The organism is Reyranella humidisoli (assembly GCF_019039055.1).
GTDB classification, from domain to species: domain Bacteria; phylum Pseudomonadota; class Alphaproteobacteria; order Reyranellales; family Reyranellaceae; genus Reyranella; species Reyranella humidisoli.
Window position 1 is genome coordinate 2,835,310 of record NZ_JAHOPB010000001.1, and the last position, 111,112, is coordinate 2,946,421.

At 66.2% G+C, this 111,112-nt stretch carries 112 protein-coding genes (2 of these 112 running past the window's edge); 57 read left to right on the forward strand and 55 right to left on the reverse strand.

Annotated features, from left to right (window positions below; genetic code table 11):
- Together KQ910_RS13710 and KQ910_RS13715 are read right to left on the reverse strand one after the other, a co-directional pair.
- A protein-coding gene (locus KQ910_RS13710) for a TAXI family TRAP transporter solute-binding subunit (protein WP_216961049.1) crosses the window boundary here: on the reverse strand, positions 1-1,189 show its 5' portion. 107 nt of this gene lie to the left of the window's left edge; the window shows 1,189 of its 1,296 coding nt (coding positions 1-1,189); it begins with the start codon at positions 1,187-1,189; its stop codon lies off the left edge, out of view.
- 27 nt (positions 1,190-1,216) lie between these two features.
- Complete coding sequence (locus KQ910_RS13715) at positions 1,217-1,576, reverse strand: hypothetical protein (protein WP_216961052.1); 360 nt, start codon at positions 1,574-1,576, stop codon at positions 1,217-1,219.
- Between the two features lie 111 nt (positions 1,577-1,687).
- On the opposite strand from KQ910_RS13715, the gene KQ910_RS13720 reads away from it, so the two are divergent.
- The gene (locus KQ910_RS13720; RefSeq protein WP_216961055.1) at positions 1,688-2,623 is read left to right on the forward strand and encodes a LysR family transcriptional regulator; all 936 of its coding nucleotides are present in this window, start codon (positions 1,688-1,690) and stop codon (positions 2,621-2,623) included.
- Here KQ910_RS13720 and KQ910_RS13725 read toward each other — a convergent pair whose 3' ends face one another.
- On the reverse strand, positions 2,624-3,742 hold the full coding sequence (locus KQ910_RS13725) for a mandelate racemase/muconate lactonizing enzyme family protein (RefSeq protein ID WP_216961058.1): 1,119 nt from the start codon (positions 3,740-3,742) through the stop codon (positions 2,624-2,626).
- A 43-nt stretch (positions 3,743-3,785) separates the two neighbouring features.
- Here KQ910_RS13725 and cimA point away from each other — a divergent pair, with 43 nt between their 5' ends.
- The 14 genes from cimA (at position 3,786) to KQ910_RS13795 (ending at position 20,649) form a co-directional block, all read left to right on the forward strand.
- Positions 3,786-5,393 carry a citramalate synthase gene (gene cimA, locus KQ910_RS13730; RefSeq protein ID WP_216961061.1) on the forward strand — a complete coding sequence of 536 codons (1,608 nt, stop codon included), beginning with the start codon at positions 3,786-3,788 and terminating at the stop codon, positions 5,391-5,393.
- 156 nt (positions 5,394-5,549) lie between these two features.
- On the forward strand, positions 5,550-6,608 hold the full coding sequence (locus tag KQ910_RS13735) for an HlyD family secretion protein (protein WP_216961064.1): 1,059 nt from the start codon (positions 5,550-5,552) through the stop codon (positions 6,606-6,608).
- Between the two features lie 3 nt (positions 6,609-6,611).
- Positions 6,612-8,120: a DHA2 family efflux MFS transporter permease subunit gene (locus tag KQ910_RS13740; protein WP_216961067.1), complete on the forward strand. Its 1,509-nt coding sequence runs from the start codon at positions 6,612-6,614 to the stop codon at positions 8,118-8,120.
- Between the two features lie 18 nt (positions 8,121-8,138).
- A complete protein-coding gene (locus KQ910_RS13745; protein ID WP_216961070.1) occupies positions 8,139-8,903 on the forward strand; it encodes an RNA methyltransferase in 765 nt (254 codons plus the stop codon).
- Between the two features lie 2 nt (positions 8,904-8,905).
- Complete coding sequence (locus KQ910_RS13750; RefSeq protein ID WP_216961073.1) at positions 8,906-9,328, forward strand: OsmC family protein; 423 nt, start codon at positions 8,906-8,908, stop codon at positions 9,326-9,328.
- Positions 9,329-9,517: 189 nt separating this feature from the next.
- Positions 9,518-10,132: a 30S ribosomal protein S4 gene (rpsD, locus tag KQ910_RS13755; protein ID WP_068192463.1), complete on the forward strand. Its 615-nt coding sequence runs from the start codon at positions 9,518-9,520 to the stop codon at positions 10,130-10,132.
- A 149-nt stretch (positions 10,133-10,281) separates the two neighbouring features.
- A complete protein-coding gene (locus KQ910_RS13760; RefSeq protein WP_216961076.1) occupies positions 10,282-11,520 on the forward strand; it encodes an efflux RND transporter periplasmic adaptor subunit in 1,239 nt (412 codons plus the stop codon).
- A 22-nt stretch (positions 11,521-11,542) separates the two neighbouring features.
- Entirely contained in the window at positions 11,543-14,668 is a 3,126-nt protein-coding gene (locus KQ910_RS13765; protein WP_216961078.1) for an efflux RND transporter permease subunit, read from the forward strand.
- Between the two features lie 109 nt (positions 14,669-14,777).
- Positions 14,778-15,959, forward strand: coding sequence for an amidase (locus KQ910_RS13770; RefSeq protein WP_216961081.1), 1,182 nt, complete (start codon positions 14,778-14,780; stop codon positions 15,957-15,959).
- Between the two features lie 22 nt (positions 15,960-15,981).
- Entirely contained in the window at positions 15,982-16,533 is a 552-nt protein-coding gene (locus KQ910_RS13775) for a sugar O-acetyltransferase (RefSeq protein WP_369408334.1), read from the forward strand.
- Complete coding sequence (locus KQ910_RS13780; protein WP_216961084.1) at positions 16,530-16,934, forward strand: AtzH-like domain-containing protein; 405 nt, start codon at positions 16,530-16,532, stop codon at positions 16,932-16,934. Before KQ910_RS13775 ends, KQ910_RS13780 begins: the two co-directional genes overlap by 4 nt.
- Before the next feature lie 26 nt (positions 16,935-16,960).
- Positions 16,961-18,001: an amidohydrolase family protein gene (locus KQ910_RS13785; protein WP_229600399.1), complete on the forward strand. Its 1,041-nt coding sequence runs from the start codon at positions 16,961-16,963 to the stop codon at positions 17,999-18,001.
- Positions 18,002-18,184: 183 nt separating this feature from the next.
- Positions 18,185-19,750, forward strand: coding sequence for an ABC transporter substrate-binding protein (locus KQ910_RS13790; RefSeq protein ID WP_229600400.1), 1,566 nt, complete (start codon positions 18,185-18,187; stop codon positions 19,748-19,750).
- 287 nt (positions 19,751-20,037) lie between these two features.
- A complete protein-coding gene (locus KQ910_RS13795; RefSeq protein WP_216961090.1) occupies positions 20,038-20,649 on the forward strand; it encodes a 2OG-Fe(II) oxygenase in 612 nt (203 codons plus the stop codon).
- 3 nt (positions 20,650-20,652) lie between these two features.
- On the opposite strand, the gene KQ910_RS13800 is transcribed toward KQ910_RS13795, so the two are convergent.
- Positions 20,653-21,075, reverse strand: a complete 423-nt coding sequence (locus KQ910_RS13800) for a winged helix-turn-helix transcriptional regulator (protein ID WP_216961091.1) — start codon at positions 21,073-21,075, stop codon at positions 20,653-20,655.
- Between the two features lie 146 nt (positions 21,076-21,221).
- Between KQ910_RS13800 and KQ910_RS13805 the strand changes: the two genes are divergently transcribed.
- On the forward strand, positions 21,222-21,806 hold the full coding sequence (locus KQ910_RS13805) for a flavodoxin family protein (protein WP_216961094.1): 585 nt from the start codon (positions 21,222-21,224) through the stop codon (positions 21,804-21,806).
- Between the two features lie 84 nt (positions 21,807-21,890).
- Here KQ910_RS13805 and KQ910_RS13810 read toward each other — a convergent pair whose 3' ends face one another.
- Positions 21,891-23,471: an ABC transporter substrate-binding protein gene (locus KQ910_RS13810; protein WP_229600401.1), complete on the reverse strand. Its 1,581-nt coding sequence runs from the start codon at positions 23,469-23,471 to the stop codon at positions 21,891-21,893.
- A gap of 70 nt (positions 23,472-23,541) precedes the next feature.
- Here KQ910_RS13810 and KQ910_RS13815 point away from each other — a divergent pair, with 70 nt between their 5' ends.
- The gene (locus tag KQ910_RS13815; protein WP_216961097.1) at positions 23,542-24,306 is read left to right on the forward strand and encodes a DODA-type extradiol aromatic ring-opening family dioxygenase; all 765 of its coding nucleotides are present in this window, start codon (positions 23,542-23,544) and stop codon (positions 24,304-24,306) included.
- Between the two features lie 42 nt (positions 24,307-24,348).
- On the opposite strand, the gene KQ910_RS13820 is transcribed toward KQ910_RS13815, so the two are convergent.
- The 7 genes from KQ910_RS13820 to purC form a co-directional block, all read right to left on the reverse strand.
- Positions 24,349-27,489, reverse strand: a complete 3,141-nt coding sequence (locus tag KQ910_RS13820; protein ID WP_216961102.1) for a Calx-beta domain-containing protein — start codon at positions 27,487-27,489, stop codon at positions 24,349-24,351.
- A gap of 314 nt (positions 27,490-27,803) precedes the next feature.
- The gene (gene grxD, locus KQ910_RS13825) at positions 27,804-28,145 is read right to left on the reverse strand and encodes a Grx4 family monothiol glutaredoxin (RefSeq protein ID WP_216961105.1); all 342 of its coding nucleotides are present in this window, start codon (positions 28,143-28,145) and stop codon (positions 27,804-27,806) included.
- Between the two features lie 55 nt (positions 28,146-28,200).
- Positions 28,201-28,437 carry a BolA/IbaG family iron-sulfur metabolism protein gene (locus KQ910_RS13830; RefSeq protein ID WP_216961108.1) on the reverse strand — a complete coding sequence of 79 codons (237 nt, stop codon included), beginning with the start codon at positions 28,435-28,437 and terminating at the stop codon, positions 28,201-28,203.
- Positions 28,438-28,447: 10 nt separating this feature from the next.
- Complete coding sequence (purL, locus tag KQ910_RS13835) at positions 28,448-30,694, reverse strand: phosphoribosylformylglycinamidine synthase subunit PurL (protein WP_216963851.1); 2,247 nt, start codon at positions 30,692-30,694, stop codon at positions 28,448-28,450.
- Between the two features lie 46 nt (positions 30,695-30,740).
- Complete coding sequence (gene purQ, locus KQ910_RS13840; RefSeq protein ID WP_216961111.1) at positions 30,741-31,430, reverse strand: phosphoribosylformylglycinamidine synthase subunit PurQ; 690 nt, start codon at positions 31,428-31,430, stop codon at positions 30,741-30,743.
- Positions 31,431-31,578: 148 nt separating this feature from the next.
- Positions 31,579-31,821 carry a phosphoribosylformylglycinamidine synthase subunit PurS gene (gene purS, locus KQ910_RS13845; protein ID WP_216961113.1) on the reverse strand — a complete coding sequence of 81 codons (243 nt, stop codon included), beginning with the start codon at positions 31,819-31,821 and terminating at the stop codon, positions 31,579-31,581.
- Positions 31,822-31,831: 10 nt separating this feature from the next.
- Positions 31,832-32,596, reverse strand: coding sequence for a phosphoribosylaminoimidazolesuccinocarboxamide synthase (purC, locus tag KQ910_RS13850; protein ID WP_068189890.1), 765 nt, complete (start codon positions 32,594-32,596; stop codon positions 31,832-31,834).
- Between the two features lie 140 nt (positions 32,597-32,736).
- On the opposite strand from purC, the gene KQ910_RS13855 reads away from it, so the two are divergent.
- The 3 genes from KQ910_RS13855 to KQ910_RS13865 all read left to right on the forward strand — a co-directional run bounded on the left by KQ910_RS13855 (position 32,737) and on the right by KQ910_RS13865 (position 35,850).
- Positions 32,737-33,861: a ferritin-like domain-containing protein gene (locus KQ910_RS13855; RefSeq protein WP_216961116.1), complete on the forward strand. Its 1,125-nt coding sequence runs from the start codon at positions 32,737-32,739 to the stop codon at positions 33,859-33,861.
- 347 nt (positions 33,862-34,208) lie between these two features.
- Positions 34,209-35,081, forward strand: a complete 873-nt coding sequence (locus KQ910_RS13860; protein ID WP_369408336.1) for an SDR family oxidoreductase — start codon at positions 34,209-34,211, stop codon at positions 35,079-35,081.
- Positions 35,062-35,850 (forward strand): SDR family NAD(P)-dependent oxidoreductase, encoded by a 789-nt coding sequence (locus tag KQ910_RS13865; RefSeq protein WP_216961119.1) that lies wholly within the window; start codon positions 35,062-35,064, stop codon positions 35,848-35,850. The genes KQ910_RS13860 and KQ910_RS13865 overlap by 20 nt, the downstream gene beginning before the upstream one ends.
- Before the next feature lie 182 nt (positions 35,851-36,032).
- Here KQ910_RS13865 and KQ910_RS13870 read toward each other — a convergent pair whose 3' ends face one another.
- From KQ910_RS13870 to KQ910_RS13885, 4 genes are read right to left on the reverse strand one after another with little or no spacing between them, the layout of a single operon-like run.
- Entirely contained in the window at positions 36,033-36,737 is a 705-nt protein-coding gene (locus KQ910_RS13870) for a methyltransferase domain-containing protein (protein WP_216961122.1), read from the reverse strand.
- 5 nt (positions 36,738-36,742) lie between these two features.
- Positions 36,743-37,792, reverse strand: a complete 1,050-nt coding sequence (locus KQ910_RS13875; protein ID WP_229600402.1) for a glycosyltransferase family 2 protein — start codon at positions 37,790-37,792, stop codon at positions 36,743-36,745.
- A gap of 22 nt (positions 37,793-37,814) precedes the next feature.
- A complete protein-coding gene (locus KQ910_RS13880) occupies positions 37,815-38,363 on the reverse strand; it encodes a hypothetical protein (protein WP_216961125.1) in 549 nt (182 codons plus the stop codon).
- Complete coding sequence (locus KQ910_RS13885) at positions 38,360-39,208, reverse strand: HTD2 family dehydratase (RefSeq protein WP_216961128.1); 849 nt, start codon at positions 39,206-39,208, stop codon at positions 38,360-38,362. Before KQ910_RS13885 ends, KQ910_RS13880 begins: the two co-directional genes overlap by 4 nt.
- Positions 39,209-39,322: 114 nt before the next feature.
- On the opposite strand from KQ910_RS13885, the gene KQ910_RS13890 reads away from it, so the two are divergent.
- On the forward strand, positions 39,323-39,649 hold the full coding sequence (locus tag KQ910_RS13890) for a DUF1476 domain-containing protein (protein WP_216961132.1): 327 nt from the start codon (positions 39,323-39,325) through the stop codon (positions 39,647-39,649).
- A 34-nt stretch (positions 39,650-39,683) separates the two neighbouring features.
- Here KQ910_RS13890 and KQ910_RS13895 read toward each other — a convergent pair whose 3' ends face one another.
- Positions 39,684-40,292, reverse strand: a complete 609-nt coding sequence (locus KQ910_RS13895) for a hypothetical protein (RefSeq protein WP_216961135.1) — start codon at positions 40,290-40,292, stop codon at positions 39,684-39,686.
- 258 nt (positions 40,293-40,550) lie between these two features.
- Between KQ910_RS13895 and KQ910_RS13900 the strand changes: the two genes are divergently transcribed.
- The 3 genes from KQ910_RS13900 to KQ910_RS13910 all read left to right on the forward strand — a co-directional run bounded on the left by KQ910_RS13900 (position 40,551) and on the right by KQ910_RS13910 (position 43,720).
- Positions 40,551-40,895, forward strand: a complete 345-nt coding sequence (locus tag KQ910_RS13900) for a hypothetical protein (protein ID WP_216961138.1) — start codon at positions 40,551-40,553, stop codon at positions 40,893-40,895.
- Positions 40,896-40,997: 102 nt separating this feature from the next.
- The gene (dctP, locus tag KQ910_RS13905; protein WP_216961141.1) at positions 40,998-41,969 is read left to right on the forward strand and encodes a TRAP transporter substrate-binding protein DctP; all 972 of its coding nucleotides are present in this window, start codon (positions 40,998-41,000) and stop codon (positions 41,967-41,969) included.
- A gap of 77 nt (positions 41,970-42,046) precedes the next feature.
- A complete protein-coding gene (locus KQ910_RS13910) occupies positions 42,047-43,720 on the forward strand; it encodes a SulP family inorganic anion transporter (RefSeq protein ID WP_216961144.1) in 1,674 nt (557 codons plus the stop codon).
- A 202-nt stretch (positions 43,721-43,922) separates the two neighbouring features.
- On the opposite strand, the gene KQ910_RS13915 is transcribed toward KQ910_RS13910, so the two are convergent.
- From KQ910_RS13915 to boxC, 3 genes are all read right to left on the reverse strand, one after another.
- A complete protein-coding gene (locus tag KQ910_RS13915) occupies positions 43,923-44,705 on the reverse strand; it encodes a bestrophin-like domain (protein WP_216961147.1) in 783 nt (260 codons plus the stop codon).
- A gap of 236 nt (positions 44,706-44,941) precedes the next feature.
- The gene (boxB, locus tag KQ910_RS13920) at positions 44,942-46,360 is read right to left on the reverse strand and encodes a benzoyl-CoA 2,3-epoxidase subunit BoxB (RefSeq protein WP_216961150.1); all 1,419 of its coding nucleotides are present in this window, start codon (positions 46,358-46,360) and stop codon (positions 44,942-44,944) included.
- Positions 46,361-46,503: 143 nt separating this feature from the next.
- Complete coding sequence (boxC, locus tag KQ910_RS13925) at positions 46,504-48,162, reverse strand: 2,3-epoxybenzoyl-CoA dihydrolase (RefSeq protein ID WP_216961154.1); 1,659 nt, start codon at positions 48,160-48,162, stop codon at positions 46,504-46,506.
- Positions 48,163-48,239: 77 nt separating this feature from the next.
- Here boxC and KQ910_RS13930 point away from each other — a divergent pair, with 77 nt between their 5' ends.
- The 4 genes from KQ910_RS13930 (at position 48,240) to KQ910_RS13945 (ending at position 50,418) form a co-directional block, all read left to right on the forward strand.
- Complete coding sequence (locus tag KQ910_RS13930; RefSeq protein WP_216961157.1) at positions 48,240-48,677, forward strand: GNAT family N-acetyltransferase; 438 nt, start codon at positions 48,240-48,242, stop codon at positions 48,675-48,677.
- Positions 48,674-49,075: an Rrf2 family transcriptional regulator gene (locus tag KQ910_RS13935; protein ID WP_216961158.1), complete on the forward strand. Its 402-nt coding sequence runs from the start codon at positions 48,674-48,676 to the stop codon at positions 49,073-49,075. Before KQ910_RS13930 ends, KQ910_RS13935 begins: the two co-directional genes overlap by 4 nt.
- Positions 49,076-49,153: 78 nt before the next feature.
- Entirely contained in the window at positions 49,154-49,642 is a 489-nt protein-coding gene (locus KQ910_RS13940; protein ID WP_216961161.1) for a tetratricopeptide repeat protein, read from the forward strand.
- Between the two features lie 101 nt (positions 49,643-49,743).
- Entirely contained in the window at positions 49,744-50,418 is a 675-nt protein-coding gene (locus KQ910_RS13945; RefSeq protein ID WP_216961164.1) for a hypothetical protein, read from the forward strand.
- Between the two features lie 9 nt (positions 50,419-50,427).
- Here KQ910_RS13945 and KQ910_RS13950 read toward each other — a convergent pair whose 3' ends face one another.
- From KQ910_RS13950 to KQ910_RS13995, 10 genes are all read right to left on the reverse strand, one after another.
- Positions 50,428-51,189: an adenylate/guanylate cyclase domain-containing protein gene (locus tag KQ910_RS13950; protein ID WP_216961168.1), complete on the reverse strand. Its 762-nt coding sequence runs from the start codon at positions 51,187-51,189 to the stop codon at positions 50,428-50,430.
- A 419-nt stretch (positions 51,190-51,608) separates the two neighbouring features.
- A complete protein-coding gene (gene acdA / locus KQ910_RS13955; RefSeq protein WP_216961171.1) occupies positions 51,609-52,802 on the reverse strand; it encodes a 3-sulfinopropanoyl-CoA desulfinase in 1,194 nt (397 codons plus the stop codon).
- A gap of 12 nt (positions 52,803-52,814) precedes the next feature.
- Complete coding sequence (locus tag KQ910_RS27225; protein ID WP_216961174.1) at positions 52,815-54,356, reverse strand: adenylate/guanylate cyclase domain-containing protein; 1,542 nt, start codon at positions 54,354-54,356, stop codon at positions 52,815-52,817.
- On the reverse strand, positions 54,353-55,855 hold the full coding sequence (locus KQ910_RS13965) for an adenylate/guanylate cyclase domain-containing protein (protein ID WP_216961188.1): 1,503 nt from the start codon (positions 55,853-55,855) through the stop codon (positions 54,353-54,355). The genes KQ910_RS27225 and KQ910_RS13965 overlap by 4 nt, the downstream gene beginning before the upstream one ends.
- Before the next feature lie 61 nt (positions 55,856-55,916).
- Positions 55,917-57,008, reverse strand: coding sequence for a transglutaminase-like domain-containing protein (locus KQ910_RS13970; protein ID WP_216961191.1), 1,092 nt, complete (start codon positions 57,006-57,008; stop codon positions 55,917-55,919).
- Positions 57,009-57,164: 156 nt separating this feature from the next.
- Entirely contained in the window at positions 57,165-57,881 is a 717-nt protein-coding gene (locus tag KQ910_RS13975; RefSeq protein WP_216961193.1) for an ABC transporter ATP-binding protein, read from the reverse strand.
- Positions 57,878-58,609, reverse strand: a complete 732-nt coding sequence (locus KQ910_RS13980; RefSeq protein WP_216961196.1) for an ABC transporter ATP-binding protein — start codon at positions 58,607-58,609, stop codon at positions 57,878-57,880. Before KQ910_RS13980 ends, KQ910_RS13975 begins: the two co-directional genes overlap by 4 nt.
- Positions 58,606-59,604, reverse strand: coding sequence for a branched-chain amino acid ABC transporter permease (locus tag KQ910_RS13985; RefSeq protein WP_216961200.1), 999 nt, complete (start codon positions 59,602-59,604; stop codon positions 58,606-58,608). Before KQ910_RS13985 ends, KQ910_RS13980 begins: the two co-directional genes overlap by 4 nt.
- 10 nt (positions 59,605-59,614) lie before the next feature.
- Positions 59,615-60,496 (reverse strand): branched-chain amino acid ABC transporter permease, encoded by an 882-nt coding sequence (locus KQ910_RS13990; RefSeq protein ID WP_216961203.1) that lies wholly within the window; start codon positions 60,494-60,496, stop codon positions 59,615-59,617.
- A 170-nt stretch (positions 60,497-60,666) separates the two neighbouring features.
- The gene (locus KQ910_RS13995) at positions 60,667-61,917 is read right to left on the reverse strand and encodes an ABC transporter substrate-binding protein (protein WP_216961205.1); all 1,251 of its coding nucleotides are present in this window, start codon (positions 61,915-61,917) and stop codon (positions 60,667-60,669) included.
- Positions 61,918-61,990: 73 nt separating this feature from the next.
- On the opposite strand from KQ910_RS13995, the gene uraD reads away from it, so the two are divergent.
- The 5 genes from uraD (at position 61,991) to KQ910_RS14020 (ending at position 67,469) form a co-directional block, all read left to right on the forward strand.
- A complete protein-coding gene (gene uraD / locus KQ910_RS14000) occupies positions 61,991-62,872 on the forward strand; it encodes a 2-oxo-4-hydroxy-4-carboxy-5-ureidoimidazoline decarboxylase (RefSeq protein WP_216961208.1) in 882 nt (293 codons plus the stop codon).
- A 17-nt stretch (positions 62,873-62,889) separates the two neighbouring features.
- The gene (locus KQ910_RS14005; RefSeq protein ID WP_216961211.1) at positions 62,890-64,329 is read left to right on the forward strand and encodes an NAD-dependent succinate-semialdehyde dehydrogenase; all 1,440 of its coding nucleotides are present in this window, start codon (positions 62,890-62,892) and stop codon (positions 64,327-64,329) included.
- Between the two features lie 158 nt (positions 64,330-64,487).
- Positions 64,488-65,462: a Bug family tripartite tricarboxylate transporter substrate binding protein gene (locus KQ910_RS14010; RefSeq protein WP_216961214.1), complete on the forward strand. Its 975-nt coding sequence runs from the start codon at positions 64,488-64,490 to the stop codon at positions 65,460-65,462.
- 85 nt (positions 65,463-65,547) lie between these two features.
- The gene (locus tag KQ910_RS14015; RefSeq protein ID WP_216961217.1) at positions 65,548-66,489 is read left to right on the forward strand and encodes a Bug family tripartite tricarboxylate transporter substrate binding protein; all 942 of its coding nucleotides are present in this window, start codon (positions 65,548-65,550) and stop codon (positions 66,487-66,489) included.
- A 5-nt stretch (positions 66,490-66,494) separates the two neighbouring features.
- Entirely contained in the window at positions 66,495-67,469 is a 975-nt protein-coding gene (locus KQ910_RS14020) for a Bug family tripartite tricarboxylate transporter substrate binding protein (protein WP_216961220.1), read from the forward strand.
- Positions 67,470-67,625: 156 nt separating this feature from the next.
- On the opposite strand, the gene KQ910_RS14025 is transcribed toward KQ910_RS14020, so the two are convergent.
- The 4 genes from KQ910_RS14025 to KQ910_RS14040 all read right to left on the reverse strand — a co-directional run bounded on the left by KQ910_RS14025 (position 67,626) and on the right by KQ910_RS14040 (position 69,668).
- Positions 67,626-67,943 carry an SDR family oxidoreductase gene (locus KQ910_RS14025; protein WP_216961224.1) on the reverse strand — a complete coding sequence of 106 codons (318 nt, stop codon included), beginning with the start codon at positions 67,941-67,943 and terminating at the stop codon, positions 67,626-67,628.
- Positions 67,944-67,971: 28 nt separating this feature from the next.
- Positions 67,972-68,265 carry a putative quinol monooxygenase gene (locus tag KQ910_RS14030; RefSeq protein ID WP_216961226.1) on the reverse strand — a complete coding sequence of 98 codons (294 nt, stop codon included), beginning with the start codon at positions 68,263-68,265 and terminating at the stop codon, positions 67,972-67,974.
- 169 nt (positions 68,266-68,434) lie between these two features.
- Positions 68,435-68,737 carry a putative quinol monooxygenase gene (locus tag KQ910_RS14035; RefSeq protein ID WP_216961229.1) on the reverse strand — a complete coding sequence of 101 codons (303 nt, stop codon included), beginning with the start codon at positions 68,735-68,737 and terminating at the stop codon, positions 68,435-68,437.
- A gap of 211 nt (positions 68,738-68,948) precedes the next feature.
- Positions 68,949-69,668 (reverse strand): SDR family NAD(P)-dependent oxidoreductase, encoded by a 720-nt coding sequence (locus KQ910_RS14040; RefSeq protein ID WP_216961233.1) that lies wholly within the window; start codon positions 69,666-69,668, stop codon positions 68,949-68,951.
- Positions 69,669-69,734: 66 nt separating this feature from the next.
- Here KQ910_RS14040 and KQ910_RS14045 point away from each other — a divergent pair, with 66 nt between their 5' ends.
- Both KQ910_RS14045 and KQ910_RS14050 read left to right on the forward strand, forming a co-directional pair.
- Positions 69,735-70,517: an alpha/beta fold hydrolase gene (locus KQ910_RS14045; protein WP_216961235.1), complete on the forward strand. Its 783-nt coding sequence runs from the start codon at positions 69,735-69,737 to the stop codon at positions 70,515-70,517.
- A gap of 42 nt (positions 70,518-70,559) precedes the next feature.
- Positions 70,560-71,486, forward strand: a complete 927-nt coding sequence (locus KQ910_RS14050; RefSeq protein WP_216961239.1) for a cation diffusion facilitator family transporter — start codon at positions 70,560-70,562, stop codon at positions 71,484-71,486.
- Between the two features lie 12 nt (positions 71,487-71,498).
- Here the strand turns inward: KQ910_RS14050 and KQ910_RS14055 are convergent, their stop codons facing one another.
- Both KQ910_RS14055 and KQ910_RS14060 read right to left on the reverse strand, forming a co-directional pair.
- Positions 71,499-72,695 carry a CaiB/BaiF CoA transferase family protein gene (locus tag KQ910_RS14055; RefSeq protein ID WP_216961242.1) on the reverse strand — a complete coding sequence of 399 codons (1,197 nt, stop codon included), beginning with the start codon at positions 72,693-72,695 and terminating at the stop codon, positions 71,499-71,501.
- A gap of 19 nt (positions 72,696-72,714) precedes the next feature.
- Positions 72,715-73,503, reverse strand: coding sequence for an enoyl-CoA hydratase (locus tag KQ910_RS14060; RefSeq protein ID WP_216961244.1), 789 nt, complete (start codon positions 73,501-73,503; stop codon positions 72,715-72,717).
- Between the two features lie 81 nt (positions 73,504-73,584).
- Between KQ910_RS14060 and KQ910_RS14065 the strand changes: the two genes are divergently transcribed.
- The 5 genes from KQ910_RS14065 to KQ910_RS14085 are packed head-to-tail and all read left to right on the forward strand — an operon-like array spanning position 73,585 to position 78,958.
- Positions 73,585-74,652 (forward strand): ABC transporter ATP-binding protein, encoded by a 1,068-nt coding sequence (locus KQ910_RS14065; RefSeq protein WP_216961247.1) that lies wholly within the window; start codon positions 73,585-73,587, stop codon positions 74,650-74,652.
- 3 nt (positions 74,653-74,655) lie between these two features.
- On the forward strand, positions 74,656-75,717 hold the full coding sequence (locus KQ910_RS14070; protein WP_229600404.1) for an ABC transporter substrate-binding protein: 1,062 nt from the start codon (positions 74,656-74,658) through the stop codon (positions 75,715-75,717).
- Between the two features lie 3 nt (positions 75,718-75,720).
- Positions 75,721-76,773: an ABC transporter substrate-binding protein gene (locus KQ910_RS14075; RefSeq protein WP_216961249.1), complete on the forward strand. Its 1,053-nt coding sequence runs from the start codon at positions 75,721-75,723 to the stop codon at positions 76,771-76,773.
- Positions 76,770-78,449, forward strand: coding sequence for an ABC transporter permease (locus KQ910_RS14080; RefSeq protein ID WP_216961252.1), 1,680 nt, complete (start codon positions 76,770-76,772; stop codon positions 78,447-78,449). The genes KQ910_RS14075 and KQ910_RS14080 overlap by 4 nt, the downstream gene beginning before the upstream one ends.
- A 59-nt stretch (positions 78,450-78,508) precedes the next feature.
- Positions 78,509-78,958 carry an SH3 domain-containing protein gene (locus KQ910_RS14085; protein WP_216961256.1) on the forward strand — a complete coding sequence of 150 codons (450 nt, stop codon included), beginning with the start codon at positions 78,509-78,511 and terminating at the stop codon, positions 78,956-78,958.
- 18 nt (positions 78,959-78,976) lie between these two features.
- On the opposite strand, the gene KQ910_RS14090 is transcribed toward KQ910_RS14085, so the two are convergent.
- The gene (locus KQ910_RS14090) at positions 78,977-79,945 is read right to left on the reverse strand and encodes an ABC transporter substrate-binding protein (RefSeq protein ID WP_216961259.1); all 969 of its coding nucleotides are present in this window, start codon (positions 79,943-79,945) and stop codon (positions 78,977-78,979) included.
- Between the two features lie 183 nt (positions 79,946-80,128).
- Here KQ910_RS14090 and KQ910_RS14095 point away from each other — a divergent pair, with 183 nt between their 5' ends.
- Positions 80,129-80,641 carry an SEL1-like repeat protein gene (locus tag KQ910_RS14095; protein ID WP_216961261.1) on the forward strand — a complete coding sequence of 171 codons (513 nt, stop codon included), beginning with the start codon at positions 80,129-80,131 and terminating at the stop codon, positions 80,639-80,641.
- Between the two features lie 68 nt (positions 80,642-80,709).
- Complete coding sequence (locus KQ910_RS14100; protein ID WP_216961264.1) at positions 80,710-82,149, forward strand: M23 family metallopeptidase; 1,440 nt, start codon at positions 80,710-80,712, stop codon at positions 82,147-82,149.
- Here the strand turns inward: KQ910_RS14100 and KQ910_RS14105 are convergent.
- The 6 genes from KQ910_RS14105 to grrA (KQ910_RS14130) all read right to left on the reverse strand — a co-directional run bounded on the left by KQ910_RS14105 (position 82,135) and on the right by grrA (KQ910_RS14130) (position 87,314).
- Positions 82,135-83,622, reverse strand: a complete 1,488-nt coding sequence (locus KQ910_RS14105; RefSeq protein WP_216961266.1) for an amino acid permease — start codon at positions 83,620-83,622, stop codon at positions 82,135-82,137. The genes KQ910_RS14100 and KQ910_RS14105 overlap by 15 nt on opposite strands.
- Before the next feature lie 152 nt (positions 83,623-83,774).
- Entirely contained in the window at positions 83,775-84,503 is a 729-nt protein-coding gene (locus tag KQ910_RS14110) for a hypothetical protein (RefSeq protein WP_216961269.1), read from the reverse strand.
- 80 nt (positions 84,504-84,583) lie between these two features.
- Complete coding sequence (gene grrA / locus KQ910_RS14115; protein WP_216961274.1) at positions 84,584-84,958, reverse strand: GrrA/OscA1 family cyclophane-containing rSAM-modified RiPP; 375 nt, start codon at positions 84,956-84,958, stop codon at positions 84,584-84,586.
- 87 nt (positions 84,959-85,045) lie between these two features.
- On the reverse strand, positions 85,046-85,774 hold the full coding sequence (locus tag KQ910_RS14120) for a hypothetical protein (protein WP_216961277.1): 729 nt from the start codon (positions 85,772-85,774) through the stop codon (positions 85,046-85,048).
- Positions 85,771-86,982, reverse strand: coding sequence for a cyclophane-forming radical SAM/SPASM peptide maturase GrrM/OscB (gene grrM, locus KQ910_RS14125; RefSeq protein WP_229600737.1), 1,212 nt, complete (start codon positions 86,980-86,982; stop codon positions 85,771-85,773). Before grrM ends, KQ910_RS14120 begins: the two co-directional genes overlap by 4 nt.
- Before the next feature lie 2 nt (positions 86,983-86,984).
- Complete coding sequence (gene grrA / locus KQ910_RS14130; RefSeq protein ID WP_216961282.1) at positions 86,985-87,314, reverse strand: GrrA/OscA1 family cyclophane-containing rSAM-modified RiPP; 330 nt, start codon at positions 87,312-87,314, stop codon at positions 86,985-86,987.
- Between the two features lie 357 nt (positions 87,315-87,671).
- Between grrA (KQ910_RS14130) and KQ910_RS14135 the strand changes: the two genes are divergently transcribed.
- Positions 87,672-88,190, forward strand: coding sequence for a hypothetical protein (locus KQ910_RS14135; protein ID WP_216961285.1), 519 nt, complete (start codon positions 87,672-87,674; stop codon positions 88,188-88,190).
- On the opposite strand, the gene KQ910_RS14140 is transcribed toward KQ910_RS14135, so the two are convergent.
- The gene (locus KQ910_RS14140; RefSeq protein ID WP_216961288.1) at positions 88,187-89,494 is read right to left on the reverse strand and encodes a tetratricopeptide repeat protein; all 1,308 of its coding nucleotides are present in this window, start codon (positions 89,492-89,494) and stop codon (positions 88,187-88,189) included. The two genes, KQ910_RS14135 and KQ910_RS14140, sit on opposite strands and share 4 nt — an antisense overlap.
- 150 nt (positions 89,495-89,644) lie before the next feature.
- Here KQ910_RS14140 and KQ910_RS14145 point away from each other — a divergent pair, with 150 nt between their 5' ends.
- On the forward strand, positions 89,645-90,028 hold the full coding sequence (locus tag KQ910_RS14145) for a DUF4189 domain-containing protein (protein WP_216961291.1): 384 nt from the start codon (positions 89,645-89,647) through the stop codon (positions 90,026-90,028).
- Positions 90,029-90,070: 42 nt separating this feature from the next.
- Here the strand turns inward: KQ910_RS14145 and KQ910_RS14150 are convergent, their stop codons facing one another.
- Positions 90,071-90,946 carry an FkbM family methyltransferase gene (locus tag KQ910_RS14150; protein WP_216961294.1) on the reverse strand — a complete coding sequence of 292 codons (876 nt, stop codon included), beginning with the start codon at positions 90,944-90,946 and terminating at the stop codon, positions 90,071-90,073.
- 120 nt (positions 90,947-91,066) lie between these two features.
- On the opposite strand from KQ910_RS14150, the gene KQ910_RS14155 reads away from it, so the two are divergent.
- Genes KQ910_RS14155 through KQ910_RS14165 form a run of 3 tightly spaced genes read left to right on the forward strand, consistent with a single transcriptional unit; the run spans position 91,067 to position 93,253 of the window.
- Positions 91,067-91,918, forward strand: coding sequence for a TauD/TfdA dioxygenase family protein (locus tag KQ910_RS14155; RefSeq protein WP_216961298.1), 852 nt, complete (start codon positions 91,067-91,069; stop codon positions 91,916-91,918).
- Positions 91,915-92,892 (forward strand): Bug family tripartite tricarboxylate transporter substrate binding protein, encoded by a 978-nt coding sequence (locus KQ910_RS14160; RefSeq protein WP_216961301.1) that lies wholly within the window; start codon positions 91,915-91,917, stop codon positions 92,890-92,892. The genes KQ910_RS14155 and KQ910_RS14160 overlap by 4 nt, the downstream gene beginning before the upstream one ends.
- A 43-nt stretch (positions 92,893-92,935) precedes the next feature.
- Positions 92,936-93,253: a hypothetical protein gene (locus tag KQ910_RS14165; protein WP_216961303.1), complete on the forward strand. Its 318-nt coding sequence runs from the start codon at positions 92,936-92,938 to the stop codon at positions 93,251-93,253.
- On the opposite strand, the gene KQ910_RS14170 is transcribed toward KQ910_RS14165, so the two are convergent.
- The 4 genes from KQ910_RS14170 to KQ910_RS14185 all read right to left on the reverse strand — a co-directional run bounded on the left by KQ910_RS14170 (position 93,250) and on the right by KQ910_RS14185 (position 96,433).
- On the reverse strand, positions 93,250-93,795 hold the full coding sequence (locus KQ910_RS14170; protein ID WP_216961306.1) for an ester cyclase: 546 nt from the start codon (positions 93,793-93,795) through the stop codon (positions 93,250-93,252). The genes KQ910_RS14165 and KQ910_RS14170 overlap by 4 nt on opposite strands.
- Before the next feature lie 67 nt (positions 93,796-93,862).
- Positions 93,863-94,333 (reverse strand): SRPBCC family protein, encoded by a 471-nt coding sequence (locus tag KQ910_RS14175; protein ID WP_216961310.1) that lies wholly within the window; start codon positions 94,331-94,333, stop codon positions 93,863-93,865.
- 73 nt (positions 94,334-94,406) lie between these two features.
- Entirely contained in the window at positions 94,407-95,522 is a 1,116-nt protein-coding gene (locus KQ910_RS14180) for a hypothetical protein (RefSeq protein WP_216961313.1), read from the reverse strand.
- Positions 95,523-95,548: 26 nt separating this feature from the next.
- A complete protein-coding gene (locus tag KQ910_RS14185; RefSeq protein WP_216961316.1) occupies positions 95,549-96,433 on the reverse strand; it encodes a hypothetical protein in 885 nt (294 codons plus the stop codon).
- Positions 96,434-96,669: 236 nt separating this feature from the next.
- Here KQ910_RS14185 and KQ910_RS14190 point away from each other — a divergent pair, with 236 nt between their 5' ends.
- Positions 96,670-97,020: a hypothetical protein gene (locus KQ910_RS14190; RefSeq protein WP_216961318.1), complete on the forward strand. Its 351-nt coding sequence runs from the start codon at positions 96,670-96,672 to the stop codon at positions 97,018-97,020.
- Here the strand turns inward: KQ910_RS14190 and KQ910_RS14195 are convergent.
- The 3 genes from KQ910_RS14195 to KQ910_RS14205 are packed head-to-tail and all read right to left on the reverse strand — an operon-like array spanning position 97,017 to position 99,822.
- Positions 97,017-97,280, reverse strand: a complete 264-nt coding sequence (locus tag KQ910_RS14195; protein WP_068196254.1) for a hypothetical protein — start codon at positions 97,278-97,280, stop codon at positions 97,017-97,019. The two genes, KQ910_RS14190 and KQ910_RS14195, sit on opposite strands and share 4 nt — an antisense overlap.
- Positions 97,281-97,284: 4 nt before the next feature.
- Positions 97,285-99,627, reverse strand: a complete 2,343-nt coding sequence (locus tag KQ910_RS14200) for a xanthine dehydrogenase family protein molybdopterin-binding subunit (RefSeq protein WP_216961323.1) — start codon at positions 99,625-99,627, stop codon at positions 97,285-97,287.
- A 48-nt stretch (positions 99,628-99,675) separates the two neighbouring features.
- Positions 99,676-99,822 carry a hypothetical protein gene (locus KQ910_RS14205; RefSeq protein ID WP_216961325.1) on the reverse strand — a complete coding sequence of 49 codons (147 nt, stop codon included), beginning with the start codon at positions 99,820-99,822 and terminating at the stop codon, positions 99,676-99,678.
- Positions 99,823-99,910: 88 nt separating this feature from the next.
- Here KQ910_RS14205 and KQ910_RS14210 point away from each other — a divergent pair, with 88 nt between their 5' ends.
- Both KQ910_RS14210 and KQ910_RS14215 read left to right on the forward strand, forming a co-directional pair.
- On the forward strand, positions 99,911-101,752 hold the full coding sequence (locus KQ910_RS14210; RefSeq protein WP_216961339.1) for a serine/threonine protein kinase: 1,842 nt from the start codon (positions 99,911-99,913) through the stop codon (positions 101,750-101,752).
- Between the two features lie 42 nt (positions 101,753-101,794).
- Complete coding sequence (locus KQ910_RS14215; RefSeq protein ID WP_216961342.1) at positions 101,795-102,850, forward strand: oxygenase MpaB family protein; 1,056 nt, start codon at positions 101,795-101,797, stop codon at positions 102,848-102,850.
- 28 nt (positions 102,851-102,878) lie between these two features.
- Here KQ910_RS14215 and KQ910_RS14220 read toward each other — a convergent pair whose 3' ends face one another.
- Positions 102,879-103,463, reverse strand: a complete 585-nt coding sequence (locus tag KQ910_RS14220; protein WP_216961345.1) for a hypothetical protein — start codon at positions 103,461-103,463, stop codon at positions 102,879-102,881.
- Between the two features lie 107 nt (positions 103,464-103,570).
- Here KQ910_RS14220 and KQ910_RS27230 point away from each other — a divergent pair, with 107 nt between their 5' ends.
- A complete protein-coding gene (locus KQ910_RS27230) occupies positions 103,571-104,500 on the forward strand; it encodes an SAM-dependent methyltransferase (RefSeq protein WP_216961348.1) in 930 nt (309 codons plus the stop codon).
- Here the strand turns inward: KQ910_RS27230 and KQ910_RS14230 are convergent.
- The gene (locus tag KQ910_RS14230) at positions 104,489-105,376 is read right to left on the reverse strand and encodes a LysR family transcriptional regulator (protein WP_216961352.1); all 888 of its coding nucleotides are present in this window, start codon (positions 105,374-105,376) and stop codon (positions 104,489-104,491) included. The genes KQ910_RS27230 and KQ910_RS14230 overlap by 12 nt on opposite strands.
- A gap of 101 nt (positions 105,377-105,477) precedes the next feature.
- Between KQ910_RS14230 and KQ910_RS14235 the strand changes: the two genes are divergently transcribed.
- Positions 105,478-105,891, forward strand: coding sequence for a cupin domain-containing protein (locus KQ910_RS14235; protein WP_216961355.1), 414 nt, complete (start codon positions 105,478-105,480; stop codon positions 105,889-105,891).
- Here KQ910_RS14235 and KQ910_RS14240 read toward each other — a convergent pair.
- A complete protein-coding gene (locus KQ910_RS14240; protein ID WP_216961358.1) occupies positions 105,888-106,802 on the reverse strand; it encodes a LysR substrate-binding domain-containing protein in 915 nt (304 codons plus the stop codon). The two genes, KQ910_RS14235 and KQ910_RS14240, sit on opposite strands and share 4 nt — an antisense overlap.
- Before the next feature lie 107 nt (positions 106,803-106,909).
- Here KQ910_RS14240 and KQ910_RS14245 point away from each other — a divergent pair, with 107 nt between their 5' ends.
- The 5 genes in view from KQ910_RS14245 to KQ910_RS14265 are tightly spaced (at most 31 nt apart) and all read left to right on the forward strand, a layout consistent with a single transcriptional unit that may run on beyond the window.
- The gene (locus KQ910_RS14245; RefSeq protein ID WP_216961361.1) at positions 106,910-107,947 is read left to right on the forward strand and encodes an ABC transporter substrate-binding protein; all 1,038 of its coding nucleotides are present in this window, start codon (positions 106,910-106,912) and stop codon (positions 107,945-107,947) included.
- A gap of 31 nt (positions 107,948-107,978) precedes the next feature.
- Entirely contained in the window at positions 107,979-108,617 is a 639-nt protein-coding gene (locus KQ910_RS14250) for a histidine phosphatase family protein (RefSeq protein WP_216961364.1), read from the forward strand.
- Positions 108,618-109,544 carry an ABC transporter ATP-binding protein gene (locus KQ910_RS14255; protein ID WP_216961366.1) on the forward strand — a complete coding sequence of 309 codons (927 nt, stop codon included), beginning with the start codon at positions 108,618-108,620 and terminating at the stop codon, positions 109,542-109,544.
- Positions 109,541-110,392, forward strand: a complete 852-nt coding sequence (locus KQ910_RS14260) for an ABC transporter permease (RefSeq protein WP_369408338.1) — start codon at positions 109,541-109,543, stop codon at positions 110,390-110,392. The genes KQ910_RS14255 and KQ910_RS14260 overlap by 4 nt, the downstream gene beginning before the upstream one ends.
- Positions 110,389-111,112, forward strand: the 5' portion of a protein-coding gene (locus tag KQ910_RS14265; protein WP_068194280.1) for an ABC transporter permease. Its footprint extends 86 nt past the window's final position; 724 of the gene's 810 nt are visible here — the first part of the coding sequence; its start codon is at positions 110,389-110,391; its stop codon lies beyond the right edge, outside the window. Before KQ910_RS14260 ends, KQ910_RS14265 begins: the two co-directional genes overlap by 4 nt.

Below are 111,112 nucleotides of genomic sequence, written 5' to 3' on the forward strand. Positions count from 1 at the left end.
ATGCGCGGTCGATCCGGTCGAGGTCGCTGTCGTAGGCCGCGAGTGCGGACGGCGACAACGCGCTGCCCAGCCCATGCTCGACGGCGCGAAGCTCGCGGTAGAGGCCGAGGATGCGGCGGCGCAGCACCCAAAGATAGAGCTTCGGCGCGTAGCTGAAGACGGGGACGAGGATCGCCACCGCGGTCAGCAGGATCGCCAGCGCACGTCGCGCATAGTTGGCCAGCCAGAACGGCACGTAGCGATGCAACAGCGAGGGGCCGTTCTTGTAGAAATCGCGGGCACTCTCGGCCATCGGATATTCCGGGTCGGACTGCGTCGGGAATTCGCCGAACTGCTGGAAGACGCCAGGCTCGCCATTGACCTCGACCAGCGCGCGCGCCAGCAGGCCGATGATCTCGGGGTGCACGTCGTCGCGTACCAGCACCGAGCTGGTCGTGCCGATCAAGGTGACGTCGGTGTTCGGGATGTTCTTCTCGAAGTCGATGACGCCGCTCGGCAGTTCCAGTCTCGTCAGCACCGGGAAGCGGCGGGTCAACGCCTTCACGTGCTTCACGCTGACGAGTCGCAGGCCGGGATCGCGCAGGAGGTTCTGGATCAGCGGCGCCTCGACGACATTGCCCAGGATCAGGACGTCGGCCTTTCCCGAATTGAGCGCGTCGACTGCCGCTCGCCCGGCCAGCGGGAGGAAGGTCGCGTTCTGCGGCGTGATCCCGTTGATCTTCAGGATGCGGGTGACGACGGAATTGGTGCCGCTCGAATCGGGGCCGACGACGATGCTCTTGCCCTTGAGCTGAGCCAGCTCGTCGAACCTGTCGGTCGAACGGCAGAAGATGAAAAAGGCGAGGTAGTTGATGCGGCCGAGCGATTCCAGCCCGGGCGCCTGGCTGCTGTTCGACACGCCGCCCTGCACGAAGCCCGCGGAGACGCCCGAAGAGGCGTCCTGCAGCAGCCTGAGGTTCTCAACCGTGCCTTCGGTGGTGCGGATGTCGAGCGCGACATGATGGCGGGCCAGGATGTCGCGATATTTCTGGGCATAGAACTCATACGCCCCGCCCCTGGAGCCTGCGGCGATGATTATGGTCTTTGGAGGCGCGGGCACGAGATGCTCCAGCGCCAGCCACATGCCGCCCAAGGCGCACAGGATGCTGAGTGCAACGGCCAACAGGCGCTGTCGACTGAGGGTCAGCATCGTGCGCCTGCCGGGACGAGAGAAGCGCTACTTGGCCGTGGCGTCCCAGCGGCAGCCGCGGTTTTTTTCCGTCACGACGAGGGTCCGGGGCGAACTGGCCGAGTTTGCGACGACATCGAGACGCACGCCGGAGAGCGCGAAGACCGTCGTGTAGACACCCGGGCTCGTCTGCTTCAGCGTTTCCGAGTTACCGCCGGCCAGCTTGAGCAGGGCCGTGTCGCCCTGGAGCGTGACCGAGTGGACGCGGGACAACTCGGCGTCGAGACTGCGGCAACCCGCCAGGTTGGCGTCCGACGCGGCCATGCGGAACATGATCGGCGCGCTCTGGGCCTGGGCGAACGAGGCGGCCATGCCGACGAGGACAGCTGCGGTGATCGCTGATTTCATGGTGGCGCGCTCCGGTCCGTCGGGCTGGTGAGGCAGGAGCGCCTCCGCGGACATTGCATTCATCGGGCAATAATCGATGCGCGGCAACGCTTCTCACGATACGGTATCCGCATGGATATCGACCTGAAGTTGCTGCAGCACGCCGTCGTTTTGGCTCGGCATCGCCATTTCGGCCGTGCGGCCTCGGCGCTGCGCATCAGTCAGCCCACGCTCAGCCGCAACATCGCCGCGCTGGAAAAGAAGCTTGGCATGCGCGTCTTCGAGCGGTCGCGGCGCGATGTGGTGGCGACGTCCGCCGGCGACGACGTGCTCAAGATGGCCGATGAACTGGTGGCGCGTGCCGAGGCCATCTCCAACCAGCTCCAGGTCGTGCGCGACGGCCGCGGCGGGCGACTGCGTGTCGCCGCGGGCTCCTACATCCACGACATTGCCGTGCAGCCGGCCGCCATCGACCTGATCAACGCCAATCCCTCGATCCGGCTGGAGCTGCTGGAGCGCGAATGGACGGCCGTGCTCGCGATGCTGATGACCGACCGCGTCGATTTCGTCGTGTTCGACGTCCTGGCACTGAAGGACATGCCGGCGCTGCGCGTCGAAACGCTCGGCACCCTGAAAGGCAGCTATTTCTGTCGCGCCGGCCATCCTCTGATGAAGAAGAAGGCGCCGCTTCAGCCGGAGGATCTGCGCAAGTATCCGTTTGTGATGTCGAGCATGCCGCACACCAATCTCTGGCTGATCGAAGGCATCGACGATGGCCTGTCGATCGAGCCCGTCACCGGAGACGTGCTGCCCTCGATCGCCGTGTCCTCGTTCCGTGTCGTGCGGGACCTCGTGGCCGGCACCGACGCGTTCGGGATCGGCCATATGAGCCAGATCGAGGGCGGCCTGAAGTCCCGGCAGCTGGCCGTGCTCGACCTGCCCTGGCGCGGCAAGCTCCCGTCCGCTCAGATGGGGGTGGCCTACAAGCGCGAGCGCACGCTCTCGCCGGCCGCACGCTCCTTCATCGGCCTTATCCGCAAGCGCTTCCGCGCCGCCGCCGAAGCCTGATCAGCCTTTCAGACGCTGGCCGCCCACACGGTGGTCTTTCAGGATCTCGGGCCGGAAGACCACGCCATGGCCCGGCCGTTCCGGCGGCGACATGGTGCCATCCTTCGCGGGCAGGACCGGCTCGATCCAGAGATCGTCGTTCCAGTCCATGTATTCGAGATAGCTGGCGTTGGGGATCGAGGCCAGCACATGCACCATCTGCTCGTGGAACAGGTGAGGCGCGATCCGAATGCCGTACGGTTCGGCCATCGAGGCGATTTTGCGCAGCTCGGAGTAGCCGCCACGCATCGGGTCCGGCTGCAGGATCGGCGTGCCGGGATGCTCGAAGAAGGGCCTCAGGTCGTTGCGCATGAAGTGGCTCTCGCCGCCGACCACGCGCGTCTTCAGCGCCGCGGCGATGCGGCGGTAGCCCGCGAAGTCCTCGGCGACGACCGGCTCCTCCAGCCAGTAGGGATCGAACTCGTCGATGCGATGGCCGGCCTGGATCGCGGTGTCGGCGTCCCAGCCCATGTTGACGTCGATCATGATCTCGATGCCGTCACCCATCGCCTCGCGCATCGCCTTCACGTTCTGGACGTCCTCGCGCCACGGCCGGATATGCGCCACCTGCATCTTGATGGCCTTGAGACCCTGGGCGGTGAACTCCTGCGCGCGCCTGATCATGCCGTCGCGGCCGAGCCCGCGGAAACAGCCCGAGCCGTAGGCGGGAATGGAAGTGCGCGCAGCACCCCACAGGCGGAACAGCGGCAGGCTCGCGCGCTTGCCGACAATATCCCACAGCGCCATGTCGACGGCGCTCTGGGCGAACAGGGTGACGCCCATGCGGCCCAGCCAGAAATTGTTCTTGTAGAGCGTCTGCCAGATGCCCTCGATCTCGGTGGCGTCGCGGCCGATCACATAAGGTGCAATCAGCTCCTTCATACAGGCGTCGAGCGTGTGCAGGCCGCCATGCAGCGGCATCAGGTAGCTCATGCCGACCAGCCCGCCCTGCGTCTCGATCTCGAGCACGAAGATCTCCCGTGGCCCGGGCGCCAGGATTCCCGCCGCCGGCGGCGACGACCGCCACGGCACCTGCAGGAGCGTGGTGCGAAGCTCGACGATGGTGGTCGGAGTGGTCATAAGCGTATCTCCCGAGGTTTCCCGACACTATGATGCGCGCGCCATGAGCCAGTCCAACCGAGTCTATCTCTTCGACACCACCCTGCGAGACGGGGCCCAGACGCAGGGCGTCGATTTCACCGTGGCCGACAAGGCCGCGATCGCGCGCGAGCTCGACCGGTTGGGCATCGACTATATCGAGGGCGGCTGGCCGGGCGCGAACCCGACCGACGACCGGTTCTTCGCCGATCCGCCAGAGTTCCAGAATGCCAAGTTCGTGGCCTTCGGCATGACGCGGCGCGCCGGGCGCAGCGCGGCCAACGATCCCGGGCTGGCGTCGATCCTGCAGACCAAGGCGCGCAACGTCTGCATGGTCGGCAAGACTTGGGACTTCCACGTCGACGTGGCGCTCGAAGTCGACCGCGCCGAGTATCTCGAGATGATCGCCGACTCGCTCAGCTACGCGAAGACGCGCATGGACGAGACGATGTTCGACGCCGAGCATTTCTTCGACGGCTACAAGGCCAATCCCGATTATGCCATGGCCTGCCTCGCCGCCGCCGAGAAGGCGGGCGCGCGCTGGCTGGTGCTCTGCGACACCAACGGCGGAACCCTGCCGCACGAAGTCGAGCGCATCGTGGGCGAAGTGGTGAAGAAGATCCCGGGCGATCGGCTCGGCATCCATACGCACAACGACACCGAGAATGCCGTTGCCAACACGCTGGCCGCGGTGCGGGCGGGCGTGCGCCAGGTGCAGGGCACGATCAACGGGCTGGGCGAGCGCTGCGGCAACGCCAACATGATCTCGCTGATCCCGAACCTCGTGCTGAAGATGGGCTTCGACACCGGGCTGAAGGACGGCGCGATGCAGCGGCTCACGCACCTGTCGCGCCTGCTAGACGACCGGCTGAACATGCCGACCAACCGCAGTGCTGCCTACGTCGGCACGCGCGCCTTCGCCCATAAGGGCGGCCTGCACGTCTCGGCGGTCGAGAAGGACCCCAAGACCTACGAGCATGTCGATCCCGAGATCGTGGGCAACCAGCGCATCATCGTGGTCAGCGACCAGGCCGGGCGCTCCAACATCATGGCGCGCTTCCGCCAGATCGGCCTCGATGTCGATCCGAAGCATCCCGGCGTTGCGCGCCTGCTTGAGATCGTGAAGGAGCGCGAGTCGGAGGGTTATGCCTACGATGGCGCCGACGCGAGCTTCGAGCTTTTGGCGCGACATGAGCTGCACACGGTGCCGGATTATTTCTCACTGCAGAGCTTTCGCGTGCTGGCGGAGCGTCGCGTCAATGCCAAGGGCCAGACCGTGGCGTTGTCGGAAGCGACGGTGAAGCTCGACATCGCCGGCCGCCGCGCCATGGAAGTGGGCGAGGGCAACGGTCCCGTGAACGCACTCGATGCTGCGCTGCGAAAGGCACTGTTGCCGGTCTATCCCGAGCTGGAGGACATGCGGCTGGTCGACTTCAAGGTCCGCATCCTCGATTCGGCGGGCGGTACGGCGGCCACCACGCGTGTCATGATCGAGAGTGCGGATGCGAAAGGCCGCCGCTGGAGCACGATCGGCGTCTCGCCCAACATCGTCGACGCTTCCTACAACGCGCTCTACGACGCGATCACCTACAAGCTCTTCCGCGACGGTGCTCGCCCGGCGCAGCCGGCGTAGCAGCCATGACGCTCCTGCCGGTTGACCTAGCCCAGGTCGGGGCAGACCATATATCGCGTGCGAGACGGAGAGCATCTGGACACACGGAATCCGCCCATCGCGGCGGCCGCGACGCGCCGTCCGCGTCTGGGAGGTCGCGTCCTCGCGCGGGCTTTCATGTGGGCGCTGCCCGCCCTCGTGCTCGCCGCCACCCTGTTCATCTGGTTGTCGGCCGGTGGCTCGGTCACGACCGACAACGCCTATGTGAAGGGTGATCGCGCCCAGATCGCGACCCAGCTTTCCGGCGTCATCGTCGAAGTATTGGTGCAGGAGAACGAGAAGGTGTCGCGCGGCCAGCTTCTGTTCCGGCTCGACGACCAGTCCTATCGCCACGCGCTGACCCGCATCGAGGCCGAGACCGAGACGGTGCGGGCCGAGATCCGCGGCCTGCGCGCCCAGTGGCGCACCAAGCGCGAGGAGATCAAGGCGGCGCTGAGCCAGCAGACCTATGCTCAGGCGGATTTCGACCGCCAGGCCGAACTCGCCGAAAAGAAGGTGACCTCGACCGCCAAGCTGGAAGAGGCGCGCATGGGCCTCGACGTGGCGCGCCAGCGCATCTCGGCCGCGCAGGAAGACCTGCAGCGCATCGAGGCGGCCCTGGCTGGCGATCCCAAGATCCGCGCCGACAACCATCCGCGCGTGCGCCAGATGATGGCAATGCGCGAGGAAGCGCTGCTGCAGGTCCGCCGCACCACCATCGAATCGCCGATCGACGGTATCGTGAGCAAGCGCCCGGTGCCCGGCAGCTACGCCACCGCCGGCGTGCCGGTGATGGTGGTGGTGGCCGACAGCGATCTCTGGATCGAGGCCAACTTCAAGGAGACCGAACTCACGCGCGTCCGGTCGGGCCAGAAGGTGCTGATCCACGTCGACACCTACCCCGAGGCCGAGTGCCACGGCACGGTGTCGAGCATCTCGCAGTCGACCGGTGCTGAGTTCGCCGTGCTGCCGCCGCAGAATGCCAGCGGCAACTGGGTGAAGGTGGTGCAGCGCATTCCCGTGCGCCTCTCTGTCGCCTGCCGAGAGGGTGATCCGCCGCTGCGCGTGGGCATGAGCACGACCGTCGAGGTCGAGACTGGCCATACGCGCTCGCTCGCCAGCCTGTGGGCCGGATGGTCGAAGTCGCTCGGCCTTTCGGGTTCCCCGGCGAGCGCTGCGGCGACGCCGAAGCCCTAGCCGATGGCGCCGGCCGTCGATCCGGCGGTCCTGCGCCGCCGCCGTCTCATCACCTTCACCGTGATGGCGGCGACCATCATGCATGCGCTCGACGGCACCATTGCCAACGTGGCACTGCCGTCGATCCAGGGCTCGCTGTCGGCCACGCAGGAGCAGGTCTCCTGGGTCGTCACCTCCTATATCGTGGCCTCGGCCATCCTGACGCCGCTCGCCGGCTTCTGCGCCATGCGCTTCGGCTTGCGGCGCACGCTGGCGACCTGCGTGATCGGCTTCACCATCGTGTCGATGATGTGCGGTGCGGCGCAGACGCTCGACCAGCTCGTGCTGTTCCGCGCCCTGCAGGGCGGGTTTGGCGCTGCACTCGTACCGGTGTCGCAGGCCATCATGATGGACACCTACCCGCGCGAGGAGCAGGGCAAGGCGATGGCCATGTGGGGCGTCGGCACGATGCTCGGGCCCATCGCCGGACCGTCTCTGGGCGGCTGGCTGACCGACGAGTTGAGCTGGCGCTGGGTGTTCTATGTGAACCTGCCCGTCGGAATCCTCTGTGCCATCGGCATCCTGGCGCTGGTGCGCGACAACGTCCACGGCGCGCCCCGGCGCTTCGACCTGCTGGGCTTCACCCTGCTGGCCGTCGCCATCGGCTCGTTCCAGCTCATGCTCGACCGCGGCCACATGCTCGACTGGTTCGACTCTGTCGAGATCATCGGCGAGACGCTGGTGGCGGCCGTCGCCTTCGCGATGTTCCTGATCCACATGATGACCGACCGCCAGCCGTTCCTGTCGCGCGAGCTGTTCCGCGATCGCAACCTCACGGTCGGACTCTGTTTCACCGCGCTGGCGGGCCTCGTGCTGATCGTGACGGCGACCCTGATGCCGCCGTTCCTGCAGCAGCTCATGGGCTATCCGGTGTTCACCACGGGTGTCGTGCTGGCGCCGCGCGGCGCGGGCATGATGGTGTCGATGATGCTGGTCTCGCGCCTGATCGGCATCATGGATGCGCGCATCCTGATCGGGCTGGGCTTCGGACTGGCCGCCGCTTCGCTCTACGACATGACGCTGTTCAATCTCAACGTCAGCGAGAGCCGCATCGTCTGGAACGGCGTCCTGCTGGGCTTCGGGCTGGGGCTCGTCTTCCCGCCGCTCACGGTGCTTACCTTCGCCACTCTGCCCCAGCGCCTGCGCACCGAGGGCGCGGCGGTGAACGCGCTGCTGCGCAACCTGGGCGCCAGCATCGGCATCGCGGTGCTGGTCTCGATGCTGGCCAGCAACACCCAGCAGAACCGCGCCGACATGGTCGAGAAGTTCACGCCCTGGCATCCCGGCTGGCCGATGGCCGGCTCCGGCGTGAGCCTCGATCCGACCCAGGTCGCGATCTGGGACGGCGAGATCACGCGGCAGGCCGCCCTGATCGGCTACCTGAACGACTTCCGCGTCATGATGATCTGCTCGCTGGTGCTGATCCCGCTGCTCTTCCTGATGCGCCGACCGCCCCTTATCGCCGGGCGCTAACCACGTTATTAGGGCGGCATGGGACGCGCATCGAAGGGCCGCGACGTCGCCGCCGCAACGCCGGTGGTCATCCTCGTGCGCCCGCAACTCGGCGAGAATATCGGCATGGCCGCGCGCGCCATGCTGAATTGCGGCCTGTCGACCCTGCGCCTGGTGGCGCCGCGCGACGGCTGGCCGAACGAAAAGGCGCAGCGCGCCGCCTCGGGCGCCGACATCGTGCTGGAGAAGGCCGAGGTGTTCGACAGCGTGGGCGAGGCCGTGGCCGATCTCGAACGGGTGGTCGCCACGACGGCGCGCAACCGCGAATTGGCGCAGCGCATCGTGACGCCGCGCCAGGCCGCGTCCGACATGCGTGGCTGGATCGGGCAGGGCGATAGCATCGGCATCCTGTTCGGGCCCGAGCGCACCGGCCTCGAGAATGACGACATGGTCCATGCCGACACCGCGCTCTCTATTCCGCTCAATCCGCAATTCTCCTCGCTGAACATGGCGCAGGCGGTGCTGCTGGTGGCCTACGAATGGAGCGCCGCCGGCGACACGACGCCGCCCGCCCGCATGGCCGACCATGCGACGCGGCCCGCCACCAAGGAGGAGCTGCAGAGCCTGTTCGACCATCTCGAGCGCGCGCTCGACCAGTCGGGCTTCCTGCGCAACAAGGAGATGCGTCCCTCCATGGTGCTCAATCTGCGTGCCCTGCTGCAGCGCGCCGAGATGACCGAGCAGGAAGCGCGCACCTTCCACGGCGTCATCAAGTTCCTGTCCAAGAGCAAGCACGAGGAATAGCCATGTCCACGACCGCCAAGATTTCCTGGGTCGACGGCGCCCTGCTGGTCGCCGAAGGCGGCAGCGGTCACACGATCACCATGGACGGCGCGCCCGACATCGGTGGCCGCAACCTGGCCTCGCGGCCGATGGAAGTCCTGTTGATGGGCATGGGCGGCTGCACCGCCATCGACGTCGTCTCGATGCTGAAGAAGCAGCGCCAGGACATCGAGGGCGTGGAAGTCTCGCTGGTCGCCGAGCGGGCCGAGGACCATCCCAAGGTCTATACCTCGGTGAAGCTGGTCTACACGGTGCGCGGCCGGAAATTGAACAAGGCGCTGGTCGAGCGGGCGGTCAGCCTGTCGGACGAAAAGTACTGTTCGGCCACCGCCATGGTGAAGAAAACCGCCGACGTGACCCACGAAATCGTGCTGGTCGAGATCTAAGTCTTTGATTTTGCTGATGGAACGGGCTCTTGACTGGCCCGCATCCGCCAGTATGTTCCGCGCTTCTTCCGGAGAACGTGGTGGAGGGCCGTTCGGGCTCGCCTCCCGCCCCGACAATATGTCGGATTCAGGCCTATCCGGACAACAGAGCGGACCCGCGAAGCGGGACGCACAACGACGGAGTGCTGCGTGAGCAAGCGCGCTAATTCGAAGTACAAGATCGACCGCCGCCTCAGGGTCAACCTGTGGGGCCGTCCTAAGAGCCCGCTCAACAAGCGTGAATACGGTCCCGGCCAGCACGGGCAGGGTCGCACCAAGCCGACCGACTACCGCCTGCAGCTCATGGCGAAGCAGCGCCTGAAGGGCTACTACGGCTCGGTCAGCGAGCGTCAGCTCCGCCGCTATTACACCGAAGCCGTCCGCCGCAAGGGCGACACCGGCGAAAACCTGGTCGAGCTGCTTGAGCGCCGCCTGGATGCGGTGATCTACCGCATGAAGTTCGCCATCACCGTCTTCGCCTCGCGCCAGCTGGTCAGCCACGGCCACGTGAAGGTCAACGGCCGCCGCGTGAACATCGCTTCCTACCTCGTCAAGGACAACGACGTCATCGAACTGACGTCGAAGGCCAAGGAGATGGAGCGGGTCCTCGAGGCCACGCAGACCGCCGAGCGCGACGTGCCGGAATACGTCACGGTCGACCACAAGGAGATGAAGGGCACCTACGTGCGCGGGCCGAAGCTCGCCGACGTGCCGTACCCCGTCCAGATGGAACCGTCGCTGGTCGTCGAATACTACAGCCGCTAATCCGGCCCACGAGATAAAGACGAAAAACCCGCCCTCAGTGGCGGGTTTTTTGCTTCACGTTTGCGTGCTCACCCGGTCCTTTACCGCTATCGTTGCACGATGTCGGGATTATAATCCTACCGGGGCTTGGGGTCTTGGGAGTCTAGGCAATGGGTTTCGTCCGTGCGGCAGTGTTCACCTCGATCGTTGCGATCGGCGGAGCCGCTTATGTCTATCGCGCTGACGTCATGCGCGAGGTCGGGCCGTATCTGGGAATGGCGCCGGCCAAGGCCGCCGAGACGCAAGCCAGTCCGGCGGCCGGAGCGCAGCCGCAGGGACGTCGTGGCCGCGCCAATCCGGGTGGAGCGGTGCCGGTCGTCACCATGCCGGTCACCAGCCAGGCCATGCCGGTAGTGGTCGATGCCGTCGGAACGGTGCAGTCGATTGCGTCCGTGCAGATCAAGCCGCGGATGGACAGCCAGATCATGAAGGTGAACGTCGAAGAGGGCGCCCTGGTGAAGGAGGGCGACGTTCTCTTCGAACTGGATTCGCGTGCGCTCAAGGCGCAGCTGGGCCAGATCGAGGCGCAGATCCGCAAGGACCAGGCGCAGGTCGTTCAGGCCAGGCGCGATCTGCAGCGTACCGAGGAACTCCTGGCGAAGAACGCCGGCACCGTGGTCCAAAGGGACAATGCCGGCACCGCGGTGAAGGCTGCCGAGGCGCAGCTCGAGGCTGACGAGGCCGCGAAGGCCAGCGTGCAGACGTCGCTCACCTTCACCGAGATACGCGCCCCCGTCTCGGGGCGCATCGGCTCGATCGCCAACAAGGCCGGTGCTGTCGTCAGAACCGGCGACAACAGCGCCGCAAGCACGCTCGCCACGATCAACCAGATCGATCCGATCTATGTGAGCTTCGCGATCCCGCAGGTCATCCTGCCAGACCTGCGCGCGGCGATGGCCAAGGGGCCGGTAACCGTCTCGGCCATCGTTGACGACGCCAAGAAGCAGTCCGGCGTGATGGCCTTCATCGAGAACACCGTCGATCCCAACACCGGCACGGTGACCGCCAAGGCGCGCATCGGCAATGCCAACGAGCTGTTGTGGCCCGGCCAGTTCGTCAAGGTGGAGATCGTGCTCGGCATCGAACCCGACGCGCTTTCCGTGCCTTCGAGTGCGGTCCAGCTCGGTTCGCAGGGACCGTTCGTGTTCGTGATCAAGGATGGGGTGGCCGAACTCAGGCAGGTTTCCGTCAAGCGCACCCAGGACGGACAGGCCGTGATCGGCAAGGGGCTCGAGAGCGGCGAGCAAGTGGTCGTCGACGGCCAGCTCCGGCTGGTCCAGGGGGCATCGGTGACGGTGCGGCCCCCGACGGTCAATCCGACGCGACCCACAGCACCGCCGCGCGGCTAGGCGCTTCTACCGGAGGCGAGACGTGAACATTTCCGAGATTTGTATTCGCCGACCGGTCATGACCATCCTGCTGATGGCATCGTTCGTCCTCGCCGGCGCGTTTGCCTACAAGCAGCTCCCGGTCGCCGCCATCCCGCGCGTCGAGTTTCCGACGATCCAGGTCACCGCCCAGCTGCCTGGCGCCAGCCCTGAAACGATGGCGGCCTCGGTGGCCTCGATCCTGGAGCGACAATTCTCGACCATTGCCGGCGTGACGACGATGACCTCGACCTCGTCGCTCGGAAACACCTCGATCGTCCTGCAGTTCGATCTCAATCGGAACATCGATGGTGCTGCGCTTGACGTGCAATCGGCCATCTCATCGGCGATGCGGCGTCTGCCGCCTGAGATGACGACGCCTCCCAGTTTCCGAAAGGTAAATCCGGCCGACTGGGCCGTGATGTTCCTCGCCCTCAAGTCGAATCAGGCGCGTCTTTCGGACGTCGACGCTTTCGTCAATCGGGCGATCATGCCGCGCGTCTCGACCCTCCCGGGCGTGGCGCAGGTGCTGATCTTCGGCTCGCAGAAGTTCGCCGTTCGCGTTCGTGCCGATCTCGACCAGCTCGCCGTTCGCGGGCTGACCATGCAGGAACTGCAAACCGCGGTCGTCAACGCCAACTCGAGTAAGCCAGTCGGATCGATCGCCGATCAGAAGCAGAATGCGATCCTCGAAGCCACGGGGCCGATCAACAAAGCATCCGATTACATGCCGGTGATCGTCACCTGGCAGAATGGGGCGCCAGTCCGCATCTCCGATGTCGCGACGGCCGTCGACAGCGTCGAGAACGACAAGGTGGCGAGCTGGCTGGACGGAACCCGCGCCATCATAATGGGTGTCTATCGCCAGCCCGATGCCAACACGGTCGAAGTGGTCGACCGGGTCAAGGCGATCATCCCGCAGATCCAGGCCGAACTGCCGGCCGGTGTCGAAATCCACCTGCTCGCCGACCGCTCCAAGCCCATCCGAGAGGCGATCGACGACGTCGAGTTCACGTTGGCCCTTGCGGCGATCCTGGTCATCATCGCCATCTACTTTTTCCTGCGTAGCTTCCGCGCAACCATGATCCCGGCGATCGCCCTGCCGATTTCCGTGATCGGCACCTTCGCCGGCATGTATCTCTGCGGCCATTCGATCGACAACATCTCGCTGCTGGCCCTGACCCTCGCCGTGGGCTTCGTGGTCGACGATGCCATCGTCATGCTGGAGAACATCGTCCGTCATATCGAGGCGGGCGAAAAGCCGATGGAGGCCGCGCTCAAGGGCTCCCGGGAGGTCGGCTTCACGATCGTGTCGATGACGCTGTCGCTGGTGGCGGTCTTCATTCCCGTCCTCTTCATGGGCGGTGTCGTCGGGCGCATGTTCAACGAGTTCGGCCTTGTGATTGCCTTCGCCATCCTGATCTCGGGCGTCGTGTCGCTGACCCTGACACCAATGCTCTGCTCGCGGTGGCTGAAGCCGATCGACCACCATGAGAAGCACAATGCGTTGCTGCGCATGTTCGAGTGGGGCTTCACGAAGCTTACCGAGGGCTATGGATGGGCGCTGCGGCGTACGGTGCGCCTGCCGCGGCTGGTGCTGGCCATCACCCTCGGAACCTTTGTGGCGACGGCGCTCCTCTTCCAGGCGATCCCCAAGGGCTTTTTCCCGTCGGAAGATATCGGCCAGATCCAGGGCTCCACGGTCGGTCCGGACGATGCCTCTTTCGATGCCATGGTCGCGCGTCAGTCGGCGCTGGCCGAAGTCATACGGCGCGATCCCGATGTGGCATCGGTGGTTTCCACGGTCGGCGGCGGCAATGCGGCGGCGACCGTGAATTCCGGTCGCATCTTCATCATGTTGCGCGACAAGCCGGAGCGTAAGGACAGCGCCCAGCAGGTCATTGCCCGACTCCGCCGCTCGACCGCCGCCGTGCCGGGTATCAACGTGTTCTTCCAGGCTGCCCAGTCGATCAACATCGGCACGACGCAGAGCCGTGCACAGTATCAATTCGGCATGCGCTCGAGCGACCTCAACCTGCTGCGCGAGTACGCGCCGCTGATGGAAGCCAGGATGCGCCGCATTCCCGCGATCCTCGACGTGAACTCGGATCTGCAGGTGCGCGCCCGTTCGGCGATGATCGACATCGACCGCGACATCGCCTCGCGTCTCGGCGTTTCGGTCGATCAGATCCGGCTGCTCCTCTACTCGGCGTTCGGGTCCCGTCAGGTGTCGACGATCTATGCGTCGGACGATACCTACCAGGTGATCCTCGAGGCCGATCCGAAGTACGGCGATGCCGGCGACATCCTGCGACGTCTGCAGGTGCGAACGCCGAACGGCGGCCTGGTGCCGCTCGACACGCTGGCCAAGCGCACCGACAAGCCGACTTCGCTCACCGTCAACCATATCGCCCAGCTTCCGTCGGTGATGATCTCCTTCAATCTCGCGCAAGGGGTGGCGCTGGGTGACGCCGTGCGCGACATCCAGGCGGCGGCGGTGGAGGTCGGGCTGCCGGCAACCATCACCACCAGCTTCGAGGGCAGTGCCCAGGTTTTCCAGCAGGCCGTGGCAAATCAGGGCCTGCTGCTGTTCGCCGCCATCCTCGTGATCTACATCATCCTGGGAATCCTCTACGAGAACTTCATCCACCCGCTGACGATCCTCTCGGGATTGCCGTCGGCCGGCATCGGCGCGCTGGCCACGCTGATGCTCTTCAACATGGATCTTTCGGTCATCGCCATGATCGGCGTGGTCATGCTGATCGGCATCGTGAAGAAGAACGCCATCATGATGGTCGACTTCGCGATCGAGCGGCGCGGGCAGGGCGCGGACGCGCAGACGGCGATCGTCGAGGCCGCGCTGCTCCGCTTCCGGCCGATCATGATGACGACCGTCTGCGCCCTGCTTGGCGCGCTGCCGATCGCCGTGGGCCATGGCGCCGGCGCCGAACTCCGGCAGCCGCTTGGAATTACCGTCGTCGGTGGCCTGATGGTTTCGCAGCTTCTCACCTTGTTCATCACGCCGGTCGTCTACATCTGGTTCGACAAGCTCACCGGCATGAAGTTCAGCCCCGGCTGGGCCAGGCGCTGGCGCACCAAGGGTCAGACCCCACCGGCACCGGCCGAATAGTCGCTGTCGTCCCGAGCAGGACAAAGGACCTCACATCGCGGCCAGACGATTGCGTTTCGAAGGGGAGATTCTTCGCTCCGCTCAGGATGATTTTGGAGAGCAGCGTTCCATGACTGACGAGATCGGCGCTTTCGTTCCTGGCCCCCGCGTGCGTATTGAAGGGCGCGCCGGCGGCCCGTTGTCGGGCCTCACCTTCGCGGCCAAGGATCTGTTCGCGGTGGCGGGCGTGCCGACCGGCGGCGGCAATCACGACTGGCCCACGGGGAGACCGACTCCCGACAAGCATGCCTGGGCGGTGCAGACGCTGCTCGATGCCGGCGCCACGCTGATCGGCAAGACCATCACCGACGAAGTGTCGCTCGGCATCCTGGGCGAGAACGCCTTCGACGGTACGCCGAGGAACGTGGCGGCGCCGGGCCGCGTGCCGGGCGGCTCGTCCTCCGGTTCCGCGGCCGCCGTCGCCGCGGGCATCTGCGACACCGCATTGGGCACCGACACCGGCGGCTCGGTGCGCGTACCGTCGAGCTTTTGCGGCCTTCACGGCATCCGTCCCACGCATGGCAGGATCGACGTGACGGGCATGCTCCCCCAGGCGCCGACCTCCGACACGACGGGCTGGTTCGCCCGCGATGCCGAGACTTTCGCCAGGGTTTCCGCCGTCATGCTGGGGGAGGCGATCCCGTCGGCGCTGCCCTCGAAGCTGATCGTGGCCGTCGATGCGTTCGGCTTCGCGGATGCCGATACCTCGGAAGCGCTGCAGCCGATGGTGGGGAAGCTCGCCGCGCTGATCGGTTCGAGCCGTGAGGAGATCATGGCGCCGCAGGGCCTGTCGGTGTGGGCGCGCGCCCAGCGCAGCCTGCAGCCGGCCGAGGCCTATGCGACGTTCCGGAGCTGGCTCGACGAGCGCAATCCGCGCTTCGCCTTCTCGGTGGCCAAGGCGCTGGTGACCGGCTCGATGATTCCCGAGAGCGACAAGGTCTGGGCCAACCTGATGCGCCAGGAAGTGCGCGGCCGCATGAAGTACCTGCTGCCCGAGGGCACGATCCTCTGCCTGCCGACCACGCCGTTCCCCGCACCGAAGGTCGGCCTGCCGCTGTCGGTGCTCGACCCGCTGCGCGACCGCATCACCTGCCTCTGCGCGCAGGGCGGGCTGGCAGGCTTTCCGCAGGTCAATCTTCCGGGTGCCACGACGGTTGACGGTCTGCCGGTCGGCCTGTCCATCATCGGCCCGCGCGGCAGCGATGCGACCCTGGTCGCCGTGGCGCGCGCGATGGAGAAGGCGGCGGCCTGATCGTTTCGCCGCGGAGGGTTTCGTGGCGAGCGAAAAGCAGAAGATGCTGGCGGGCGAACTCTACGTCACGACGGGCGAGGAACTGGCGGCCGACGCCCGGCGCGTCGCCGGATGGATGGACCGCTACAACGCCTCGATCGCCGCCACGCAGCAGAACCATCCGGCCCTTCTGCGTGAGATCATGGCGTCGGTGGGCGAGGGTGCCTACATCCGGCCGCCCTTCCATTGCGACTACGGCTACAACATCAGTCTTGGGGCGGGCGTTTTCCTCAATTTCAACTGTGTGATCCTCGACGTAGTGAAGGTCACGATCGGCGACCGCACGCAGATCGGGCCGGGCGTGCAGATCCTGACCGCCGATCATCCGCGAGATCCCGCGCAGCGTCGCGCCGGCCTGGAGTTCGGCCGGCCCATCACCATCGGGGCCGATGTGTGGATCGGGGGCGGGGCGATCGTGCTACCCGGCGTGACCATCGGCGACGGCGCGATCGTCGGCGCGGGCGCCGTCGTGACGCGCGACGTGGCCGCCGGTGCTACTGTCGTCGGAAACCCAGCCAGAGAGAGGCAAGCGTGACGGATTTTACCCCGAACATTCCCGAAGTCGTCGAAGAGGTGCGCGTGCTGTTCGAGCGCTACGAGCAGGCGCTGATCGACAAGAACGTCGAGGTGCTCGACGCGACGTTCTGGAACAGCCCGCACACGATCCGCCTCGCCAACAACGAGCACGGCTACGGCTTCGACCGCATCCACGCCTTTCGCGTCGCCCGCCCGCCGGGCCCCGGCACCAAGGAGAAGCGGCTCCGGGTCGACATCGTCACCCTGGGCCGCGACCTCGCGACGGTCTCGCTGGTCTACAAGGTGCGCGGCCGCGAGATGACCGGCCGGCAGACCCAGACCTGGGTGCGCTTTCCCGACGTCGGCTGGAAGGTCGTCCACGCCCACGTCTCGATGATCGCCGAAGAGCCGATCCACTAACCAGAACGCCCGCGACGGAGGAAACCATGGCGCAACCCGCCGAGAGCCTTGGCAACGTGATGAACCCCAATCCCGCCTGGGTCGCAAAGGTGAGCGAACCGGCGCTGGAGCCCGATCTGCCGATCGTCGATCCGCATCACCATCTCTGGCAGCGCGCCGGCAACGACTACCTGTTCCACGACCTGTTGGCCGACACGCAGACCGGCCACAACATCGTCGGCACGGTGTTCGTCGACTGCCACTCGATGTACCGCAAGGACGGGCCGGCAGAACTGCGCTGCATCGGCGAGACCGAGTTCGCCAACGGCGTGGCGGCGATGAGTGCGTCGGGCCTTTACGGCAACCTGCGTGCCTGTGCCGGCATCGTTTCCCATGTCGACCTCCGCCGGGGCGAGAAGGCGGGCGACGTGTTCGATGCGCAGATCGCCGCCGGTAACGGCCGCTTCAAGGGCATCCGCCACCAGACCGGCTGGGACGCCGATCCCGGCGTCCGCAATTCGCGCAACGATCCGCCGCCCGAGCAGACGCGCGACCTGACCTGGCGCGAGGGCTTCCGGGAACTGGCGAAGCGCGATCTCACGTTCGACGCCTGGCTCTACCATCCGCAGCTGGCCGAAATCGCGGACCTGGCCGACGCCTTCCCAGGGACGCACATCGTCCTCGACCATGTCGGCGGCCCGCTGGGCTATGCCGGCTATGCCGGACGGCACGACGAGGTGCGCGCGGCCTGGAAGAAGTCGATGGCCGAACTGTCCCGGCGGCAGAACATCGTTGTGAAGGTCGGCGGCCTCGGCATGGCGATGGGCTTCTTCGACTTCTATCAGCGCCCGACGCCGCCGGGCTCGGCGGAACTGGCCGATGCGTTCCGGCCCTGGGTCGAGACCTGCATCGACCTGTTCGGTGTCGATCGCTGCATGTACGAGAGCAACTTCCCGGTCGACAAGATCACCTCGGGCTACGGTGTTCTGTGGAACGCCTTCAAGCGCATCTCGGCCGGGGCCTCGGCTTCGGAGAAGAAGGCTCTGTTCTCGGGCACCGCAAGCCGCGTCTACAAGCTGGCGCTCTAACGCTCATGTTCCTCGCCCTCGTTAGGGCGAGAGGAGTTCTAAGACGCGCATCTGCCTGCAAGAAGCGTGTCAGCGCGTGTCGTTCAGGTGAGGTTTCTTTTTCGTCGAATGAGGTCTCTCACGATGACACAGGCTGTGAACTCGCCTTAGACTTTTTGTCCTCGCGTAATCATGAGGCCAAGCATGCGTCGTTTCCTGCTGTCCGCCGTTGCCGCCCTCGCCACCGTGTCCGCCGTGCCGATTGCCTCGGCGCAGACGCTCAAAGTGGTGATGCATTCCGACGTGAAGGTGCTCGATCCGATCTGGAGCGGCGCCTACATCACGCGCAATCACGGCTATATGCTCTATGACGTGCTCTTCGCCATGGACGAGAAGTTCCAGGTGAAGCCGCAGATGGTCGACACCTGGACGACCAGCGACGACGGGCTCGTCTGGACCTTCAAGCTGCGCGAGGGGCTGGAATGGCACGATGGCCAGCCGGTGACGGCGGAGGATTGCGTCGCCTCGCTGAAGCGCTGGTCGGCGCGCGACGCGATGGGCCAGAAGCTCGCGCAGTCGCTGCAGGAGTACAAGGTCGTCGATGCGAAGACCTTCCAGATCGTGCTGAAGCAGAAGTTCGGCGCAGTGCTCGAATCGCTGGGCAAGCCCTCGGTGGTCGTGCCGTTCATGATGCCCAAGCGCATCGCCGAGACCGATCCGTTCAAACAGATCGAGGAGTACATCGGCTCCGGTCCGTTCGTGTTCAAGAAGGACGAATGGAAGCCCGGCGAGAAGCTCGTCTACACCAGGTTCGCCAAGTACAAGCCGCGTTCGGAGCCGATGTCGGGCCTGTCCGGCGGTAAGGTCGTGGGCGTCGATCGGGTCGAGTGGATGGCGATTCCCGACGCCGAGACCCAGGTCAATGCGCTCTTGAACGGCGAAATCGACTATCTCGAAAGCGTGTCGTCCGACCACTTGCCGCTGATCGAGAAGGACAAGGGCATCCGCGTCATCAAGGGCCGCGTCTCCAACCAGTACTCCTTCCGGATGAACTGGCTGCTGCCGCCCTTCAACAACGAAAAGGTCCGTCAGGCCGCCGCACTGGCGCTCAACCAGGAGGACTTCCTGCAGGCCAATATCGGCGACAAGCGCTTCTGGCAGACCTGCAAGGCGATGTTCACCTGCGGTACGCCTCTGGCGACGGACGCCGGCATGGCGGGGCTGGTCGAGGGCAATGCGGCCAGGGCGAAGGCGCTGCTGGCCGAGGCGGGCTACGACGGCACGCCGGTCACGCTGCTGGCACCGACCGATCTCGGCGTCATCAAGCAGCTCGGCCCCGTCGCCAAGTCGCTTTTGGAGAAAGCTGGCTTCAAGGTCGACATGATCTCGATGGATTGGCAGAGCGTGATCGTGCGTCTTGCCAAGAAGGTGCCCGTGTCGGAGGGCGGCTGGAACGCCTTCTCCACGAGCTGGTCGCAGGTCGACATCCTCGACCCGCTGATGACCCCGTTCCTGATCGCGAGCTGCGACAAGGCCCGCTCGGGTTGGCCTTGCGACGAGGAGCTGGAGAAGCTGCGCGACAGCTACGTCAAGGCCTTGACGGAAGCGGAGAAGAAAGCCGCCGCAACGGCTGTCCAGGAGCGCGCCATCAAGGTCGTGACGCACGTGCCGCTCGGCGAGTGGTTCGGCGTCAGCGCTGTCCGCTCCAACATCGGCACCCTCAACCCGCCGCCGCCCGTTACGGTCTTCTGGGGCGTGACGAAGAAGTAGGGCGCTCTCGCCCTCGCGCAAAGGGAAGAGGAAAGGTCCAGTCGGGAATCCTTTGATTAATGGTCCTGGACTGGCACTGGCTCATGTTCTGGATCAACTCTGCAACGATGGGAACAGGCTGAGCTTTCGGATGAGCATTTGAAGGTAAGACATCAAATTCCTGGTTGGGTTGCCGCTCTTAGCTGACATGTTGCTTGAACGGCTTGAGTCTATGTCTCAATTGGCGATCGGAAAATTAACCAAAACAAAGACTTGCCAGCGTCGGTTAATGCGCCGAAAGCTGGCCGATGTCGGAACCGTCTTTCCTCGCCGGGCGGTTTCCGCCCCTTCGAATCCTCGCAGGCTGGCTGGGCGAGGCGGGCTCCGCCCGCTTGCTCGAATATGCCTTGGCCGCCGAGGAACGCTTCATCCCGACGCGGCTGGCCGACCAGGGAAAAGGCCGACTCGACAGCGTCGTTCGCCATTCCAGCGTGCTCAAGGATCTGGGCGACTTCGCCCTACCCCTGCGCCGCCGTGCCCTGGCGCTGCAGGCCGAACTGGAGACGGACTTCGAGATGAATGCCGCGCCGCGCAACAGCACGCAGATGGAGGTGGTGGCGCATGGCCACGGCGCCTTCTACCGGCCGCATACGGACACGTTCACCGGCGACGAGTACACGCCCGGCGGCCGCCGGCGCCTCACGATGGTCTATTATTTCCACCGCGAGCCACGCCGCTTTACCGGCGGGCGCCTGCGCCTGTTCGATCTGGCGGGCGGCGAGACGATCGACGTCGAGCCGGAGCACGACAGCCTGCTCATCTTCCCGTCGACGGCGCGTCATGAGGTCGAGCGCGTATCCTGCCCCAAGGGTGCATTCGGTGATGGCCGCTTCTCCGTGAACATCTGGCTTTGCGGCTGAGGCCTAATCGGCGGCGCGCAACTCGCCCATCTTCTCCGGGGGCTTGGCTTCGGCGGCGCGGGCGGCCCGTTGGGCGGCATCCTCGGCCTCCCAGCGGACGGCGATCTCCGCGAGTCTGTCCATGACCTCATCCAGTTCCCCGCCGCGCCTGGTGAGCGAGTAGGTGACCTTGGGCGGGATGGTTGCCTCGTAGTCGCGCTTCACCAGCGCCGCGCCTTCCAGCGTACGCAGGCGCTCCGTCAGCATCTTGGCCGAGATGCCCGACACCCGCCGCTTCAACTCGCCGAAGCGCTGCGGTCCGTGGGTGCGGAGATTGTAGAGGATGTAGGTCGTCCACGGCCCCATCAGCATGCGCAGGATGAAGTCCATCGGACAGGTGACGCTTTCCTTGGCCTGCGTCTGTGTAGCCGGGGTTGGAGTGCTCATCGAAAAAACCTTCAGGTTACGATTTGGTACCTACTAGCGAATATATAGAGGCCATCCCAGATGTTTCCAGTCACTTTGTGAAAGTAACTGTCCTGGAGAAACGCTTCGGCATTTTTTGCAGGCATATCAAAGGATTGGAAGTCATCATGAGCAACGTCGCCATCGTCTATCACTCCGGCTACGGCCACACGCAGGCCCTCGCCGAGGCCGTCGCCACCGGCGCGCGGGCCGTTCCGGGCACCACGGTGAGCCTGATCCCGGTTGCCGAAGCGGAAGCCCGCGCCGCCGAGCTGGATGCCGCGGACGCCATCATCTTCGGCAGCCCGACCTACATGGGCGGCGTCTCGGCCGACTTCGCGAAGTTCAAGGACTGGACGTCGGGACGCTGGATGGAGGGCAGGTGGCGCAACAAGCTCGCCGCCGGCTTCACCGTCTCGGCCTCGTGGAACGGCGACAAGCACAACACGCTCTACCAGCTGCTCACGCTCGCGGTTCAGCACGGCATGGTCTGGGTCGGCCTCGGCCTGCCGCCGGGCAACAACAGCTCGAAGGGCTCGGTCGCGGACCTCAACCGGGTCGGCGCGTCGATCGGCGCAATGGGCCAGGCCAATGCCGACCAGGGCGTCGAGGGCATCGGCGCCAGCGACTTCAAGACCTTCGAGGCGCTCGGCCGCCGCGTCGCCGAAGCCGCCCGCCGCTGGCACGAACAGCCGCTCGCGAAGGCGGCCTGAGCGGCAACCCTATCGAAACGAGAAGGGGGACCTTCGCCGGTCTGGCAAGGGTCCCCCGATCCGTATGCGGCGGATGCTATGCAGCTACTTCTTCGTGATGTTCCACATCACCGGCACCGGGCCGGGCAGCCAGCCGCTGATCCGATCCTTGCGGTAGGCGCCGAACGCCTTGTACTGGCCGAGCACGATGTACGTGGCCTGGTCCATCACGCGGTCGGAGACGGCCATGGCGATCTCCTTCCGCTTGGCCGGGTCGATTTCCTTGGCGTAGGACGAGCGGAGCTTCTCCATCTCGGGATCGCACGGCCAGCCGAACCAGGCCTTTTCGCAGCCGCCGCTGGTGAAGGAGTTGCCGGCCGGGCTCTCGGTGCCGACCGTGACGGTCGTCGTGTAGAAGATGTTCCAGCCGCCCTGTGCCGGCGGATCCTTCTTGGCGCGGCGCGTCACGACCGTCTGCCAGTCCATCGACTGCAGGTCGACCTTGAAGCCGATCTTCTCCAGCGCCTGCTTGCCGACCGGCGGCAGCTGGTTGGAGGAGAGCAGGTCGGTCGCATGCATCATGACGATCGGCGTGCCGTCATAGCCGCTCTCCTTCAGCAGCTGGCGCGCCTTCTCGAGATCGGGCTTGATCAGCAGGTTGCCGTAGCTCTTCTCGTAGGGCGAGCCGCACACCAGCGGCGCGTTGCAGACCCGGTAGATCTCGGGATCGCCCACCTGGGCACGCAGGAAATCCTCCTGGGCGATCGCGTACATCGCCGCCTGCCGGGCCTTCAGGTTGTTGAACGGCGGGTGGAGGTGGTTGAAGCGCATGATGATCTGGCTGCCCTGCGCGTTCCAGCCGTAGAGCTCGACGTTCTTGTCGGCCTTCAGCAGCGGGAAGAGGTCCGGCACCGGGATCTCGATCAGGTCGATCTCGCCCTGGACCAGGGCATTGACCGCCGTGCTCGGGTCGGAGATCGCGAGCCATTCGAGGCGATCGATCTTCACCACCTTGCCGCCGGCCAGCATCGAGGGCGGCTCGGCGCGCGGCTTGTACTTGGTGTTCTTGACGTAGACGACCTTCTCGCCGGGCTTCCATTCGTCCTTCTTGAAGATGAACGGGCCGGAGCCGGTGTAGTCGTCGATCTGCTTGAACGGGTCGGTGTCGGCGACCTTCTTGGGCATCATGAAGGGCACGGTGGAGGACGGCTTGCCCAGCGCGTCGAGCACCAGGCCGAACGGCTCCTTGAGGACGATCTTGAAGGTCTTGGCATCGACGACATCCATCGTGCCGACCGCCTTCATCATCTCCTGGCCGAGCGCGTCGCGGGCGCCCCAGCGCTTGATCGAGGCGACGCAGTCCTCGGCGGTGACGGGCTTGCCGTCGTGCCATTCGAGGCCGTCGCGCAGCGTGAAGGTCCAGGTCAGTTTGTCGGCCGAGACCTCGTACTTGTCGACCATCTGTGGCTGGATGCGCGCCTCGGCATCCTGGGCGAACAGCGTGTCGTAGATCATGTAGCCGTGGTTTCGGGTAATGAAGGCGGTCGTCCAGATCGGATCGAGTACCTTCAGGTCCGAATGGGCGACCATCTTCAGGGTCTGCGCCGACGCCGGGGCCGCAGCGGCGGCCGCCGTCGACAGGGCCAGACAGGCCGCGAGTTGTCCCAGTCTCCGCATAACGTGCATGATTTGGTGTTTCCCTTCGCCTGTCCCCAACTTCACACAAACTGCCACGAGCCGGACGAGGAATAAAGCGATGTCGATGCCGACGATTTTCGTGTCCCATGGAGCACCGACGCTGATCCTGAGCGACGCTCCCGCGCGGACCTTCCTGGCCGGCCTCGGCCAGCAAATTCCGCGCCCGGCCGGCATCGTGGCGGTGTCGGCGCATTGGGACACCGACGTGCCGGCCGTTTCGGTGGTTCGCAGGCCCGACACGATCCACGATTTCTACGGATTTCCCGAGGCGCTCTACAAACTGCGCTATGACGCGCCGGGTGCGCCGCAACTCGCGGAGAAGGTGGCGAAGCTCACAGGGGCCGCGCACGATCATCACCGCGGCCTTGACCATGGCGCCTGGGTGCCGGCGATGCTGGCCTGGCCCGAGGCCGACATTCCGATCTTCCAGCTCTCGGTCCAGCCCAACCTGAGTCCGGCGCACCACATCGCGCTCGGCCGCAAGCTCAGCACCTTGCGCGAGGAGGGCGTGCTGGTGATGGGCAGCGGCAGCGCCATCCACAATCTGCGCGCGCTCGTTCGCGGCGGCGCCCCGTCCGAGCCCGAGCCCTGGGCGCAGGCCTTCGACGACTGGCTGGCCGATATGGTCGAGAAGGGCGACGAGGACGCTCTCGCCGACTACCGCGCCCGCGCGCCCTATGCCCGCGAAGCGCATCCGACCGACGAGCATTTCCTGCCGCTGCACGTTGCCTTCGGCGCGGCCGGGCCGGGCGCGCACGGGCGGGCCCTGCATCGCAGCTTCACGCTGGGGAACCTGTCGATGGCCGCTTACGCCTTCGGCTAGGGGCGTTCGTGCGCCCCGACGGCATGTGCCGCCGGGCCGGCCTCACATCATGAGGTCGTAATCGTGCGCCGCGTGCGCGGTGTCCAGGGCGGCGGTCCACTCCGAAAGGGTGCTTGCATCCTTGGCCGCGATATTGGCCAGGGAGAGTTCCGCCAGCGAAACGTCGGTCAGCGTGTAGATCTGGCTGTTTCCCTCGATGGTGATGACGGTCGAGCCGTTCACCTCGGCGATGGAGAAATGGTCCCGGGCCATCCAGCTGAAGTCGAGCGTGTCGAGGTCGGTATCGAAGCCGATCGCCTTGTCGGTACCCCACGCCCAGGTGATCGTGAACGTATCGGCCGTCCCATTGCCTGCCTGGCCCTGGTCGGGCTCGTGATCGTCATCGACGATGGTGCCGACGGCGGTCGCATCGGCAATGGTGGCGCCGCTGGCGTTGGAGAGCCTGACCGTGAAGGTCTCGTTCGCCTCTGACGCGGTGTCACCGCCGATGTCGACATGCACCGTCTTCGAGGTTTCACCCGCGGCGAAGGTGAGCGTGCCGCTGGTCGCCGTATAGTCCGAGCCGGCGGTCGCCGTGCCGTTTGCGGTGGAATAGGCCACTGTCACCGGGCCGTCGGCGGCCTGGTCGAGCGTCACCTCGAACATGAAGTGGGCATGATCGCCATTGCCTTCCGCCACCGAGAGGTCGGCGATCGAGAGCGCGGGAAGCGGACCGCCATCGCTTCCGATCACGCCATCGGTCGCCCCGGATGCCCCCGTCACCGTACCGCCGCCGGCAATCGGCAGATTGAAGTCGACGATCTCGGCATTCGATACCTGCCCCACGCCGATCGTGCCGGCGACGTCGTCCTCACGGACCTGGGTGAAGGTGAACTCGAAATTGGTCGAGGAGAGGTCGGCCCGGGTGACGCCGAGCAGGATGAGCTTCTGGCCCGTGCTGAGATCGGCGATGACCACACCTTCGCTGCCGTCGGTCATCGCGATGTTTTCGCGGCTGCCGTAGAACTTGAAGCTCACCACGTCGGTGGCGGGATCGAAGGCCACCCGGTCCACCTGGCCCACTTCATGGGAGCGCATATAGACGGTGTCGGCGGCGAGCACCGGTCCGTTCTCCCAGGCGAGTGCGCCGCTCAGCGCCTCCCGCAAATGATTGTTGTCGATGAGCTCGAAGTTCTCCACCGACAGGTCGGCGAGGCGGACGCCCTGAACGATCACCGTCTCGCCGCTCCACGGGCTCATGAAGCCGAAGCCCTGGGGCGTGTCGATGACGATGAAGGAATGGATGTTGGCGTTGCCGAGGTCGATCTTGTCCAGTGCCGGATTGAAGCCGACGATATCGGCGCCGCTCACGGAGTTGATGAGCCAGACTTTGCCGGCGCCGTTGCCCGGATCCTGCTGCGTGTCGTCGTCGTTGATCTGTCCCACCGCCGTGGCGTCGGCGATGGTTGCGCCGGTGGCGCCGGAGAGGGTGAGGGAGAAGGTTTCATTCGCCTCTACCGCGATGTCGCCGTTGACGGCCACATGCACCATCTTCGAGGTCTCGCCGGCCGCGAAGGTCAGCGTCCCGGTGAGCGCGGCATAGTCGGATCCGGCGCTCGCCGTGCCGTTGGCGGTGGCGTAGTTCACCGTCACGGGGCCGTTGGCGGCCCTGTCGAGCGTGACGACGAACATCAGCTCGGCGGTGCCTGAATCGCCTTCGCGCAGGGAGACATCGCCCACCGAAAGCGCGGGTAGTGTGGCCGCCGCATCGTCGTTGGTGAGGGTGCCGGTTGCCGAGCCGTCGGCAATGGTCGCGCCGGCGGCATTGGCGAGGCGGACGGTGAAGGCTTCATTGCCCTCCGCTGCCGTATCGCCATTGACCGTCACCTGGAGGGTCTTCGACGTTTCCCCCGCAGCGAAGGTGAGGTTGCCGCTTGCGGCAACATAGTCGCTGCCGGACGTGGCGGTGCCGTCAGCCGTGGAATAGGCGACCGTGACCGGGCCGGCTGCCGCCGCGGACAGGATCACGGTGAAGGTCATGAGCCTGGTGCCGGCGTTGCCCTCCTGCACCGACACGTCGGCGATGGACAGGCTGGGCATCGCCGGCTCCGCCGTGTCCAGGGCCGAGTCCCATTTCTGGATCGCGCTCGCATCCTTGGCGCGGATGTTGTCCATGCTCAGTTCGGCGAGCGTCACGCCCTCGAGCCTGTAGGCCTGGTTGTTGCCGGTGATGGTGATGACGACCGAGCCGCCCACCTCGGCGATGGAAAAATTGTCCTTCTGGAACCAGCCGAAATCGAGAACGTCGAGGTCCGGGTCGAAGGCGAGGACCGTACTGGTGCCCCACATCCAGTTGATGGTGGTCACGGTGGCCGCGCCGTCGCCACCCGTCTCTCCGTCGCCACCGGTATCGCTGCCGCCACCGGTCTCTCCGCCGCCAGAGCCGCCGTCCGCCTGAGTGCCGTCCCAACCTGAATAGTCGGAGACGGTGCCGTCATCGTTGAAGTCGTCGTTACAGAGCTCCTCGGCGAAGGCGAGTGTCTTGCCGGACTCGTGGGCGGCGATGATGGTCGAATAGCCCGGCGCGTCATAGGCACCGAACTGCTGAATGTATTTGAGGATGGAGGTGCCGTACTCGTCGGCCGAGGCGCTGCCGTTGTTGAGAAGGTCAAGCGTGCCCCAGGCCCCACGCAGATGAGCGGCGGCAAGGATGCCGGTGAGGGTGAGCGTGACGGTGACGCTCTGCCCGTTGGTATCCATATAGGTGCGCTGGGTCCCGATCAGCGCGTCGAGGCTGGTGCCCTTGGCCTCGAGCCCGCTCTCGATGACGTTGAGGTTGTAGCCGAAGGCATCGAGGATGATGGATTCCTGGATGTCGGTCTTGAGCGTGGCGAAGCTGTCGACACCGTTCTTGCCGGTGAAATGGCCGGTCCACAGGTTGCCGGTGTTGCCGTGATAGTAGCCGAGGTCGATGAGCAGTGGCTCGCCGAACTGATAGCCGACGAAGCCCAGCGCATTCACGGAGGTGTACTGCATGTCACGCCACGACAGCTGGCCGGCCTGATAGGCGTTCCAGTTGTCATCGCCCACCCAGCTCCGGATCTGCCATTCGGTGATCCGTCCCGAGACATAGCGATCGTAGTCGACACCCGATTCGAATGCCCGCAGCGCGTTGAGAAACTCGGTGAAAGTCCCGTTCGACATGCCGCGCCCTCCGACTTCAACTCAAGTGCGTACCCCGGGACCATAACCGTTCGATGTCGCACCCGTCGAAGGCTGCAATCTCGATCACGAATTGGTCACACAGGCTGACACGCGCGCCCGGATGAATGAACGCATCTCGATGCGTTCGATCCAACGACGCGTGGAGCACGCGCCGGGCGCACGATTTCAGAAAGATCGAAGCCCAAAGAAAAACCGCGGGGTATGAGCCCGCGGTTTCGTCGACTATTGCGTGTAAGCGGGCTCTCGCGCGTCGCGAAGCACCGGCGCCCGCCGACGCCTTCCTGTGGAAGGCGTTAGGCGGCTTCCGCCAGCGCCACGCCCTTCTCCTTGAAGACCTGCTCCAGTTCGCCGGTCTCGAACATCTCGCGGATGATGTCGCAGCCGCCGACGAACTCGCCCTTCACGTAGAGCTGGGGGATCGTCGGCCACTGGCTGAATTCCTTGATGCCCTGGCGCAGTTCCGGGTCGACGAGGATGTTGACGCCGTGGAACTTCACGCCGAGCTGGCTCAGCACGTCGACCACCGCGGCCGAGAAGCCGCACTGGGGAAACACGGGCGTGCCCTTCATGAACAGCAAAACGTCATTCTTGCCGATCTCGTCGCGGATACGCTCGAACACCTGGGGTTCGCTCATGATCGATCTCCGTGAAGCGCCGCCGGGGCGCGGGGTTTGCCAGAATATAGGGCGTTCAGGGGCGCTGCGCCATGGTGGTCAGCTTGAGCGCATGCAGGACACCGCCCATGCGGCCGCCCAGCGCCCCATAGACCGCCTGGTGCTGCTGGATCTTGGATTTACCGGCAAACGAGGCGGAAATGACCGTAGCGGCGTAGTGGTCTCCGTCGCCGGCCAGGTCCTGGATCTCGACCTCGGCGTCGGGAATGCCCTCCTTGATCAGGCGGACGATGTCGTCGGCGTGCATCGGCATGGCGGTCTCCCTAGGCGGCGCTGTTCATGTAGCCCGGAAGCCAGGCTTCGTGGGCGTCGCGCAGTTCCTGCAGCGGAACGCTGAGCAGCCCCTCGACAACAATGTCGGGGCCGCCGGAATAGCCCAGAAGGACGGCCGGGACACCGGCCTTGGTCGCGGCCTCGACGAGGGCGCCGCCATCATCGGTCGCGATCAGGTAGCGGCCCTGGTCCTCGCCGTACAGGAAGGCGTGCGGGGAGGGCCCGCCGGCCGGCAGCTTGATCGAGGCGCCGGTGCTGCCCGACAGGCACATCTCGGCCAGCGCCACCAGCAGGCCGCCGTCCGACAGGTCGTGGCAGGCCTCGACCTTGCGGCCCACGATCTGCCCGCGCACGAAATCGCCGTTGCGGCGTTCGACCGCGAGATCGACCGGCGGCGGTGCGCCTTCCTCGCGGCCATGCAGTTCACGCAGGTAGATCGACTGGCCGAGCCAGCCCTTGGTGTCGCCGACCAGCACGAGGGCGAGGCCGTCCTTGACCAGGCGCGAGCCCGCCGAGGTCGCGATGTCGTCGATCACGCCCACCGCGCCGATGGTCGGAGTCGGCAGGATCGGACGGCCTTCGGTCTCGTTGTAGAGCGAGACGTTGCCCGACACGACGGGGAAGTCGAGGGCGGTGCAGGCCTCGGCCATGCCCATGATGGCACCCGCGAACTGGCCCATGATCTCGGGCTTCTGCGGGTTGCCGAAGTTCATGTTGTCGGTGACGGCGAGCGGCCGCGCGCCGACGGCCGTGATGTTGCGCCACGCCTCGGCCACGGCCTGGCGGCCGCCGGTCTCGGGATGGGCCTGCACGTAGCGCGGCGTGCAGTCGGAGGTCATGGCGAGGCCCTTGTGGCCCGCGCCCTTGTGTCCGGCTTCCTTCGAGGCGCCGGGCACGCGCACCAGCGCCGCGTCGCCGCCTTGCGGACGGATCGCGGTGTTGCCCAGGATGAGATGGTCGTACTGATGCCAGATCCACGCCTTGCTCGCGAGATCGGGGCAGCTCATCAGCTTCACCAGCGAGGCCTTCCAGTCGGCAGGAGAGTTGCCCGGCGCGGGCACCCTGGACGAATCGAGCTCTGCCGGCAGCGGCGTCAGCGTCCACGGGCGCTCGTACATCGGCGCCTCGGTGACCAGCGGCGGGATCGGGATGTTGCCCACCACCTCGCCGTGCCAGGTCAGCACCATGCGCTCGGTGTCGGTGAGATGACCGATCACCGCGAAGTCGAGTTCCCACTTCTCGAAGATCGCGCGCGCCTCGTCCTCGCGGCCGGGCTTCAGCACCATGAGCATGCGCTCCTGGCTCTCCGACAGCATCAGCTCGTAGGGATTCATGCCGGTCTCGCGCATCGGCACCTTGTCGAGCTCCATGACGAGGCCGAGGCTGCCCTTGGCCGCCATCTCGAACGAGGAGGAGGTGAGGCCGGCCGCGCCCATGTCCTGGATGGCGATGATGGCGTCGGTCGCCATCAACTCGAGGCAGGCTTCCAGCAGCAGCTTCTCGACGAACGGATCGCCGACCTGCACCGTCGGGCGCTTGCTCTCGCTGTCCTCGTTGAATTCGGTCGAGGACATGGTGGCGCCATGGATGCCGTCGCGACCGGTCTTGGAGCCGACATAGACCATCGGATTGCCGACGCCGGTGGCGGCCGCATAGAAGATCTTGTCGACCGGCGCGACGCCCACGGTCATGGCGTTGACCAGGATGTTGCCGTTGTAGGCGGCATGGAAGTTGGTCTCGCCGCCGACCGTCGGAATGCCCATGCAGTTGCCGTAGCCCGCGATGCCAGCCACCACGCCCGAGACGAGATGGCGCGTCCTGGCGTTCTTCGGGTCGCCGAAGCGCAGCGCGTTGAGGTTGGCCACCGGCCGCGCGCCCATCGTGAAGACGTCGCGCATGATGCCGCCCACGCCGGTCGCCGCGCCCTGGTAGGGCTCGATGTAGGAGGGGTGGTTGTGGCTCTCCATCTTGAAGATGGCGGCCTGGCCGTCGCCGATGTCGATGACGCCGGCATTCTCGCCCGGGCCCTGGATGACCCACGGCGCCTTGGTCGGCAGCTTCTTCAGCCACACCTTCGAGGACTTGTAGGAGCAGTGCTCGCTCCACATGGCCGAGAAGATGCCGAGTTCCACCATGGTGGGATCGCGGCCCATGATCTTCAGCAGGCGCTGGTATTCGTCCGGCGCCAGCCCGTGCTCGGCAACGATCTGCGGCGTGATCGCCGGCTCGTTCGGCAGCTTGACCGGCGGGTTCTTTTCCTGGGCAACAGTCACGAAAAATTCCTCACGAAAGCGCTTCGACCATGCCCTCGAACAGGCCGCGACCGTCAGTGCCGCCGAACATCGGCTCCACCGCGTTCTCCGGATGGGGCATCAGGCCCAGCACCGTCTTGGTCTCGTTGAACACGCCGGCGATGTTGCTGCTCGACCCGTTGGGGTTGCCGCTTCCGTCGACGGTGCCGTCGGGCGCGCAGTAGCGGAAGGCGATCTGGCCGCGATCCTCGAGCTTCTTCATCGTGTCGGCGTCGGCGAAATAGTTGCCCTCGGCATGGGCCACCGGGACCTTGATCACCTGGCCCGCCTGGTAACGGTTGGTGAACAGGCTCTGGCTGGTCTCGACCCTGAGATGGACGTCGGCGCAGACGAACTTGAGGTGGGAATTGCGCATCAGCGTGCCCGGCAGCAGGCCCGCCTCGGTCACGATCTGGAAGCCGTTGCAGATGCCCAGAACCGGCACGCCCTGCGCCGCGCGCTTCTTCACCTCGGCCATCACCGGCGACTGGGCCGCCATGGCGCCGCAGCGCAGATAGTCGCCGTAGGAGAAGCCACCCGGCACAACGATCAGGTCGACCCTCTCGAAGTCGCCGTCGCCATGCCACACCATCTTCGGCCGGCGGCCAGTCACCAGCTCGATCGCCTGCGCCACGTCGCCTTCGCGATTGGAGCCGGGGAAGACCAATACAGCTGCTTTCATCTCCGTCCGTCCCTACCGGCAAGGTCCTCACCCTGAGGAGCGCGCGCGGCGCGCGTCTCGAAGGGTCGGCAACAAAGGCGGTGCTCGTTCCCATCCTTCGAGACGCGGTCCTGCGGACCGCTCCTCAGGATGAGGTTGTTCGGCTTCATCAACCCACCAGCTCGATCGAGTAGTTCTCGATCACCGTGTTGGCGAGCAGCTTCTTGCACATCTCCTCGAGCCGGGCCTTGGCCTTGGCCTGATCGGTTTCGGCGAGCTCGAGCTCGATGAACTTGCCCTGGCGCACGTCACCGACCTCAGGGAAGCCCAGGCGATTGAGCGAATGTCCGATGGCCTTGCCCTGGGGATCGAGCACGCCGTTCTTGAGGGTCACGTGGACTCTGGCTTTCATGTCGCCTCTGCTACTGGAGCGTGGTGGGGCCGCGAACGTCGCCCGGTCCCTGGTCGATGAGGATGCCGAGCCGCCGCGCCACTTCCTGGTAGGCTTCCTCGACCTTGCCGAGGTCGCGGCGGAACCGGTCCTTGTCCATCTTCTCGTTGGTCCTGAGATCCCACAGCCGGCACGAATCCGGGCTGATCTCGTCGGCCAGCACGATGCGGACCATGTCGTCCTCGTAGAGGCGGCCGAACTCGATCTTGAAGTCGATCAGCTTGATGCCGCAACCGAGGAACAGGCCGAACAGGAAGTCGTTCACCCGCAGCGTCAGCGCCACGATGTCGTCGAGGTCCTGCGGGGCGGCCCAGCCGAACGCCGTGATGTGCTCCTCCGTGACCATCGGGTCGCCCAGCGCGTCGTTCTTGTAGAAGAACTCCATGATCGAGCGGGGGAGCTGCGTGCCTTCCTCGACGCCGAAGCGCTTGGCGAAGGAGCCGGCCGCGACGTTGCGGACCACCACCTCGAGCGGGATGATCTCGACCTGCCGGATGAGCTGCTCGCGCATGTTCAGGCGGCGGATGAAATGGGTGGGCACACCGATCTCGCCGAGCTTCGTCATCAGGAACTCGGAGATGCGGTTGTTGATCACCCCCTTGCCGGTGATCGTGCCCTTCTTCTGGTTGTTGAACGCGGTCGCGTCGTCCTTGAAGTACTGGACGATCGTCCCGGGCTCGGGCCCCTCGAACAAGGTCTTGGCCTTGCCCTCGTAGATGCGGCGACGGCGGGACATGTCTTACTCCTGCGCGGGCGATGAGGATCGCCCGCCGTTCGGGCGGAATATGGCGGAAACGCCATGCTCCGGTACTGGGGAAAAATCCATTGAAAAAGGTGACGGGGTCGTCATATTGGTTGCGAAACAGGAGGCCTCACATGGCCCAGCAAATCACCTACGACAAGGCCTATGACACGGTTGGACGCGAGGATTTTCCGGCAATGCTGGAAGTTCCCCGCTATGGCCGCCGCACGGATGCCTTCGACGGCATCATTTCGGCCACCCACGACCATTTCTGGGACCCGTTCGACAAGAGCTATATCGACTTCGACCAGCCTTTCGACATGGCGAAAACCCCCATCATGCCGCTCGACACGGTCGTCGAGCTGAAGAGCGCGGTGGCCGACCGGCTGGACGAGGGCCAGAAGATCGGGCTGGGCAACGACGTCATGCACTGGTCGATCTCCAACCTGCTGCACGGCGAGCAGGGGGCGATGTCGCTGTCGGCCAGCCTCTGCCACATCCTGCTCGACCCGGGCGCCCAGGAATACGCGGCCAACCAGGCCCGCGAGGAGGCCCGGCATGTTGCAGGGTTCACGCGCTATATCGGCCGCCGCTGGGGCGCTCCGCTGCCGGTGGGCAAGACCATCGCCACCGTGCTCACCGATCTGGTTGCGACGGAGGAGGTCTACAAGAAGATTGTCGGCATGCAGATGCTGATCGAAGGCATCGCCATGGGCTCCTTCGCGACGCTCAACGCCAAGACCAACGATCCGGTGCTGCGCCGGCTGGTCCAGCTGGTGATGAGCGACGAGGCCTTCCATCACCGCTTCGGCCGCATCTGGGCCTCGCGGACCATCCGCCACCTGAGCGAGGACGAGCACAAGAAGGTCGAGGACTGGGCGGCGCAGATCTTCCAGACGCTGCTCTTCAACCTGATCAACGCCGAGCAGAAGCAGGTCATCTACGCCAAGTACGGGCTCGACTGGCAGTGGGTGCGCGACGCGATGAAGGAGGTCTTCACCGACGAGGACCGCCGCGCGTCGCTGAAGGACAGCACCAACATCTTCCGCGTCCTCATCAAGACGTTGCTCCACGCCGGCATCATCACCTCCCGCACCGCGCCGCTCTACGGCGTCTGGGTCGACATGAAGGAACTCGAAGCCGAGGGCGACGGCATCCCCGGCGACATCGTGGCCGAGGAAATGATGGTTACCCTGCGCGAGATCAACGCGAAGCGTAAGCGCATCGTCTCGAAGGACATCCAGGCCGCCGCGAGCTGACCCAAATCCGTCGTCCTGAGCGGAGCGAGGCGTAGTCGAAGGACCTTTTTGCCTGGTTCGTCGCCACGCCTCATGGCTTCCTCGCCAGCACGAAGCACGACAGGCCGGCTAGGCGGTTGATCGGGAAGAGCGGAAGTTCGGCGGTGCAGATCCCTGTGAGCTTTATCCTGGGGTCGGCTTTATCGTCGCTAACCTGTCGCGACCCCTCCCACGCTGGTACAGGAATCGACGAGGCCAGAAGCGCCAAAAGCACGATGCACCAAGCATGATGCGCTATCGACTGTGCAAGACTATTGCTATCGTTGGAGAGCACCCTGCTCGGGCAATGAACGATCGGCGAAGTCTGCGTGAAGTCCACCGTCATCAAATCCATCGTCATCACGGGCGTTTCGACCGGTATCGGCCATGGCACGGCGGCCGAACTGTGCCGGCAGGGTTTCAGGGTCTTCGGCAGCGTCCGTACCGAGGAGCAGGCGGCGAGGCTCCAGCGCGAATTCGGCAGCGCCTTCACGCCGCTCCTGTTCGACGTCACCGACGCCGACGCCATCGGCAGGGCCGCTGCGACGGTGAGGGAGGAGATCGGCGATGGCGGGCTGTTCGGCCTGGTCAACAACGCCGGCATTGCGGATCCCGGCCCCCTGACCTCGCTGTCGCCCGACGTCCTGCGGCGGCATTTCGAGGTTAATGTCGTCAGCGTCCTGCACATGGTGCAGGCCTTCCTGCCGCTGCTGCGCGGCACGAAGGCCGGCCGGCCCGGACGCATCGTCAACATCAGCTCGGTGAGCGGGCGGATCGCCTATCCCTTCATGGGGCCGTATGCCGCCTCGAAGCATGCCCTGGAGGCGCTCTCGGATTCGCTGCGGCGCGAATTGATGATCTACGGCGTGGACGTGATCGTGATCCAGCCGGGCGCCATCGACACGCCGATCTGGGACAAGGCCGCGCATCTCAAGACGACCTTCGACGGCACGGACTATCATCCGGTCCTGAAGCACATGAACCTGGCCGACGCGCGGCACACCGCGCTCCCGGTCTCGGCCGTCACGCGCCGGATCGTCGATGCCCTGGTTCTCAGGCGGCCGAAAGCACGCTACGTCCTCCCTGATCGACGCGTGCGATACTGGCTGCTGCCTCGCTGGCTGCCCGATCGCTGGCTCGACCGGGCGATCGACCGGCTGCTTAACTTCCAGAAGATCCGCGATGACATCGGTCGATCCTGAGACCAAGTGGGCCCTGATCACCGGTGCCGCCAGCGGTATCGGCGCCGCCTTCGCGGCGGGTCTGGCGGCGAGGAACTACGGGCTCTGCCTGGTCGACAAGCAGCGCGACGCCCTGATCGCAGTGGCCCGGGACATCACGGCGCGCCACGGCGTGCCTGTGACGCCGATCGTGGCCGACCTGCAGAGTATCGCCGATCAGGATGCGGTGATTGACTTCATCGCAGGCGCGCCTGCCTTGGATCTGCTCATCAACAATGCGGGCTTTGGTGTGCCGCATCTGTTCCAGACCGTCCTGCCGGAAAGCCATGTCGCCATGCTGCAGGTCCATGTCGTGGCGCCGGTCCGCTTCAGCCGGGCGGCGCTGCCGGCGATGATTGCCCGCAGGAAAGGGGCGATCATCAATGTCTGTTCGATGAGTCTGTACATCCAGACCCCGGGCAACACGATGTACGGCGCAACCAAGCTCTTCCTCGACGGCTTTTCCCAGAGGCTGAACCTCGAAGTTGGCGCGCACGGCATCGAGATCCAGTCGCTGATTCCCGGGTACACAATCAGCAACTTCGGCAATACGGACGAGTACAAGCATTCACGGCGCGCGGCGATCCCGGCGTTTCTCTGGTCAAGCGCAGAATCGGTCGTGGAAGCTTCGCTGCAACAGCTCGGCTCGGGCAGGCTGAAATGCGTGCCGGGAACCTTCAACCGCGTTCTGGAATTCTGCCTGAGGCGCGGCCTGTTCTCGCCACGGCTGATGCGACGCTGGATCGCCTAACCGCACCATCCTTGCTCGGATGCTCGGGAGCCGCTGGCCGCCTTTCTGCATCATGTTCACCAACGAAGACGACGAAGCGCCGATTTTGGACTCAATCGATCGAAGGCTCATCGATCAACTCGTCCGGGATATGCGGATTTAGGGCTGAGTGAGGAGGGCTAGAGGCGTATCGACCGATCGGTCTACGGCTTCCTCGCCAGCACGAAGCAGGAGAGGCCGGCCAGGCGGTTGATCGGGAAGAGCGGGAGTTCGGCGGCGCAGATCGCGGTGAGGATGCCGTTCGTGAGCGCGCCCTGCTTCTTCAGGCTGCTGCGTGGCTCGGTCGTGTTGCGGTCGGCGAGGCGGACGGCGGCGGCCAGCGGGAAGACGAAGCCGAAATAGTAGCTGCCGCGGACGATCTCGAGCCCGGCGTCCCGCATCGTCGACTCGATCTCGGGCAACCGGTAGCGGCGCTTGTGTTCGAGGAAGACGTCGTGGCCGCTCCACAGGAAGGCGAAGGCCGGCACGGTCACGAGGAAATGTGCGCCCGCGGGCACCTTGTCGGCGTAATGGCGCACGAGCCAGCGATCGTCGTCGACATGCTCCAGCACGTCCATCATCAGCACGAGGTCGCAATCCGTGAGCCCGGCATCGCGGCGATAGAGCACCGGCTTGCCGGCAACGCTGTCGTCGCGGTCGGCGGGATAGCCGATGTCGACGCAGAGTGCGCTCTCGGCGGGCGTTTCGGACAGGAGATGGCGCGAGAAGAAGCCCGAGCCCGCGCCGACATCGAGCAGGCGCTTCGGCGCGAGACCGGCCACGGCACGGCGCAGCGCGGCAGCCTTGGAGCGGTAGTACCAATGGCGGCCGATATCGGCGCCGAGAATGTCTTCTTCCTTGAGGTCCATCGAGGTCAGGTCGCCGGCGGCTTGGGCGGGACATCCTCGTAGACGCCTTCGACGACGTAGATCGGCCGGCCCTTCACCTCGATGAACAGGCGCCCGAGATATTCGCCGATGATACCGAGTGACAGGAGCTGGATGGCGCCCATCAGCAGGACGGCGATCAGAAGCGAGGCGTAACCCGGTGTGTCGATGCCGAAGATCAGTACCCGCGTGACGATGAACAGCGCATAGAGCACCGCCACCGCCGCGATCACGATGCCGACATAGAACCAGGCGCGCAGCGGCGCGGTCGAGAAGCTCACCACGCCGTCGATGGCGAAGTTCCAGAGGCGCCACAGGTTGAACTTGGTCGTGCCCGCGGCGCGCTCGGGTCGCTCGTAGGGCACGCCCACCGAGTTGAAGCCGACCCAGGCGAACAGGCCCTTCATGAACCGGTTGCGCTCGGGCAGTTGCCGCAGCACCTCGACGGCGCGCCGGTCGACCAGCCGGAAGTCGCCGACGTTCGGCGGAATGCGCACCGGCGACATGGAATTGAACACCCGGTAGAACCAGCCCGCCGAGACGCGCTTGGCCGGCGTGTCGGCGTGCCGCGCAGTGCGGATGCCGTAGACGATGTCGTAACCCTCGCGCCAGCGCGCGATGAAGGCGCCGATCAGGTCGGGCGGATCCTGCAGGTCGATGTCCATCGGGATCAGGATGTCGCCGCGCGCATGGTCGATGCCGGCGGTGAGGGCGGCTTCCTTGCCGAAGTTGCGCGACAGGTTGACGATGCGCACGCGCCGGTCGGCGCGGCTGCGCTCGAACAGGCGGGCGAAGGTGTCGTCGCGCGAGCCGTCGTTCACGAACACGACCTCGAACCGGATGCCGTCGCGTTCCAGCATCGGCGTCACCGTATCGAGGAAGAGGTCGATCGACTCTTCTTCATCGTACACCGGCACCACCAGCGACAGCAGCGGGTCGGCCGGCCGGCCCGCGCGCTGGACGGCGAGCTGGTGCTCCAGCGCGAGGTCCCGGCCGGTGGGGCTTGCGGTGGTGAAGGGAAGGCTCTGCTCGGGCAAGAAGACGGCTCCGCGGGTTGCCTTAGGCGGAGACGGTTTCGACGTTGCCGTTCAGGTCCATGATCCCGAGCTCCACGACGAGCTGCGGCTGGCGCTTGAGAGCCTGAGTGCGGAAGGCGCGCAGAGCCTCGCCGAGTTTCTCGGTCTCGAAAGCCTTGTCGGTCTTGAGGCGGTCGCCATAGGCCAGCGCCGCCGCGCCGCAATCGCGATGCGCCATGCCGATCAGGCGCTTCACGTTGTGGAGCTGGCATGAAATGTCGAGGTTGGCTTCCCAGGCGGCACGCCATTCCTGGAAGATCGGCGCCACCGCCGCGATGGGGCCGCCGGCGATGTTGAACTGGCTGTATTTGTTCTGCCAGCCGCGCGAACTCATGTACTTCCAGGTGTCAGTGGTGAAGCGCGGATCGATGCACTTCATCAGCATCGCCTCGTAGCCTTCGTCGAGCGCCAGCGCCGGGCCGGCCGCCGAAACGGTGGCGGCGACAGCCGCCGCACCGAGGCCGAGACCCAGCACGTTGCGACGCGAGAGGGCGGCGAGGCAGCCACAGCCGGCATGGTGAAGATGTCTCATCGGAACGTGGCCTTGCCCTGTTGCGCGAGACCGCCGTCGGGACCGGCGATCCAGGTGGTGACCGAGCCGTCCGGTTCCCGGCGGCCGTGAACGCCGAGCGTCGCGCCGCCGAACACCGGTGAGAGGGCGCGGAACTCGAAATTCCGGACCACCTTATCCGGGTTGGAGCGGCGCGCCAGTTCGATCTGCAGCATCCCCATCAGCGGCCCGTGCACGATCAGGCCGGGATAGCCCTCCACGCCCGTCACATAGGGCTGGTCGTAGTGGATGCGATGGCCATTGAAGGTGAGGGCGGAGAAGCGGAACAGCAGCACCGGATCGGCCAGTACATGGCGCGTCCAGGTCGCATCGGTGGGGGCGGGCTTCGGCGGCTTCGGCGCTTCGCCGGGCTTTGCGGCCTCGCGATAGACGATGTCGTGCTGCTCGACGAAGGAGACGCCCCGTGGCCCTGAAACCGTGTGCTGGACCGTCACGAACACCATCGAGCCGGTGGAGCCGGTCTTGGGCTCGACCGACTTGATCTCCGAGAGGCGCTCGATGGTCTCGCCGACGCGGATCGGCTCGCCATCGAAGGTGAAGCGGGAGCCGGCCCACATGCGGCGTGGCAGCGGGACGGGCGGCAGGAAGTCGCCGCGCTCGGCATGGCCGTCGGACCCGATCTTGGACTGCGGCGCGATCTCGAGGAAATAGAGCCAGTGCCAGAGTGGCGGCAGGGGATCGCCGTTCTTCGGGTCGGGGTCCTTCTCGTCGAAGGTCGCGGCGAGGGCGCGAACTGGGAAGGGGGCAGCAAGATCCTCCACGGACTGCGTCCGGCCGATCCAATCCTTGAGCTTTTCCAGCGACATGGCGCGTTTTCCTCCTTGGCGGGCGTGACATTGCCACTGCGAAGGCGGGCTGGAAAGACGGCGTCGTCGTCGCTATATACCGCCCGCACGAGACATGCCCAACCGGAGCGGCCGATGACCACGTTCGATGATCGCGAGAAGGCCTTCGAGGCGAAGTACGAGCATGATGAGGGCCTGAAGTTCAAGGTCAGCGCGCGCCGCAACAAGTTGCTGGGCCTGTGGGCCGCCGGCCTGCTGGGCAAGACCGGCGCCGACGCCGAGGCCTATGCCAAGGAAGTCGTGATGGCCGATTTCGAGAAGCCGGGCGATTCCGACGTCATGCAGAAGCTGGTGCAGGACCTCGCTGCCGCCGGCAAACCGATGGAAGAGCACACGATCCGCAAGCAGTCCGAGCACCTGGCCATGGAGGCCAAAAAGCAGATCATGTCGGAGGTCCGCTAGCCAGACCGCGCCGCAGAGGTCTGGGGATCAGGCGTCAGGCCTGCTTGCCCATTCCCTGGTCGCGCCACTCGCGGCGCATGCGCTGAATCTCGGTTTCGGTCGGCCGATAGGCTGGCGCGTTCGGATCGAAGGTCGTCCAACCTTCCTCGCGCCAGGACGCGGCCCGTTCCGTGGAGTCGATCGGCCGGTGAACGGACATCAGCCCTTCGACGCGCCCGACCTCCGTGTCGGGGACGCGGGCGGTGACCAGCGTGGCACCGCGGCGAACCGCTTCCGCATGGACCGCTGCGACCTCGTCCTCCATGCCCGATCCGATCAGGGCGCCCATAAGGCCACCCGTAGCAACGCCAGCTGCCGCTCCCACGGCCGTCGCGGCCAGCCAGCCGGCCGCGACCACCGGGCCGAGGCCGGGAATGGCGAGGAGGCCAATGCCTGCCAGGAGACCCGCCCCGCCACCGACCACGCCGCCGATGCCTGCGCCCGCCGCCGTGTCCGAGGCGGCATCGTCCTCGGCATACTGTGCAGTCACGTGCCTGTTGGCGACGATGCTCACGTCGGAGGACGGGATTCCCGCCTTCTCGATGGCGGTTACAGCGGCTCGCGCCTGGGCATAGCTGTCGTAGGAGTGGCTCACCGTCTTCATCGCGTCCTCCTCGGGGATTGAGGCGGTACAACAGAGGTTTGGGGGCAAGGTTGCTTTAAGTCCGGACGCTGCTGTGCAATCGGCAGGCCTGGATATGCAGAGATTGTCGTCTCGGCGCCGCGGCCCTGCTCCAGGATTCCGGAGTGAAAAGAACACTGCTCCTGGCCCTAGCGCTGTGTGGCGCGTCCGGAGCCCATGCCGCCGATCCGCTTGCCGCCGATAAAGTGCTCGCCGCGTACTGCGCGGGGGGCGGCACAGGTGCGCGTTCTGGCCTATGAGCGGATGACCGCTGTCGCTTGCGGACCGGACCTTGCGCAGTACAGGACTGCCCGCCAACTCGCGGACGCGGCACTGCCTCGTTTGCGGCGCGAACTCGAAGCGGCCCATGCCGCGCTGGCCTCCTGTCACCTGCTCGACGTCGGACACCGCCCGGAGCCTCGCGGGCCCGGCGTGTGGCAACAAGCAGGAGAGGCGATGGCGAGAGGCGAGCGGGAAGCGCTTGTCTGCCTGAACCTGCGGGTGCCCGGTTTCCCGGAGGTTGCCGGCGATATCGGTCAGAACTGCCGCCGGGTCGAGGCCTGTTCCTCCTCGCCCGCATCTTGAACGACTTCGGAGCCCGCCGGGCAAGAAATCCCACGCATCGATGCAACCTTCTGGTCCTGTGTTCGCTTAGTGACGCAGTGAGCCGGAGGATCCGTTCCTTACATGCGTATCTTTAACCTCGTCGTCTGGCTGGTCGCCGCTGCTGTGGCGGGTCCGGCGGCTGCCCGAGATTTCACTTCATCGGATATCTATCCCTCCGACTATCCAACGGTACGCGCGGTGGCCCATTTGGCCGACCTGATGCGTGAACGCAGCGGTGGGCGCCTGATCGTTTCCACTCTTGGCGCCGCCGACCAGCAAACCGAAAACTACACGCTGGGCGAGCTGCGCAACGGTACGCTCGACATGGCGCGGGTGAACCTTGCCGTTCTCAACAGTGCAGTGCCTGCCACCACCGTCCTGACGCTGCCGTATATGTTTAGATCGACCGCGCACGAGCGCCGCGTGCTGGACGGACCGATCGGGCAGGAGATCCTGGCGACGTTCGAGCGCGCCGGCGTCGTCGGGCTGGTTTTCTACGATGGCGGCGCCCGGTCGACTTACGGTGTCATGCCGGTGAGGTCGCCCGCCGATCTGCGTGGCGTGAAGTATCGCGCCCAGCAATCCTCGAATTGGGCGCCCATGGTGCGCGCGATGGGGGCGCAACCCGTCGTCCTGCCGCTGATACGCGTCGACCCGTCGATGCGCGCGGGCCTCGTCGACGTGGCCGATGGCAACTGGTCGTCCTTCGTCGCCCTGCAGCATCATCGCGTCGCGAAGTTCTTCAGTCAGACGGAGCATGCCCGGTCGCCGGGTGTCGTGCTGTTCTCCCGGCGTGTCTGGGACACGTTGTCGGACGAGGAACGGTCGATCATCCGGTCTGCCGCCCGGGATTCGGTCGCCTACTACCGGCGCCTCTGGGATGAACACGAGGCCGAGGCCCGTCGTACCGCCGAGACGGCGGGCGTCCAGATCGTGAGCGACGTCGACCTGTCTGCCTTCTCCTCGGCTCTCGTGCCGCTCCATGACACCGCCGTCTCCGATGCGCGGCTCAAGGCGATGATCGACCGCATCAAGGCCGACCCGGGGCCGTAGGGGCGACGGCGAGGAACGACCGCGCGCTGTCCAATTGCTCCGCCGCTGCCTAGGATCAGTCAGGGGGAGAAGGCTCGATGAAGATTGCCCGTTGGGTGCCCGGTCTTGCGGCCGCGCGTGGCTACCAGGCGTCGTTCCTGCCGCGCGACCTGGCGGCGGGTGTGACCCTGGGGGCGGTCATGGTGCCGGTCGGGCTCGCCTATGGCGAACTGGCCGGTCTTCCATTGGCCGGCCTCTACGGCAGCATGCTGCCCCTGCTGGCCTACGCCCTGTTCGGCAGCTCCCGTCATCTCGTCGTCGGGCCCGATACGGCCATGGCCGCCATCGTGGCGGTGGCCGTGGCGCCTCTGGCGGTGGGCGATCCCGCGCGACTGGGCCTGCTCGCGGCCGGTCTCGGTGTCATGGTCGGGCTGATCTGCCTGCTGTCGGGCTTGCTGCGCCTGGGTTTCGTCGCAAACTTCCTTTCCAAGCCGGTGATCACCGGCTTCCTGCACGGGCTCGCGCTCGTGATCGTGGGCGCGCAGCTGCCGAAGGTCCTTGGCCTCAAGGTCGAGGGCGCGACGACACTCGACCAGTTCGTCGCCACGGTGCGGCATCTCGGCCAAACCAACCTGGCGACCCTGGCGATCGGCGCCTCCTGTCTTGTCGTGATCCTGCTCTGCCGCCGCTTTGCGCCGCGGGTGCCCGGTGCTGTGCTGGCGCTCGCCGGATCGATGCTGGCCGTGTTGCTGCTGGGTCTCGACCGGCAGGGCGTCGCGCTTGTCGGTCGCATCCCGACCGGTCTTCCCGACCTCTCGCTGCCGCTCCTGTCGCTGGCCGATTTCGATGCACTGCTGCCGGTGGCGCTGGTCGCGGCGCTGCTTTCCTTCTCGGATACGATGATCACCGCGCGTGCCTTCGGCGCCCGCCATGGAACGCGCGTCGATGCCGACCAGGAGCTTCTGGGTCTCGGTGCCGCGAACCTGGTCTCCGGTCTCAGCCAGGGCTTGCCGATCAGCGCCAGCGATACGCGCACCGCCGTCGCCGAGGCGGCGGGCAGCCGCACGCAACTCACCATGGTCATCGCGGCCGCCATCGTGGCGGGCGTCACGCTCTGGCTCGCCGATCTTCTCTATCACCTTCCGACGGCGGCACTGGGCGGCATCCTGATCGCCTCCGCCTGGGGCCTCTGCGACGTCAGCGAATTCCGCCGCCTCTGGCGGTTCCGCCGCAGCGACTTCGTCGCCGCACTTCTCACGATGGTGGGTGTCGTGGCGCTGGGCGTCATGGAAGGCATTCTGGTGGGCGTCGTCTTTTCGCTGGTGCTGCTGTTGCGCGCCCTGGCCTTTCCGTCCGATGCAGTGCTGGGGCGAACGCCCGAGGGCGGTTGGCACGACGTCGCCCATCGACCGGACGCCGCCCCGGTGCCGGGCCTGCTGGTCTATCGCTTCTCAGCGCCGCTCTTCTTCGCCAACTGCGAGTTGTTCCGGGATCGTATCGAAGCCCGCATCGCGGCGGCGGCGCATCCGGTGAGGCGGGTCGTCGTCGATGGCGGAGCGATCCACGACATCGACCTGATGGCGTGCGAACTGCTTGTCGATCTCGAGCGCGAACTGCGGGGCAAGGGCATTTCTCTGGCGTTCGGCAATCTGCGGGATCGTGTCAGGCGCGACATCGAGCGCGGTCTCCAGCTGGCCGCCGGCGATGGCGAAGGAGATCTCGTCTTTCCGTCCGTGGCCGCCGCGGCCCAGGCGGACCGTCCCCGGCCCTGACAACTCGCGGGTGAACGGCGCGCGGGCATCGACGGCGTGGTGCGGGTGTCGGCACCCGCACCGGTCGCCCGGGAAATGGACTGCCTTGAGCCCGATGGCTCGATGTCGCGAATCGTGGCGACGGCCTGTCCGCCACCGTCGAGGCCCGCGCCGTGAGCCGGCTGCTGCGAGGGGCTGCTCGGGTGGTCCCTCGCATGCGGCACTATTTGAGGGCGTTCCTCAGCGGCTCGTTCGAGAGCTGCATCAATCCGCCGAACGGCAGGCCGAGTTCGAGGATCAGATAGAAGGCCGCCGACGCGGAGAGGATGCACATCGCGATGACGACGAACAAGGTCGGATTGGGCGGTGCCGTCATGCTGAAGATGCCGAAGATGAACATCAGCCAGACGATCAGTACGATCAGGAACGTGTTGGAGATCGAATCGGTCGGCTGAGCGAAGAGAGCGAGCTGGGTCTGCTGGAGGTCGGTGCTGATCTGGAGGGCGCGGCTATGGAGGGCACGCTGCTTGGAATTCGCCGGCTGCAGGTCCTGCAGCATGAACAGGACCTCCTCCTCGGGCGCCTTGGATTCGTCGAGCTTGACGCCGCGCGCGACAGCCTCGTCGCGCCAGATCGAATCGATCATCGGCTGGATCTCGGCACGCAGGGCGGCCCGGATCGACTCCGCGTCTGGCCCGTAGTGCTTGAGAACCCGGTCGAGTTCGGCGATGTCGGCGGTCATGCGGCTGACGAGCCCGCTGGTCCGCTCGAAGGACGTGCGCGTCGAGGCGAAGAGCAGGGCCAGGACCAGCGCCGACATGGTGGCGACCAGCGCGATCGAGAGCTTGATCACATCCTTCGAATCGCCACTCACATGGGCCTCGGGCAGGCGAGTCCGGAGCAGGGCCCCGCCGACCGCGCTGGCGATGATACAGGCGAAGGCAATGGCGGCGAACTGGATGGGGCTCAAGGGGCGGTCCTCGTCGGGATCGGGAGATTCACGCACCCAACCTGCCCGACCACAAGGTGCAGAAGCAACGCGAACAATTTGCGGTTCAGACCGCGTGAACCGGCGACGGGAAAAGCCGCGTTCGACACAGGCTGGTCACAACCGTCGCCCCGTCGCCTGAGGCAAGGTTGTCCTGCCGCCTCCCCAAGGCGGCCACCCGGCCTCCATCACACCAGAGGCTCCCCGACCCGCCTGCGACCCCAAGCGCAGGCGGGTCTTTTATTTGGGGATCGTCAGTTGAAGCGGACGTACTCGAAGTCGCCCGGCTGGTTGTTGATGCCGCGCGCGGGCGGGGCGATCCAGTGGGCGAACTGGCCGGGCTGGGTCACGGCGGCCCCCATCAGCGAGGTGACGTAGGCGCGGTCCTCGTCGGTCGGCAGCCACTTGTCCTTGTGGGCGTCCCATTCGGCCTCGCTGAGGACCCTGCCGTCCGGCGAGACGCGCAGGCCCGCGAAGGCGCCGATCTGCCGGTCGAAGGCGCGATGCGGCAGTTTCATCTCGAAGTTGATGCCGGCGCGCTCGATCGCCTTGTTCCAGCGCAGCACGCCTTTGGCGCAGTCGTCGATATAGTCCTGGCGCAGCCGCTCGTTCAGCGCCTGAAGGGCCGGCACAGCCTTCCTGACGATACGGCCGTCCTCGACCGTCTCGATCTCGTAGGTCGCGTTCACGAGCAGGTGGTCGTCGTCGACCCGCGTCTCGAGGAAACGGCCCTTCACGCCCTGGGTGTAGTAGTTGGCCGCATTGGTCGAGGCTTCCTGGCCGAACAGGTCGAGCGACACCGAGAAGTGGAAGTTGAGATACTTCTGGATGGTCGGCAGGTCGATGCCGCCCAGGCTGCGTACGTCGTCGGTCTTGTGCTCCTTCATCAGCTCGCAGGTGCGCTGGAGGATGCGGCCGACGCCGGTCTCGCCCACGAACATGTGGTGCGCTTCCTCGGTCAGCATGAAGCGGCAGGAGCGGGCCAGCGGATCGAAGCCCGACTCGGCCAGCGACGCGAGCTGATACTTGCCGTCGCGGTCGGTGAAGTAGGTGAACATGAAGAACGACAGCCAGTCCGGCGTCGCCTCGTTGAAGGCGCCGAGGATTCGCGGCTTGTCGGGATCGCCCGAATGCCGCTCCAGCATCGCCTCCGCTTCCTCGCGGCCGTCGCGGCCGAAATAGGCGTGCAGCAGGTACACCATCGCCCACAGGTGGCGGCCTTCCTCGACATTGATCTGGAAGAGGTTGCGCAGGTCGTAGAGCGAGGGCGCGGTCTTGCCGAGCAGGCGCTGCTGCTCGACCGACGCCGGCTCGGTGTCGCCCTGCGTCACGATCAGGCGGCGCAGGGTCGAGCGCAGTTCGCCGGGAACATCCTGCCACGCAGGTTTGCCCTTGTTGTCGCCGAAGGCGATCTGGCGGTCGGGGTCGCGATCGGCCAGGAAGATGCCCCAGCGATATTCCGGCATCTTCACGTAGCCGAAGTTCGCCCAGCCGTTCGAATCGGTGGAAATCGCCGTGCGCAGATAGACGTCGTAGGCCGAGGTGCCGTCGGGCCCCATGTCCTTCCACCAGTCGAGGAAGCGCGGCTGCCAGTTCTCCAGCGCGCGCTGCAGGCGGCGGTCCGACGAGAGATCGACGTTGTTGGGAATGAGCTGGCTGTAGTCGATGGCCATCGTTCAGTCTCCTTGCTCGAATTCCTCCCCATTCAGATGGGGAGGTGTCCACGAAGTGGACGAAGGGGTCAGGCTTGCGCGCCTTTATGACCCCTCCGCCCCGATGACGGGGCACCTCCCCATTTGAATGGGGAGGAAAGCCTTTAAGCCCGCTTGCGGTCGTACTTGCTCTGCTTGCCCGTGCCGTAGAGTTTCAGCGCACCCTCGGGGCCGGTCGCGTTGGGGCGCTGGAATATCCAGTTCTGCCACGCCGAGAGGCGCGCGAAGATCTTGGTCTCCATCGTCTCGGGGCCGGGGAAGCGCAGGTTCGCCTCCATGCCGATCAGCCCGTCGGGCGAGAAGCCGGCGCGCTCCTCGACGGCGAGGCGTACTTCGTCTTCCCAGTCGATGTCGTCCGGCGTGAAGGTGACGAGGCCGGCTTCCTCGGCGGCGGCGGCGTCCAGCGCCTCGCCGATCTCGCCCTTGAGGTCGTCGACCAGCGACGGGTCATACAGGAAGCGCGTCGTGAGCCGCGTCAGCCCGTTGCCCATCGGGTAAGGACCGAAATTCATGCTCGTGAGGCGCAGCGTGGCGGCCGGCAGGTTCGAGCCCTCGAACACGCCGTCCAGCATGTAGGAGCGGTCGGCCGCAAGTGCCACTTCGAGCAGCGTGCCGGTGAAGCACGAGCCCGGCTCGATCAGCGCGATCAGGCTGCGCGAACTCACGTCGAGGCGCTTCAGTGTGCGCTTCCAGTAGAGCACGATCTCGCGCACCAGCCAGTCGCCGGAATTCTTGGCCAGCAGCGCGTCATAGGCCTCGACAAGTGCGGCATCACCCTGGCTGGTCAGCACCCAGGTGCCGATCTCGGTCTCGTTGAGGCGCAGGTGCATCATCGCATCGTCGAACTCGCGCGCCAGCGCCAGCGGCCAGAAGGCGGCGCCGGCGGCATGGACGTCGGACGGCGGCGCGGCGGCCGGGCCGTTCAGGCGGAACTTCGCCGAGCGGCCCTCGCGATCGATCTCGACGGTGAGATTGGCGTAGCGCAGCGTGTCGCCCTCGATCCGGCGCTCCACGGTTGGCAGCGCGATGCCCTTGGCATGCTTCGAGCGGGACGACTTGGCCGCAATCTCCTCGGCGATCTTCTGCGTCTGCTCGACGAGTTTCGACGGCGGGATCAACTGGTCGACCAGACGCCAGTCGCGCGCGCGCTTGCCGCGCATGCCCTCGGCGGTGGTGCAGAAGAAGTCGGCATGGTCGCGGCGCACCATGCGCTTGTCGACCAGGCGCGTGAGGCCGCCGGTACCGGGCAGCACCGCGAGCAAGGGCAGTTCGGGCAGCGACACCGCGCTCGATCCGTCGTCGGCCAGCAAGATCTGCTCGCAGGCCAGCGCCAGCTCGTAGCCGCCGCCGGCCGCGATGCCGTTGATCGAGCAGATGTAGGTCTGGCCGGAATGGATGCTCGCATCCTCGATCGAGAGGCGCGTCTCGTTGGTGAACTTGCAGAAGTTCACCTTGTGATCGTGCGTCGACAGGCCAAGCATGTTGATGTTGGCGCCGGAGCAGAAGATGCGGTCGCGCTGCGAGCGGATGACGACGGCGCCGATCTCGGGATGCTCGAAGCGCAGCCGCTGCACCGCGTCCGCCAGCTCGATGTCGACGCCGAGATCGTAGGAGTTGAGCTTCAGCTTGTAGCCGGGCTTCAGCCCGCCATCCTCGTTCACGTCCATGGTGAGGTAGGCGACGCCGTTCTCGAACGTGAGCTTCCAGTGCTTGTAGCGGCTGGGGTCGGTGCGGAAATCGATGGGCGCGGCGGCGGGGTCCATGGCGTTCCCTATTTCTGTAATTCAGTACTGAATTACCTATTTACTTTTCCCGACGCAAGAGCATTCTCTCTCCTCGAATGATCGCGATCCGCCCAGCCGAGCCGGCCGACCTGTCGGCAGTATCTGCCCTCGATGCCCGCCTGACCGGGCAGGCGAAGGCGGTCTACTGGCAGGAGACGCTCGCCCGCTATGCCGGCGGCCCGCCGGAGCGGCATTTCCTGGTAGCGGAAACGCCCAAGGGTGGACTGGTCGGGTTCATCGCCGGCGAAGTGCGCGCCTGGGAATTCGGCCAACCGCCGGCCGGCTGGGTGTTCGCCATCCAGGTCGATCCAAAGCTGCGGCTGAAGGGGGCCGGCAGTGCATTGTTCGAGGCGCTGGCTGCGCGGTTCAAGGCCCAGGGCGTCACCCATGTGCGCACGCTGGTCGACCGCAAGGACCACCTCATCCTCTCCTTCTTCCGCGCGCAGGGAATGGTCGCCGGCCCGTCGCTGCAGCTCGACAAGGAGTTGTCGTGAAGCTCCAGACAGCGACGCGACTTGGCCTATACGCGATTCTCGAGCTGGCCCGTGATCCGGGCCAGACCCTGTCGTCGGCCGACCTCGCCGACCGCTTCGGTGTCTCGACCCATTCGCTCGCCAAGGTCCTCGGCACGCTCTCCGCCGCCGGCCTCGTCCAGGGCGGGAGGGGCGCCGCTGGCGGGTATCGCTTCACCGGCAACAGGCGCCGCATCACGCTCATGGATATCGTCGCCCTGTTCGAACCCGCGCCGGGCAGCCGCGCCAAGGAGGCGGGCGAGGACACGGAGATCGGCGCCGCGTTGCAACGGGTGCTGACCGAGATCGACGAAATCGCCGAGGCCACGTTGCGTTCAGTCAGCCTGGAGACGTTGCTCGGGGCATCGCACGTTGACTGATCTTCGACAGTAGAGTCAGATGAGAATACAACCACTGGTTTATTGATTGAAAGAACTACACCGATAAGTTATCGACTCATGAAATTCGAAGAAGCCCTTGAGATCGCCTCAGGCCCACCCTCGACCGATGACCGCTTCATCGAAGCCTGCACGGTCATAGCAACTGCCTTGGAATCAACCGCACACTATAAGGTCGAAGCGCTTGTCAGTCGTGGCATCGGGTATATGCTGCGGCAGCAGCACGCAGAAGCATTGAGCGATCTGGATGAGGCCGTTCGCCTGAGTCCGACTTTCGATCGAGCCTACGTCAATCGCGCTACGGTGTACGCTAGGCTTTGCGATGATCAGATGGCCTTGTCCGACTTCAATCGAGCTATCGATCTCAATCCGACGAACCCGATCGCCTACGTAGGCCGAGGCCAACTTTTCAGGCGCCTGGGGATGATCGACAAGGCAATTGCCGATGTCGCGATGGCACGCGCGTTTGACGAAGGAAACCCTCATTTCGAGCGCCTCTGGGACCAACTGCTAGACGAATCTTCGACACCGACCACTCGACCGAACTGACTGGCCGGCGTCGCGGACCTATCCTGCGGCGAATGAGCAAAGCGACAGGACGCTCCGTCAGCCTGGAGACGATGCTCAGGAATCCGATGTGAAGATTGTGCATGCTTGTCCGTCTGCTGTGTCTAGCCATTCTGTTGCTTGCCCGTCCTGCGATAGCGCAGGCGGTGGGTGAGGCACCGCAGACCTGCGTGCCGAAGGGTGCGCTCAATCCCACCTACGAAAGCGAAAGCCAAAAGATCGAATGGCCACAGGAAGCGCCGCGCCTGCGAGTGGACGTGCCCAACGTCTCACGTCAGGGCGATCGGCTGCGGCTCGCGATCGATGGCGGCTCGGCGGTCGAGTTGCAGGACTGCCCCTATGGTGACGCAGGTTACCAGTATCTCTACGAGCGCTATGACGATCCCGGCCGCTTCTACGTCGTGCGCACGCCGGGGCTCGAAGATTTCGTCTGGACGCTGGTGATGAAGCGCACCGGCCGGCTGTTCACGGTCCACGGCGCGCCGGTCTGGGCGTCGGACAAGACGCGGTTCCTGACAGTGGCCTGTTCGCTGCAGCCGGCACGCGGCACGCTCTCGATCTTCACGCCGTCGGGAGATGGGCTTGCGACCGAGGCTGAAATCGAGTTGCCCTGCGCGACCGAAAGCTGCTCGGCGCGCTGGGATTTCGAGTCCTGGATATCGATCGCCTGCACGCCGCGCGACGACACCGCAAAGAAGGGCAGGGAGTTCGTCCTGATGCGGGGCAGGGATGGAAAGTGGAACCGATTCGGGCGTTAGGGCCTGGGATCATTCACCTGTTGTGCGGGTGATTCCCGGGGCCGCGTACAGTCTGATCGGTGCTTCAAAGCCCTTGAGGGTGTAGTCGCGCCCAGTGTCTTTCCAGGCGAGGGCAGGCGTACGGTCATGCACCTGCTGCGTCACGAGGATCTCGCCGGGGACTGCGGCGGACTGCGCACGTGCGGCGAGATTTACCACCGTGCCGATCGCAGTTAGATCACGATGGGAGTGACCGAACTCGCCAAACTTCATGACTCCTGAAGCGATCCCTATGCCGACGCCGAGCGACCGCTCGTCAATGCCATGCGTTCGCGCAAACTCAGCGAATCGGACGCGACAATCCTCCTGCAGGAGACTTGCGGCCGCGATGGCGCGGGCCGCGTGGTCGGCGTGCTTCATCGGGAAATTGAATACCGCCATCACGGCATCGCCGATCGTCTTGTTGAGTAATCCGTCCTGAGCCCAGATGGCGTTGCCGCAAGCGTCGTAGAAGGTGTCGAGCAGTTCGGACATCGCCTGCGGCTGAAGGGTTTCTGTCAGGCCCGTATAGCCGCGCAGGTCGGCGAACATCACCGAGGCGTCGATGTCGACGTTGCGGGCCCGCATGATCTTGGTGAACGCCAGTTCGCAGAACGTGCATGTATTGGGATTCATCCGGCTCGGCTTGAGGCCGAAGACCCGGAACGGCAGCGACTGGATGCCGCGCAAAGGCACCGGAAGACGCAGGTTTTGCCAGCACCCCTTGCAGATCAGTGACGGAGATTGCGCCATGGAGACCTCGCAGCATTGGACCCGACTACTCCGAGCCAACCATCGCCTGGAAGGGGCGGTGCGATCGTCAAAGCGTCCCACTCGCCATCCGACGTCGCCATAACCTGTTGGTTCCTCGACGATGTCGTGAAGGCAATCGAACGCTATCACCCGAACCGGGAATTGGTAAAGGCGCCATCATCCCAAGTTGATGGCCGCCAGCAGTGTGAGGCAACTCATGATGCGTCCGAGGGCAACGTATCCGGCGAGATCAAGGTCACCCGGGCCGGCCCGCCGCGATCCTTCTCCGACCACGGCGCGGTGTTCGGAGCTGGTTTGGCTTCTGGATCGGAGCGCGCAACTCCGATGTGCTAAAGTCAAGCGGACCGACGAAACGTGAGCGCAACGGAGATGAGCGCTCCATTGATGATCTTCTTGCCCTACTCCTTGTCCCAGCCATCGCGGGTCTGGGGCAGCTTCTTCTTCAGGAGCGCGCCCGCCACGACGTTGCGCAGAACCTCCGCCGTGCCGCCGCCGATGGTGAACATGCGAACGTCGCGGGCCATGCGTTCGAGCGGCAGTTCGCGGCTGTAGCCGCGGGCTCCGAAGAACTGCAGGGCGTCATTGACGACCTGGATAGCGCTCTCTGACGTGAACACCTTGGCCTGAGCGGCCATCAGCATGTCGGGAAAGCCGCCTTCGCCCGAGCGCGCGGCGTTGTGAACGAGGGCGCGCGCGGCCGAGAGCTTGATCGACATGTCGGCCAGCTTCCATTGCAGGCCCTGGAATTCGTTGATCGGACGGCCGAACTGGTGCCGCTTCTCCGACCAGTCGAGCGCCAGCTGGTAGGCGCCCTCGGCGATGCCGAGCGCCACCGTGGCGGCGCCGACCCGCTGGCTGTTGTACGCCGTCATCAGGTCGGCGAAGCCCTTCTTCAGGCCGCGCGGCGGGATCACGAGCGCCGAGGGCGGGACGTCCATGTCCTCGAGGTCGATCACCGCTTCAGGGATGCCGCGCAGGCCCATCGTGGGCTCGCGCTTGGTGATCTTGAGGCCCTTGGTTTCGTCGCGGATGGCGAGGAAGCCGCCGATGCCCTCGAACGTGCCCTTCTCGTCGTAGACCTTGGCGAAGATCAGGTGCAGGCGCGAGACACCGCCGCCGGTGATCCAGTGCTTGCGGCCGTTCAGGACGTAGCGGTTGCCTTTCTTGTCGGCGCGCGTGGTCATGCCGTTGGCGTCTGAGCCGGCGTCGGGCTCGGTGATGCAGATCGCGGGCTTGTCGCCGGCAAGCACCATGTCGGCGCACATTTTCTTCTGCTCTTCGGAGCCGTAGGCCATGACGGCGCTGATCGCGCCCATGTTGGTCTCAACCGCGATGCGGCCGGTGACGGCACAGGCCGAGGACAGCGCCTCGATGGCGAGGACGGCGTCGAGCCAGTTCTTGCCCTGGCCGCCATACTGGGTGGGGATCGTCATGCCGACCAGCTTCGCGTCCTTCAGCAGCTCGACATTGTCCCAGGGATACTGCTCGGTGCGGTCGACCTCGGCGGCGCGGGCGGCGACGGGGCCGGCGGCGAGTTCGCGGGCGCGGGCCTGCAGGGCGAGCTGATCAGGGGACAGGGCGGACGGGTTCATGGACGGCGGACCTCAGACGGCATCGATGGTGAAGATGGCGAGCGACGCGCTGCGGCCGCGGACGGCGGTGCTGCCCAGCGGCTTGAACACGAACTCGGTGCCGCAGCCGGCGCGCGTCGTCTCCGACAGCAGAATGCTCGTGCCGTGATCCTTGTTCAACTTCTCAAGCCGCGCGGCCAGGTTCACGGTGTCGCCTAGCAATGTGAAGCTGAGCCGCTGGCCGGCGCCAACCGATCCGCCGATGACCGCGCCGGTGCTGATCCCGATGCGGGTGACGAACGGCACCCTGGCTTCGCCGAAGAGGCGGCCCGTGACGGCGCGCTGGATGTCGACGGACGCGCGGATGGCGGCCGCCGCGTGGCCTGGGCAGGCGAGCGGCATGTTGAAGGAGGCGAAGAGACCGTCACCGATGAACGTGTTCACCACGCCGCCGTGCGCGCGGATGGGAGCGAGCACGGTTTCCAGATACTCGTTGAGCGCGCCGATGAGATGGTCCGGCGGCAGGGTCTCGGCAATCGTCGTGAAGCCGGAGACGTCGGTGAACAGGATCGTGGCCTCGCGCGTCTCGCCGGCCAGCACGCCGTCGCCGCCGCGCTGCAGGATGGTCGAAGCCACGCTCTCGTCGACATAGCGTCCGAACGTCTCGCGGATCCGCTCGCGCTCGCGCAGTCCCTCGACCATGGTGTTGAACTGGCCTGTCAATTCCCCGACCTCGTCGTTGGAGGTGACGGGAACGCGCACCGACATGTCGCCCTGCGCGACCGCCGACATCGCACTCGACAGGATGCGGATGGGACGTAGCAGCGATCTTCCGATGAAGTAGACCGACACGGCCACACCCATCAGAGAGATGACGACGTCGGTCGCGATCTCGAACTGCAGCTTCACGCCTTCATAGGAAAAGAGATCGATGATGACGGCGGTCATCGGCGCCAGAGAGATCACCAGCAGGGCGATCCCGAGCTTCAGCCGGTAGCGGCCGAAGAACAGCGACAGGTTGTGGCCGCTGCGCTCGAAGATGTAGGCGCAAAGACTGCCGAGATAGTCGCTTATGACGAAATAGATGTAGGTGAAGTAGAAGAGCGGGAGCAGGACGCAGAGCGCGATGGCATCGGCCAGCGTCTGCGTGGGCAGCCCCTGCAGCGTGGCATCGGGCCAGAGGAACGGCGCTGCCACCCGGAACCCCACCATCACCATCGCGAGGAGGGCGACGCGCGCGGCCGTCAGGACCGGCAGCTGGGTGAGCCGGCGCTGCGCCTCTTCGAACGAGCGCTGCCCGGCCAGATACTCTTCGATCGGGTCGAACAGGCGCCGGCAGACCAGGTAGTTGATCCCGACGAGAAGGAAGAGCCCCACCGCCATCGAGCGCGGCGCATAGGACCAGGCATTGGCGAAGACCACGAAGACCGACGTGAAGATGATATCGACGCCGGCGGCCGAAACGGTGCGCAGCAGGTAGCGGCGGCGCAGCCCGGCGATCTCCGCCGGGCTGGCGATGGCGGGCGCGTCGCCGGCCGCGGTCACGGTCACGGGGGCCGTAACTGCGGCCGTCACTGGGGCAGTCCCACGCGATACACCACGACACCGTCGTGATGGCCGCGCACGTCGGTGGTCCCGAGCCGCTCGCAGAAGCCCTGGGCGCCGGCGGCCACGACCGTGCTTTCGGCGGCGAGGATGCGGGTGCCGAACTTCTTGTTGAGCTGCTCGATCCGCGAGGCCACGTTCACCGCGTCCCCCAGCAGCGTGTAGCTGAGGCGATTGTCCGTCCCGATGGTGACGCCGATCACCGGGCCGGTGTTGAGGCCGATGCGGGTGTGCAGGACCTGGCCGTGGGCGAAGCGGGCCTCGGCCAGCGCCGCCTGGATGTCCAGCGCCGCGGCGATCGCGGCCGCGGCGTGGTTCGCCAGGGGCCGTGGCAGGTTGAAACTCGCGAACAGACCGTCGCCGATGAAGTTGTTCACGATGCCGCCATGGCGCTGGATCACCGGGACGACGGTGCGGAGATAGGCATTCAGCACTTCGGCGACGTCGGTGGGCTCCAGGCTCTCCGACAGGCTGGTGAAGCCCGCGATGTCGGTGAACATCAGCGTCGCCTCCGCGGTGGTGTCGATGCTGCGGCCGGTATTGCCCCGGTTGGACAGGATCGACGTGGCGACCGTTTCGCTGACATACTTGCCGAATGTGTCGCGCAGATAGGCCTTCTCGGCGAGACCCTCGACCATCAGGTTGAAACGGCTGGCGGCATGGCCCAGCTCGTCGTTGGACGTCACCGGCAATCGCACCGTGTAGTCGTTGTCGGCGACGCGGCGCAGGCCGCCGTCCAGCCGCGTGATCGGCCGCGTCAGCGCCTCGGAAACCCAGTAATACATGAAGATCGCGCCGACCGCCGATGTCGCGATGTCGGACGTGACTTCGCGGACAAGGCGGTCGCCGGAATAGCTCATCACGTCGGCGATCATCAGGACCATGGTCGAGAAGGTGACGAACAGCAGCGCCATCGCGACCTTGCGGCTGAAACGGCCCTTGAAGTGCGAAATGTTGACGCCGCGCGCGCGGAAGAGCTGCTGGCACAGATGGTCGAGGTAGGCGGCGACCATGAAGAAGGTCAGCACGACGACGAAGCCGGTGCCGACCGTCAGGTTGGCGATGACGTCCGGCCAGGCTACCTGCTGCAGCGTGGCGCCGAAGGTGATGTCCAGACGATGGGACAGGAGGCGGACGGCCATCATCGGCGCGTACATCACGCCGATCACGAAGGCCGAATGGCGTGGCAGCCGCGACAGTTGGAACTCGATGTCGGCGAATACGGCGCGGCCTTCGATGAAATGCCGGATCGGCCGGATCAGCAGCCAGGCCCCGAGACCCACGCCACCCACGAGGAACAGGGCCGAGATCGCCAGCGACGGCAGGAAGACCTGCGGTGCCTCGTTCAGGGCGCTGTAGACGACGAGCGTGAACAGGTCGATCAGGAACGGCACCGACATCGCGAAGTAGTAGCGATGCACGAGGCTGGCGGGCACCGCTGCCGGTGCCGCGTCGGTCGATGCGGTCATGCGCCGGATATAATGCGGATCGGGGCGGAGCGGAATGCCCCGCCCGCCGCAGTGGCCCGGCTCAGGCCGTCAGTTCACGCGCGGTGATGCGGTACTTGAACTTGTCGGGATCAAGCGAATCCAGGAAGCCCGCCCGGTTCTCGGCCTGTGGGTACATGAAAAAGGCGATCGGATCCTCCTTCGAGCCCGGCAGCTTCACGTCGTGCGCCACGTTGTAGGCGAGCCAGTTGCCCTCCCAGGAACCGAACAGCGCCCGCCGCGCCGCGACCACCTTCGGGTCGGTCATGGCGAGGTTGGTCGGCGGTTCCTCCAGCACGACCTTGCGCACGTCGGCCGGGTCGACCGGCGTCCAGCCCGAGCCCGTGAGCCAGACCTCGGCACGGCAATGCTGCGCCTTGGACACGACCTCGGAGCCGGCACCCAGCGCCTTGAAGCCGAATTCCGACGGCATGACGCGGATGCCGTAGACGTCGCGCGCCGGCAGGCCGACCGAGCGGGCGAGGCCGACATAGAGCGCGTTCAGGTCGGCACACTTGCCGTTCAGGTTGCCGGTCCGGATCATCGTCGTGATGTCGCCGACGCCGCAGCCCAGCGTCTTGGCATTGCGGAACGTGTTCTCGACCACCCAGTCGTATATCGCGCGTGCTTTCGCGACGTCACCCTGCTTGCCGCGTACGATTTCCTCAGCCGTTTCCTTCACCAGCCCATCGGTCGGCAGGAAGGTGGTCGGCATCAGGTTCAGCTTGCGCTCGGCGTCGCTGAGCGGTGCGGTATTGCCCTTGCCTGGTACCACCGACCGGTTCTGCGCCTGGACCTGCGCCACGACCTCGATCATGGGCGACTGCTGGTCGCCCGACCATTCGACCCTCAGCATCTCCGCGCCGTACTTGGGATCGCGCACCCGTTCGGCAACACGCGCGTTGCCGGTCCAGGTGACGGTGCCCGGGCGCTGCCAATCCGGCGCCTCGAAGGTCGGCAGCGGGATCCACGCCTTGTTGGCGCCGGCTGTCGGCTCGACGCGCGTCGTCAGCACGTAGGTGCGCCAGCCCTTCGGCACCGGCGCGTAGGTCGCGGCATGCGCCGACGCGAGGCGCGGCGCGAGACCGAGGGCGCCGGCGGCGAGGCCGGCCTTGAGCATGTCACGACGATTCATTTCGCAATCTCCCCATGGGCAAAAATATGCCGGGGAGGGAGGTCGTCCCGTCGTCGGGAGGAGCCACATCCATCCCGGACCAATCCGCGTCGCACGCGACAGCGGTGAGTACCGGAAGGCACAGGATTGCAACGGCCTGCGGCGCTCGTCAACGCCTCAGAGGCCGAGATAGGCTTGCCGGACGCGGTCGTTGGTCAGGAGGTCGGCGCCCGGCCCTTCGAGTTCGATGCGACCGTTCTCCAGCACGTAGCCGCGATGGGCGATGCGCAGCGAAGCCATCACGTTCTGCTCGACCAGCAGGATGGTCAGACCCTCCTCGTTGAGGCGGCGCACGATGCGGAATACTTCCTGCACGATGGTGGGCGCGAGGCCGAGCGAGGGCTCGTCGAACATGATGAGGCGCGGCTGGCCCATCAGGCAGCGGCCGATGGCCAGCATCTGCTGCTCGCCGCCCGACAGCGTGCCGGCCGCCTGGCGACGTCGTTCCGCCAGTCGCGGGAACATGGAGAAGACGCGCTCCAGCGTCTGCTTTTCCAGAGCGCGCGCGCGCTTCGGTGTGGCTCCCATCTCGAGATTTTCGAGCACGGATAGATTGGGGAAGACCTGACGGCCCTCGGCGACATGGCCGACGCCCGCCTCGCACACACGCCAGGAGGGCCAGCCGGTGATATCGGTGCCGTCGAACCGGACATGGCCGCGCGCCGGCTTCTCGATCCCGTGGATCGAGCGGATCAGCGAGCTCTTGCCCGCGCCGTTGGCGCCGACGATGGCCACGATCTCGCCCTCGGCGATCTCCAGCGAGACGCCGGCCAGCGCCTGGGCGTCCCCGTAGTAGAGGTCGAGGGTCTCGACCTGGAGGAGCGGCGCGCTCATGCCGGTTCCGGCTCGCCGAGATAGACGTCGAGCACGGCCTGGTGGCGTGCGATCTCGGCCGGCGTGCCCTCGGCGATCTTCTCGCCGTAGCTCACCACCACGATGTTGGACGCCAGCGCCATGACGGCGCGCATCACATGCTCGATCAGCAGGATGGTGAGGCCGGTGCGCCGGTTGAGGTCCTGCAGGAAGGCGACCATCACGTCGATCTCGGTGGGCCGCAGTCCCGCCATCACCTCGTCGAGCAGCAGGAGCTTCGGCTCGGTGGCGAGCGCCCGCGCGACCTCGAGCCGCTTGCGATCCGGCAGAGTGAGGCTCTCCGCCGCCTGGTGACGCCGGTCGTGCAGGCCGAGCTGCATCAGGATGTCGGCGGCGTAGGCGCGCGCGTCGGGCAGGGCGTGCCGGCGATGCAACGCGCCCACCGTGACGTTCTCCAGCACGCTCAGCCCCTTGAACGGCTTCACGATCTGGAAGGTACGGCCGACGCCGGCGTCGCAGGCGAGATCCGGGCGCAGCCCCGAAATCAGTTTTCCGTCGAGGCGCACGCTCCCGGCGTCCGGCCGATAGACGCCCGCGATCATGTTGAAGATGGTGGTCTTGCCCGCGCCGTTCGGGCCGATGAGGGCGTTGATGGCGCCGGCCGGAACGTCGAACGAAACGTCGTGCACGGCGCGCAGGCCCCGGAAGCTCTTGCCGATGCCGTCCAGTTCGAGCCGCGCGCCGCTCATCGGCGCTTCTCCCCGAAGCCGAGGCGTTCGGCGATCCAGGGCCAGACGCCGGCCGGGCGGTACATCACAATCACCAGCAGCGCGAGGCCGTAGAAAATCTGCTTCAGGCCTGAGACGTGGAAGACTTCGCTCAGGTCGGTGAAGATCTCGCCGAGGCCGGTCAGCACCACGGCGCCGACGATGGGACCGAACAGCGTGCCCAGCCCGCCGATGATCGGCGCCAGGGTGAACTCGATCGACCGGCCCATGGCGAAGGCGGTCTCCGGAAAGAGGTTGTTGTAGTAGAAGGCGTTCCAGACGCCGGCCAGCGCCGTCAGCGCCGCCGAGATCACGATCGCGATCATCTTGCAGCGCAGGACCGGCACGCCGACCGCCTGCGCCGCTTCCGGGTCTTCGCGGATGGCCAGCCAGCAGCGGCCGAGCCGGCTTTCCAGCAGGGCGCGGCACAGGATGAAGGCGCCGACCGCCAGTGCCAGGATCACATAGTAGAAGAGAAGCGGCCCGCCGCGCAGGTTCAGGATGTCGGAACTGGCATCGACCTTGAGGAAGAGGCCGCCCGAGCCGCCCGCCCAGCCCCAGTGATCGAAGGCGATGCGGGTGAACTCGCTGAAGGCGATCGTCAGCAGCGCGAAGTAGACGCCGGCCAGCGAGAAACGGAAGCCGAGATAGCCGACGATCGACCCTGCGGCGACAGCGGCTGCGACCGCGACGAACACGCCGGCCCATGGGCCGATGCCGTAGTGGAAGAAAAGCCCGGCAGCGATATAGCCGCCCACGCCGGCATAGAGCGCGTGCCCGAGCGAGAGCTGCCCCGCGAAGCCCATCATGATGTTCCAGGCTTGGCCCACGAAGGCGAAATAGAGGACCAGGATCAGGACCGACAGGCCGTATTTGCCGAGCAGCGCCGGCGCCACCAGCAGGAGTGCGAGCAGCAGGCCGAGGCCCCAGAGTGCGCGGGCCGGTACGCCGTCGGTGAGGCGCGCGAGGAAGCTCACGATGCGCTCCTCATGGGCCGCTCTTGCCGAACAGGCCCTGCGGCCGCAGCAGCAGCACCAGGATCAGGATGCCGAAGCTGACCATGCTCTTCAGCGACGGCTGGAGCAGGAGGCCTGCGACCGCTTCGCTGACGCCGATGAGGAGACCTCCTGCCAGCGCACCGGTCATGCTGCCCAGTCCGCCCACGATCACGATGACGAAGGCGAGCAGCGTGTATTCGGCGGCGAGGAAGGGTGTCACCGGAATGATGGTGATCATCAACGCGCCGGCCGCGCCGACACAGGCGGCGCCGACACCGAAGGTGAAGGCGTAGAGCCGCCGCACATCGAGACCCACGACCAGGGCGCCGAGATTGTTGTCGGCGGCGGCGCGGATCGACTTGCCGGTGCGGGTGCGGGTGAAGAAGAGCCACAGCAGGCCGGCGATCACCACCGCGGTGAGGGCGGCATGCACGCGGACCGCGTCGAAGACGAAGGGACCGAGTTCGTAGGAATCGAACTGCGAGTCCATCTGCACGCCGCGCGAGTCCGGGCCTGCTATCACCAGGCAGGCATTGACCAGCAGGATGGCGATGGCGAGCAGCAGCAGGAACTGCTGGTGCTCGGGCCGGCCGATGAAGGGCGAGATCACGGCGCGCTGCAGCGCATAGCCCGCGCCGAAGAACAGCAGGGCGATCAGCGGCAGGCTCAGCATCGGCGAGAGCTGCAGGTATTCGAAGCCCATCCAGGCGAGATACATGCCCACGACCATGATCTCGCCGTGCGCGAAGTTGACCACGCGCATGACGCCGAAGATCACCGACAGTCCGAGCGCCATCAGCCCGTAGACCATGCCGGTCAACAGGCCCTTGGTGATCGCCTGGGCGAGCGAGAGAAGAAAGTCGGCGGTCATCGGCTCATGGTCTTCGCCTGCGCGGCGGGTCGGCAATTCCCATACGACTGAAGGATCCCTCACTTCGTTCGGGATGACACTGTGCTTGCATCGGCGCACTGCGCCAACATCGACAATGGTGTCATCCCGAACGAAGCGAGGGATCCTTCATTTTCACTCAAAACGCAGTGTCAGGTGCGGCGCTTGTCGTTCCACGGCGGCATCGGGAAGACCAGCGGGGCGGCAGCCGATTCGAGCGGCAGCACGACCGTGGGCTTGCGCTTCAGGTTCTCGACCGCCGTGGCCTTGATGTTGACGTTCTGGCCCTTGGCGTCGAACTGGATCGGACCGCCCACCATGACGTGCTGGTCGATCTTGATCTTGCGCAGCGCCTCCATCAGGTCGCCCGGCTTGGTCGACTTGGCGGCGAGCCAGGCCTGGGCGGCGATCAGGATACCCTCGAAGGTGAAGCCGCCGTTCAGATCGAGCTGGTCGTTGGGATACTTCGCGGCGTGGCGCTTCTCGAGGGCGGCCGTCATCGTCGACTTCGGGTCGAGCCACGGCACGTTCGAAATCATGTACTCGCCGTACTTGCCCATGGTCTTCAGGAAGTCCTGCTCGTAGAGGCCGGGCGCGCCGGGGTTCAGGACGCCCATCGGCTCCCAGCGCTGCTTCACCATCTCCTGGACCAGCAGCTTGGCGTCGTTCAGGCGGCTCACCGGCAGGAGTAGCTCAGCCTTGGTGGCCTTGGCCTTGGCGACCTCGACGGAGAGATCCTTGGCCGCAACGTCGTAGCTGATCGTGTCGACCAGCTCGTAGGGCATGTCGAGCTTGGGAAAGAGCGCCTTGATGCCGTTGATCATGGCCGTGCCGAACGTGTCGTTCACGCTCATCAGCACGGCGGTCTTCGGTGTCTTGCCCGAGACCTTGAAGATTTCCTTGTGCAGGGCCAGCGCGCCGGTGATGAGCATCGGCGCCGTCGGGAAATTGCGCACGACGAACTTGTAGCCCTGCTCGGTGATCTGCGGCGCGGCTGCGATGTTGACCACCAGCGGCACGCCGCGCTGCTCGCAGACCTGCGCGATGGCGATGGTCTGGCCGGAATCGAAGGCGCCGACCAGGATATGGCATCCCGCGTCGATCGCCTTCTCGGCCTGGGTGCGGGCGACGTCCGGCTTGGTCTCGGTATCGTAGTTCACGATGTCGAGCTTCACCGGCAGCTTCATGTCGGCGAACACGTCGTTCGCCACATCGGCGCCGCGCTTGCAGGCCTGGCCGATCTGCGCCTGCAGGCCGGAGGTCGGCAGCAACAGGCCGACCTTCAGGTTGGCCGGCGCACCCTGGGCGAAGGCTTCGCGCAGCGGGAGCGGGGCGCCGAGCAGGGCAGCTCCCGCAAGAGTAGTCTGGCCGAGGCGACGGCGGGTGAAGTTGCGGCCGGTCATTGCGGCTCCTCCCTATGGATTTTGCTAGGGCGGACTATAGAGGCGGTCCCGGGGGCATGCTAGGTGGGCCGGCATGTTTCACGCTCTTGCAGACCTGAACCGCACGGCCTCCGCGGACTTCTGTGCCGCGATCGGCGATACCTTCGAGCTGGCGCCGTGGGTCGCCGAAGCCGTCGTGGGTCAGCGGCCCTTCGCCAGCGTCGCGGCGCTGCACGAGGCGATGATGGGCGCGGTCCGGTCCGCGCCGCGCGAGCGCCAGCTCGCGTTCGTGTGCGGTCATCCCGATCTCGCCGGCAAGGCGGCTCGCGCGGGCGCACTGACCGAAGAGTCGCGGCATGAGCAGGCGAGCGTCGGCCTCGACACGCTTTCCGAAGAGGAGTTCGCGCGATTCCATCGGCTGAACGATGCCTACAAGGAGAAGTTCGGCTTTCCCTTCATCGTCTGCGTGCGCCGCCATACGCGGGATTCGATCCTGAGCCAGTTCGAGCGCCGCCTGCGCCACGACGCAGCGACCGAATTCGCCACGGCCCTGCAGGAGATCGCCTTCATCACCCGGCTGCGCATTGCCGCCAAGGTGACGGGCGAGGGGATGCCCCAGGTCAATGGACGCCTCAGCACCCATGTGCTCGATACTCATGCCGGCCGTCCGGCGATTGGCGTCGCGATCGAACTCCATGAGTTTGCCGGCGAACGGGCCCATCGTATCGCCACCGCCGTGACCAACGCCGATGGCCGCACCGATGCGCCGTTGATCGGCGGCCGGCCGCTGCCGATCGGCATCTACGAGCTGAGATTTGCGGTGGGCGACCACTTTCGCAGCAGGGGCATCGAGCAGGGCGATCCGCCATTTCTCGACATCGTGCCTTTACGCTTTTCCATTGCCGAGCCGGAGGGGCATTATCACGTCCCGCTGCTCTGCACGCCCTGGAGCTATTCGACCTATCGCGGAAGTTAAGAAACGGAGGACGACCAATGACGAGCTATAACGACGTATCCCTGATGATCGATGGCGCCTGGACCAAGGGCGCCAACGGCCGGACGATCCCGGTCATCAATCCGGCGACCGAAGAAGTCATCGGGCAGGTGGCCCACGCCGAGAAGGCCGACCTCGATCGCGCGCTCGAAGCGGCGGAGAGGGGCTTCCAGGAGTGGCGCAAGGTCTCGCCGTTCGACCGCTACAAGATCATGCGCAAGGCCGCCGAGCTGATCCGCCAGCGGGTCGACGAGATCGCGCCGATCATGACCCTCGAGCAGGGCAAGCCGGTGATCGAGGCCAAGGGCGAGACGCTGCTGGCCGCCGACATCATCGAGTGGATGGCCGAGGAAGGCCGCCGCACCTACGGCCGCATCGTTCCGGCCCGCCTGCCGAACGTGCACCAGCTCGTCATGAAGGAGCCGGTCGGACCGGTCGCCGCCTTCACGCCGTGGAACTTCCCGATCAACCAGGTGGTGCGCAAGGCCTCGGCCGCGCTGGCCACCGGCTGCTCGATCATTGTGAAGGGTCCGGAAGACACGCCCGGCTCGTGCGCCCAGCTCATCAAGGCCTTCGTCGACGCCGGTGTGCCGAAGGGCGTGATCCAGCTCGTCTACGGCGTGCCGTCGGAAATCAGCGAATATCTGATCCCGCATCCGATCATCAAGAAGGTGACGTTCACCGGCTCGACGCCGGTCGGCAAGCAGCTCGCCGCGCTCGCCGGCGCGCACATGAAGCGCGTCACCATGGAGCTGGGCGGTCATTCGCCGGCCATCGTGTTCGAGGACGCCGACGTCGACCAGGCGGTGAACATCCTGGGCGCCAACAAGTTCCGCAACGCCGGCCAGGTCTGCGTCGCACCGACACGCTTCCTGGTGCACGAGAAGGTCTATCCCGAGTTCGTCGAGAAGTTCACGGCCTACGCCAAGAACATCAAGGTCGGTAACGGCCTCGACGCCGACACGCGCATGGGCCCGCTCGTCGCCGAGCGCCGCCTGCACGCGATCGACGGCTTCGTGAGCGATGCCCTCGCCAAGGGCGCCAAGGTCCAGACCGGCGGCCAGCGCAAGGGCAACAAGGGCTACTTCTACGAGCCGACCGTCCTCACCGACGTGCCGCTCGATGCCCGGATCATGAACGAGGAGCCGTTCGGTCCGCTGGCGCCGATCTCGCCGTTCAAGGATTTCGACGGGGTGATGAAGGAAGCCAATCGCCTGCCGTGGGGCCTCGCGGCCTACGCCTACACCACGAATTCGAAGACCATGGCCCAGGTCGGCGCCGCCTTCGAAAGCGGCATGGTGTCGATCAACCATCATGGTCTCGCCTTGCCGGAAGTGCCGTTCGGCGGCATGAAGGACTCGGGCTACGGCTCGGAGGGCGGCATCGAGGCGCTCGAGGCCTACCTGAACACCAAGTTCATCAGCCAGCTCGGCATGTAAAGTCGCCTCAACGGGCGGAACCTGGCCCTCCTCCGATCCGTCGGAGGAGGGCCTTTTCGTCTGCGGAACCTGTCGCCCCTCGAAACGGCGGGCAATCCGCCCTCGCCTTTTGGCAGGGCCGATCTATACGGGTCCGGTATCGATCGAGGAGCGTTGAAATGAAACGTAGAAATGTCCTGGCTGCCCTGGGTGGTCTTCCGGTCACCGCTGCGTTGGGTTCCGGCGCGCAGGCGCAGGACGCCTATCCCGCGCGGCTCGTGAAGATCCTGGTGCCGTTCGGCCCCGGCGGCTCGACCGACATCATCTCGCGCCTGATCGGCAAGCAGCTTGAGACGATGACGGGCAAGGCGTTCGTCATCGAGAACAAGCCGGGCGCCACCGGCATGATCGGCACGACCCAGGTCAAGAACGCGCCGGCCGACGGCTACACGTTGCTGCTCGGCTCGACCAGCACGCTGGCCGCCAATCCCAGCCTCTACAAGCAGATGACCTACGATCCGTCGGACTTCACGACGGTCGCCGTCAACGGTGCGACGGGCAACTTCATGCTGGTGAAGCAGGACGCGCCCTACAAGACGGTGAAGGAATTCGTCGACTACGCGAAGAAGCAGCCCAAGCCGCTCTTCTCCGGCTACGGCAACGCCTCCTCACGTGTGCCGGCCGCCCTGTTCGAAGTCACGACCGGTGTAAAGTTCGAGGAGGTTGCCTACCGCGACGCCGTCGCTTCGATCCAGGATCTGAATGCCGGCCGCGTCGACTGCGTGTTCCCCGACCAGGTGGTGGGCGAGAGCTACGTCCGCTCGGGCTATGTGCGCGCGCTCGCCGTTACGTCCAAGGAGCGGTCGCCGCTCTTCCCCGATGTTCCTGCCATCGCCGAGACCTACCCCGGTTACGTGATCATCGCTTTCTCCTGCTTCTCGGTACGCAAGGAGACGCCGGACGACATCAAACAGAAACTGAACCGGCTGATCATGGATGCGATCTACGAGCCGGCAGTGCTGGAGCGCGTGAAGCAACTGGGCTTCATCCCGCCGCCGCGGGACTGGACCATCGCGCAATGCGATGCCTTCGTGGCGAAGGAGCGCGAGGATTGGACCAAGTACATCAAGCTGGCGAAGATCGAGCCGCAATAACGCGCGGTATTGCGCCGGGCCGGCTGGCCGCTAAGCTTCCGCCCGAATGAGCAGGATTGCACGGCGAAGCTTGCTGGGGGGATTGATGGCGACCGGTGTCGGGGCGGCGGCCCCGGCACGCGCCACGGATTGGCCCACGCGCACCGTCTCCTGGATCGTGCCGTTTCCGGCCGGCGGTGGCTCGGACATGTTCGCCCGTCCCGTCGCGGCGCGGGTGGCCGAGGCGATCGGCGAATCGGTGGTGATCGACAATCGCAGCGGCGCCGGCGGGACCGTCGGCACGGCCGTTGCCGTGCGTGCCGCGCCAGACGGCTACACCCTGCTTGTCGGCGACACCGGCCTCGTCTACGCGCCGACCATCTATCCCCGGGCCGGCTTCGACTTCGTGCGGGATTTTGCGCCCATCGCCGCCTTCGGTCGCGTCCCCTATGCGCTGGTCATCAACCCTGCGCGCATCGACGCGGCCAACCTCGAAGCCTTCATCGAACTGGCGAAAAAGGCGCCCGGCAGCATCGACATCGGGTCGGCCGGGCTTGGCACCGTCACCCATCTCGCGATCGGGCTCTTCGAGGGTCGTTCGGGTACCAAGCTCACGCATGTTCCCTATCGCGGTGGTGCGCCGATGCTGCAGGATTTGCTGGCCGGCCAGATCGGCGCGGCCTTCGTGCTGGTGACCGCTGTGGCGGGCCATGTGCGGTCGGGCAAGCTGAAGGCGCTGGCCGTGATCAACCGCCGCCGCGACGCGCTGCTGCCCGACGTGCCAACGGCGCATGAGGCGGGAGTGGCGGAGTTTCGCATGACCACATGGTTCGGCCTGTTCGCGCCGGTCCGCACGCCTGACGCGATCCTCGATCGCATCCACGCCGCCGTGCAGCAGGCCCTGGGCTCGGACGATGTGAAGCGCCTGTGGGCCGAGCACGGGGCGCGGGTCGAACTCGAGAGCCGTGCCGATTTCGCGAATTTCATCGGGCGCGAGGCCGAGCGGTGGAGCCGCATCGCCAAGGCCGCCAACGTCCAGATGGAGTGAAGCCGATGAAGGTTACGCGACGTGTCACCTTGGGCGGCTTGCTGGCCGCGAGCGCGGCCGGCTCCGCGAACGCACAGCAATGGCGTCCGCCACGGGCGATGAACTGGATCGTGCCGTTCCCGCCCGGCGGCTCGAACGACACGTTTGCGCGCCCTATCGCCGCGCATGTCAGCCGGACTCTCGGCCAGCCGGTGGTGGTCGAGAATCGCAGCGGCGCCGGCGGCACGCTGGGCGGCATGGTCGTGGCGCGGGCGAGGCCCGACGGCTGCACGCTGCTGGTCGCCAACAGCGCGCAATCCTTCGCGACCGTCGTCTATCCCGATTCGGGCTTCGACCTGCTGCGCGACTTCGCACCGGTCAGCAACATCGCCCGGGTGCCGGTCGGCCTCGTGGTCAATGCGACGCGGCTCGACGTCAAGGATCTCGCTGGCTTCCTCGCGGCGGCGCGCAAGGCGCCGGACATGATCAACATCGGCTCGTCAGGTCTCGGCACCATGCCGCATCTCGCCATCGAGTTGCTGCAGCGGCGCACCAGCATCCGGCTGATGCACGTGCCCTATCGCGGCGGCGGCCCGGCGCTGCAGGACCTGCTGGCCGGCCAGCTCGACGCGACGTTCCAGCCGCTCAGCACCGTGGCGTCCTACGTCCAGTCCGGAAAGCTGCGGGCGCTCGCCGTCGCGACCATCAGGCGCGAGAGCGTGCTGCCCGACGTGCCGACCTTCGCCGAAGCAGGCGTGAAGGATTTCGAGGTCAGCACCTGGTACGGCCTGTTCGCGCCCAAGGCGACCCCCGCTGCGCCGCTCGACGCGATCCATGCCGCCGTCCAGGCCGCGCTCGCGGAGCCGGACATCAAGCGCATCTGGGCGGAGCAGGGCGCCCGCATCGACCTCGAGAGTCGCCAGGCCTTTAGCGACTTCGTGAAGGCCGAGGTCGAGCGCTGGAGCGCCATCGCGCGGACCACCGGCCTGCCGATGGAATAGCTGGCTCGGAGCGAAATCAGCGGCCCAGCTACCCACTCGTGTCATGCTGAGCGCAGCGAAGGAGCTCTCGCCAGCTACGCAGTCCTTTCATCGTTCCATTGGGTCCTTCGCTGCGCTCAGGACGACAGTTGCGGACGACGACCTTCGTCTCCTTCATCAAGTCTGCCCGCCGCCGTTCACCTGGATCATCTGGGCGTTCAGGTAGGCGCCGCCGTTGGAGACCGGCAGGCTCAGCACCGAGCCGATTTCGGCGGATGTGCCCATGCGGCCGAGTGGGACCTCGGCCATCGTCTCGCGGCGATGATGGTTCGACTCGTCGTCGTCTTCGACATCGGCTGAGATCGCATTGAAGGTGATGCCCTCGGGCCCGAACTCCCTGCCCAGCCCCTTGGTGGGCGAGTTCACCGCCGGTTTCACCGCCCGTCCGATACGGTGGCGCCGCGCCTCGAGCACATATGCCCGATTGCGCTTCATTTGTCGGGGCCGTCGGCAATCCTGTCTGTCACTCCACCGGACTGCACCGCACGGCGGTCACGTCTAGCTGAAGGTCGGCCGTCTCCTTGCGCACCTGCTGGTGCGACGCACCATTCCAATGCGATTCGAAGGCATCCTGGTTCGCATAGAGTTCGTACAGAATGAAGGTGTCAGGCTGCTCATGGGGTACGAAGATCTCCAGTCCCAGGGTGCCGGGTTCGGTCGCTCGGCACCGCTTGGCATGAGCGCGCACGTAGTCAATGTACTCGTCGCGCTTGCCTGGCTTGGTCTTGATCGTGGCGATGATGGCAAGTTTTGGCATGCGTCCTCCTGGGTTGGTCATCGCATGTCCGACAACCGATGCCTCGAGCACCCTTTCGGCCGACAGAGGTGACATGGCCTGAGGGTATAGCACCAGGTTATGAAGTGACAGACCTGCACCGCAGGCAGGCAACGCCGTCGGTCAAAGGCCGCAACGGGCTCCGCTCGGATCAGGCATCCTCGAGGATGTGGACCACGCGGTCAGCCAGCAACGCCTCGGTCTTCGCGAGCATCTGAAGGCCTGCGTCAGCGCCGATATGGGCTTTGAGATCGTCCATACTCTGCCACTTCTCGATTACGACGAATGTATCGGTCCCGACCTTCGCGAACGGGCCGGCATCGGCGTCGACCGTGATGCGGTACTCGATGCAGCCCTTCTCGGCGTGGACTGCCGGCACGATTGCCTTGAAGTGCCCGATCACTTCCTCGCGATTGCCTGGCTTGGCGGTGATGATGGCGATGACATGAATCATTGTGCTCTCTCCCCAGTCCAGCTTGCTCGAACGCGCATTCGATGCCACGTCGGTGCGACAGCGGGCCGAATCGGCCCCTGGTCCGGCCTCGCGCCTGTGGTTCCTGTCGCTACCCGCTTCCGGCATACGACGCCTCCGTGAGGAAGCTGATCTCAAGAGTAGGTGGGCCCCCCTGTCGAACAGGCGCTTCCAAAGAAACCTGGCTCTCGAATCAAGTCTGCCCGCCGCCGTTCACCTGTATCATCTGGCAGTTCACATAAGCGCCGCCGTCGGAGACCAGCAGGCCGAGCACCGAGCCGATCTCGGCGGGCGTGCCCATGCGGCCGAGCGGGACCTTGGCCATCGTCTCGAGGCGATGGTGGTTCGATTCGGCGTCGTCCTCGACATCGGCGGAGATCGGACCGGGCGAGATCGCATTCACCGTGATGCCCTTCGGTCCGAATTCCTTGCCCAGCGCCTTGGTGAGGCCCCACACGCCGTGCTTGGCGACCGAGACCGGCGCGCGGCCGGCATAGCCGTGCATCGCGTTCATGCCGGTGAAGTTGACGATGCGGCCCCAGCCCTTCTTCACCATACCCGGCAGGCAGGCCTGCGACAGCCACACGGCGGCGTCGAGATCGACCGAGATGACGCGCCGCCAGTCGGCCTCGCTCATCTCCAGGAACGGTTTGGCCGGTCGCAGCGCGGCGTTGTTCACCAGCACGTCGACCGAGCCGAACTTGGCGATCGCCTCCCGGGCCATGCGGCGGCATTCCTCGGGGCTGCCGACATCCGCGATGACGACTAGCGTTTCGACACCGAGGGCCGCGGCTTCCTTTGCCACGGACTCGCAGGCCTTGCGGTCGGAAGAGCCGTTGATCACGACGTCGTAGCCCATCCGGGCGAGCTCCAGCACACAGGCCCGGCCGATGTTTCGGCCTGCGCCGGTCACCAAAGCTGTTCTCCGCGTCGTGGCCATCTTCTATATCTCCCGCTTCATAGGTTCAGAGGGCGTGACGTGGAGCTAAAGACAATTTCGCTCGGCCAACGCTCGGCGCGAGTCTGGACCGGCGGCACCGGCGAGGCAATCGTGCTGCTGCATGGCGGCTGGGCAGGCGCGGAAGCCTACTGGTCGACCGTGACCGACGATCTCGAACGCACGCATCTCGTCGTGGCGCCCGAGTTGCCGCCGATCCATTCAGCCGACGGCCTGCCGAGCTTCGGCGCCTACGCGGAATGGCTCGCCGATCTGCTCACCGCGCTCGGCATCGAGCGCGCCACCCTGGTCGGAAATTCGCTGGGTGCCACCGTCGGTTGGTGCTTCGCCGGCCGGTACCCCGAACGCTGCGGCCGCCTCGTGCTGGTCAACGGCTATCAGCCGCCGGTCTATTCGAAGATGCTGCGCTGGCTGGCCGGCAAGACGCCCATACGTGCCCTGGCGCGTGGCAACCTGCAGCGCCTGCATTACGGTCCCGAGGTCATCCCGCTCGCCTTCCACGATCGCAGCAAGGTCCCGGCCGAGATCGCGCAGAGGCTCGCGACCTTCACCGCGGCCGACGTCGACCGCGTTCTCGACCGGCTCCTGTCCGGCGAGGAAGCGGCACCGCCACCCAAGGGCTCGGTCCTGCTGATCTGGGGCGAAGCCGACCGCTCCCCCGTTCTCGACAAGAACGGCGCGCGGAAGATGCGACTGACGCTGGAGGAGTCGCGGCTCGTCACGATCCCCGAGGCGGGGCACCTGCCGCAGGTCGAGCGGCCGGATGAATTTCTGCGGGCGCTGCGTGGTTTCCTGAAGCGGTAGGCTATCGGCGCCGACATTGTACTAAAGTCGGAGGAGGCGATCATGGCAGCAGGACATTCCCACGGTTCGCAGGGCCGCTCGCAGGCGACCGGATCCGCTGCCGCCCAGCACAAGACGCGCCTGAAGTGGGCGTTCTTCCTGACGGCCTCGTTCATGGTGGTCGAGGTGATCGGCGGCCTGGTAACCGGCAGCCTGGCGCTCATTGCCGACGCTGCCCACATGCTGACAGACGCCGGCGGCCTCGCCCTGGCCCTAATCGCCATCAACTTCGGCGAGCGTCCGGCAACGCCGCAGAAAACGTTTGGCTACGTCCGCATGGAAGTGTTGTCGGCGCTGGCCAACGCGGTCGTCCTGCTGGGCGTGACGGCATTCGTGCTCTACGAGGCCTACGATCGCTTCCTGAACCCGCCTCAGGTTCTCGGCGGGCCCATGCTGGCGGTCGCCATCGCCGGTCTGATCGTCAATCTCGTCAGCATGAAACTGCTGTCCGCGGGTTCGTCGGAGAGCCTCAACGTCAAGGGTGCCTATTTCGAGGTGATGAGCGACATGCTGGGCTCGCTCGGCGTCCTGGTCGCCGCCGTCGTGATCCTCCTCACCGGATGGACGCTCGCAGACCCCCTGATCGGTGCCGGCATCGGCCTTTTCATCGTCCCGCGCACCTGGATGCTCCTGCGCGAGGCGATTCACATCCTCATGGAAGGCACGCCGCCCCGTGTCGACCTGACGTTGCTGGAGAAGACGCTGCTGGGCATTCCCGGCGTGACGGCGGTCCACGACCTCCATGTCTGGACCATCACGTCCGGCGTCGATTCCATGAGCTGCCATCTCGTGGTCGCCGACATGGCGCGCTCGCGAGAGGTTCTCGCGGCCGCGCAAGCGGCGATGCGCGACACGTACGGCCTGACTCACAGCACCATCCAGATCGAGGATCAGGCGCTGCGAGCGCAGGAAGGCGCTTCGCGTATCTGAGAGCGATACCGCCTACACCGCGCCGCCGGACTTGAGCCCGGCGATGGCCTTAGCGTCGTAGCCCAGACCGGCCAGCACTTCGTCCGTGTGCTGGCCGAGGTCCGGCGTCGGGTTGAGCGTCTTGGGCTGCGGGTAGTCGGAGAGGTTGATCGGCTGGCCGACGACCTTGATCTCGCCGAGCGCGGGATGCTGGACCGGTCGCGCGATACCGAGGTGCTGGACCTGCGGTTCGGCGAAGGTCTTGTCGATCGTGTTGATCGGGCCGCAGGGGACGCCCGCCTTGTTCAGCGATTCGATCCAGTGCGCGCTGGTATTGGTCTTCGTCACCTCGGCCAGCCGTTCGTTCAGCGCCTTGCGGTTCTGCGAGCGCAGGGCCGGCGTGGCGTGCTCGGGATGGTCGATGAGCGTCTGGGCGCCCAGCGCCAGCGCGGCGCGCTTCCACATCTTGTCGCCGGCGGCGGCGATGTTGATGTAGCCGTCGCTGGTCGGGAAGACGCCGGTTGGGATGCTGGTCGGATGGTCGTTGCCGGCCTGCTTCGGCACCTCGCCTTTCATCAGCCAGCGCGAGGCCTGGAAGTCGAGCATGAAGATCTGCGCCTCGATCAGCGAGGTATGGACCCACTGGCCCTTGCCGGTGCGCTCGCGCGTGTAGAGCGCCAGCATGATCGCCTGCGCCAGCAGGAGACCCGAGGTGAGATCGGCAATGGGAATGCCGACCCTCATCGGGCCGCGACCGGGCTCGCCGGTGATCGACATCAGGCCGCCCATGCCCTGGGCGATCTGGTCGACGCCGGGACGCGCCGCATCGGGGCCGCTCTGGCCGAAGCCCGCGATCGAGCCGTAGATGATTCGCGGGTTGATCTTCGCCACCGTGTCGTAGTCGACCTTGAGGCGATGCTTCACGTCCGAGCGATAGTTCTCGACGATGACGTCGGCCTTGGCCGCGAGCTTCATGAAGATCGCATGACCTTCCGGGCTCTTGAGATTGAGTGTCATCGACTTCTTGTTGCGGTGCAGGTTCTGGAAGTCGAAGCCGTGGCGCGCGCCGCCCATCGAATCGTTGTTCTTGCCGCCTTCGGACGGCGGCGGCGGCGGCTCGATCTTGATGACATGCGCGCCCCAGTCTGCGAGCTGGCGCACGGCGGTCGGGCCGGCGCGATGCGCCGTGAGGTCGAGGACGGTGAGGTCGGACAGGGGCAGGGCGGTCATGGGGTTTCCTCGGTGCTCGTTAGCGGCCCTTGAAGACCGGCTTGCGCTTTTCCATGAACGCCCGGCGGCCTTCCTTGAAGTCCTCGCTGTCGAAACAGGCCTCGGCCATCCTGTCGAGCTTCGCGTGGTCCTGCTTCGATTCGGGCTTGGCGATTTCGCGCGCCGCGGCCTTGGCGAGGCTGATCGTGAGCGGCGCGTTCTGGGCGATGGCGCCGGTGATGCCGTCGACCATGGCGTCGAGCTCGGCATCGGCGGCGACGCCGTGCACCAGGCCCATGTCGTAGGCTTCCTTCGAGGAATACTGCTTGGCCGTGAACAGGAACTCCATGGCGCGCGGCAGGCCCACGATCCGCGAGAAGCGCTCGATGCGCAGGAAACCGTAGCCGAGGCCGAGCTTGGCGGCCGGCACGCCGAAGCGCGCGCCCTCGTTGCAGTAGCGCAGGTCGCAGCAGGCCGCGAGGTTCATGCCGCCGCCGATGCAGTAGCCGGTGATTTTGGCGATGGTCGGCCTGGGAAAATCGTAGAGCGCCTCGTAGCCTTCCTTGGAGATGGCGTCGTAGCGCACCTGCGCCTCGGCATTGGCGCGTTCGCTTTCGAACTTGGAGATGTCGGCTCCGGAGACGAAAGCCTTGCCGCCCGAGCCGCTGACGACGAGGCAGCGGATCTCGGGATCCTGGGCGAAGTCCTTGAGGATGCCCACGAAGCCGTCCCACATGTCGAGCGAGACGGCATTGAGCTTCGCCGGATTGTTGAAGACGACGTGGCCCACCGCGCCTTCGCGCCGCCCGATGATTTTCTGTTCCTGCATGCCGGCAATCCTTCCAATGAGGCGGCGAATATAGCGTGAGCCGGACGATTTGAATAAGGTGAGAGACAACCGGGAGGAATCGTGGCCTCAGTCGAACTGAAGGGCCTTTCCAAGCACTACGGCGCCGCCGTCGCTGTCGACGACGTTTCGCTGCGCGTGGAGCATGGCCAGCTCGTCTGCCTTCTGGGCCCGTCGGGCTGCGGCAAGACCACGACGCTGCGGCTGATCGCGGGCTTCATCGAACCCTCGGCAGGCGAAATCGAGGTTGGCGGCAAGGTACTGTCCTCGCCTTCTCGCACGGTGCCGCCCGAGGGCCGCAAGATGTCGATGATCTTCCAGAGCTACGCGCTGTGGCCGCACATGACGGTGGCCGAGAACGTCGCCTACGGGCTCAAGATCCGGAAGCTCGACCGCACCACGATCGAGAGCAAGCTGAAGGCGATCCTCTCGACCGCGCACCTCGAGGCGCTGGCCGACCGCTATCCCGGCGAACTGTCCGGCGGTCAGCAGCAGCGGGTGTCGCTCGCCCGCGCGCTGGTCGTCGAGCCCGAGACGCTGCTGCTCGACGAGCCGCTGTCCAACCTCGACGCCAACCTGCGCGAGGAGATGCGCTTCGAGATCCGCCGCCTGCACGACCAGTATCGCTACACCACCGTCTACGTGACCCACGACCAGGCCGAGGCCATGACCACGGCCGACCTGATCGCGGTGATGAACAAGGGCAAGGTCGAACAGCTCGGACCGCCGGAAGAGATTTACGCTCGGCCGCGCTCGGAATTCGTCGCCCGCTTCATCGGCGGCTCGAACGTGCTGGTGGCCAAGGCAATCGACGATGGCCGCGTCTCGGTCGGTGGCGGCGTGCTGCGCACGACGGGGCGGCCGCTGGTCGCCGGCCGGCCAGTTGCCGTCTCGGTGCGCCAGCACGAGGTCGGCATTGCCCTCGAAGCGCTACCGCCTGGAGCGGAGAATCACCTGCACGGCACCGTGACACGACAGGTCTTCCTGGGCTCGACGCGCGACTACACGGTCACGCTCGACGACGGGACGGAGCTGCGCGTCACCGCGCCGCCCGGGCGCAACATCGCGCCCGGTCAATCGGTCTGGCTGCACCTGCCGGCGGAACAATGCCGGGCATTGGCGGAGGAGTAATCCATGACGATGAAGCTGACGCGACGCCATGTGCTTGCCGCCTCGACGGCGGCGGCCGCCGGAGCGTTCATCACGCCGGTACGCGCCGCACCGCCGGAGCCGACGAAGATCACGCCCGCGCTGATCGAGGCGGCGAAGAAGGAAGGCAAATTCTCCTGGTACACGTCGGTCGATCTGGCGCTCGCGGAGAAGGTCGCGAAGGCGTTCGAGGCCCAGTATCCCGGCGTCAAGATGAAGGTCGAGCGCTCGGGCGCGGAGCGCAACTTCCAGCGCATTGGCCAGGAGTTTCAGAACAGGATCTATAACTGCGACGTCGTGAACAGTTCGGACGCCGCGCACCTCATCGTGTGGAAGCGGGCGAAGATGCTGGCGCCGTTCGTGCCGGAAGAGGTGGCGCAGTATTTTCCCGACGCGCACAAGGACCCGGACGGCATGTTCGCCTCGTGGCGCATCACGCTCTGCCCGATCGCCTACAACACGAAGCTCGTGAAGGTCGAGGACGCGCCGAAATCCTACGCCGATCTGCTCGATCCGAAATGGTCGGGCAAGATGGTCAAGGCGCATCCCGGCTACAGCGGCACCATCATGACGGCGACGCAGCAGCTCAGCCGCGATCTCGGCTGGTCGTGGTTCGAGAAGCTCGCGAAGCAGAAGGTCATGCAGGTCCAGTCGGCGACCGAGCCACCCAAGAAGCTGGCACAGGGCGAGCGTGCGGTCATGGCCGATGGCAGCGAGTATGTCGTCGAAGAGCTGAAGTCGCGTGGCGAGCCGGTCGAGATCGTCTATGCCAACGAAGGCACGCCCTTGATCACGGGCCCCTCCGCGGTGATGGCCAGTGCGCCCAACCCCAACGCGGCGCGGCTGTTTCAAGCCTGGTCGATGACGCGCGAGGCGCAGCAACTCAACATCGATGTGGGTGCGCTGCGATCGGCGCATCCTCAGGCCAGGGATCGTGCCGACATGAAGAAGTTCTCCGATGTAAAGCTGCTCAAGGAAGAGGCGAACGTCGTTGCCGACCAGGCCGACGCGATCAAGGCCCAGTACGTCAAATACTTCAAGGTGTAGCCCATGCGCCGTCGTCGATTCGTCACTGCCGTCGCCGCATCCGCGGTTCTCGCCCCGCTCGGCGCACGCGTCCTGTCCGCCGCGCCACCGACCACGGCCATCACCCCGGAGTTGATCGAAGCCGCCAAGAAGGAAGGCAAGGTCACCTACTACACGGCGATGGATCTCTCCGTCGCCGAGCCGATGGCCAAGGCTTTCGAGGCCAGGTATCCCGGCATCAAGGTCGCGGTCGAGCGCACTGGCGCCGAGCGGCTGTTCAACCGCATCGGCCAGGAAGTCGGCAGCAACATCCGTCGCGTCGACGTGGCCAACAGCTCCGACGCCGCACACTTCATCGTGTGGAAGCGGCAGGGCTGGCTCGAACCCTTCCTGACGCCGGACATGGCCGAGAACCTGCCGGCCGACCAGCGCGATCCTGACGGGGCCTTCGTCAACCAGCGCACGCACCTGTCAGCCATCGCCTACAATACGAAGCTGGTGAAGCCCGAGGACGCGCCGAAGGGCTTCGTCGATCTGCTCGACCCGAAGTACGCGGGCAAGATGGTGAAGGGCCATCCGGGCTATTCCGGCACGATCATGACCGCGACCCAGCAGCTTGCGAAGGCGCTGGGCTGGGAGTATTTCGAGAAGCTCTCCAAGCAGAAGGTGCTGCAGGTCCAGTCGGCCACCGAGCCGCCCAAGCGTATCGAGGCGGGCGAGCGCGCCATCGCCGTCGACGGCAGCGACTATCTCTTCTGGATGGCCAAGGAGCGTGGGGCGCCGATCGAGGTGGTGCATGCCGTCGAGGGCACGCCGCAGATCTCCAACCCGATGGCGATCTTCAAGGCCGCACCCAACCCCAATTCGGCGCGTCTCCTCTCCGGCTGGATCATGTCGCCCGAAGGCCAGGAGTTCATCGTCAAGGTGAGCGGCCAGTATCCGGCGAACAAGCTGGTGAAGGCCAAGGAAGGCCGGCCGGCGCTGGCGTCGATCAAGACGCTGCCGGAGGACCCTCTGGAGGTCGAGAAGACGGCCGACGAGATCAAGACGCGGTACCAGCGTTACTTCAAGGTATGACGCGCAGTCTCGACCTCTCGCGGCCCGTCCTTCTAGGCGTCGCCGCCCTGCTGGCGGCGATGATCGTGCTGCCGGTCGGCTGGCTGCTGGTCGTCAGCCTGACCTCGAAGGAGGGCGGCTTCACGCTCGCCAACTTCGGGACGCTGTTCACCGATCCGACCTTCGTGGATCCGCTGGTCACGACTCTGATCATCGCCTGCTCGGTGAGCGCGATCTGCTGCCTGGTGGCAGCACCACTGGGCTGGCTGGTGTCGCGCACCGACATGCCGCTCGCGCGCACCATCCGCACGCTGGTCATGGCTTCGCTGGTCACGCCGCCCTTCGTCGGCGCCATCGCCTGGGAAATGCTGGCGGCCCCCAACTCGGGTCTGCTGAACCAGCTCTGGCGGCTGCTCAGCGGCATGCCCCCCGACGAGGCGCTGTTCGACATCTACAGCCTGGGCGGGCTGATCTTCGTCATCTCCTGCTACACGTTCCCCTATGTCTTCATCCTGGTCGCCAACGCACTCGACCGCATGCCGGGCGAGTTGGAGGACGCATCGTCGATGCTGGGGGCGAAGACCTGGCAGACCGCGCGCCTTATCACCGTGCCGCTGGCGCTGCCGGTGCTGCTGGCCGGTGCGCTGGTCGCCTTCCTGCAGGCGCTGAACCTGTTCGGCTCGCCCGCCATCCTCGCCATTCCCGCGGGCTTCCACACGCTCACCACGCGTATCTGGAGTCTGTTCCAGTTCCCGCCCAAACCCGAGCTGGCGGCTGCGGCCTCGGTACCGCTCCTGGTGCTGACGGTCCTGCTGCTGCGTGCCCAGGCGATGGCCCTGGGCCGGCGTGGCTATGCGGTGCTGGGTGGCAAGTACGGTGCGCCGCGGCCCATTCGCCTGGGCTGGCTGCGCGGGCCGGCCGTGGGGCTGGCGCTGTTCGTTCTCGCCATGCCGCTGTTCCTGCCCTACGCGGCGCTGTTCAATTCGGCCTTCTCGCGTGTGGCCTCGCGCATCGTCGGGCCGGACACGATCACGCTGCACAACGTGAAGTTCACTTTCCTCGAGCTCAGCTCGACGATGCCGGCGCTGAAGAACACCTTCCTGTTGGCCACTGCCACGGCCACGCTGGGCGCGCTGCTGGCGCTGCTGATCGCCTACATCGTCGCCCGCAAGGCGATGCGCGGCTATCGCGTGCTGGGATTCCTCGCAACCGCGCCGCTCGCCATTCCGGGGATCGTTCTGGGTGTCGGCCTTTTCCTCGCCTATACGCGGCCGCCGCTCGCCCTCTACGGCACGCTGTGGATCCTGCTGATCGCCTTCGTGACGATCGAGCTTCCGGCGGCCTACCAGCAACTCGGCTCGGCCTTCCATGCCGTGCATCCCGAACTGGAGGAGGCGGGCCGCATGCTCGGCGCCACGCGCCTGCGAACCCTGGCCGACATCACGGCACCGTTGCTGCGCTCGGCGGTGATCGCGACCTGGTGCTTCATTTTCGTCGCCACGATTCGCGAACTGTCGGCCGCCGTGATCCTGTTTACCTCGGAGACGAAGGTTCTTTCCGTGCTGATCTTCGATCTCAAGGAAAGCGGCGATGTCGGGGCCATCGCGGTACTGAGCCTGACAATGGTGGCCATCACCACTATCGTGATCGCCGGCGCCAACCGCCTCCACGCCAAGGCTCAGACGAGACCGGCCTGACGCGGCAGGCGCCGCGCAAGGAGTCGATGGTCGCAGATCACGGGAAGGAACCCTCACGCATGCTGTCATGTCGTCATGGCTTGATCGTTCTCCTCGTCGCCATCCTCGCGCTGGGCATGTCGCGTGCCTACGCCCAGCAGATGGTGAGCGTCGCGGCGGAGGAGGTGAATTTCCGCAGCGGTCCGGGGACGCGTTATCCGGCGGAGTGGGTGTTGGGGAGAGGGTTCCCACTGAAGATCGTCGGACGACGCGGCGACTGGCTGGAAGTGCGCGACTTCGAGAACGACAAGGGCTGGGTTCTCCGCAAGCTCACCAGCAGCACGGCGTATCACATCGTGAAGGTCAAGATTGCCAACTTGCGCAGCCAGCCGACGACAACCAGTCGCGTCGTCGGCAAATTCGCCTATGGCGATACGCTGAAGACGCTCGAACGCCGGGGCGGCTGGGTGAAGGTCCAGCGCGAGGACCTGCGCGGGTGGATCTCGCGGAAACTGCTGTGGGGATGGTAGGCGAGTCCGTTCCGGGCGTCAGTCGAGGATGGCCACCTCGTCCACGGTGATCGGCCTGGCGAGCAGGCCGAGCGCCTCCAGCGTGGCGATCGTGGCTTCCCAGCCGGCACGTGTCTGCTGCCCGGTCGGCGGTCCGGAGAGCTGCTGCGAGACGGTCGCCATGCTGCGGTCGACGTAGCGGGGCGCGAGCCGCGGGAAGAGCCGGGAGAAATGCAGGGCGGCGTCGCCGGGCCGCTCGCGGATCGTGTTGTAGCCCTCCTGGACCGCTTCCTCGATCTTCCGGGCGATCTCGCGCTTCGCCGGATCGGCCCAGGCAGCGTCGTTCACGATCAGGTTCAGGCTGTACGCCTTCACGCCGAAGTCGCTCAGCCGGATCATGGTGATGCGGCGACCCTCAGCGATCAGTTCGGACGGCGCCATCTCGTCATAGTCGATCAGCGCATCGACCTTCTTCTCGACCAGGTCGTAGGCATTCCAGGTGACCGTCGTCTCCTTGATCCTGCTGCGGTCGAGCCGGTTGGCGGCGAGCAGGGCGCGGAATTCCTCGTTGGTGATACTGCCGGGCACGAGGCCCACCGTCTTGCCGTAGAGGTCGCGCGGATGGGCGATGCGATCCTCGCCGCGTGTGTAGATCACGGTCGGCGTCTTTGCGTAATAGACCGCGAGGCTCTTGACCGGCACGCCCTTGGAACGCCCGATGGCGGTGGCGATGCCGCTCGACGAGCCGATCCAGTACTGCTTGCCGGAGCCGATCATCTCTGCCGAGGAGATGGCGCCCTGCGTTTCCGCAAAGGTCACTTCCAGGCCGCGCCGTTCGAAGGCACCCATTTCCCGAGCCAGATAGAAGCCGCCGAAGGTCGGCAGCGCCTTCCAGTCGAGCAGGATTTCCACCTTCTGCAGCGAATCCGGCGCGGGCTGCGCGAAAGCAGGCGGCGTGGACAGCAGAGCCAGGGCGGAGGCAAGCACCAGGCGACGGCTCGGAAGCATGGACTTTATCCTGAAATGACGGGCGTACGAACGATGATGCCGAAACATGTCATAATGGCGTCGGGTTAGGGGAGCGATTTCGCGGCCGCCGCAATTTGCGCGGGTAATCGAGCTTGCCGTTCGGCCGGGCGGGAAGCGCTCGCGGACTTGTCGAACGAAGTTTGCCTCGCCATACCAGAGGGCATGAAATCCGCTTTCTCCGCCCTGCTGGTCTTTCTCCTTGCGGCGTTGGCCACGCCCGCATCGGCGCAATCCTATGAAGAGCAGATGCGACAGGCGGCGGGCGCTTACGAGCGCAAGGACATGACAACCGCCGTTCGCATCTGGAAGGTCTGGGCCGCCAAGGGTGAAGCCGAGGCGCAGACGCTGCTGGGCGCCATGTACTGGAGCGGCGACGGCGTGCCACGCAATCTCAACGAGGCGGCGCGCCTCTATCTCGCGGCCGCCCGGCAGGGATATGCACGGGCCCAGAACAATATCGGCTTCATGCTGGGCTTCGGCGAGGGTATCCCCCCGCGCGACGATATCGAGGCCTACAAGTGGATCAAGCTGTCGATCGACCGTTACACGGCTAAGAACCAGGACCGTCTGGATCAGGCCCGGAAGGACCTCGCGACGCTGGCGGCGCGCATGAACCCTGCGCAAATCGCCGAGGCGGAAAGGCGAGTGAGGGCGTGGAAGCCCGCCCCCAAGTGAGGTAAGGTCCCCGGGCCACGCGGAGGTCACGAGCGATGCCCCGACGTAGGCCCTACAAGAAGGACTTGATGACTCGACCCTCGGTCGCCGCGGCTTTTGCCGCTTCTTTGCTGTTCGGCGGGATGTCCCAGGGCATCGCCGGAGATCGGCCATGGGGCGAGGGCCGCGCGGCCGAACTGCGGCTTCTCGGCCAGGAACTGCCGCCGCTCCACGACCAGCCGTCCATCCTCGCGGGCCTGCAGGATCACCTGAACTTCGTGGAGATCGCCGCGATCGACGGGCTGCTCGGACGCAGCATGGCGATCGAGATCACGCTCCCCCAGCCGCTCATCGCCATTGCCGACAATCTTCCGCCGCCGGTCGCGACCGGCCCCGTTCCGGAGGCGGTCCAGGCGCAGGGACGTACGGTCGCCGACAGGCTGCTGGGCGACGGGCTCGATGACGAGCGGCTTCAGGCCTACCTGCCGTTCGGACGCCGGATCGGTGTTTCCGGCACGATCGCCGGCGGATCGCTGGCGGCATCGGCCGTGGCGGCGGGCGTTCCCGCACCGGCCATGCTCGAGGCCCTGCAGGCGCTCGAGACCTCGATCGACCTCGCGAAGGAAATGCGCGACGGCGACCGATTCTATGTCCGCTACGAGCGGACCTTCACGCAGGGTGGCGCGCCGCTCGATGTCGGTCGCGTGCTCTGGATGGAACTGCGGACGCCTCGCGGGGTGATGGCGATCCATCGCTTCCGCACGCGCGACAACAACGAACGCTTCTGGATGGCGAGCGGCCAGTCCGCGACCCTGCCATCGTTGCGCCTCCCCCTCGATACCGTGTCGATCTCCTCGGGCTTCGGCCTGCGTGCCGATCCGTTCGACCAGCCGCCGCCGCTTTACGCCGGCAAGCCGCAGGGCGCCGGCGGTCCGCTGCGCGACCGGCCCGCTCTACCGCCCGGACTGCCGACCGGCGGTGCGCTCGACATGCCGCGTGCCGCCGCGGGCTTCGCGCCCGCAGCGCCGATGCCCGGCCTGTCTTCCTATGGCGGATCACGCGGACCGCAGGCTCACGCAATCGCCCCGCGCCCGTCGCGCTCGCTCTTCATGCATGAGGGTGTCGATCTGGTCGCGTCCTCCGGCACGCCGGTTCGTGCCGCCGCCGACGGGCTCGTCGTCGGTGCGGCCCCGAACGGGCGCTACGGCAACTGGGTCCGCATCGAGCATGGCGGCAAGCTGGCCACCGTCTATGGACACATGCTCGGCTTCGCATCCGGCCTTCAGCCGGGCATGACTGTATCGCGCGGCGACGTGATCGGCTTCGTCGGCAGCACCGGCCGCTCGACCGGCGCCCATCTCCACTTCGAGCTTCAGGTCGACGGCAAGCCTGTCAATCCGATCACCCATCCGGAGCTGAAGCGCGCCCAGTTGCGCGGGCCGGAGTTCGAGCGTTTCCGCAAGCAGGTCGCCGCCAGCCTGGCGGAACGCGATCTCGACGCGAAGGCCGCCGCCTCAGTCGGCGAGTGACCTGCGCGCCTCGAGCGCGAAGGCCTCCTCCGGCGAGAGAACGAGCCGGTGGCGGCCGATCAGCGCAAACCAGACAATCCCTGCGGCGAACCAGGCGCCGACGCCCAGCACGCCCGAGACGAACACCGGATCGAGCAGCTGATAGACCAGCGTGACGGACGCGATCACGATCGTGACGACTGCACCCGCCCGTCCCAACGGCGAGCGATAGGGGCGCGCCAGGGCCGGTAGCCGTGCCCGCAGCACGAGGAAGCTCAGGGCCTGCAGCAGGTACGAGAGCATGGCGCCGGCGACCGCCATGTTGAGCAGCATCCCCTGGATCACCGCGCTGCCCTTTTCGGCGCCCATGCCGAACCAGAGGGCGAACAGGAGGCCGAGCGCGACGGCAGAGCCTGCGATCAGCGCGATGTACGGCGTCTTGTGGCGTGGATGAGTGATCGACAGGAAACGCGGGAAGTAGCCGGCCCGCGACAGCGAATAGATCTGGCGGCCCTTGGCGAAGAGAATGGTGTGGAAGCTCGCGATCAGGCCGACGCAGGCGACGAGCGCGAGAAGCTTGGCGAGCCCGCCGCCGAATGTCGCGCGGAAGCCGTCGAGCAGCGGCTCGCCCGAGCTGCCGAGTTGGAAGCTTCCGGGCGCGACCGAGGCGTTGAGCCAGACGACGAGGCCCGCGGAAACGAACAGCGTCAGCAGTCCGGCGACGATGCCGCGCGGGATGTCGCGCGATGGCTCCCGTGCTTCCTCGGCGGCGAGCGGGAGCTGTTCGATGGCGAGGAACAGCCAGACGGCGAAGGGAAGAGCCGCGAGCGCGCCGTGCAGGCCGAAGGGGAGAAGCGGGCCACCGCCCTGAGGCAGTTCGACCGGCGTGCCGTCGGGGCCGGCGCCGATGTTGAGTGCATGCCGGCCGAAATCGGCGACGGGAAACGCGGAGATCCAGAACACGGCGAGGCATGCCAGCGACGCGAGCGTGATGACGACGGTCACCCGGAACGAGAGTTCGACACCGAGGATGTTGAGCCCCACGAACACGGCGTAAGCCGCGATCCAATAGGCCGGCAGCCAGGCGGGCGGCGTCTCGAACACGGCCGCGAGATAGGTGGCGAGGAAGGAGACGATGACGGCGGGTGTCAGGACGTATTCGACGTTCTCGCAGAGGCCGGTGACGAAGCCGCCCCACGGTCCCATCGAGGCCCGCGCGAAGGAATAGGCGCCTCCGGTATGGGGAAGGGCCGCCGCCATCTCGGCGATGCAGAAGACGAGGCCGAGATACATGACCGCAATGATACAGGCGGCCAGCGCGTAGCCACCCCAGCCGCCCGCCAGCAGGCCGAGGTTCCAGCCAGAGTAGTGGCCCGAGATCACGGCCCCGACGCCCAGGGCCCACAGCGAGAAAACGCCGGCATAGCGGCGCAACCCGCGGCGGGCGAAATAGTCGGAAGTCACGGACTGGTAAGGTGTCCCCGGGAGGTTCATCCCGCGATACTAGCCGGACGCGGCGCGACACGACGAGGTGGAAGAGTTGAGCCGGTCCTGGCTGTGTCGGCCCGTCCCGTCACGCGCTGCCACCGCGTAGCCGGATACCCGGTTTCCGACGCTTTGGGTCGCCGACCGTTATCGAGCTTCGCTCAGTCCCAGGCGGCGTCGACGATCTGTCCGGCTTCGGAGAGAACGAGGGTGAGGCGGTTGGGTTCGTACTCGTAGCTGGGGATGCCGTCGGTGGGACGGATGATGCGCAGCGGGTAGGGAAGATCCTCCTCGCGCACGAGGTTGCCGGCGGCCTGGCCGGCGGGCGCGGCGGCGCCCTTGGCCTGGAAGTACTTGCCGAGGCACTTGGCGCAGTCTTCCTTCGGGGGCGCGACCTCGGCGAAGCCCGGCAGGGTCTTGAGGGTGACGGCGTTGTAGCCCGAGCGGACGCGGATGCCTTTGTAGGGATGGCCGTGGGCGACGGGCAGCAGGGCCTCGACGACCATGAAGGGGCCGAGCGGGGCCATGTCGGTGGGGGCACTGGCCTGGAAGATGAGGTCGAGCATGCCGTCGATGCCCTGGCCGCGGGTGATCGGCAGCAGGTGCGGCTCGCCCCAGGCGTTGGAGGTGACGAGGCCGCGGGCGCGGATGATGTCCATGCCGCCGGAGCGCTCGGAGCGGATGAGCTCGACACTGGTCACGAACATGACGGGGAAGGGACGGGTGCCTTCGGGTGAGGGCGCACCGCCGCCCGGCGTGGGACCGGCATCCTTAGGGGTCGACGGCGCCATCTGCGGCTGCGGCGGCTGCTGCGCGTTCGCGGAAAGGCCGGCCAGCATCGAGCCGGCGGCAACCAGCGAAGTGAGGGCTAGGAGCTTCTTGACGGTCATGACTTCCTCGAATGCTGTGCGGCGCTGTCGCCGCCCCGGATGGGCATCAAATTCACGATCGGCTGTGGTCGGGCCGTGGCCTACCAGTTGTGCCAGCCGTTGTGCCAGCCGTTACCCCAGCCACCGTTGCCCCAACCGCCGTTGTGCCAGCCATTGCCCCAGCCGCCGTTGCGCCAGCCCCAGCCGCGATGCCAGCCGTTGCCCCACCAGGCGAGCGTCTGCTCGCGGTCGATGGCGACGAAGGGCTCGCCGTCCTGGCGGTACTGCTCGATGGCACTGGTTACATCCGTGCGGATCGACTGCAGGCGCTCCGCCACGGAACCTTGCGTAGAAGCGTCCGGACCCGCGACGGCGGTGGCCGAAGCGTCGGCGGCTGCGAGGCTCACCGAAAGGCCGAGCGCGCCTGAGGGCAGGAGCTGCGCCAGCGTCCGGAGGGTACGACGATCCTGTGACATGCTGTCTTCCTCTTGGAGAAGAGCCAGAGCCTGCTTTGGAACGAGCGGGCTTGGCAATGGAAACTTCAATGAACCTCTAGGATGCCCTCAGTCCCAGGCGGCGTCGACGATCTGTCCGGCCTCGGAGAGAACGAGGGTGAGGCGGTTGGGTTCGTACTCGTAGCTGGGGATGCCGTCGGTGGGACGGATGATGCGCAGCGGGTAGGGAAGATCCTCCTCGCGCACGACGTTTCCGGCGGCCTGGCCGGCGGGCGCGGCGGCGCCCTTGGCCTGGAAGTACTTGCCGAGGCACTTGGCGCAGTCTTCCTTCGGGGGCGCGACCTCGGCGAAGCCCGGCAGGGTCTTGAGGGTGACGGCGTTGTATCCCGAGCGGACGCGGATGCCCTTGTAGGGATGGCCGTGGGCGACGGGCAGCAGGGCCTCGACGACCATGAAGGGGCCGAGCGGGGCCATGTCGGTGGGGGCGCTGGCCTGGAAGATGAGATCGAGCATGCCGTCGATGCCCTGGCCGCGGGTGATCGGCAGCAGGTGCGGCTCGCCCCAGGCGTTGGAGGTGACGAGGCCGCGGGCGCGGATGATGTCCATGCCGCCGGAGCGTTCGGAGCGGATGAGCTCGACACTGGTCACGAACATGACGGGGAAGGGACGGGTGCCTTCGGGTGAGGGCGCACCGCCGCCCGGCGTGGGACCGGCGTCCTTCGGGGTCGACGGCGCCATCTGCGGCTGCGGCGGCTGCTGCGCGTTCGCGGAAAGGCCGGCCAGCATCGAGCCGGCGGCGACCAGCGAAGTTAGGGCTAGGAGCTTCGTGTGCTTCATGAAATCCTCGACGGCTCGGCGGCTGGTGAACCGCCCGGGACAGGAAGGGAAACGGCAGCTTCGGCAGACGCCAGCGCGGCCGGACTGCGTCCGAGGCGGTCGTAGGCCTCGAGGATCAGGTCGGTCGGCACCATCTGGGTGAGGGTACAATAGGAAGTGACGGTGCCGGTGAGGCTGCCGTTCTCGAACAGCTTGTTCACCGGCGCGCCGCCCCCGCACACGGAGAAATATTCGCACGACCTGCTGCAGGCCTCCACGCCCGCCGTGATGTCGCGATACAGCGGAGAGGCGACGCAGGTGTCGCGGATTTCCTGGAGGGTCTGGAAGTTGATGTTGCCCAGCAGGTAGTCGCCGTAGTCGGCATTCTTCAGTCCCAGCAGCTCGGGGCTGAAGCTCGAGACATTGCCGTGGCTGTCGACGTTCAGCATGGCCAGCGGCTCGGTCTGGATGTTGCGCACCGGCACGCCTTCGGGGCGGAACATCCGTGGCAGGGCGAGGTCGATCTCGCGCAGGAAGCGGACGCGGCCGCTCTGGCGGGCGCGGTGCCAGAAAGTTCGCAGGAAGGCGGCATACCGCCGGCGCAACTCGGGCCCGTGGAACAGGCTCGACACGTGGTCGCCCTCGGACTCCTCGACATTGAAGCAGATCTGGTCGATGCCCTCGGAAAGATAGAAGTCGAGCAGCTCTTCCGGTTGGTCGAGGCTGGCGTGCGACAGGACCGAAATCACATGGAACGGCACGTCGTTCTCGCGCAGGCAGCGGATGCCGGCGATCGTCTTGTCGAATGTGCCCTTGCCGCTGCGGCTCTTGCGATGAAGGTCATGCAGTTCGCGCGGCCCGTCGAGGCTGACGCCGACACCGACGTTCCAGTCCCTGAACAGCGCGCACCAGTCGGCATCGATCAGCGTGCCGTTGGTCTGGAAGGAATGCCTGACATGGACGGTCGACGGCCGCATCCGTTCGATCGTCGCGAAGGCCTCGCGATAGAAAGAGACGGGCACGACCAGAGGTTCGCCGGCATGCCAGATCACCGTGATCTCGGAACAGGCCCAGCCCGACGCGAAGATCTGCTCGAACAGCCGCGTCACCGTCGACTGGGCGATGACGTGCTTGTTCGAGCGGTCGGGCAGATAACAGTAGGTGCAGGCGATGTTGCAGAAGGCCGTCGGCTGCACGACCACCATGCCGATTTCGGGCGTGGCGGTCATGGTCACCAGTTGTGCCAGCCGTTGTGCCAACCGCCATTGCCCCAGCCGCCGTTGCGCCAGCCACCGTTGCGCCAGCCACCATTGCCCCACCAGGCGAGGCGCTGTTCCGGGTCGACGGCGACGAAGGGCTGCCCGTCCGTGCGGTAGTGCTCGAGGGCTTCCGACACATCCATGCGCAACGACTGCAGTCTCTCTGCGACCGGTGGACTCTGGCTTTCGGGAAGCGTGGTGCTGGCCGCGGCATCGACGGAAGCGAGGCCCGCGGAGAGGCCAAGTGCCCCCGATGGCAGGAGCTGGACCAGCGCACGCAACGAACGACGACTTTGCTTCATGTGGTCTCCCCTGAGGAGGCGTACGTTAGTCAGACCCGCGAACCATTCGCAAACCAAAAAGCGCGTCCCGGCCTGATGCCTCTTGAAATTGGGTGATCGCATCCCATCTATTGGAAGTCCTGGCGGTCGATAGATCGCGAGGTGTCCACCGAGGTGAGCCACGGATGTAATGGTGACCAGACGGTGGACGGGATTACGATCCCGACCCGGCCCCGCGCCTGAAATGGCGGCGGGGCTTTCTTTTTGCCGATCGGGATCGGGCCGGTGAACCGGCGGCGGTCAGGCCCCGGCCGAGGATGAGAGCCGCGAGGAGCGCCGAGCTTGCCAGGCGGGACTGGCCGGTATGGAGTGCACCGCATGAAGGGCTCGCAACCTGAAGCATATTTCTTCGAAGGCGACGATCAGACGCCAAACAATCCCGTATTGCCTTTGCTCGTCTATCGCAGTGTCGTTTCGATCGGCGCTTCGGCCGATGCGGCGCATCGGTTCGAGACTATCTTCGCCGCGAACGGATGGGGCGACGGGTGGCGCAACGGCATACATTCCTTCCTGCACTTCCATACATCGACCCATGAGGTCCTGGGCATTGCCGCCGGCCAGGCCATCGTGCAGTTCGGTGGGGGTGAAGGGCGTGCCCTTCAGGTACAGGCAGGTGACGTGGTGGCGCTTCCTGCGGGAGTCGGACACCAGCGCCTGCAGGCGAGCCGCGACCTGCTTGTCGTCGGTGCCTATCCGCGCAACGGCCGCTTCGATCAGAAGCGGCCGGGCGAAGTGGACGCGAAGACGGCAGGTCGCGCGGTGGCGCTTGTACCGCTCCCGGAAATGGACCCCGTCCATGGAGCGGACGGGCCACTGAAGAACCTCTGGCGCTACTAATTGATGCCGTAGCTGGTGAACTGACGCTCGACACCAGGCATCAGCGCACGGGCGGCGGCCTTGTCGGCCTCGCCGCTTGCGTCGCCCTTGGCAACACGCACCAGCCCGCGGCCGTAAAGTGCAAGCGGACGATCCGGCTCGCGCCGCAAGGCGGCGTCGTATTCGCGGAGCGCGATGTCCTTCTCGCCCAACTTGAGGAAGATGAATCCCCTCGTCTCGCGCGTCTGCACATTGTCGGGTTGCAGCTTCAGCGCCTCGTCGCAATCCGAGAGCGCCTCCGCGAGATCACGGCCCACGACCATGCGCGTCAGGCACCGATTGTTGTAGGCCCAGGCCATCCGGCCATCGATCTTGATGGCGTTGGTATAGTCGGCGATGGCCTTCTCGTAGTCCTCGCGGGCAAAGTTGGCATAGCCACGGTTGTAGCTGGCCAGCGCGTGATCGGGCTTCAGTTCGATCGCCTGGTCGAGATCGGCAAGCGCCTTGTCGATGTTGCCGCGCATCGAGAAGATCGCCGCGCGATTGACCAGCGCGTCGACGTACTTGGGATCGAGGGACAGGGCCATGTTGTAATCGGTGAAGGCGCGCTGCATGTCTCCCAGCCGCGCATTGACGAGACCGCGCACCATGAAGGCACGGGGGTTGTCGGGTGCCAATTCGGTGGCACGGTCGAGATCGGCCAGCGCGCGGCCGTGTTCACCGACCGACGTATAGGCGTTGCCCCTCAGGATCAGCGTGTCGACATTGTCCGGCACGAGGGCCAGAGCGCGATCGAAGTCGGCGATGGCGCGGCGCATGTCGGCCTTGCGGGTCGCCATGAGGATGCCGCGGTCGACGTGGGCGAGAGCATTGCCGGTGTCGAGGCGGATCGCCTCGTCGTAGTCGGAGAGCGCACGCTCGACGTCGTCGAGGGCGTGGCGGGCGATACCGCGCTGCAGGAACTGGTTCGCATTGAGCGATGCCATGTTCGTGGAGTCGTCGAAGAGTTCGATCGCCGCGCTGTAGTCGGCGGCGGCACGCGCCTGATCGCCGATAGCGCGATAGGCCTGACCCCGGTTCAGGTGGGCGGCCGCCAGTTCTCGGCCTTTCAGGATCTTGGTGTCGATCGCGACGGTGCAGGCGACAATGCGCGTTGCAGGAGTCGTGCCGTCCTGGTCGACGCAGAGGGGAATGGGAGAGGAAGCCGCCAAGGCAGCCTGCTGGTCGCTCTCCCGGGCCTGAAGCGTCGAATGGGGCGTCAGGACGACAAGGGCTGCGGCGCATATGGCGGCGCGGGTGCGTCGCCAGTTTGGATCCCGTCTCATTGCCACACTCCTAAGGAAACAATTCCGGTGGTAGGCTTGTGAGAGGTCCAACGACCTGAATTTGGCAATCGTTGCGGGTCGGGTGAAGGGTAAAAGCTTTGATTGGATGGGAACCTGGTCCGCAAATCCGCATCTGAGACTGGAGGATCGATGTTTCGTTTGTCTGCCCTTGTCGCCTTGTTCGGCGCGTTGATCGTCGGTTTAGGCTCCGCACATGCTCAGAATCAGGCGCCGCAATATTGGGTGACCTATGCCTACGACTCCTCGACCGGCGCGTGGGGACTGGGCTGGGGCCGGACAGACCGGCAGGTCACGATCAACGAGGCCTTGTCGCGCTGCGCCAAACCCGGCTGCAAGGCAGGCAACGTCACCCTCGCCCGCTGTATTGCGATAGCGCAGGGTACGCAGAAAGGGCCGGGCTTCGGCTCCGGCAACGATGCCAATACGGCCAAGGCGAATGCCTTGCGATTCTGTCAGCAGGGCCCTGCCGGCTCCACCTGCGAAGTGACGGCGTGGCGCTGTGGCGGCAACTGATGCCATTCACATGGCGTGCGCCAGCATCGTCCAGGCGTAGGCTCACGAACGGCGGGTAAAAAGAAGGTCCTGCTGACGGGTGGGCATGGCCTCGACGCGCTGCAGCTTCGCGGGGCGGCGCCAGCGCAGGTAACATTCGAGTTCGTAGTCGTTCTCGATGGCCCAGGCGGCAAAGCCCGCGGCGCGCATCCGGTCGAAGACGTCGCGCCAGACCTCGAAATCGTCGTCGGGGCTCGCCTCCACCACGATGTCCATCGTCGCGGGATAGCGGGACAGCTGTTCGAGCAGGTGGCGGAGGATCGGCGGTTCCGCACCTTCCACGTCCATCTTGATGAGACGCAGACGCGCCAACTCGTCGGGCTTCAGGATTTCCGCGAGCGGCAGAGCCTCCACCGAAGCCATCAGCGTCCCGCCGCGCGAGGCGAGCGTGGTGGCGGCGCCGATATTGCCCTCGTTTATCTCGTAGAGGTCGAGCGTGCCGGGCCTGTCGGACACGGCGGCATTGACCGCCCGCACATTGGACGACGAGGGGTTGGCCGCGAGGTTGCGTTGCAGGAGCGCGAAGGTGCGCGGCGAGGCCTCGATCGAAACGACCTTGCCCATGGCGCCGACGCGGGAGGAGGCGAGGAGCGTGTCGTAACCGATGTTCGCACCGATATCGACGAAGACGTCGCCGGCCGAAAGGTTCTGTTCGATGACCCGCGAGACGTCTGGCTCCCACACGCCGAAATAGAGGATCATGCGCTGGATCAGGTCCTGCGGATTGCAGTACAGGCGGGCGCCGAAGTAGGTCGTCGCCAGATGCTCGGGTCCGAGGGTGCGCAGGGCCTTGTTGTAGGCGCGGAAACCCAGCCGGGCGGCCGGCAGCGGCAGGCGCCGCAGCGTTCCCATGACGGTCTTGTGGAGGAGCTGAATCATCTCCGTCCTCTATAGCGTGTTTTGCGCGGCTTGTTTCGCAGGCCGCGGGCGGATTTCTTGACGGCGAAGCCGCATGAGGCGCACGGTCGTGAAAATTCATTCGTGGTGAGGACCCGCCCAATGTCGCTTTCCGTCAGGCCCCTTTCCCATGCCCTCGGTGCCGAGGTGAGGGGCGTCGATCTGGCCAGGCCACTCAGCAATTCCGAGTTCGACCAGATCCACCGGACCTTCCTCGAGAAGGGCATCCTGCTGTTCCGCAACCAGAAGATCACCCGCGAGCAGCACATCGCCTTCAGCCGCCGTTTCGGCGAGCTCGACAATCACGATTCCCTGCCGCGCGACCGTCATCCCGACTATCCCGAGCTTCTGCTGGTGACCAACATCCCGGAGAAGGACGGCAAGCAGTCGGCGTCGAAATACACCGGCCAGCAATGGCATTCCGACATGTCGTTCACCCCGGTGCCGTCGCTGGGCTCGCTGCTGCGCGGCATCACCATCCCGCCGGTCGGCGGCGACACGATGTTCACCAACATGTACCTCGCCTACGACACGCTGTCGGAGGGCATGAAGAAGATCGTCGAGGGGCTGCACGGCATCCATACCGGCACCCGCAAGGTCGAAGACACCAACTCCGACCGCGAGAAGGAGCAGAAGAAGATCAATCCGCCGATCGCCCAGCCGGTGGTGCGTGTGCATCCCGAGACCGGCCGCAAGGCGCTCTACATCGGCGAGAAGGTCTCGTGCTTCGTCGACATGACGCCGGAGGAGAGCCGGCCGCTGATCGACTATCTGGTGCGCCATGCGACGCGGCCGCAGTTCGTCTATCGCCACCAGTGGCAACAGGACGACATCATCCTGTGGGACAATCGCTGCACCATGCACATTGCGCTCGGCGACTACCAGGAAGGCGAGATCCGCCACCTCGAGCGCACCACCGTCAAAGGCACTCCGTCGGGATATTACCTGCAATGAAGCGTTCTTCTTTTCTGCGCGGCGCCGCCGCCCTCGCAATCGCCCCGTCCGTCGCACCCGCCATCGTGCGTGCCCAGGGCGCCTATCCCGACAAGCAGATTCGGATGGTGATCCCGTTCGCCGCGGGCGGCACGACCGACCTGATGGCGCGCGCCGTCGGCCAGCATTTCGCGCAGGCCTGGGGCCAGCCTGTCGTCGCCGACAATCGCGCGGGCGCCAACGGCGTCGTCGCGGGCGAGATCGTCGCCAAGGCGCCGGGCGACGGCTACACGCTCAGCGTCGTGGCGATGGGACACGCGATCAATCCACTGATCTACAAGAAGCTGCCCTACGACGGCGTGAACGACTTCACGCCGATCAGCCTGCTCGCGACGTTTCCGCAGCTCGTGCTGGTCCATCCATCGGTCAAGGCCAACTCGCTGCCTGAACTGATCCAGCTGGCGAAGACCGCCTCGCCGCCGCTCACCTATGCCTCGGGCGGCAACGGCTCGTCCCAGCACCTGGCTGGCGCGCTGTTCGCCCACATGGCCAAGCTCAACCTGACCCATGTCGCATACAAGGGCGGCAATCCCGCCCAGCTCGACCTGATGGCCGGCAACGTGAACATGATGATCACGCAGCCCAATTCGAAGGATCTGATCACCACCGGGAAGATGCGCGCGCTGGCCGTCAGTTCGGCCAGGCGCAGCCAGTACTATCCGGAGCTGCCGACCGTCGCCGAGGCCGGTGTGCCCGGCTACGAATCGGTCGCCTGGTACGGGCTGCTGGGGCCCAAGGGCATGCCACCGGATCTGGTTAAGAAGATCGCGGACGAGACGGTAAAGGCCTGCGCCGGCGAAGGTGCCAAGTCGATCGTCGCCGGGCAGGGCGGCGACATGGTCGCCGGCACGCCCGCGCAATTTGCCGACTTCATTGCGGCGGAGCGCAAACGCTATGAAGCGATCGTTCGCGAAGCCAACATGACGGTCGACTAGGTCAGTCGATCAACGCGTGCCCGCGGGGGGAGCCTGCCGCGTCGTGTCGGAACCGACACCCGGCTGGCCCGCGCTGGGAGCGCCCGGTGCAGCCGGTGCCGGGGTGATCGTCGAACCGCCGGGAGGCGGTGACGACGATGGCGGCGGCGGAACTGTCGGCGATGTGCCGGCCGGGGCCGGCGACGTCGATGTGCCGCCGCTGCTGGAGCCAGCGCCTGTCGATTGCGCGTGGACGGCTCCGGCCGTGACGGTCAAGGCCAGAACGGCGATCAAGGCTTTTCCAAACATCCGATCCTCCTGGGAATGGTCGTGGGTCAACCGCTGGAGGAAGCCGGCGTTGCATGGCCGCGCCAAAAGCTAGATCGGCTTGCCTTCGCTGGCGGCCCAGCGAGCCATCAAGCTGTTGCTCGGCTGGGTATGGTCCATGACCTTGCGCGTGGTTTCGGCGCCCGCGACTGGCAGGCCTTTCGGGTCGAGCAGGCCGGCCTGCACGAGGACCGACGCCTGGTCCCAGTAGATGTGCTCGTGAGCCACCTTGCCATCGACGAACCGCACGATCGCAACCAGCGGAACCTCGACCCTGCGTCCGGTCGGCGCGATGCCCGGCAGCATCCAGTCGACTTCGCTGGTGTGCGTGAAGCGAAACACCATTTCGTCGACGATCTGATCCGTGCCGATCGTGCGGCTCACTGGAACGAGTTCCGTGTCGGGCGGATTGTTGCCGATGAAATGGTACTTGTAGAAGCGCTTGAGCTGATCGTGTCCCACGCCGCCGGTCATGGTCGGAACGTGATTTACGTACGGCGTCGCCACCATCGTGGCCATCGTGGCATCCACGTCGCGAGTCTCGAATTCATGGCGGCAATGGGCTTCCCAGAGAGCGGCGAGGTCGTGAGCGGCCATGGTGGCTGTCCCTTGTCATGCTGAAAGGGGACAGCCTATCGCGTTCTCCCGGGAGATTCCCGGGGGATTAGAGCGTCGCGGCCAGTGCCGCGAGCTGGTCGGTGCAGATGCCCCAGCCCTGGTGGAAGCCCATCTTCTCGTGGGCCTCGCGATCCTCGACCGTCCAGTGGCGGACGCGCGCGGTGTAGAGCGTCTTGTCTCCCTGCGGCTCGAAGGTGAGGATCGCCGTCATGAATGGTTTGGCCGAAGGCTGCCACGCCTCGGTGAAGGCATCGGTGAAGACCAGCCGCTCGTTCGGTACGACTTCGAGGTACATGCCGCGATTGGGCATGTCCTGCCCGTCGGGACCGCGCATCACGATCAGGTTCGCGCCGCCGGTCCTGACGTCCACCTCGACGACCGGCGTCTCGTAGGGCTTGGGCGCGAACCACTGTTTCATCAGCGCCGGTTCGGTCCAGCAGCGATAGAGCGTCTCGCGCGGCGCATCGATCAGGCGCGTCAGCACGAGTTCGCGGTCGGTGGAGGGGCTGGTCGTCATTTCAGGCTCCTTGTGAGGTCGGTCTGTCCCGAGGACGGACGACACCGACCCGTTCCGACACAAGGGGGCGAACTTATTCGCGTGGGCCGTAGGAGCCCGGGGTCACGCCGCCATATTCGTGGCTGACCCGGCCGTTCCAGCCGTAGCCGACATGGCCGCCGGCGGCGTCGTAGAGATAGTCGAAGCCTTCGAGAAACATGCGTCCGGTGTTCACGAAGACATTGGCGTCGTGGACCACCTCGACCCGTTCGGGATGGAGAGGGTTGCCGCGACGCCCGGCGCGGAACTCGTAGAAGGCGGGCTGCGGACGCTGGCGATCGGGCATGAACAGTTCGATGCGCGTGCCTTCGGGCGCGCGGCGGCCGCGATGCAGGGCCGTACCGGCCGGTGGCGAGAGGAACATGTAGTCGATGCCTGTATCCATCAGCATCGTTCCGCGGCCGGTGACGCCGTCGACCGACACGGTCATGGGCGCACCGTTCCAGTCGGGGACGCCCGGCGGATGGGCCTTGGAGGTCAGCTTCACGAAGGCCATGTGGCGGGTGAGGGCGGGCGTCATGCCGAGGTGAACGCCGGTGCGCGTGACGACATAGCCCTGGCGCACCGAACTTACCGGTCGGCCGGAAGCGAGCGACACCAGGCTCACGAAGGGGTTCTTGGGCGAGGTGTTGTCGGCGGTGTGCTGCGCCGACCCGCGATCGAATCCGATGCCCATGAAGCCGACATTGCGCGGATCGCTCTCGGGGCGGCAGTCGCGCGCATGTTCCAGGCAGGTGATCTCCGTCACGCGCAGCACCTGCACGCGCGCGGTCGCGACGGGCGTGTGGGCGTCGCGGCGAATCACGACGTCCGTCATCCAGTGCTCGCCGGTCAGCACGCGGCCGCTGCTGTTGTAAACGAGGCGTCCCGGTCCCTGCGCGACGTCGCCGGGTCCGGGAATGAAATGCTCGGCCGATACGACGATGCCGGTCGAGCCCGTGTCCATGCCGAACAGGCGCGGCCGGCTACCGTTGAGGCTGAGCCAGATTTGGGGCACGTGCGACATCGAGATGGGGCCGTTGGCGAAGGGGATCTCGATCGCGTCGAGGCCTTCGTAGGCGCGCCATGGTTCCTGGGCCCGTACACCGGCCAGCGCCGACAGCATGAACGTGAGGATAGCGGCCGCGAGGATGCGGAGCGGGCGTGACATGGCGGATCTCTTCTGATGCGGCGAAATCAATCGGGGAAATCGAAGTCCAGGTCCTTGGACTTGATGCCGGCTTTCTCGAACCAGTCGGGGCCCAGCAGGCTGATCGGCTTGCCGATGCACTTCAGGGTCGCGATTCGCTTGCCGTCGCGCTCGACGGCGAGGCCAGCCTTTTCCTGCACCTCGCCGCGCGGCCCCCATTTGCCGATGCCGGTGTAGACGGTGAAGGCGATGTTGTTCGTTTTCGTCGCGATGCGCAGCCACGCTCCGCCGCCACCGGCGAAGGGAACGGACTCGCCGCTGGCCGCCTGGGGCGGCGGCATCTGGGCCGCCGGAAGCGTGAGGTCGAGTGGCTCGCTCGAATCAGGCTTGCCGGTCCGGTACTGCAGGTAGCCCCGGGTGGGACCCGCGTCCTTCGAGGCGCAGACCGATACCAGCTTGGTGGGGCTGGTGCGGCAGGAGAAGACGACCGTCTCCGTGGGCGTGCAGAACGAGGTCTGCCCGGCTTTGGCGGCGGCCGGAGGAGGAGCGGAAGGCGCAGCGGGTGCGGCCGCGGCGAGGGGGGCGGGCTTGGCGGAGACAATCAGGACGACGGTATCGCTCTTTTTGCAGTCGGGGTTGCCCTGGCAGGACGCTGCCATCACGCGCGCCGTCTTGTAGGTGAGCGCCAGGCGCTTGCCCTTCAGGGCCTTCTCCTGGACACAGAGGTCGAAATCCGCGGACTCGTAGAAGATGGCGCCGCGGTCGTCCTTCAGGGTGACGCCGCAGGACACGTCGCCGTTCTGGAATTCGATCGGCGTGCCGAAGGCCCGCTTCTTTTCGCCGCCGACCGTGACTGTGTCCTGGGCGGCGGCTGGCAGGGCTGACAACAGGAGAAAGATCACTGACGCCGAGCGAATGAGGGAAGTAGACAAGCAAGACTCCGGGGCTGAAACGGATGCCGGAGTCATAGACGATGCGGCCGAGTATGTCGCGCGAGCGACGCGAAAGACCCGCTCCAGCGACGCCGGGCGGGTCTTACGAACTCGCCGGTACATCCGCGGCTCAGTCCGTGTGGACCAGTCAACGCCGGATGCCGGGAATAGTTGCCCGACGCGGCCTGGTCACAAGACGGACGCAACTAATGGAGCGCCTGCCTCGTTGATCGCCCATGACCGAAAAAAGCACGCTCGAGGAGATCAGCCCATATCTTGTCCTGGGCCAGGCCGACGAGGGCGGGCGGCCGATCGTGGAGACGGCACGTGCGCTGCATGACCTGATCGTCACCTTTCCGCCGCAGGGTCACTATTCGGTGCGAACGGTCGACGACGAATGCGGACCGGCGATCCATTGCGCCTTCGAGCGCAAGGGTGACGCCGACCGGCTGGCTGCAGCCGTCGGCGCGATCGAGGTCGCGCGCTACGAGAATTACCGCAGCGAGCGCGCTTTCTTGCTGGACGAAAAGTCGACGCGCACCATCCGCCGCACGCTGGAGCGGCGGCGGTCGATGGCGTCGAACTAGAGGATTCCGAACAGGCGCGCCACGCGCTGGACCGCACCCCAGGCCGGATCGAGCGTGGCGAAGGTGCGCGCCATTTCGTTCGCATCGTTGAGCAGAGCCTTCAGCTTCACATCGCTCGGCTCGTCCTTCTCGGCTTCCAGCCGCGCCTCCTCGAAGAGGGCCCGCAGCTCGCGCATCTCCTCGGTGTAATCGGCGTCGATCGCCTTCACCGAATCGGCGAGGGCGCTGGCGAGGGTCGGATCGTTCGCTTTGTCGGTCATACTCTTACGCTGCTTTCCTGGATCGATGGGCATCGATGGCCGCCCACAGGGACGATGCGGTGACGGGCATGTCGATATGCTTCAGCCCGGTATGCGGATGGATCGCGTCGACGATGGCATTGATGACCGCCGGCGGCGCGCCGATCGCGCCGGCCTCGCCCGCGCCCTTCACGCCCAGCGGATTGGTCGTGCACAGGCTGTTGTGCATGTCGAACTTCACGTGGGGCACCACGTCCGCACGCGGCAGGGCGTAATCCATGAGCGAGCCGCTCATGAGCTGGCCCGAATCGGGATCGTAGATGGTCTTTTCGGTGAGCGCCTGTCCGATGCCCTGGCCGACGCCGCCATGGACCTGGCCCTGCAGCAGCAACGGATTAAGCGCCGTGCCGAAATCGTCCATGATCGAATAGTTAAGGATCTCCAGCGTGCCGGTGTCGGGGTCGATCTCGAGTTCGCAGACATGGCAGCCGTTCGGGAAGGTCGCGGCCTGCGGCGTGCGCGTGAAGGCGTCGTCGAGGCCGGGCTTGCTGCCCTCCGGCACATGCTTGGGATCGCGGGCGGCGCGCGCCACGTCGAACAGGCTCATCGTGCGGTCGGTGCCGACGATGCGGAAGGTGGCGTCGGCATACTCGATGTCACCCACCGCCGCTTCCATCGCCGAGGCGGCGACCAGCTTGCCCTTCTCGATGATATTGTCGCTGACGCCCAGCACGGCCGCGCCGGCCACCGGGATCGAACGGCTGCCGCCGGTCATGCCCTCGGGGGTGAAGTCCGAATCGCCCTGGACGATGCGGATGCGGTCGGCATCGACACCGAGTCGTGCAGACATGATCTGGGTGAAGGCCGTCTCGTGGCCCTGGCCATTGGTCTGGACGCCGACGAACACGGTGATCGTGTCGTCCTCGTTGAACTTTGCGATGGCGCTCTCCGGCGCGCCGCCCGAGCACTTCTCGACATAGGTCGCCATGCCCATGCCGCGCCACTTGCCCTTGGCCAGTGAGGCGGCGCGGCGGGCGGGGAAGCCCTTCCAGTCGGCCTTCTCCATGCCCTTCAGCATGACGTTGTCGAAATCGCCCGAATCGAAAGTGTCGCCCAGTGCCGTGTTCCACGGGATCTGGTCGGGCTTCACGAGGTTGCGCTTGCGGATCTCCGCCGGGCCGAGGCCGGTCTCGCGGCCGATATGGTCGACGAAGCGCTCCAGCAGATAGGCGGCCTCGGGCCGGCCGGCGCCGCGATAGGCATCGGTCGGCACCGTGTTGGTCATCACGCCCTTCACGTTCACGTAGATCGCGGGCGTCTGATAGAGGCCGGCGAGCATGCCGCTGCCCGCCATGGTCGGGATGAACGCCCCGAAGTGGCTGAGATAGGCGCCCAGCGCGGCATGCGTCGTGACCCGGAGACCCAGGAACTTGCAGTCCTTGTCGAGTGCCATCTCCGCCAGCGAGACATGGTCGCGACCCTGCACGTCGGAGAGGAAGGCTTCCTGACGATCGGGAATCCACTTCACCGTGCGCTTTAGTTCGCGGCTCGCCCACACGACCAGCGGATATTCGGGATGCACGAAGATCTTCATGCCGAAGCCGCCGCCCACGTCGCCGGTGCGCACGCGCAGCTTGGGCTGGCCGATCTTCAGGATCATGTCGGCGACCACGGGGCGGATGACGCTGACGCCCTGCGACGAGACCCAGAGGGTCGAACGGTCGTCCGCCGGGTCGTATTCGCAGATGGCGCCGCGCGGCTCCATCGAGTTCACGACCAGCCGGTTGTTCACGATCTCGAGCTTCACGACGCGATCGGCCTTGGCGAACGCCGCCTCGGTGCGGGCCCGGTCACCCATCTCCCAGTCGAAGACGAGGTTGCCCTTGATATGGTCGTGGACCAGCGGCGCGCCGGGCTGCGCGGACTCGAAGGTGCCGACGGTGTGCGGCCGCGCTTCGTAGTCGACCTCGATCAGTTCGGCAGCGTCCTTGGCCTGCTCCAGCGTCTCGGCGACGACCAGCGCCACCGGATCGCCGACATGGCGCACGCGGCCCTGGGCCAGCATCGGCCGGGGCGTCTCGCCCCGAGGGGTGCCGTCGCGGTTGGTGACGGGCACCAGGCAGGGGAGATCGCCGTACCCGGCCGCCTTCACGTCGTCCCCGGTCAGGACCAGCAGCACGCCGGCGGCCTTCTTTGCGGCCGCCGTATCGATGCTCCTGATATCGGCATGGGCATGGGGCGAGCGCAGAACGTACGCCCGCGCGGCCGGCCCTGAGAGCTTGGTGTCGTCCGTGTAGCGACCGCCGCCGGTGAGAAGCCTCGGGTCCTCGACCCGGCGGACCGACTGACCAATGCCGAACTTCGCCATCAAATTCCTCCGTGTTGTCGGGAGGTTAGCCCGGCGGATGGACGCTCGCTACAGGATCGTCCAGACGAAGCCGGCCATGACGATCAGGATGCCGGCCCCCAGGCCGAGCCAGATTCCGGCCGTCGGGACGCGGATTTCGGCTTGGCGAAGCGTGTGTTCGGCTGATTCGTCGAGGATCTTGAAGCCCTGCGCCACGGAAAACCTCGCTGACTGCAATTTCATCATGCAACCACCCGAGGAACGCCCGGCAGGTCCGGACGTTGCTTTGCGGGGCAGGAGTGAAATGCATATCCAGGACGACGATACCGGGCAGAAGCATGCCCGACCTGCGACCGCGCCGGAACCGGTCGTCGACTATGTCGCGCTCGCGCCGGGACGTGTCGTCGGCCGTTACCAAGTGCTGGAGGTGCTGGGGCAGGGTGGGTTCGGCATTACCTATCGCGTGCGAGATACGCAGCTCGACCGCGAAGTTGCTCTGAAGGAATACCTGCCGCCGGCTTTGGCGATCCGCCAGGACGGTGCCTCCGTGCTGCCGCGCTCCACCGAGATGGCCGAGGATTTTTCGTGGGGACGCGAGCGCTTCGTGGCGGAGGGCCGCACGCTCGCCGGTCTCCACGACGCGCCGGCCATCGTGAAGGTCTTCGATTTCATCGAGGCCAACGGCACGTCCTACATGGTGATGGAACTGGTCCGCGGCGGAACCCTGGAGGACAGGGTCAAGAACCGGGGGCCGCTTCAGCCGCACGAGGTCGATACGTTCCTGCCCCTGCTGCTCGAAGGGCTGCAGCAGGTTCATGCGACGGGCTTCCTGCATCGCGATATCAAGCCGGGCAACATCCTGTTGAGCGATGCGGGCGTGCCGACGCTGATCGATTTCGGCGCGGCGCGTCTGGCGATCGCCGGCCGCTCGTCGACCATGACGGCCATCTTCACGCCGGGCTTCGCCGCGCCCGAGCAGTTCACCACCGGCAAGCAGGGACCTTGGACGGATATCTACGGCCTGGCCGCGACCCTGCATCACGTCATCACCGGCAAGGCGCCACCCAGCGCCTTCGACCGGTTGCTGGAGGATACCTACCAGCCGCTGGCCGGCCTGCAGCTCATCGGCTACGCGCCGCAGTTGCTGGCCGGCATCGATGCGGGTCTCGCGATCCGCTTCGAGGAGCGGCCGCAGTCGATCGCCGCCTGGCGGGCGCTTCTCGGCGGGCCGATGGTGGATGCCAATACGACGGTGCTCATGCCGCCGCCGGTCGTCCCGTCCACGCCGCCGACACCTCCGACACCGCCGACACCTCCGACGCCTCCCAGCCCGCCCACGGCGCTGGCCGTCTCGCCGCGCCCCAGCCGCCGGCCGGCGGCAATCGCTGCACTGCTGATCGCGCTGCTGGGGCTGGCCGGCGGGTATTACTTCCTTGTCGGCGCGCGGCAGCCGTCGCCGCCTGTCGAAGCGGTGGCTACCGCACCCGCGACCATGCCCGCCACGGCACCGGAAATCGATTCGACCGTCATGGCGCGCGAAGGCGAGGAGGCGCTTCAACTCATCCCGGCCGATCGCCAGCGCATCCAGGCGGTGCTGACTTCGCTGGGCTACGACACGCGGGGGGCTGATGGCACCTTCGGTCAGCGCTCGCGGGAAATGATCGCGGCCTGGCAGAAGGCGAAGGGTCAGCCGGCAACCGGCTATCTCACGGCCGTCCAGATGCCTGCCCTGTTTCGCGAAGCGCCCATCCAGGCCGCGCCGGGCACGCGGGCAGGGGGGACGTCGCCGCCGCCGCAATCCGCGTCCGCCGCGCCGAGAGGCGCCGGCTCGCACGATGGCGTCTATGGCGGCGGCTTGTCGACCAGTGGCATGGCCGATCTGCCGGGTGTGGTGACGGCGGAGCTGAGCATTTCCGGGGACCGGCTGATCGGCAGGGTCATCCATCCTGGCTGCGGCGCCTCGTCGATCAGGCTTTCGGTGGCGGCGTCCGGCGAGATCAGCGGCAGCGGCCGGGTGTTCGAGAGCCAGGATTGCTCGATGGCGCCGTTCACGGCCACGGGCAGGGCCGCCGGCAACAGCGTCACGCTGGAAATGCGCACCACCGCCGGCGCGATACGGGGAAGCCTCAACCGACGCGGCGGCTAACGGCGCGTTGTCATTGTGGCGCCGCCATGGCAGAGGCTTGCCATGACCATGAGCCGTTTCCTGAATGGCGCCGAGGCTTCGCGCCAGTACGGGGTACTGGCCGGCCACTATGCCGCTTCCCTGATGTGGATCGACCCGCTGGCCGACGCCGCCGCGGACGCGTTGCGGCCCTTGGGGGAGTCGTGGTGGCCGATGGTCCTCAAGGCACTCGATGCAGGCGCCGGGACGATGCCGGACATGCCGCCGGCGCTGGCGGCGCTCCTTGCCGCGCTGCCGCCGGAGCCGACAGAAGATCAGTGGGCGGCGATGGAAATGGGCCGTGCCGCGATCGCACGCACCGGCAATTCAGCCGCGCTGATCATGCAATGCACGTCTCTGGTGATCGACGGCTGGTCGCCTCCGATGGGCACGTCCTCGCAGCAGGCGATCCGCCGGCTGGCCGAGACCGGCGACTGGTGGATCAAGCTTCACGCGCCGGATGGGCTGCGCCGCGGGGCCGAAGGGTACAAGGCCACGCTGCGCCTTCGCCTCAGCAATGCTTTCCGGCGCCGCGCCGTACGCGATACGGGTACGTGGGATCGGCGTGCCTTGGGAGAGCCCGTCAATCAGGACGATCTATTCGTTCAGGTATCGGCCTTCACCGCGGTGATGCTCGAGGGTCTGCACCGCATGGGCTATCGGCTGACGCAGGCGGAGAAGGACGGCTACTACGTCTTCTGGCGCCATGCCGCCGCCGTGCTGGGCCTGCACAAGACATGGCTCGGGATGATCGACGCCGAGCCGTGCGGCCAGTTCTGGAAAATGTGGCTGCTGGTCAATCCGTCGCCCAACACCCAGGCCCAGGCGCAGGCGAACCGGACGCTCGACGCATTCGCCCGGACAGGCGGCGGTGCCGCGTTCCTCGATCGCGCCCTCCTGTCGGGCATGACGCACTGGCTGTTGGGACGCGACGTCGCTCAGGGGCTGGGTATGCCGAACGGCCCGATGACGTATCTGCTGCCGGCGATCTATCCGCCGACCTCGTACCTGGCGCAACGACTCGGCGGAAGCCGCGAGCGACGCCTGACGCGGACGGTCGCGGCGCTGGCCCGATCCTAGCCAGCGCCGCTGCCTTCGTCTTGAGTTGTTACTTCTTCGGCGTAATCGCGACGATCAGGACCGACGTGTCGATGGCCGTGAGATTGTCACCGGTCTTGACCCGCGGAAGCTGCGCGCGGCCTTCCGCCGTCGCCGCCGTATAGGTCTGGACCTCGCCGCCGCTCGGATTGACGACCGAGATGGTGCCGGCCGAGGGGTTGACGCCCGTGACCCACCAGTTGGCGACGGTCTGCTCGGCCTTGGCGCCGGCGGCGCGGTTGCCTGACGAGGCGGCGGCGGTGACGCTGAGGTCGCGGTCGCGCGGCGTCTTCGCGTTCGGGCCGGAGAGCACGAAGGTGAGCTTGTTCTCGAATGCTGCCGAAACCAGGTCGCCGACCTTGCTGGTATCCATCTTCACGCCGGGGCTGACGCTCGAGGTCAGCGAACGGCCGGCGGGGCCCGTGAAGGTCACGGTGCGCTTGGCCGGATCGATGGCGGTGATGGTCGCGTCGATGGAATAGGTGGTGACCGTCGAGATACCGACGATCGGCTGGCCCTGCGCGAACGCAGCGCCGGCAGTGGTCGCGAGCGTGCCGGCGATGGCAGCGGTCATCAGGAATCGCTTGGTGAACATCAGTATCTCTCCTCCGTTGTGCAATTACGCTAGCATGAGGTTTGGCGGATTTTCCATCGCCGGCCTGTTACGTTGAGATTGAATATGATCAATCTTCGAGCCGCCGCGTGACCACCGCCTATCTTGCCGTCGAGAGCCAGGAGAACCAGCTGCGCGAGGAGCTGGCGCGCGACGGTGTCACGATCCAGGCCACGCATGGCCGCCTCCTGATGTCGGATTCGGCACCCGTCTCCGCCGCATGGGCAGCGAACATCTGGCACGACTGCGTCGAGCTGCCGGTCGCTTCGATCGGCACCGCGGCAAAGTCCTTGCGCGACATCCAGCGCAACTGGGCGATGTACGCGCCGCTCCATCACCGGCGCGCCGCGCTCATCCAGGAGAAGCTGCCCCATGTCTCCGCAAAGCCCGTGGTCTTTCCTGCTGCCGCACCCGTCGCGCCTCTGGGATCCTGGACGCTGCTTGCGCCCGACCGCATGCTCGCGGCCGCTTCGTGCAGTTCACCCTTCGCCAACGGCGAGGTCGAGCTTGTCGAGGACAAGGTCGGTCCGCCGAGCCGGGCCTATCTGAAACTGTGGGAGGCACTGGTGCGATTGCGCCGCTGGCCGCAGCCGGGCGAACGCTGCCTCGATCTCGGCGCTTCGCCGGGTGGCTGGACGTGGGTGCTGGCGCACCTCGGCGCCACTGTCGTCGCGGTCGACAAGGCACCGCTGGATCCGAGGATAGCCGCAATGCCGGGCGTCGAATGGCGGGGCGAGAGTGCGTTCGCACTCGATCCCTCGAGCGTCGGTCCGGTCGACTGGCTGTTTTCGGACGTGATCTGCTATCCGGCGCGGCTGCTGCGGCTGGTCGAGCGCTGGCGCGCGTCGCGACTGGTCCGGAACTTTGTCTGCACGATCAAGTTCCAGGGCGAGACCGATCACGAGACGGCGAGGGCCTTTGCCGCGATCCCGGGCGCGACGGTCCTGCATCTCCACTACAACAAGCACGAACTCACGTTCCTGCTGCCGCTGCAGCCGCCGGATCCGTTACCGCGATAGTCCACGGCTGCGCAGGTCGCGGACCGTGTGGTCGACGAAGGCGCGGATCTTCGGCGCGAGAAGGCGGTTGGTCGGATAGACGGCGTAGATGCCGCCCGAAGGGGTCTCATGGCTGGCGAGGACGCGGGCGAGCTGACCCGCCGCCAGCGCATCCGCGATCAGCCATTCCGGAATGGCGGCAAGTCCGAGGCCCGACAGCGCCGCCGCGCGCAACGCCTCGGAACTGTTGACGAGAAGACGGGGCTGGACCGCGATGGGCTCCGTTCCGATTCGCCAGGTGTCGCGCCAGGGGAGCGGCGCGAAGCCGATCAGCCGGTGGCCGAGAATGTCGCGCGGCATCCGGGGCGTGCCATGCTGGGCGAGATAGCCGGGGGCGGCGACGATGACGATGCGCGATGTCGCGATGCGGCGCACGACGAGGCTCGGCTCGGGTCTCTCAACGATCCGGATCGCGAGCTCGATGCCTTCCTCGACCAGCCGCAGCGCGGCGCTCCCGGCGATCAGCTCGACTTCGATCGTCGGATAGGCGGCGAGGAAAGCGGGCAGGCCGGGCACGATGTAGCGTTCGGCGAACCCGTCGGGGGCGGCAATGCGAAGCCTTCCGGCTGGCTCCTTCTGGGCGGCCTGGGCCTCGCTTCGCGCCTGCGCAAGATCGTCGAGCAACTTCCGGCAGTGTCGGTAGAAGGCGCTTCCGGCCTCGGTCGGACGCACGCGGCGCGTGGTGCGGTCGAGCAGGCGCACACCCATGCGTTCCTCGAGGGCGCGCACCGTCTCGCTCACCGACGACTTGGCGCTTTGCAACGCCTGGGCTGCTGCCGTGAAACTGCCGGTCTCCACGACGCGGGCGAAGGCTTCGATGCCGCTGAATGCTTCCATGCGTCATTGTTCGCCCAGTCGAACAATCTGTCCAGAACCACCCTCTGCCGTCGCGGCCGGGGCGCGCTTATCCATGGGGTGTCCCGACACTGGAGGAAACGATGAGCGAGAGACTTGATGTCCTGGGCGCCCCGATGATCGTCAAGGCCGACGGCGGCACCGTGGCGGCCTTCGTTGCCGACCACCCGATCCCGCCGGGCTATTTCGTACCACCGCACCGGCACGATAGCGACGACGAGATGTTGCTCGTCGTGGAGGGCGAGCTGACGCTGATCGGCGAAGCGGGTGAGAGCAAGGTCCAGGTGGGCGCGAGCGCGACCTTCATGCGCGGCGAGTTGCATGGGTTTCGCAACGATACGAACGGCACGGTGCGGCTGCTCGTCGTCGCCACGCCCGGCCTGCAGGCGGCAGAGATGTTCCGTCACTTCGACCGGGCGATGCGGGAAGCGGGCCAGCCGCTCGCGCCGCCGCAGATCGCGGCCATTGCCGGCGAGTATGGCGTCCAGTTCGGCTAGCGCCGGAGCAGGGGGCGCAGGAACGCTGTGATGTGGGCGCGGAAGCTGTCGATGAATTCACGCGCCACCGGGGGCGGCGTGCCTTGCGCGGCATAGAGGGCGGCGAACTCGAAATGGATGCGCGGCTCGAAGGGCCGCACGACGATGCCCCGGGTCGCGTATTCGGTCGCGGTGAAGGGATCGCACAGCGTCACGCCCGCGCCAGAGCCGGCGAGGGAGCAGGCGATCTCTGAGAGCGGTGTCTCGATGCGCATGACGCGGCGCACGCCATGATCAGCGAAGACGCGGTCGATGCGGAAGCGCGAGACCGAGGAGTGGCCCAGCGAGATGAAGCTCTCGCCCTCGAAGTCGGCCGGCCGCAGCCGCTTCTTGCGCGCCAGCGGATGATCCTGCGGCAACACCGCCATGTAGGGGGCGGGTGGCATTCGTTCGAGCCGCACGGCCGCGTGCTCGATCGAGCCTTCGGCGAAGCCGAGATCGCTCTGGCCCTGGGCGACGGCCGTGACGACGGCGTGCGACACCAGCCCTGACAGGACGAGGTCGAGCTTGGGGCGCGCCACCAGATAGCGTCCGGCGAACCGCGGCAGGAAACCGTTGGCCAGCGCCGGCAAGGCGGCGATGCGCAGGAACCCGGCCCGTCGCGTGCGCAGCTCGTCGGCCATTTGCGCAATGCGTTCCAGGCCCACGAAGGCCCGCTCGACCTCGGCGTAGAGAGAGAGCGCTTCGCTGGTCGGCACCAGTCCCGTGCCCCGGCGCTCGAACAGGGTGAGGCCAAGCTGCTGCTGCAGGTCGCGGATCATCCGGCTGACCGCGGGCTGGGTGACGTTGATCAGCTTCGCGGCCATGCCGACGCCGCCGGTCAGTACCACGGCGCGGAAGGCTTCGATCTGGCGTGGATTGAGGCTGCGCACGGCCTTTCATAACATTTGGCTATGAAGCTTGGCAGAAAATTGGATTTGACGCCGTGGGCTGCGGCATAAAACACTGATTGCAGGGGAACTCAGGAACGGAGGGGGCAATGACCCGTTTGGCACGCTTCGGCGCAATCGCCGGTCTGGCTTTGTTGGCGGGCTCGCTGCCCGCGCTCGCGCAGCAGAAAACGCTCACCGTCGCGGCCTATGGCGGCGTCTGGGACAGCCATCTGCGCAAGGAGGTCTTTCCCGAGTTCGAGAAAAAGCACGGCGTGAAGGTCGAGTACGTCGCCGGCAACTCCACGGACACGCTGGCCAAGCTGCAGGCCCAGAAGGGCAACCAGGTGATCGACGTCGCCATCATGGACGACGGAGTCATGTACCAGGCGATCAAGCTCGGCTTCTGCAGCACCATCGAGGGCATGGACAAGAGCGAGCTCTATCCCGCCGCGCTGTTCAAGGACGACAAGGCGGTCGCGGTCGGCCAGACCGGCACCGGCTTCATGGTCAACACCAAGGTCTTCAAGGAGAAGGGCTGGCCGATCCCGACTTCTTGGAACGACCTCAAGGATCCGAAGTTCAAGAAGCAGCTTGTGATCCCGCCGATCAACAACACCTACGGGCTCTACACGCTGATGATGTACGCCCGCATGAACGGCGGCGGCGAGAAGAACATCGAACCGGGCTTCAAGGTCATGAAGGCCGACATCAATCCCAACGTGCTGGTCTATGAACCCTCGCCGGGCAAGATGACGGAGCTCTTCCAGTCCGGTCAGGCCAACATCGCCGTCTGGGGCACCGGCCGCGTGCAGGCGTTCGCCAACACCGGCTTCCCGGTCGATTTCATCTACCCGAAGGAAGGCGCACCGATCCTGCTCGCCTCGGCCTGCCCGGTCGCCAAGGCCTCGGTCAATCCGCTGGCCCACGAGATGATCAAGCTGCTGGTGTCGGCGCCGGTGCAGACGGGCATGGCGAAGGAGATGGGCAACGGTCCGGTCAACACCAAGGTCGACGTCAACATGCCGGAGCTGAAGATGGCGCCGGTGGGCGAGCGTGCGAAGCTGATCATCGCGCCCGACTGGGACGCGATCAACGCGCAGCGCGACGACTGGACCAAGCGCTGGAACCGCGAGGTCGAGCGCTGATCTGCCCGAGAAGATTGGCGAGAGGCCGGTCGTGCATCATCCCGTCTATGTGTTTCGCCACGGCGAGACCGTCTGGAACGCCGAGAAGCGCGCACAAGGCGTTCTGGACTCACCACTGACCGAAGCGGGCCGTGAACAGGCCCGCGCCATGGGGCGGGCCCTGGCTCGAGAGCTGCGGGCCGCGGGGCATGCGCCCGCCGACGTCATCGTGCGGTCGAGCCCACTCGGCCGCGTGCGTGAAACGCTGGCGCTGGCTGCCGAAGAGGCGGGCCTGACGCATCACGAAGAATCGTTCGACGATCGTCTGCGAGAGATGAGCTGGGGCGATTGGGACGGGCTGACCGGGCCTGAGATCGAGGCGCGCTGGCCCGGCGCGATGGCAGCGCGGCGGCTTGATCGCTGGACCTACGAGCCGCCCGGCGGCGAGAACTACATCATGGCCGTCGCGCGCGCGCAGGCGGCGCTGGACGATATCGCGGCGCTGGCGATGGAGAGACCGGTCGCCGTGTTCGCGCACGGCGCCATCGGTCGGGTGCTGCGCGGGCTGTTCCTGCGCGCGGCCGAAGCCGAGATCCTGGACATGGACCAGCCGCAGGACGCCTTCTACAGGCTGCATCGCGAGACGATGGCGCGCATCGCCGCGCACGACACGGCACAAGGAGCGGTCTAGGTGGCGTTCCTCGAACTCGAAAAGCTCACCAAGTCGTTCGGCAGTCACAATGCCGTCGATGGACTGACGCTCGGTGTCGAGAAGGGCGAGTTCGTGGCCCTGCTGGGTCCCTCGGGCTGCGGCAAGACCACGACGCTGCAGATGATCGCGGGTTTCGTCGAGCCGACCTCCGGCGCGATCCGGCTCGGCGGCAAGGACCTGCTGGCAATGAAGCCGGCGAAGCGCGGTCTCGGCATTGTCTTCCAGAGCTATGCGCTCTTCCCGCACATGACGGTGGCGGAGAATGTCGGCTTCGGGCTCGAGATGCAGGGCGTCGCCGCCGCCGAGCGCAAGACGCGGGTGGGCGAGACGCTCGAGCTGGTGGGGCTCGGCGCCTTCACGGCGCGCTTCCCCCGCCAGATGTCGGGCGGCCAGCAGCAGCGTGTCGCGCTGGCCCGCGCGCTGGTGATCCGCCCGCAGGTGCTGCTGCTCGACGAGCCGCTCTCCAACCTCGACGCCAAGCTGCGCGAGGGCATGCAGATCGAACTGCGCCAGATCCAGCGCACGGTCGGCACGACCACCATCCTGGTGACGCACGACCAGGCCGAGGCGATGGCACTGTCGGACCGGATCGTGGTGATGAACCAGGGCAAGGCCGAGCAGATCGGACCGCCGCACGAGGCCTATGAGCGGCCGGCGACACCCTTCGTCGCCAACTTCCTCGGCAAGACCAACCTCGTGAACGGCGCGACCGTTCGCCCCGAGCGCATCTCCTTCGCTCCTGCCGGCCTCGCCGGCACGGTGCGCACGCGCATCTTCCAGGGCAATCACTGGCTCTACCAGATCGAAACCGCGTCGGGTCTCGTGACGGTCATTCGCCAGAACACCGGCGAGGCGATGCCGGGCGAGGGCGATGCCGTGCATCTCGCCTGGGAAGGGCGCGCGTGAAGGCCGCGCCGTATCTGCTTTGCCTTCCCGCGCTGGTTCTGTTCGCCGGCGTGGTGATCGTGCCGCTCGGCATGACCGTGCTTCTCTCGTTCCACGACTGGGGTCAGTACAAGGGCATCGAGCCGGTCTTCATCCTGAAGAACTGGCAGGAGGTGCTGGGCGATTCGTACTTCCACGAGATGTTCGCCCGCACCTTCCGCATCGCCTTCTTCGTGACGCTGCTGGCGGCGGTGTTCGGCGCGCCCGAGGCCTACATCCTGAACCGCATGCGCAGCCCGTGGCGAGGCATCTTCCTGCTGGTGATCCTGGGCCCGCTGCTGATCTCCGTGGTCGCGCGCACGCTGGGCTGGGCGCTGCTGTTCGGCGGCAACTCGGGCCTGGTGAACAAGGCGCTGATGGGCATGGGTCTCATCTCCGCGCCGCTGCCCTTCATGTTCACCGAGACCGGCATCGTGATCGCGTTGGCGCATGTGCTGATGCCCTACATGGTGCTGGCCGTCTGGGCCTCGCTGCAGCGCCTCGATCCGCAGATCGAGAACGCGGCGGTGGCGCTGGGGGCGGGGCCGTTCACCGTACTGCGGCGCATCGTGCTGCCGCAGGTCATGCCGGGCATCCTGTCGGGTGCGGTCATCGTCTTCGCACTGGCCGCCAGTGCGTTCGCGACGCCCGCGATCATCGGCGGTCGTCGTCTCAAGGTCGCTTCGACCCTGGCCTACGACGAGTTCCTGAACACGCTCAACTGGCCGCTGGGCGCGGCCGTCGCGGTGTTGTTGCTGGCGGCGCTGGTCGCGATCATCTGGGGCACCAACCGGCTCGTCGAGCGGCGTTACGCGCAGGTGTTTGCATGAGCCGCAACGGCCCTCTCGCGCTCGCCTACCACACGCTGTTCGTCGCCTTCATGCTGGCGCCGATCCTGGTCGTCTGTTTCGTGGCCTTCACGCCCGAGGGATATCTCTCGTTCCCGACCGACCGCTGGTCGCTGCGCTGGTTCTACGCCATCGCGCGCTACCCCGAGTTCGTTTCCGCCTTCTGGCGCAGCCTGTGGCTCGGCGCGATCTCCTCGGCGATCGCGGTGGCGATCTCGGTGCCGGCGGCGCTGGCCATAGCGCGCTACCGCTTTCCCGGCCGCGAGGCGATGACGGCGCTCTTCATGTCGCCGCTGATGATCCCGCATCTCGTGCTCGGCATCGCCTTCCTGCGGTTCTTCACCCAAATCGGGCTTGGCGGCACCTTCGCCGGCCTCGTGCTGTCGCACATCGTCGTCGTGCTGCCGTTCGCGCTGCGCCTCACGCTCGCCTCCGCGGTCGGGCTCGACCGCTCGATCGAGCACGCGGCCGTGTCGCTCGGCGCCAGCGAGAGCGTCGTCCTGCGCCGCATCACGCTGCCGCTTGTGCTGCCCGGCCTCGTGAGCGGCTGGGCACTGGCCTTCATCAATTCCTTCGACGAGCTCACGATGACGGTTTTCATCGCCGCGCCCGGCACCGAGACGCTGCCGGTCCGCATGTTTCTCTACATCCAGGACAATATCGATCCGCTGGTGACGTCGGTGTCGGCCTGCGTGATCGCCG

Bases quoted from the DNA above. Each gene is read 5' to 3' on its own strand.
- KQ910_RS13930 (WP_216961157.1), top strand. From the start codon at position 48,240: ATGATCGCGATCCGCCCAGCCGAGCCGGCCGACCTGTCGGCAGTATCT.
- purS (WP_216961113.1), bottom strand. From the start codon at position 31,821: ATGAAAGCCAGAGTCCACGTGACCCTCAAGAACGGCGTGCTCGATCCC.
- KQ910_RS13810 (WP_229600401.1), bottom strand. From the start codon at position 23,471: ATGCACGTTATGCGGAGACTGGGACAACTCGCGGCCTGTCTGGCCCTG.
- KQ910_RS14025 (WP_216961224.1), bottom strand. From the start codon at position 67,943: ATGAAGCGCAATCGGGCATATGTGCTCGAGGCGCGGCGCCACCGTATC.
- KQ910_RS13885 (WP_216961128.1), bottom strand. From the start codon at position 39,208: ATGTCGCTGGAAAAGCTCAAGGATTGGATCGGCCGGACGCAGTCCGTG.
- KQ910_RS14015 (WP_216961217.1), top strand. From the start codon at position 65,548: ATGGCGACCGGTGTCGGGGCGGCGGCCCCGGCACGCGCCACGGATTGG.
- KQ910_RS13910 (WP_216961144.1), top strand. From the start codon at position 42,047: ATGAAGATTGCCCGTTGGGTGCCCGGTCTTGCGGCCGCGCGTGGCTAC.
- KQ910_RS13870 (WP_216961122.1), bottom strand. From the start codon at position 36,737: ATGGACCTCAAGGAAGAAGACATTCTCGGCGCCGATATCGGCCGCCAT.
- uraD (WP_216961208.1), top strand. From the start codon at position 61,991: ATGTTTCACGCTCTTGCAGACCTGAACCGCACGGCCTCCGCGGACTTC.
- KQ910_RS13715 (WP_216961052.1), bottom strand. From the start codon at position 1,576: ATGAAATCAGCGATCACCGCAGCTGTCCTCGTCGGCATGGCCGCCTCG.
- KQ910_RS14010 (WP_216961214.1), top strand. From the start codon at position 64,488: ATGAAACGTAGAAATGTCCTGGCTGCCCTGGGTGGTCTTCCGGTCACC.
- cimA (WP_216961061.1), top strand. From the start codon at position 3,786: ATGAGCCAGTCCAACCGAGTCTATCTCTTCGACACCACCCTGCGAGAC.
- KQ910_RS14020 (WP_216961220.1), top strand. From the start codon at position 66,495: ATGAAGGTTACGCGACGTGTCACCTTGGGCGGCTTGCTGGCCGCGAGC.
- dctP (WP_216961141.1), top strand. From the start codon at position 40,998: ATGCGTATCTTTAACCTCGTCGTCTGGCTGGTCGCCGCTGCTGTGGCG.
- KQ910_RS13800 (WP_216961091.1), bottom strand. From the start codon at position 21,075: ATGAGCACTCCAACCCCGGCTACACAGACGCAGGCCAAGGAAAGCGTC.
- KQ910_RS14220 (WP_216961345.1), bottom strand. From the start codon at position 103,463: ATGTTCACCAAGCGATTCCTGATGACCGCTGCCATCGCCGGCACGCTC.
- KQ910_RS14090 (WP_216961259.1), bottom strand. From the start codon at position 79,945: ATGCTTCCGAGCCGTCGCCTGGTGCTTGCCTCCGCCCTGGCTCTGCTG.
- KQ910_RS13975 (WP_216961193.1), bottom strand. From the start codon at position 57,881: ATGAGCGCGCCGCTCCTCCAGGTCGAGACCCTCGACCTCTACTACGGG.
- boxB (WP_216961150.1), bottom strand. From the start codon at position 46,360: ATGGCCATCGACTACAGCCAGCTCATTCCCAACAACGTCGATCTCTCG.
- KQ910_RS13740 (WP_216961067.1), top strand. From the start codon at position 6,612: ATGGCGCCGGCCGTCGATCCGGCGGTCCTGCGCCGCCGCCGTCTCATC.
- KQ910_RS14100 (WP_216961264.1), top strand. From the start codon at position 80,710: ATGACTCGACCCTCGGTCGCCGCGGCTTTTGCCGCTTCTTTGCTGTTC.
- KQ910_RS14035 (WP_216961229.1), bottom strand. From the start codon at position 68,737: ATGATTCATGTCATCGCCATCATCACCGCCAAGCCAGGCAATCGCGAG.
- KQ910_RS13790 (WP_229600400.1), top strand. From the start codon at position 18,185: ATGCGTCGTTTCCTGCTGTCCGCCGTTGCCGCCCTCGCCACCGTGTCC.
- KQ910_RS13995 (WP_216961205.1), bottom strand. From the start codon at position 61,917: ATGACCGGCCGCAACTTCACCCGCCGTCGCCTCGGCCAGACTACTCTT.
- KQ910_RS14215 (WP_216961342.1), top strand. From the start codon at position 101,795: ATGACCATGAGCCGTTTCCTGAATGGCGCCGAGGCTTCGCGCCAGTAC.
- KQ910_RS13745 (WP_216961070.1), top strand. From the start codon at position 8,139: ATGGGACGCGCATCGAAGGGCCGCGACGTCGCCGCCGCAACGCCGGTG.
- KQ910_RS14055 (WP_216961242.1), bottom strand. From the start codon at position 72,695: ATGACCGCCCTGCCCCTGTCCGACCTCACCGTCCTCGACCTCACGGCG.
- KQ910_RS13830 (WP_216961108.1), bottom strand. From the start codon at position 28,437: ATGCCGATGCACGCCGACGACATCGTCCGCCTGATCAAGGAGGGCATT.
- KQ910_RS13815 (WP_216961097.1), top strand. From the start codon at position 23,542: ATGTCGATGCCGACGATTTTCGTGTCCCATGGAGCACCGACGCTGATC.
- KQ910_RS14060 (WP_216961244.1), bottom strand. From the start codon at position 73,503: ATGCAGGAACAGAAAATCATCGGGCGGCGCGAAGGCGCGGTGGGCCAC.
- KQ910_RS14070 (WP_229600404.1), top strand. From the start codon at position 74,656: ATGACGATGAAGCTGACGCGACGCCATGTGCTTGCCGCCTCGACGGCG.
- KQ910_RS13865 (WP_216961119.1), top strand. From the start codon at position 35,062: ATGACATCGGTCGATCCTGAGACCAAGTGGGCCCTGATCACCGGTGCC.
- KQ910_RS14105 (WP_216961266.1), bottom strand. From the start codon at position 83,622: ATGAACCTCCCGGGGACACCTTACCAGTCCGTGACTTCCGACTATTTC.
- acdA (WP_216961171.1), bottom strand. From the start codon at position 52,802: ATGAACCCGTCCGCCCTGTCCCCTGATCAGCTCGCCCTGCAGGCCCGC.
- KQ910_RS14170 (WP_216961306.1), bottom strand. From the start codon at position 93,795: ATGGCCGCTCACGACCTCGCCGCTCTCTGGGAAGCCCATTGCCGCCAT.
- KQ910_RS13735 (WP_216961064.1), top strand. From the start codon at position 5,550: ATGTGGGCGCTGCCCGCCCTCGTGCTCGCCGCCACCCTGTTCATCTGG.
- KQ910_RS13940 (WP_216961161.1), top strand. From the start codon at position 49,154: ATGAAATTCGAAGAAGCCCTTGAGATCGCCTCAGGCCCACCCTCGACC.
- KQ910_RS13945 (WP_216961164.1), top strand. From the start codon at position 49,744: ATGCTTGTCCGTCTGCTGTGTCTAGCCATTCTGTTGCTTGCCCGTCCT.
- grxD (WP_216961105.1), bottom strand. From the start codon at position 28,145: ATGAGCGAACCCCAGGTGTTCGAGCGTATCCGCGACGAGATCGGCAAG.
- KQ910_RS14230 (WP_216961352.1), bottom strand. From the start codon at position 105,376: ATGGAAGCATTCAGCGGCATCGAAGCCTTCGCCCGCGTCGTGGAGACC.
- KQ910_RS13950 (WP_216961168.1), bottom strand. From the start codon at position 51,189: ATGGCGCAATCTCCGTCACTGATCTGCAAGGGGTGCTGGCAAAACCTG.
- KQ910_RS14145 (WP_216961291.1), top strand. From the start codon at position 89,645: ATGTTTCGTTTGTCTGCCCTTGTCGCCTTGTTCGGCGCGTTGATCGTC.
- KQ910_RS13990 (WP_216961203.1), bottom strand. From the start codon at position 60,496: ATGACCGCCGACTTTCTTCTCTCGCTCGCCCAGGCGATCACCAAGGGC.
- KQ910_RS13965 (WP_216961188.1), bottom strand. From the start codon at position 55,855: ATGACCGCATCGACCGACGCGGCACCGGCAGCGGTGCCCGCCAGCCTC.
- KQ910_RS14195 (WP_068196254.1), bottom strand. From the start codon at position 97,280: ATGACCGACAAAGCGAACGATCCGACCCTCGCCAGCGCCCTCGCCGAT.
- grrA (WP_216961274.1), bottom strand. From the start codon at position 84,958: ATGTCACAGGATCGTCGTACCCTCCGGACGCTGGCGCAGCTCCTGCCC.
- KQ910_RS14245 (WP_216961361.1), top strand. From the start codon at position 106,910: ATGACCCGTTTGGCACGCTTCGGCGCAATCGCCGGTCTGGCTTTGTTG.
- KQ910_RS14050 (WP_216961239.1), top strand. From the start codon at position 70,560: ATGGCAGCAGGACATTCCCACGGTTCGCAGGGCCGCTCGCAGGCGACC.
- KQ910_RS13750 (WP_216961073.1), top strand. From the start codon at position 8,906: ATGTCCACGACCGCCAAGATTTCCTGGGTCGACGGCGCCCTGCTGGTC.
- KQ910_RS13970 (WP_216961191.1), bottom strand. From the start codon at position 57,008: ATGAATCGTCGTGACATGCTCAAGGCCGGCCTCGCCGCCGGCGCCCTC.
- KQ910_RS14180 (WP_216961313.1), bottom strand. From the start codon at position 95,522: ATGTCACGCCCGCTCCGCATCCTCGCGGCCGCTATCCTCACGTTCATG.
- KQ910_RS14160 (WP_216961301.1), top strand. From the start codon at position 91,915: ATGAAGCGTTCTTCTTTTCTGCGCGGCGCCGCCGCCCTCGCAATCGCC.
- KQ910_RS14175 (WP_216961310.1), bottom strand. From the start codon at position 94,333: ATGACGACCAGCCCCTCCACCGACCGCGAACTCGTGCTGACGCGCCTG.
- KQ910_RS13795 (WP_216961090.1), top strand. From the start codon at position 20,038: ATGTCGGAACCGTCTTTCCTCGCCGGGCGGTTTCCGCCCCTTCGAATC.
- KQ910_RS14210 (WP_216961339.1), top strand. From the start codon at position 99,911: ATGCATATCCAGGACGACGATACCGGGCAGAAGCATGCCCGACCTGCG.
- purQ (WP_216961111.1), bottom strand. From the start codon at position 31,430: ATGAAAGCAGCTGTATTGGTCTTCCCCGGCTCCAATCGCGAAGGCGAC.
- KQ910_RS13725 (WP_216961058.1), bottom strand. From the start codon at position 3,742: ATGACCACTCCGACCACCATCGTCGAGCTTCGCACCACGCTCCTGCAG.
- KQ910_RS13980 (WP_216961196.1), bottom strand. From the start codon at position 58,609: ATGAGCGGCGCGCGGCTCGAACTGGACGGCATCGGCAAGAGCTTCCGG.
- purC (WP_068189890.1), bottom strand. From the start codon at position 32,596: ATGTCCCGCCGTCGCCGCATCTACGAGGGCAAGGCCAAGACCTTGTTC.
- KQ910_RS14190 (WP_216961318.1), top strand. From the start codon at position 96,670: ATGACCGAAAAAAGCACGCTCGAGGAGATCAGCCCATATCTTGTCCTG.
- KQ910_RS13785 (WP_229600399.1), top strand. From the start codon at position 16,961: ATGGCGCAACCCGCCGAGAGCCTTGGCAACGTGATGAACCCCAATCCC.
- KQ910_RS14135 (WP_216961285.1), top strand. From the start codon at position 87,672: ATGAAGGGCTCGCAACCTGAAGCATATTTCTTCGAAGGCGACGATCAG.
- KQ910_RS14005 (WP_216961211.1), top strand. From the start codon at position 62,890: ATGACGAGCTATAACGACGTATCCCTGATGATCGATGGCGCCTGGACC.
- KQ910_RS14085 (WP_216961256.1), top strand. From the start codon at position 78,509: ATGCTGTCATGTCGTCATGGCTTGATCGTTCTCCTCGTCGCCATCCTC.
- boxC (WP_216961154.1), bottom strand. From the start codon at position 48,162: ATGGACCCCGCCGCCGCGCCCATCGATTTCCGCACCGACCCCAGCCGC.
- KQ910_RS14110 (WP_216961269.1), bottom strand. From the start codon at position 84,503: ATGACCGTCAAGAAGCTCCTAGCCCTCACTTCGCTGGTTGCCGCCGGC.
- grrM (WP_229600737.1), bottom strand. From the start codon at position 86,982: ATGACCGCCACGCCCGAAATCGGCATGGTGGTCGTGCAGCCGACGGCC.
- KQ910_RS14075 (WP_216961249.1), top strand. From the start codon at position 75,721: ATGCGCCGTCGTCGATTCGTCACTGCCGTCGCCGCATCCGCGGTTCTC.
- KQ910_RS14150 (WP_216961294.1), bottom strand. From the start codon at position 90,946: ATGATTCAGCTCCTCCACAAGACCGTCATGGGAACGCTGCGGCGCCTG.
- KQ910_RS13880 (WP_216961125.1), bottom strand. From the start codon at position 38,363: ATGAGACATCTTCACCATGCCGGCTGTGGCTGCCTCGCCGCCCTCTCG.
- KQ910_RS13770 (WP_216961081.1), top strand. From the start codon at position 14,778: ATGACTGACGAGATCGGCGCTTTCGTTCCTGGCCCCCGCGTGCGTATT.
- KQ910_RS14140 (WP_216961288.1), bottom strand. From the start codon at position 89,494: ATGAGACGGGATCCAAACTGGCGACGCACCCGCGCCGCCATATGCGCC.
- KQ910_RS13805 (WP_216961094.1), top strand. From the start codon at position 21,222: ATGAGCAACGTCGCCATCGTCTATCACTCCGGCTACGGCCACACGCAG.
- KQ910_RS14080 (WP_216961252.1), top strand. From the start codon at position 76,770: ATGACGCGCAGTCTCGACCTCTCGCGGCCCGTCCTTCTAGGCGTCGCC.
- KQ910_RS14235 (WP_216961355.1), top strand. From the start codon at position 105,478: ATGAGCGAGAGACTTGATGTCCTGGGCGCCCCGATGATCGTCAAGGCC.
- KQ910_RS13855 (WP_216961116.1), top strand. From the start codon at position 32,737: ATGGCCCAGCAAATCACCTACGACAAGGCCTATGACACGGTTGGACGC.
- KQ910_RS13895 (WP_216961135.1), bottom strand. From the start codon at position 40,292: ATGAAGACGGTGAGCCACTCCTACGACAGCTATGCCCAGGCGCGAGCC.
- KQ910_RS14095 (WP_216961261.1), top strand. From the start codon at position 80,129: ATGAAATCCGCTTTCTCCGCCCTGCTGGTCTTTCTCCTTGCGGCGTTG.
- KQ910_RS14200 (WP_216961323.1), bottom strand. From the start codon at position 99,627: ATGGCGAAGTTCGGCATTGGTCAGTCGGTCCGCCGGGTCGAGGACCCG.
- KQ910_RS13720 (WP_216961055.1), top strand. From the start codon at position 1,688: ATGGATATCGACCTGAAGTTGCTGCAGCACGCCGTCGTTTTGGCTCGG.
- KQ910_RS13760 (WP_216961076.1), top strand. From the start codon at position 10,282: ATGGGTTTCGTCCGTGCGGCAGTGTTCACCTCGATCGTTGCGATCGGC.
- KQ910_RS14155 (WP_216961298.1), top strand. From the start codon at position 91,067: ATGTCGCTTTCCGTCAGGCCCCTTTCCCATGCCCTCGGTGCCGAGGTG.
- KQ910_RS14030 (WP_216961226.1), bottom strand. From the start codon at position 68,265: ATGCCAAAACTTGCCATCATCGCCACGATCAAGACCAAGCCAGGCAAG.
- KQ910_RS14120 (WP_216961277.1), bottom strand. From the start codon at position 85,774: ATGAAGCACACGAAGCTCCTAGCCCTAACTTCGCTGGTCGCCGCCGGC.
- KQ910_RS13890 (WP_216961132.1), top strand. From the start codon at position 39,323: ATGACCACGTTCGATGATCGCGAGAAGGCCTTCGAGGCGAAGTACGAG.
- grrA (WP_216961282.1), bottom strand. From the start codon at position 87,314: ATGAAGCAAAGTCGTCGTTCGTTGCGTGCGCTGGTCCAGCTCCTGCCA.
- KQ910_RS13820 (WP_216961102.1), bottom strand. From the start codon at position 27,489: ATGTCGAACGGGACTTTCACCGAGTTTCTCAACGCGCTGCGGGCATTC.